The 111,709-nt window shown below is 69.6% G+C and carries 106 protein-coding genes (2 of these 106 only partly in view); 51 read left to right on the forward strand and 55 right to left on the reverse strand.

All coding sequences use genetic code 11. The features are described 5' to 3' along the window. The 3 genes from ACTWPT_RS20875 to ACTWPT_RS20885 all read right to left on the reverse strand — a co-directional run. On the reverse strand, positions 1 to 253 hold the 5' end (the start) of the coding sequence (locus ACTWPT_RS20875; protein ID WP_443179085.1) for a hypothetical protein. 1,772 nt of this gene lie to the left of the window's left edge; 253 of the gene's 2,025 nt are visible here — the first part of the coding sequence; it begins with the start codon at positions 251 to 253; its stop codon lies off the left edge, out of view. Between the two features lie 195 nt (positions 254 to 448). Beyond that, entirely contained in the window at positions 449 to 1,606 is a 1,158-nt protein-coding gene (locus tag ACTWPT_RS20880; protein ID WP_443179086.1) for a class I SAM-dependent methyltransferase, read from the reverse strand. 176 nt (positions 1,607 to 1,782) lie between these two features. After that, the gene (locus ACTWPT_RS20885) at positions 1,783 to 2,322 is read right to left on the reverse strand and encodes a MarR family winged helix-turn-helix transcriptional regulator (protein ID WP_443179087.1); all 540 of its coding nucleotides are present in this window, start codon (positions 2,320 to 2,322) and stop codon (positions 1,783 to 1,785) included. 89 nt (positions 2,323 to 2,411) lie between these two features. On the opposite strand from ACTWPT_RS20885, the gene ACTWPT_RS20890 reads away from it, so the two are divergent. The 3 genes from ACTWPT_RS20890 to groL all read left to right on the forward strand — a co-directional run bounded on the left by ACTWPT_RS20890 (position 2,412) and on the right by groL (position 5,454). Beyond that, a complete protein-coding gene (locus ACTWPT_RS20890; protein ID WP_443179088.1) occupies positions 2,412 to 3,269 on the forward strand; it encodes an NAD-dependent epimerase/dehydratase family protein in 858 nt (285 codons plus the stop codon). 181 nt (positions 3,270 to 3,450) lie between these two features. After that, positions 3,451 to 3,762, forward strand: a complete 312-nt coding sequence (groES, locus tag ACTWPT_RS20895) for a co-chaperone GroES (protein ID WP_043623565.1) — start codon at positions 3,451 to 3,453, stop codon at positions 3,760 to 3,762. Between the two features lie 72 nt (positions 3,763 to 3,834). After that, on the forward strand, positions 3,835 to 5,454 hold the full coding sequence (gene groL, locus ACTWPT_RS20900; protein WP_443179089.1) for a chaperonin GroEL: 1,620 nt from the start codon (positions 3,835 to 3,837) through the stop codon (positions 5,452 to 5,454). Between the two features lie 87 nt (positions 5,455 to 5,541). Here groL and ACTWPT_RS20905 read toward each other — a convergent pair whose 3' ends face one another. From ACTWPT_RS20905 to ACTWPT_RS20915, 3 genes are all read right to left on the reverse strand, one after another. Beyond that, positions 5,542 to 6,789: an RNA polymerase sigma factor gene (locus ACTWPT_RS20905; RefSeq protein ID WP_443179090.1), complete on the reverse strand. Its 1,248-nt coding sequence runs from the start codon at positions 6,787 to 6,789 to the stop codon at positions 5,542 to 5,544. Next, on the reverse strand, positions 6,786 to 7,145 hold the full coding sequence (locus ACTWPT_RS20910) for a YciI family protein (protein WP_443179091.1): 360 nt from the start codon (positions 7,143 to 7,145) through the stop codon (positions 6,786 to 6,788). Before ACTWPT_RS20910 ends, ACTWPT_RS20905 begins: the two co-directional genes overlap by 4 nt. Positions 7,146 to 7,229: 84 nt before the next feature. Beyond that, positions 7,230 to 7,622: a YybH family protein gene (locus ACTWPT_RS20915; RefSeq protein WP_443179092.1), complete on the reverse strand. Its 393-nt coding sequence runs from the start codon at positions 7,620 to 7,622 to the stop codon at positions 7,230 to 7,232. Positions 7,623 to 7,686: 64 nt separating this feature from the next. Here ACTWPT_RS20915 and ACTWPT_RS20920 point away from each other — a divergent pair, with 64 nt between their 5' ends. Continuing rightward, entirely contained in the window at positions 7,687 to 8,058 is a 372-nt protein-coding gene (locus tag ACTWPT_RS20920; RefSeq protein ID WP_443179093.1) for a winged helix-turn-helix transcriptional regulator, read from the forward strand. 54 nt (positions 8,059 to 8,112) lie between these two features. Next, positions 8,113 to 8,706: a DUF7711 family protein gene (locus tag ACTWPT_RS20925; RefSeq protein WP_443179094.1), complete on the forward strand. Its 594-nt coding sequence runs from the start codon at positions 8,113 to 8,115 to the stop codon at positions 8,704 to 8,706. A 4-nt stretch (positions 8,707 to 8,710) separates the two neighbouring features. Here the strand turns inward: ACTWPT_RS20925 and ACTWPT_RS20930 are convergent, their stop codons facing one another. After that, entirely contained in the window at positions 8,711 to 9,187 is a 477-nt protein-coding gene (locus ACTWPT_RS20930) for a hypothetical protein (RefSeq protein ID WP_443179095.1), read from the reverse strand. A gap of 82 nt (positions 9,188 to 9,269) precedes the next feature. Here ACTWPT_RS20930 and ACTWPT_RS20935 point away from each other — a divergent pair, with 82 nt between their 5' ends. Beyond that, on the forward strand, positions 9,270 to 9,989 hold the full coding sequence (locus tag ACTWPT_RS20935; RefSeq protein WP_443179096.1) for a GNAT family N-acetyltransferase: 720 nt from the start codon (positions 9,270 to 9,272) through the stop codon (positions 9,987 to 9,989). Positions 9,990 to 10,223: 234 nt separating this feature from the next. Then, positions 10,224 to 10,859 carry a sigma-70 family RNA polymerase sigma factor gene (locus tag ACTWPT_RS20940; protein ID WP_305924480.1) on the forward strand — a complete coding sequence of 212 codons (636 nt, stop codon included), beginning with the start codon at positions 10,224 to 10,226 and terminating at the stop codon, positions 10,857 to 10,859. Positions 10,860 to 11,115: 256 nt separating this feature from the next. On the opposite strand, the gene ACTWPT_RS20945 is transcribed toward ACTWPT_RS20940, so the two are convergent. Together ACTWPT_RS20945 and ACTWPT_RS20950 are read right to left on the reverse strand one after the other, a co-directional pair. Beyond that, positions 11,116 to 11,493, reverse strand: a complete 378-nt coding sequence (locus tag ACTWPT_RS20945; RefSeq protein WP_443179097.1) for a DUF5319 domain-containing protein — start codon at positions 11,491 to 11,493, stop codon at positions 11,116 to 11,118. A gap of 39 nt (positions 11,494 to 11,532) precedes the next feature. Further along, positions 11,533 to 12,543 carry a LuxR C-terminal-related transcriptional regulator gene (locus ACTWPT_RS20950; protein WP_443179098.1) on the reverse strand — a complete coding sequence of 337 codons (1,011 nt, stop codon included), beginning with the start codon at positions 12,541 to 12,543 and terminating at the stop codon, positions 11,533 to 11,535. 480 nt (positions 12,544 to 13,023) lie between these two features. On the opposite strand from ACTWPT_RS20950, the gene guaB reads away from it, so the two are divergent. Then, entirely contained in the window at positions 13,024 to 14,505 is a 1,482-nt protein-coding gene (gene guaB / locus ACTWPT_RS20955) for an IMP dehydrogenase (RefSeq protein WP_443179099.1), read from the forward strand. Between the two features lie 4 nt (positions 14,506 to 14,509). After that, a complete protein-coding gene (locus ACTWPT_RS20960) occupies positions 14,510 to 15,631 on the forward strand; it encodes a GuaB3 family IMP dehydrogenase-related protein (protein ID WP_443179100.1) in 1,122 nt (373 codons plus the stop codon). A 41-nt stretch (positions 15,632 to 15,672) separates the two neighbouring features. Here ACTWPT_RS20960 and ACTWPT_RS20965 read toward each other — a convergent pair whose 3' ends face one another. Then, positions 15,673 to 16,341: a Uma2 family endonuclease gene (locus ACTWPT_RS20965; protein WP_443179101.1), complete on the reverse strand. Its 669-nt coding sequence runs from the start codon at positions 16,339 to 16,341 to the stop codon at positions 15,673 to 15,675. Between the two features lie 225 nt (positions 16,342 to 16,566). Here ACTWPT_RS20965 and ACTWPT_RS20970 point away from each other — a divergent pair, with 225 nt between their 5' ends. Genes ACTWPT_RS20970 through ACTWPT_RS20990 form a run of 5 tightly spaced genes read left to right on the forward strand, consistent with a single transcriptional unit; the run spans position 16,567 to position 19,358 of the window. Continuing rightward, complete coding sequence (locus ACTWPT_RS20970; protein ID WP_327585713.1) at positions 16,567 to 16,806, forward strand: hypothetical protein; 240 nt, start codon at positions 16,567 to 16,569, stop codon at positions 16,804 to 16,806. Positions 16,807 to 16,815: 9 nt separating this feature from the next. Continuing rightward, positions 16,816 to 18,027: an RNA polymerase sigma factor gene (locus ACTWPT_RS20975; RefSeq protein WP_443179102.1), complete on the forward strand. Its 1,212-nt coding sequence runs from the start codon at positions 16,816 to 16,818 to the stop codon at positions 18,025 to 18,027. After that, a complete protein-coding gene (locus tag ACTWPT_RS20980) occupies positions 18,027 to 18,707 on the forward strand; it encodes an SDR family NAD(P)-dependent oxidoreductase (RefSeq protein ID WP_443179103.1) in 681 nt (226 codons plus the stop codon). Before ACTWPT_RS20975 ends, ACTWPT_RS20980 begins: the two co-directional genes overlap by 1 nt. 10 nt (positions 18,708 to 18,717) lie before the next feature. Further along, a complete protein-coding gene (locus ACTWPT_RS20985) occupies positions 18,718 to 18,927 on the forward strand; it encodes a hypothetical protein (protein ID WP_443179104.1) in 210 nt (69 codons plus the stop codon). Further along, positions 18,924 to 19,358, forward strand: coding sequence for a GNAT family N-acetyltransferase (locus ACTWPT_RS20990; protein WP_443179105.1), 435 nt, complete (start codon positions 18,924 to 18,926; stop codon positions 19,356 to 19,358). Before ACTWPT_RS20985 ends, ACTWPT_RS20990 begins: the two co-directional genes overlap by 4 nt. Here the strand turns inward: ACTWPT_RS20990 and ACTWPT_RS20995 are convergent. Genes ACTWPT_RS20995 through ACTWPT_RS21010 form a run of 4 tightly spaced genes read right to left on the reverse strand, consistent with a single transcriptional unit; the run spans position 19,348 to position 23,166 of the window. Then, positions 19,348 to 20,172, reverse strand: coding sequence for a class II fructose-bisphosphate aldolase (locus ACTWPT_RS20995; protein ID WP_443179106.1), 825 nt, complete (start codon positions 20,170 to 20,172; stop codon positions 19,348 to 19,350). The two genes, ACTWPT_RS20990 and ACTWPT_RS20995, sit on opposite strands and share 11 nt — an antisense overlap. An 11-nt stretch (positions 20,173 to 20,183) precedes the next feature. After that, positions 20,184 to 21,146, reverse strand: coding sequence for a 1-phosphofructokinase family hexose kinase (locus ACTWPT_RS21000; protein ID WP_443179107.1), 963 nt, complete (start codon positions 21,144 to 21,146; stop codon positions 20,184 to 20,186). Beyond that, positions 21,146 to 22,279, reverse strand: a complete 1,134-nt coding sequence (nagA, locus tag ACTWPT_RS21005) for an N-acetylglucosamine-6-phosphate deacetylase (RefSeq protein ID WP_443179108.1) — start codon at positions 22,277 to 22,279, stop codon at positions 21,146 to 21,148. Before nagA ends, ACTWPT_RS21000 begins: the two co-directional genes overlap by 1 nt. After that, on the reverse strand, positions 22,276 to 23,166 hold the full coding sequence (locus ACTWPT_RS21010; protein WP_443179109.1) for an SIS domain-containing protein: 891 nt from the start codon (positions 23,164 to 23,166) through the stop codon (positions 22,276 to 22,278). Before ACTWPT_RS21010 ends, nagA begins: the two co-directional genes overlap by 4 nt. Positions 23,167 to 23,359: 193 nt before the next feature. Between ACTWPT_RS21010 and ACTWPT_RS21015 the strand changes: the two genes are divergently transcribed. The 3 genes from ACTWPT_RS21015 to ACTWPT_RS21025 all read left to right on the forward strand — a co-directional run bounded on the left by ACTWPT_RS21015 (position 23,360) and on the right by ACTWPT_RS21025 (position 26,573). Continuing rightward, positions 23,360 to 24,130, forward strand: coding sequence for a DeoR/GlpR family DNA-binding transcription regulator (locus tag ACTWPT_RS21015; protein ID WP_443179110.1), 771 nt, complete (start codon positions 23,360 to 23,362; stop codon positions 24,128 to 24,130). A 215-nt stretch (positions 24,131 to 24,345) separates the two neighbouring features. Then, positions 24,346 to 26,076 (forward strand): glycerol-3-phosphate dehydrogenase/oxidase, encoded by a 1,731-nt coding sequence (locus ACTWPT_RS21020; protein ID WP_443179111.1) that lies wholly within the window; start codon positions 24,346 to 24,348, stop codon positions 26,074 to 26,076. Between the two features lie 2 nt (positions 26,077 to 26,078). After that, the gene (locus ACTWPT_RS21025) at positions 26,079 to 26,573 is read left to right on the forward strand and encodes a mycothiol transferase (protein ID WP_443179112.1); all 495 of its coding nucleotides are present in this window, start codon (positions 26,079 to 26,081) and stop codon (positions 26,571 to 26,573) included. 15 nt (positions 26,574 to 26,588) lie between these two features. On the opposite strand, the gene ACTWPT_RS21030 is transcribed toward ACTWPT_RS21025, so the two are convergent. From ACTWPT_RS21030 to ACTWPT_RS21040, 3 genes are all read right to left on the reverse strand, one after another. Next, positions 26,589 to 27,770, reverse strand: coding sequence for a S8 family serine peptidase (locus ACTWPT_RS21030; protein ID WP_443179113.1), 1,182 nt, complete (start codon positions 27,768 to 27,770; stop codon positions 26,589 to 26,591). A gap of 170 nt (positions 27,771 to 27,940) precedes the next feature. Beyond that, positions 27,941 to 29,869 (reverse strand): beta-propeller domain-containing protein, encoded by a 1,929-nt coding sequence (locus ACTWPT_RS21035; protein ID WP_443179114.1) that lies wholly within the window; start codon positions 29,867 to 29,869, stop codon positions 27,941 to 27,943. A 31-nt stretch (positions 29,870 to 29,900) separates the two neighbouring features. Then, the gene (locus tag ACTWPT_RS21040; protein ID WP_443179115.1) at positions 29,901 to 32,171 is read right to left on the reverse strand and encodes a protein kinase domain-containing protein; all 2,271 of its coding nucleotides are present in this window, start codon (positions 32,169 to 32,171) and stop codon (positions 29,901 to 29,903) included. Positions 32,172 to 32,423: 252 nt separating this feature from the next. Here ACTWPT_RS21040 and ACTWPT_RS21045 point away from each other — a divergent pair, with 252 nt between their 5' ends. Genes ACTWPT_RS21045 through ACTWPT_RS21055 form a run of 3 tightly spaced genes read left to right on the forward strand, consistent with a single transcriptional unit; the run spans position 32,424 to position 34,048 of the window. Further along, positions 32,424 to 32,591 (forward strand): hypothetical protein, encoded by a 168-nt coding sequence (locus tag ACTWPT_RS21045; RefSeq protein ID WP_443179116.1) that lies wholly within the window; start codon positions 32,424 to 32,426, stop codon positions 32,589 to 32,591. Then, positions 32,560 to 32,967, forward strand: coding sequence for an MBL fold metallo-hydrolase (locus ACTWPT_RS21050; protein ID WP_443179117.1), 408 nt, complete (start codon positions 32,560 to 32,562; stop codon positions 32,965 to 32,967). Before ACTWPT_RS21045 ends, ACTWPT_RS21050 begins: the two co-directional genes overlap by 32 nt. Positions 32,968 to 33,025: 58 nt before the next feature. Further along, positions 33,026 to 34,048, forward strand: coding sequence for a PLP-dependent cysteine synthase family protein (locus ACTWPT_RS21055; protein WP_443179118.1), 1,023 nt, complete (start codon positions 33,026 to 33,028; stop codon positions 34,046 to 34,048). On the opposite strand, the gene ACTWPT_RS21060 is transcribed toward ACTWPT_RS21055, so the two are convergent. Continuing rightward, positions 34,045 to 34,788 (reverse strand): N-acetyltransferase, encoded by a 744-nt coding sequence (locus ACTWPT_RS21060; RefSeq protein ID WP_443179119.1) that lies wholly within the window; start codon positions 34,786 to 34,788, stop codon positions 34,045 to 34,047. The two genes, ACTWPT_RS21055 and ACTWPT_RS21060, sit on opposite strands and share 4 nt — an antisense overlap. 77 nt (positions 34,789 to 34,865) lie before the next feature. Here ACTWPT_RS21060 and ACTWPT_RS21065 point away from each other — a divergent pair, with 77 nt between their 5' ends. Together ACTWPT_RS21065 and ACTWPT_RS21070 are read left to right on the forward strand one after the other, a co-directional pair. Continuing rightward, on the forward strand, positions 34,866 to 36,374 hold the full coding sequence (locus tag ACTWPT_RS21065; protein WP_443179120.1) for a DUF885 family protein: 1,509 nt from the start codon (positions 34,866 to 34,868) through the stop codon (positions 36,372 to 36,374). Between the two features lie 10 nt (positions 36,375 to 36,384). Then, positions 36,385 to 37,206, forward strand: coding sequence for an SDR family NAD(P)-dependent oxidoreductase (locus ACTWPT_RS21070; protein ID WP_443179121.1), 822 nt, complete (start codon positions 36,385 to 36,387; stop codon positions 37,204 to 37,206). A 40-nt stretch (positions 37,207 to 37,246) separates the two neighbouring features. Here the strand turns inward: ACTWPT_RS21070 and ACTWPT_RS21075 are convergent, their stop codons facing one another. Next, complete coding sequence (locus ACTWPT_RS21075) at positions 37,247 to 38,257, reverse strand: hypothetical protein (RefSeq protein WP_443179122.1); 1,011 nt, start codon at positions 38,255 to 38,257, stop codon at positions 37,247 to 37,249. 96 nt (positions 38,258 to 38,353) lie between these two features. Here ACTWPT_RS21075 and guaA point away from each other — a divergent pair, with 96 nt between their 5' ends. From guaA to ACTWPT_RS21095, 4 genes are all read left to right on the forward strand, one after another. Next, entirely contained in the window at positions 38,354 to 39,901 is a 1,548-nt protein-coding gene (guaA, locus tag ACTWPT_RS21080) for a glutamine-hydrolyzing GMP synthase (protein ID WP_443179123.1), read from the forward strand. A gap of 100 nt (positions 39,902 to 40,001) precedes the next feature. After that, positions 40,002 to 40,604: a type IV toxin-antitoxin system AbiEi family antitoxin domain-containing protein gene (locus ACTWPT_RS21085; protein ID WP_443179124.1), complete on the forward strand. Its 603-nt coding sequence runs from the start codon at positions 40,002 to 40,004 to the stop codon at positions 40,602 to 40,604. A 128-nt stretch (positions 40,605 to 40,732) separates the two neighbouring features. Then, the gene (locus ACTWPT_RS21090) at positions 40,733 to 41,470 is read left to right on the forward strand and encodes a nucleotidyl transferase AbiEii/AbiGii toxin family protein (RefSeq protein ID WP_443179125.1); all 738 of its coding nucleotides are present in this window, start codon (positions 40,733 to 40,735) and stop codon (positions 41,468 to 41,470) included. A 29-nt stretch (positions 41,471 to 41,499) separates the two neighbouring features. Next, complete coding sequence (locus ACTWPT_RS21095; RefSeq protein WP_443179126.1) at positions 41,500 to 41,658, forward strand: GMP synthase (glutamine-hydrolyzing); 159 nt, start codon at positions 41,500 to 41,502, stop codon at positions 41,656 to 41,658. 450 nt (positions 41,659 to 42,108) lie between these two features. On the opposite strand, the gene ACTWPT_RS21100 is transcribed toward ACTWPT_RS21095, so the two are convergent. Next, positions 42,109 to 43,392 carry a DUF1996 domain-containing protein gene (locus tag ACTWPT_RS21100; RefSeq protein WP_443179127.1) on the reverse strand — a complete coding sequence of 428 codons (1,284 nt, stop codon included), beginning with the start codon at positions 43,390 to 43,392 and terminating at the stop codon, positions 42,109 to 42,111. 206 nt (positions 43,393 to 43,598) lie between these two features. Between ACTWPT_RS21100 and ACTWPT_RS21105 the strand changes: the two genes are divergently transcribed. From ACTWPT_RS21105 to ACTWPT_RS21115, 3 genes are all read left to right on the forward strand, one after another. Then, entirely contained in the window at positions 43,599 to 44,519 is a 921-nt protein-coding gene (locus ACTWPT_RS21105; RefSeq protein ID WP_443179128.1) for a CHRD domain-containing protein, read from the forward strand. 202 nt (positions 44,520 to 44,721) lie between these two features. Continuing rightward, complete coding sequence (locus ACTWPT_RS21110) at positions 44,722 to 45,303, forward strand: TetR/AcrR family transcriptional regulator (protein WP_443179129.1); 582 nt, start codon at positions 44,722 to 44,724, stop codon at positions 45,301 to 45,303. Further along, positions 45,287 to 46,417, forward strand: coding sequence for an alpha/beta hydrolase family protein (locus ACTWPT_RS21115; protein ID WP_443179130.1), 1,131 nt, complete (start codon positions 45,287 to 45,289; stop codon positions 46,415 to 46,417). The genes ACTWPT_RS21110 and ACTWPT_RS21115 overlap by 17 nt, the downstream gene beginning before the upstream one ends. 266 nt (positions 46,418 to 46,683) lie before the next feature. Here the strand turns inward: ACTWPT_RS21115 and ACTWPT_RS21120 are convergent, their stop codons facing one another. The 10 genes from ACTWPT_RS21120 to ACTWPT_RS21165 form a co-directional block, all read right to left on the reverse strand. Then, on the reverse strand, positions 46,684 to 48,252 hold the full coding sequence (locus tag ACTWPT_RS21120; RefSeq protein ID WP_443179131.1) for a hypothetical protein: 1,569 nt from the start codon (positions 48,250 to 48,252) through the stop codon (positions 46,684 to 46,686). A gap of 28 nt (positions 48,253 to 48,280) precedes the next feature. Continuing rightward, positions 48,281 to 48,952, reverse strand: a complete 672-nt coding sequence (locus ACTWPT_RS21125) for a polysaccharide deacetylase family protein (RefSeq protein WP_443179132.1) — start codon at positions 48,950 to 48,952, stop codon at positions 48,281 to 48,283. 35 nt (positions 48,953 to 48,987) lie between these two features. After that, on the reverse strand, positions 48,988 to 49,686 hold the full coding sequence (locus tag ACTWPT_RS21130) for a class I SAM-dependent methyltransferase (protein WP_443179133.1): 699 nt from the start codon (positions 49,684 to 49,686) through the stop codon (positions 48,988 to 48,990). A gap of 6 nt (positions 49,687 to 49,692) precedes the next feature. Next, on the reverse strand, positions 49,693 to 50,910 hold the full coding sequence (locus ACTWPT_RS21135; protein WP_443179134.1) for a glycosyltransferase: 1,218 nt from the start codon (positions 50,908 to 50,910) through the stop codon (positions 49,693 to 49,695). A 109-nt stretch (positions 50,911 to 51,019) separates the two neighbouring features. Further along, a complete protein-coding gene (locus ACTWPT_RS21140; RefSeq protein WP_443179135.1) occupies positions 51,020 to 53,260 on the reverse strand; it encodes a hypothetical protein in 2,241 nt (746 codons plus the stop codon). A gap of 94 nt (positions 53,261 to 53,354) precedes the next feature. Then, positions 53,355 to 54,554 carry an acyl-CoA reductase gene (locus tag ACTWPT_RS21145; RefSeq protein ID WP_443179136.1) on the reverse strand — a complete coding sequence of 400 codons (1,200 nt, stop codon included), beginning with the start codon at positions 54,552 to 54,554 and terminating at the stop codon, positions 53,355 to 53,357. 77 nt (positions 54,555 to 54,631) lie between these two features. Then, positions 54,632 to 55,660 (reverse strand): LuxE/PaaK family acyltransferase, encoded by a 1,029-nt coding sequence (locus ACTWPT_RS21150; protein WP_443179137.1) that lies wholly within the window; start codon positions 55,658 to 55,660, stop codon positions 54,632 to 54,634. A 222-nt stretch (positions 55,661 to 55,882) separates the two neighbouring features. Further along, entirely contained in the window at positions 55,883 to 57,241 is a 1,359-nt protein-coding gene (locus ACTWPT_RS21155; RefSeq protein WP_443179138.1) for an AMP-binding protein, read from the reverse strand. Continuing rightward, positions 57,238 to 58,191 (reverse strand): SDR family NAD(P)-dependent oxidoreductase, encoded by a 954-nt coding sequence (locus ACTWPT_RS21160; RefSeq protein ID WP_443179139.1) that lies wholly within the window; start codon positions 58,189 to 58,191, stop codon positions 57,238 to 57,240. Before ACTWPT_RS21160 ends, ACTWPT_RS21155 begins: the two co-directional genes overlap by 4 nt. Continuing rightward, positions 58,166 to 58,414: an acyl carrier protein gene (locus ACTWPT_RS21165; protein ID WP_443179140.1), complete on the reverse strand. Its 249-nt coding sequence runs from the start codon at positions 58,412 to 58,414 to the stop codon at positions 58,166 to 58,168. The genes ACTWPT_RS21160 and ACTWPT_RS21165 overlap by 26 nt, the downstream gene beginning before the upstream one ends. Before the next feature lie 162 nt (positions 58,415 to 58,576). On the opposite strand from ACTWPT_RS21165, the gene ACTWPT_RS21170 reads away from it, so the two are divergent. From ACTWPT_RS21170 to ACTWPT_RS21180, 3 genes are all read left to right on the forward strand, one after another. Then, positions 58,577 to 59,497, forward strand: a complete 921-nt coding sequence (locus tag ACTWPT_RS21170) for a hypothetical protein (RefSeq protein ID WP_443179141.1) — start codon at positions 58,577 to 58,579, stop codon at positions 59,495 to 59,497. Between the two features lie 110 nt (positions 59,498 to 59,607). Beyond that, positions 59,608 to 61,242, forward strand: a complete 1,635-nt coding sequence (locus ACTWPT_RS21175) for a hypothetical protein (protein WP_443179142.1) — start codon at positions 59,608 to 59,610, stop codon at positions 61,240 to 61,242. Between the two features lie 15 nt (positions 61,243 to 61,257). Continuing rightward, positions 61,258 to 63,144, forward strand: coding sequence for a glycosyltransferase family 2 protein (locus tag ACTWPT_RS21180; RefSeq protein ID WP_443179143.1), 1,887 nt, complete (start codon positions 61,258 to 61,260; stop codon positions 63,142 to 63,144). On the opposite strand, the gene ACTWPT_RS21185 is transcribed toward ACTWPT_RS21180, so the two are convergent. Next, on the reverse strand, positions 63,141 to 64,265 hold the full coding sequence (locus tag ACTWPT_RS21185) for a DegT/DnrJ/EryC1/StrS family aminotransferase (protein ID WP_443179144.1): 1,125 nt from the start codon (positions 64,263 to 64,265) through the stop codon (positions 63,141 to 63,143). The genes ACTWPT_RS21180 and ACTWPT_RS21185 overlap by 4 nt on opposite strands. Then, positions 64,265 to 65,242 (reverse strand): UDP-N-acetylglucosamine 4,6-dehydratase (inverting), encoded by a 978-nt coding sequence (gene pseB / locus ACTWPT_RS21190; RefSeq protein WP_443179145.1) that lies wholly within the window; start codon positions 65,240 to 65,242, stop codon positions 64,265 to 64,267. The genes ACTWPT_RS21185 and pseB overlap by 1 nt, the downstream gene beginning before the upstream one ends. 103 nt (positions 65,243 to 65,345) lie before the next feature. Here pseB and ACTWPT_RS21195 point away from each other — a divergent pair, with 103 nt between their 5' ends. Both ACTWPT_RS21195 and ACTWPT_RS21200 read left to right on the forward strand, forming a co-directional pair. Beyond that, entirely contained in the window at positions 65,346 to 66,080 is a 735-nt protein-coding gene (locus ACTWPT_RS21195; protein WP_443179146.1) for a cytidylyltransferase domain-containing protein, read from the forward strand. Further along, positions 66,077 to 67,045 carry a PseG/SpsG family protein gene (locus tag ACTWPT_RS21200; RefSeq protein WP_443179147.1) on the forward strand — a complete coding sequence of 323 codons (969 nt, stop codon included), beginning with the start codon at positions 66,077 to 66,079 and terminating at the stop codon, positions 67,043 to 67,045. The genes ACTWPT_RS21195 and ACTWPT_RS21200 overlap by 4 nt, the downstream gene beginning before the upstream one ends. Positions 67,046 to 67,048: 3 nt before the next feature. On the opposite strand, the gene pseI is transcribed toward ACTWPT_RS21200, so the two are convergent. Both pseI and ACTWPT_RS21210 read right to left on the reverse strand, forming a co-directional pair. After that, positions 67,049 to 68,092, reverse strand: coding sequence for a pseudaminic acid synthase (pseI, locus tag ACTWPT_RS21205; protein ID WP_443179148.1), 1,044 nt, complete (start codon positions 68,090 to 68,092; stop codon positions 67,049 to 67,051). Continuing rightward, entirely contained in the window at positions 68,089 to 68,580 is a 492-nt protein-coding gene (locus tag ACTWPT_RS21210) for a GNAT family N-acetyltransferase (protein ID WP_443179149.1), read from the reverse strand. Before ACTWPT_RS21210 ends, pseI begins: the two co-directional genes overlap by 4 nt. A 147-nt stretch (positions 68,581 to 68,727) precedes the next feature. Here ACTWPT_RS21210 and ACTWPT_RS21215 point away from each other — a divergent pair, with 147 nt between their 5' ends. From ACTWPT_RS21215 to ACTWPT_RS21225, 3 genes are read left to right on the forward strand one after another with little or no spacing between them, the layout of a single operon-like run. After that, positions 68,728 to 70,170, forward strand: coding sequence for a glycosyltransferase family 2 protein (locus tag ACTWPT_RS21215; RefSeq protein ID WP_443179150.1), 1,443 nt, complete (start codon positions 68,728 to 68,730; stop codon positions 70,168 to 70,170). Between the two features lie 48 nt (positions 70,171 to 70,218). After that, the gene (locus ACTWPT_RS21220) at positions 70,219 to 71,121 is read left to right on the forward strand and encodes a CDP-alcohol phosphatidyltransferase family protein (protein ID WP_443179151.1); all 903 of its coding nucleotides are present in this window, start codon (positions 70,219 to 70,221) and stop codon (positions 71,119 to 71,121) included. A gap of 19 nt (positions 71,122 to 71,140) precedes the next feature. Continuing rightward, the gene (locus ACTWPT_RS21225; RefSeq protein ID WP_443179152.1) at positions 71,141 to 72,172 is read left to right on the forward strand and encodes a sulfotransferase family protein; all 1,032 of its coding nucleotides are present in this window, start codon (positions 71,141 to 71,143) and stop codon (positions 72,170 to 72,172) included. On the opposite strand, the gene ACTWPT_RS21230 is transcribed toward ACTWPT_RS21225, so the two are convergent. From ACTWPT_RS21230 to ACTWPT_RS21265, 8 genes are all read right to left on the reverse strand, one after another. Then, positions 72,169 to 73,191, reverse strand: coding sequence for a glycosyltransferase (locus tag ACTWPT_RS21230; protein WP_443179153.1), 1,023 nt, complete (start codon positions 73,189 to 73,191; stop codon positions 72,169 to 72,171). The genes ACTWPT_RS21225 and ACTWPT_RS21230 overlap by 4 nt on opposite strands. Further along, positions 73,188 to 75,818: a bifunctional glycosyltransferase/CDP-glycerol:glycerophosphate glycerophosphotransferase gene (locus tag ACTWPT_RS21235; RefSeq protein WP_443179154.1), complete on the reverse strand. Its 2,631-nt coding sequence runs from the start codon at positions 75,816 to 75,818 to the stop codon at positions 73,188 to 73,190. Before ACTWPT_RS21235 ends, ACTWPT_RS21230 begins: the two co-directional genes overlap by 4 nt. Positions 75,819 to 75,911: 93 nt before the next feature. Next, positions 75,912 to 76,595: an SRPBCC family protein gene (locus ACTWPT_RS21240; RefSeq protein ID WP_443179155.1), complete on the reverse strand. Its 684-nt coding sequence runs from the start codon at positions 76,593 to 76,595 to the stop codon at positions 75,912 to 75,914. Positions 76,596 to 76,670: 75 nt separating this feature from the next. After that, complete coding sequence (locus ACTWPT_RS21245) at positions 76,671 to 77,525, reverse strand: FAD binding domain-containing protein (protein ID WP_443179156.1); 855 nt, start codon at positions 77,523 to 77,525, stop codon at positions 76,671 to 76,673. Then, entirely contained in the window at positions 77,522 to 79,927 is a 2,406-nt protein-coding gene (locus ACTWPT_RS21250; protein ID WP_443179279.1) for a xanthine dehydrogenase family protein molybdopterin-binding subunit, read from the reverse strand. The genes ACTWPT_RS21245 and ACTWPT_RS21250 overlap by 4 nt, the downstream gene beginning before the upstream one ends. Positions 79,928 to 79,932: 5 nt before the next feature. Further along, on the reverse strand, positions 79,933 to 80,415 hold the full coding sequence (locus tag ACTWPT_RS21255) for a (2Fe-2S)-binding protein (RefSeq protein WP_443179157.1): 483 nt from the start codon (positions 80,413 to 80,415) through the stop codon (positions 79,933 to 79,935). Positions 80,416 to 80,486: 71 nt separating this feature from the next. Further along, the gene (locus ACTWPT_RS21260; protein WP_443179158.1) at positions 80,487 to 80,642 is read right to left on the reverse strand and encodes a hypothetical protein; all 156 of its coding nucleotides are present in this window, start codon (positions 80,640 to 80,642) and stop codon (positions 80,487 to 80,489) included. 37 nt (positions 80,643 to 80,679) lie between these two features. Then, on the reverse strand, positions 80,680 to 82,293 hold the full coding sequence (locus tag ACTWPT_RS21265) for a PspC domain-containing protein (RefSeq protein WP_443179159.1): 1,614 nt from the start codon (positions 82,291 to 82,293) through the stop codon (positions 80,680 to 80,682). Between the two features lie 113 nt (positions 82,294 to 82,406). Here ACTWPT_RS21265 and ACTWPT_RS21270 point away from each other — a divergent pair, with 113 nt between their 5' ends. The 3 genes from ACTWPT_RS21270 (at position 82,407) to ACTWPT_RS21280 (ending at position 85,295) form a co-directional block, all read left to right on the forward strand. Further along, the gene (locus ACTWPT_RS21270) at positions 82,407 to 83,615 is read left to right on the forward strand and encodes a PspC domain-containing protein (RefSeq protein ID WP_443179160.1); all 1,209 of its coding nucleotides are present in this window, start codon (positions 82,407 to 82,409) and stop codon (positions 83,613 to 83,615) included. After that, positions 83,612 to 84,244 (forward strand): response regulator, encoded by a 633-nt coding sequence (locus tag ACTWPT_RS21275; RefSeq protein ID WP_443179161.1) that lies wholly within the window; start codon positions 83,612 to 83,614, stop codon positions 84,242 to 84,244. Before ACTWPT_RS21270 ends, ACTWPT_RS21275 begins: the two co-directional genes overlap by 4 nt. Before the next feature lie 100 nt (positions 84,245 to 84,344). Continuing rightward, positions 84,345 to 85,295 carry a L,D-transpeptidase gene (locus tag ACTWPT_RS21280; RefSeq protein ID WP_443179162.1) on the forward strand — a complete coding sequence of 317 codons (951 nt, stop codon included), beginning with the start codon at positions 84,345 to 84,347 and terminating at the stop codon, positions 85,293 to 85,295. Between the two features lie 51 nt (positions 85,296 to 85,346). Here ACTWPT_RS21280 and pcrA read toward each other — a convergent pair whose 3' ends face one another. After that, positions 85,347 to 87,578 (reverse strand): DNA helicase PcrA, encoded by a 2,232-nt coding sequence (gene pcrA, locus ACTWPT_RS21285; RefSeq protein ID WP_443179280.1) that lies wholly within the window; start codon positions 87,576 to 87,578, stop codon positions 85,347 to 85,349. A 126-nt stretch (positions 87,579 to 87,704) separates the two neighbouring features. Between pcrA and ACTWPT_RS21290 the strand changes: the two genes are divergently transcribed. Then, positions 87,705 to 88,424, forward strand: a complete 720-nt coding sequence (locus ACTWPT_RS21290; protein ID WP_443179163.1) for a PIG-L deacetylase family protein — start codon at positions 87,705 to 87,707, stop codon at positions 88,422 to 88,424. Between the two features lie 186 nt (positions 88,425 to 88,610). Here the strand turns inward: ACTWPT_RS21290 and iscB are convergent, their stop codons facing one another. The 7 genes from iscB to ACTWPT_RS21325 all read right to left on the reverse strand — a co-directional run bounded on the left by iscB (position 88,611) and on the right by ACTWPT_RS21325 (position 93,729). Continuing rightward, on the reverse strand, positions 88,611 to 89,576 hold the full coding sequence (gene iscB, locus ACTWPT_RS21295; RefSeq protein ID WP_443179281.1) for an RNA-guided endonuclease IscB: 966 nt from the start codon (positions 89,574 to 89,576) through the stop codon (positions 88,611 to 88,613). Further along, the gene (locus ACTWPT_RS21300; RefSeq protein ID WP_443179164.1) at positions 89,483 to 89,878 is read right to left on the reverse strand and encodes an RRXRR domain-containing protein; all 396 of its coding nucleotides are present in this window, start codon (positions 89,876 to 89,878) and stop codon (positions 89,483 to 89,485) included. Before ACTWPT_RS21300 ends, iscB begins: the two co-directional genes overlap by 94 nt. A gap of 228 nt (positions 89,879 to 90,106) precedes the next feature. Beyond that, positions 90,107 to 90,301 carry a hypothetical protein gene (locus ACTWPT_RS21305; protein ID WP_443179165.1) on the reverse strand — a complete coding sequence of 65 codons (195 nt, stop codon included), beginning with the start codon at positions 90,299 to 90,301 and terminating at the stop codon, positions 90,107 to 90,109. Between the two features lie 213 nt (positions 90,302 to 90,514). Further along, the gene (locus tag ACTWPT_RS21310) at positions 90,515 to 91,198 is read right to left on the reverse strand and encodes a lysostaphin resistance A-like protein (protein WP_443179166.1); all 684 of its coding nucleotides are present in this window, start codon (positions 91,196 to 91,198) and stop codon (positions 90,515 to 90,517) included. Positions 91,199 to 91,276: 78 nt separating this feature from the next. Continuing rightward, positions 91,277 to 91,537: a WhiB family transcriptional regulator gene (locus tag ACTWPT_RS21315; RefSeq protein WP_305920109.1), complete on the reverse strand. Its 261-nt coding sequence runs from the start codon at positions 91,535 to 91,537 to the stop codon at positions 91,277 to 91,279. A gap of 84 nt (positions 91,538 to 91,621) precedes the next feature. Next, a complete protein-coding gene (locus ACTWPT_RS21320) occupies positions 91,622 to 92,260 on the reverse strand; it encodes a neutral zinc metallopeptidase (protein ID WP_443179167.1) in 639 nt (212 codons plus the stop codon). A gap of 5 nt (positions 92,261 to 92,265) precedes the next feature. Continuing rightward, positions 92,266 to 93,729 (reverse strand): glutamate--cysteine ligase, encoded by a 1,464-nt coding sequence (locus ACTWPT_RS21325; RefSeq protein ID WP_443179168.1) that lies wholly within the window; start codon positions 93,727 to 93,729, stop codon positions 92,266 to 92,268. Between the two features lie 463 nt (positions 93,730 to 94,192). Between ACTWPT_RS21325 and galE the strand changes: the two genes are divergently transcribed. The 4 genes from galE to ACTWPT_RS21345 all read left to right on the forward strand — a co-directional run bounded on the left by galE (position 94,193) and on the right by ACTWPT_RS21345 (position 96,282). Continuing rightward, positions 94,193 to 95,170 carry a UDP-glucose 4-epimerase GalE gene (galE, locus tag ACTWPT_RS21330; RefSeq protein WP_443179169.1) on the forward strand — a complete coding sequence of 326 codons (978 nt, stop codon included), beginning with the start codon at positions 94,193 to 94,195 and terminating at the stop codon, positions 95,168 to 95,170. A gap of 67 nt (positions 95,171 to 95,237) precedes the next feature. Next, positions 95,238 to 95,675 (forward strand): MarR family winged helix-turn-helix transcriptional regulator, encoded by a 438-nt coding sequence (locus ACTWPT_RS21335; RefSeq protein ID WP_443179170.1) that lies wholly within the window; start codon positions 95,238 to 95,240, stop codon positions 95,673 to 95,675. Next, positions 95,672 to 95,923, forward strand: coding sequence for a zinc ribbon domain-containing protein (locus ACTWPT_RS21340; RefSeq protein WP_443179171.1), 252 nt, complete (start codon positions 95,672 to 95,674; stop codon positions 95,921 to 95,923). The genes ACTWPT_RS21335 and ACTWPT_RS21340 overlap by 4 nt, the downstream gene beginning before the upstream one ends. Further along, positions 95,920 to 96,282, forward strand: coding sequence for a VOC family protein (locus ACTWPT_RS21345; protein ID WP_443179172.1), 363 nt, complete (start codon positions 95,920 to 95,922; stop codon positions 96,280 to 96,282). Before ACTWPT_RS21340 ends, ACTWPT_RS21345 begins: the two co-directional genes overlap by 4 nt. A gap of 9 nt (positions 96,283 to 96,291) precedes the next feature. Here ACTWPT_RS21345 and ACTWPT_RS21350 read toward each other — a convergent pair whose 3' ends face one another. After that, a complete protein-coding gene (locus ACTWPT_RS21350; RefSeq protein WP_443179173.1) occupies positions 96,292 to 97,095 on the reverse strand; it encodes a hypothetical protein in 804 nt (267 codons plus the stop codon). 654 nt (positions 97,096 to 97,749) lie between these two features. Here ACTWPT_RS21350 and sucC point away from each other — a divergent pair. From sucC to ACTWPT_RS21365, 3 genes are all read left to right on the forward strand, one after another. After that, positions 97,750 to 98,931 carry an ADP-forming succinate--CoA ligase subunit beta gene (gene sucC, locus ACTWPT_RS21355; protein WP_443179174.1) on the forward strand — a complete coding sequence of 394 codons (1,182 nt, stop codon included), beginning with the start codon at positions 97,750 to 97,752 and terminating at the stop codon, positions 98,929 to 98,931. A gap of 3 nt (positions 98,932 to 98,934) precedes the next feature. Continuing rightward, positions 98,935 to 99,810 carry a succinate--CoA ligase subunit alpha gene (gene sucD, locus ACTWPT_RS21360; RefSeq protein ID WP_443179175.1) on the forward strand — a complete coding sequence of 292 codons (876 nt, stop codon included), beginning with the start codon at positions 98,935 to 98,937 and terminating at the stop codon, positions 99,808 to 99,810. A 396-nt stretch (positions 99,811 to 100,206) separates the two neighbouring features. After that, positions 100,207 to 101,829, forward strand: a complete 1,623-nt coding sequence (locus ACTWPT_RS21365) for a cell division protein PerM (protein WP_443179176.1) — start codon at positions 100,207 to 100,209, stop codon at positions 101,827 to 101,829. A gap of 510 nt (positions 101,830 to 102,339) precedes the next feature. Here ACTWPT_RS21365 and ACTWPT_RS21370 read toward each other — a convergent pair. Then, positions 102,340 to 102,759, reverse strand: coding sequence for a hypothetical protein (locus tag ACTWPT_RS21370; RefSeq protein WP_443179177.1), 420 nt, complete (start codon positions 102,757 to 102,759; stop codon positions 102,340 to 102,342). A gap of 75 nt (positions 102,760 to 102,834) precedes the next feature. Here ACTWPT_RS21370 and purN point away from each other — a divergent pair, with 75 nt between their 5' ends. From purN to ACTWPT_RS21385, 3 genes are all read left to right on the forward strand, one after another. Then, entirely contained in the window at positions 102,835 to 103,464 is a 630-nt protein-coding gene (gene purN, locus ACTWPT_RS21375; RefSeq protein ID WP_443179178.1) for a phosphoribosylglycinamide formyltransferase, read from the forward strand. After that, complete coding sequence (gene purH / locus ACTWPT_RS21380) at positions 103,461 to 104,999, forward strand: bifunctional phosphoribosylaminoimidazolecarboxamide formyltransferase/IMP cyclohydrolase (protein WP_443179179.1); 1,539 nt, start codon at positions 103,461 to 103,463, stop codon at positions 104,997 to 104,999. Before purN ends, purH begins: the two co-directional genes overlap by 4 nt. Before the next feature lie 122 nt (positions 105,000 to 105,121). Next, positions 105,122 to 105,298: a hypothetical protein gene (locus ACTWPT_RS21385; protein ID WP_443179180.1), complete on the forward strand. Its 177-nt coding sequence runs from the start codon at positions 105,122 to 105,124 to the stop codon at positions 105,296 to 105,298. Between the two features lie 212 nt (positions 105,299 to 105,510). Here the strand turns inward: ACTWPT_RS21385 and ACTWPT_RS21390 are convergent, their stop codons facing one another. From ACTWPT_RS21390 to ACTWPT_RS21400, 3 genes are all read right to left on the reverse strand, one after another. After that, positions 105,511 to 106,467 carry an ROK family protein gene (locus tag ACTWPT_RS21390; protein ID WP_443179181.1) on the reverse strand — a complete coding sequence of 319 codons (957 nt, stop codon included), beginning with the start codon at positions 106,465 to 106,467 and terminating at the stop codon, positions 105,511 to 105,513. A 223-nt stretch (positions 106,468 to 106,690) separates the two neighbouring features. Further along, positions 106,691 to 107,614 (reverse strand): DUF7158 domain-containing protein, encoded by a 924-nt coding sequence (locus ACTWPT_RS21395; RefSeq protein WP_443179182.1) that lies wholly within the window; start codon positions 107,612 to 107,614, stop codon positions 106,691 to 106,693. After that, on the reverse strand, positions 107,611 to 111,709 hold the 3' portion of the coding sequence (locus ACTWPT_RS21400) for a glycoside hydrolase family 38 N-terminal domain-containing protein (RefSeq protein ID WP_443179183.1). The gene runs 50 nt beyond the window's last position; the window shows 4,099 of its 4,149 coding nt (coding positions 51–4,149); the start codon falls outside the window, past its right edge — the gene reads right to left on this strand; its stop codon occupies positions 107,611 to 107,613. Before ACTWPT_RS21400 ends, ACTWPT_RS21395 begins: the two co-directional genes overlap by 4 nt.

Below are 111,709 nucleotides of genomic sequence, written 5' to 3' on the forward strand. Positions count from 1 at the left end.
CGGTGATGTCCTCCAGCCGCCCGTTGACCGACTCCAGGGTGCCGCTCAGACCGCCCAGCTCGCGCTCGCGTACCTCCCGGAGCAGCCATTCCATGCCCTCGAGCCGTTGGCGGATCTCGTCCAGCACGGCACCCTGCGTGCGCTGCTCGTACACGTGGTCCTGGGAGGCGCGCTGGAGCAGGTCTCGCATCCTCTCGGAGATGCCGGAATGGCCTCCTGCCTGAAGAAGGGTGGTGTGATTGGAATTGTCCACCGAAAGGCTCCTTCGCGTCGCCGACGGTCTGCCGCGCAGCGGTGGGGTAGGTCCGGTTTGCAGATGAAAGGGCGAGAACGTTGGTAACCGCATTAGGGGGAGAACTCCCGCCCGTCCACCTTAGCCTTTCGATCACCGTCCGTCAGCGCCGAATTGAAAGATCGCGGTTAACGGAAGAATGGCCGGTTTCCCTGTTCAGGCAGGTGGGGAGGTGTCGCAGATGATGGCATATGGCCGAGCCATAATCCGCGTCAAGATGATTACTGCCGACCTTTCCCCGTTGAGTCGCAAATCCGTGCGGAGGCGCTCGATGTCGAGGGCGGAAGCCCGCTTCTTGATGGTGACATTTCCGATTTGCCGTTCACGGAGGGCTGCACGCAGCTTTTTCAGCGAGAACGGCATAATGTCCTCGACTTCGTATCTCGCGGCCCATGGGGTGTCCACCAGCTCGTCGGCCGCGATGTACGCCACCAGCGGATCGAGCAGGCGGCCGCCGACCAGCTCGGCCACCTCGCCTACGAGGTGAGCCCGGATCGCGGCGCCGTCGGGCTCGTAGATGTAGCGCCCCATCGCGCCGACCGGGGCCCTGACGTTGGTGGCGGTCATGGTGTGGCCGCCAGGCAGCAGCGTGGCGCGGCGGGTCGGCTGGTCCGTGGACCAGAGGGTGGCCTCCTTGACCTCGCCCTTGTACGAGACCCACTCGGCCTCGGCCTGCTCCGGTATGAACTCGTACGGGATGCCCGGCGCGACCTTGAGGCAGGCCCGCTCCGCTCTGGAGAACAGGCCGAGCACCACGGGCCAGGGCGGCGAGTAAGCCAGGGGGTCGAACGTCCTGCCCCGGCTCGTCCGCCGTGCCGGGTCGGCGAACAGCACGTCGTAGTCCTCCGGCCGGACGGCGGCCGCATCCCCCACGGTCACCGTCACCCGGTCGGCCGGCCCGAGCGCCTCGGCGTTGGCTCTGGCCACGGCGACCGTCAGGGGGTCGATGTCCACGGCCGTCACCGTGCAGCCGGCGCGGGCCAGGGCCAGGAAGTCGCCACCGATACCGCAGCAGGCGTCCACGACCGAGGCCCCGGCCAGGCGGCGGGCGCGGTGCTCGGCCACCTCCGCCCGCGTGGACTGCTCCAGGCCATGAGGCGTGAAGTACATCCTGCGGGCGTCGTCGCCGAACTTGGCCTTGGCACGTTCCCGCAGGCCGGCCTGGGTCAGGGCGGCCGAGGTGAGGGGAGCGTCATAGGTTTTGCGCAGTTTCGTGGCGGCGGCGACCGGGTCGGCGCCGACGAGCTCCCCGGCCTCGGCGAGCGCCCGTTGGCCGCGCGGCGTCAGCAGCTCGTTGAACGCGTCGAGGTCCACGTCACAGGACGTTATCGCGCCCGCGAGACCCATCGAGACGCCGCCCGCGTTCCCAGGACCGTCGCTCCATGCGGTGCCCGGGCGCATCCGCCCGGGGCCGTCACCACCCGTACCCGCCGCCTGGGCCCAGGCGGCGCCAGAACCGGGCAAGCCCGCCCGGGCCAGGGTGCGCCGCCCTAGGAGCCTGAGAGGGCGCGGGTCTCCCCCGGAGGAGCGTCGCAGGGGGCGGTGTCGCCCAGGGAGAGGAGGAGTTTGCGGAGGAGGCCGGCCAAGGTGTCGCGGTCGGGGGCGGAGAGCCCGGACAGCAGGCGGTCCTCGTTGGCCGTGTGCCGCTCCAGCAGGTCGTCGGCCACCCGCCGCCCCTCGTCCGTCAGCGTGACCAGTGTCATCCGGCGGTTTCCCGGCGCCGGCCAGCGCTCCACCAGCCCGCGCTCCACCAGGCGGTCCATGCGATTGGTCAGCGCGCCCGGGCTGATCATCGCGGCCGCCGACACGTCCTTCATGCACATGGTGGCGTCCTCGCCACTCCTGAGCAGCGTGGTGAGCATGTCGAACTCCCACGCCTCCAGCCCGTGCTCGGCCAGGAACTCCTTGACCCCGCGCTCCAGCAGCCGCGACGCCCGTGACACCCGGCCGATCACACCCAAGGGGGAGACGTCGACGTCGGGCCGGGTGCAGGCCCACTGCCCGAGCATCGTGTCCACCACGTCATCCATGCCGGTAATCGTACGACATTGAAATGTTCGAAGTTGTACGCTAGCTTCGGCGTACAAATGTTCAATGTCGAAATGTTTGGGGTGGGACAATGAAGGTGCTGGTCGCAGGTGCGACGGGCTACATCGGCGCGGCCGTGATGGAGCGGCTGGCCGGGCGGGGGCATGAGGTGGTGGCGTTCGTACGGCCCACGGCCGGCGGAGTCAGACGCGTGCCGGCCGCGGCCGACGAGCGCTACGGGGACCTGGCGGACGCCTCGACCTTGCAGGCCGCGATCACCGCCGACATCGACGCGGTCGTGCACGCGGGCCAGCTGACCGGCGACCAGGGCACCGACCTGGCGACCATCGCCGCTCTGGCAGGGTCGGGCAAGAAGGTCGTCTACGTGAGCGGCGTCTGGGTGCTCGGCGAGACCGACGGCGCGGACGAGGACAGCCCGGCGAAGCCGATTCCGCTCGTGGCGTACCGGCACGAGGTGGAGCGGCTGATACTCGACGGCGGCGGCTCCGTGGTGCGGCCCGGCGTCGTCCATGGACGCGGCGCGGGCATCCCGGCGTTGCTGCGCGGCCAGGCCGCCCAGCGCGGGACCGGCGTTTACGTCCATGCCGGCGGCGAGGTGCCGACGTGGACGTTCGTGCACGTGGACGACTTGGCCGAGCTGATCGTGACCGCGGCCGAGAAGGGTGGCGCGACCGTCTACCACGCCGTCAGCGAGGAAGCCGTGCCCGTGACCGCCGTGGCCGAGGCGGCGGCCAGGTCAGCCGGCGTCAAGGAGACGGCCGAGCCTTGGCCGCTCGAGGAGGCGGCCAAACTGCTCGGGGAGGGCTTCGCGCACGCGCTGTCGATCAGTCAGCGGGTCAGCGCCGCCCGCACCCGCCAGGCCCTCGGCTGGAGTCCCGTCCGGCCCGGCATCGTGGCCGACCTCACACAGGGTTCGTACGCCGAATAAGGCCTGATCGCTCTGAGCAGACGCGTTCGTGTTGACTGTCAAGCCCCTCTTGCATATGTTTCCTGTTGGCACTCTCACCTTGAGAGTGCCAACGTGCGACGAGGCAGGTCTGACACCCGCGACGGCAGGCCCCGCTGGTCGCCTCTTCTAGATCATTCAAATCTGAAGGGGAGGTCCGATCGTGACGACCGCCACTAAGGTTCCCGTTAAGCCGCTCGGCGACCGCATCGTGGTTCAGCCGCTCGAGGCTGAGCAGACGACCGCTTCCGGCCTGGTTATCCCAGACACCGCCAAGGAGAAGCCGCAAGAGGGCAAGGTCCTCGCGGTGGGCCCTGGCAACTGGGACGAGGACGGCGACAAGCGGATTCCGCTCGACGTCTCGGAGGGCGACATCGTCCTCTACAGCAAGTACGGCGGCACCGAGGTCAAGTACGGCGGCGAGGAGTACCTCGTGCTCTCCGCCCGCGACGTTCTCGCGATCATCGAGAAGTAAGCCGGATGTGTCGAGCCCCGGGCGCTCTTGAGGGCGACCGGGGCTTTCGACGCTAGGAGAGGACTTTCAGCAATGGCGAAGATCCTGGAGTTCGACGAGGACGCCCGCCGCGCACTTGAGCGCGGCGTCAACGCCCTCGCGGACGCCGTGAAGGTTACCCTCGGCCCGCGTGGCCGCAATGTCGTCATCGACAAGAAGTTCGGTGCGCCGACGATCACGAACGATGGTGTGACCATCGCTCGTGAAATCGAGCTGGAAGAGCGCTACGAAAACCTCGGCGCCCAGCTCGCCAAGGAAGTGGCGACCAAGACCAACGACATCGCGGGTGACGGCACCACCACCGCGACCGTCCTGGCCCAGGCCATGGTCCGCGAGGGCCTGCGCAACGTGGCGGCCGGCGCCTCGCCGCTGTCGCTCAAGCGCGGCATCGACAAGGCCGCCGCGGCGATCAGCGACAAGCTGCTCGCGAGCGCCCGCCCGGTCGAGGACAAGAAGGAGATCGCGAACGTCGCCACGATCTCCGCTCAGGACGCGCAGATCGGCGACCTGATCGCCGAGGCGTTCGACAAGGTGGGCAAGGACGGTGTCCTCACCGTCGAAGAGTCCAACGCCATGGGCATGGAGCTCGAGTTCACCGAGGGCATGCAGTTCGACAAGGGTTACCTGTCGGCCTACATGGTGACCGACCCCGAGCGGATGGAGTCCGTCCTGGAGGACGCCTACATCCTGCTCACCCAGAGCAAGATCTCCTCCATCGCGGACTTCCTGCCGCTGCTGGAGAAGATCGCCCAGACGAAGAAGCCGCTGCTCGTGGTCGCCGAGGACGTCGAGGGCGAGGCCCTGGCCGTCCTGGTCACCAACAAGATCCGCGGCACGTTCACCTCCGTGGGCGTCAAGGCCCCGGGCTTCGGCGACCGCCGCAAGGCGATGCTGCAGGACATGGCCATCCTCACCGGCGGCCAGGTCGTCAGCGAGGAGGTCGGCCTCAAGCTGGAGCACGTCGGTCTCGAGGTGCTCGGCCAGGCCCGCCGCATCGTGGTCACCAAGGACAACACCACGATCGTCGACGGCGCCGGTGACCAGCAGGCCATCGAGGACCGCGTCAAGGAGATCAGGCTCGCCATCGAGCAGTCGGACTCCGACTGGGACCGCGAGAAGCTGCAGGAGCGCCTGGCCAAGCTCGCCGGCGGTGTGTGCGTGCTGCGCGTCGGTGCCGCCACCGAGGTCGAGCTCAAGGAGAAGAAGCACCGTCTCGAGGACGCGATCTCCGCGACGCGCGCCGCGATCGAGGAGGGCATCGTCTCCGGCGGTGGCTCCGCGCTGATCCACGTCTCCAAGGACCTCGACGACCTCGGCCTGTCGGGCGACGAGGCCACGGGCGTCGGCGTGGTCCGTCGCGCGCTGGTCGAGCCGGCCCGCTGGATCGCCGAGAACGCCGGTCTCGAGGGCTACGTGGTCACCCACAAGATTGCCGAGCTGCAGCCTGGTCACGGCCTCAACGCCGCGACCGGCGAATACGGCAACCTGCTCGACCAGGGCGTCATCGACCCGGTGAAGGTCACGCGGTCGGCCGTGCAGAACGCGGCCTCCATCGCGGGCATGCTGCTCACCACCGAGGTGCTTGTGGTGGACAAGCCCGAGGAGGAGGCCCAGGCCGCCGGCCAGGGCCACGGTCACGGCCACGGCCACTGACCCGTCCGTCCGTCGTACGGCCCGCGTCCCATTGCCCGGGGTGCGGGCCGTACGGCGTTCTCACGCTCCCGTTCCGCTGCGCTGCGGCTACGGCAGCTCCGCGAGGCGTCCGGTCAGGAACTCTCGCTCGGCCTCGTTCCTGGTGAGCTCCAGCGCCTTGCGGTACGCGGCCGTCGCCTCCTCAGTGCGGCCGAGCCGGCGCAGCAGGTCCGCCTTGATCGCCGGCAGGTACTGGTATCCCGCGAGCCGGGTGTCCTTCTCCAGCTCCTCCACTTCGGCGAGCGCCTGCGCCGGGCCGGAGACGTGGGCCAGGGCCACCGTCCGGTTCAACGCCACCACTGGGGACGGCCACACCTTCAGCAGCTCGTCGTACAGGGTCACGATCTGCGGCCAGTCCGTCTGCTCGTAGGCCGGCGCCTCGGCATACAGTGCCGCGATCGCGGCCTGCAGCACGTAGCGCCCCGGCCGCCCGCCGCGCAGGCCGTTCACGATCAGGTCGTGCGCCTCGGCGATCGCCGCCCGGTCCCATCGCGAGCGATCCTGCTCCTCCAGCCGCAGCAACCGGCCATGGGCGTCGACTCTGGTGGCCCGCCGGGCGTCGGTGACCAGCAGCAGGGCGAGCAGCCCCCACACCTCCCGCTCGTCGGGCATCAGCTCGCGCAGCATGCGGGCGAGGTGCAGCGCCTGGTCCATCAGGTCCGCACGCATCAGCGACGCGCCCGACGGCGCGGTGTGCCCGGTGGTGAACAGCAGGTGGATCACACCGAGCACCCCGCGTAGCCGGTCCGGCAGCGCCGCCGCCCCGGGCACCCGGTACGGGATCCTGGCGACCGAGATCTTCTTCTTCGCCCGGGTCAGCCGCGCGGCCATCGTCGTCTCCGGCACCAGGAACGCGCGGGCGATGTCCCCGGTGGGCACCCCGCACACCAGCCTGAGGGTGAGCGCCAGCTGCGCCTCCTGCGCCAGCGCCGGATGGCAGCACATGAAGATCAGCCGCAGCCGCTCGTCCGGCACCGCGTACTCGGATTCGTCCATGTCACCCTCGTCCGCTGCCTCCTCCACCGGCTCGGGCTCGATCAGCAGCGGCAGCTTCGCGCGGAACACCCGCTCCCGCCGTATCGCGTCCACCGCGCGCCGTCTGGCGGCGGTGGTGAGCCAGGCCGCCGGGTTGTCAGGGATCCCGTCGCGCTCCCAGCTCGCCAGCGCCGCGGCGTACGCCTCCTGCACACACTCCTCGGCCAGGTCCAGGTCCCCGGCCACGCGTGCCGTCGACGCGAGAACCAGGGCCCAGCGGCGGCGGTGCGCGTCCGCGACCGCCGCTTCGACGTCTTTCATCCTTCAGCGGGGGCCTTGACGAATCCACTCGCCACGGGCCGAACCTCGACGCCGCCCCCGAGCCAGTTGATGGGATTGCGCTTGGCGATCTCCAGCGCGGCGTCCAGGTCGGGCGCCTCGATCACGTAGAAGCCGGCGACGACCTCCTTGGCGTCGAGGAAGGGCCCGTCCGTCACGACGTCTCCACGGACCGTGGTCGCCATGGTGCTCGGCTGCAGCGCGAACGCCGTGAGCATGGTGCCGCCCAGCTTCTCGACGTCCTCACCGTGCCGGTCATGTGCCTCGCGCTGCTCCGGAGTCAGGTCGTCGGCGTCGGCGGGGGCCGGTGCGAACAGCATGATTGCGTACTGGGCCATGGGGTTCTCCCTTTTCCGATGGCGAATCTTGCCCTACACCCTTATGTCGGATGGCCGCCGCGAATTCGACAGCACTCGTCCAGATTAGGAGGCGGCTTCCCGTCCCACCCCGAACGGGTTGTCGATGACATACCGCCAGCGCCCGTCCTGCCCGCGATGCGCGACGTCGGTCGCGGTGCCCTCGATGCGCACCGGCCGTCCGTCGTGGTCCGTGCCCTCGATGACCCAGTCCACGATCAGCAGCGCGGTGTCTCCCGACGCGTAAACATGCCGGGGGCGAACGCTGATCGGCACCCCGAGGCCCACGAACCGCGCGTTGGCGGCCTGCGCCTCGGCCCCGGTCAGCGCGGCGCCCGGCTCCGGAACGAACACGGCTGCGCTCTCGTACACTTCGGCCACCGCCGCCGGATCGCCGCTGTTGAACCGCTCCGCGAACACCAGCGGCACGTCCTCCGGCCGCTCCGCGAGCTCTCGCATCCTCAACGCACGTCCTTCCAGAAGGTAGTAGTAGGGGGACGCGGCAACGCTAGGAGGCGCCTTCGTGACTCACCAAACGGTTGGTCACCGTCACGCGACCCGCCCGGGCCTGCCCGAGGACCCGCGTGCGGCCGTCACAGAACCCACCCCGTCGTGTCCGGTCGAGATCACCCTGGCCGCCCTGCGTGGTCGTTGGACGACCTTGGTCATCCGCGAGCTTCTGCACGGCGAGCGCACCTTCACCGAACTCCGCCAGGCGCTGCCTGCGCTGTCGGACAAGGTCCTGTCCGATCGGCTGGCACATCTCACCGAAGCAGGCGTCGTGAACCGGCGGCGCGAGCCCGGCTGGCCGTCCAGCACCCACTACGGGCTGACCCCGCACGGGCGCCGCCTCGGCCCCGTACTCCAAGCCCTCTGGGACTGGGGCGCCCGGTGACCTCGAGGTTGTCCGTACGCTGGTCGCGAGCCAAGCGTAGGGAGGCGGCGCAGGATGCGGTACGAGCGGGCGGTGGAGCGGTTGCGGATGCTCGCCGAGGCGTGCGACCAGACCAGACGCGTGCCGGCGGCGGAGCCGTTCCTGCGTGCCGCGTATGTCTTCGGTGATCTTCTGGAGGGCGTCGATCCCATTGATCACATCGAGGCCGTCTTCGTGCTGAACCTGCCGCCGGAGGAGGTGACCTGGGGCTCTCAACCGCCCGGCACCGCGTGGCTGGTCGACTTCCTGCGGCTGGACCAGGGCGGCATCGCCTACTACTGGCGGTCCTTCCGGGATCCGGTGTGGAACCACGTCATCCGGGGCCCGGTCCGGTTCTGGTCGTTGGACGGGCTCGACAAGGGCGTGCTGGACGCGCTGCGCGGGCGGCGCTTCGATCGGCTGCGACGGGTGACGGCCGGCGCCGAGGAGGAGCGCACGCAGGTCGCCGGCGAGCTCGAAGCGGCTCTCGAGCACCTGCGTGCCGTACATCGTTCGTACTGGGAGCGGCAGTGGCGGCGAGAGCACCGGGGGATCGGCCGGTATCCGGAGCATCACCTGTGGGAGGCCGTTCAGGGGTATCTGGAGCTGCTCGACACCCGCGACGAATGATCCTTTATAGGCTGGCCACCCCGGCACTGCGCCGGATCGGGCACGGATGGGCAGCGTGCCGGTTCGGGCAGCAGATCATGCCGATGGTGGCGAACCGGCCACCCTGCAGCCATTCGCCCCACTGCACGTCCACACCGCGTGGCAGCAAGTCCCTGGCGCCCGCCAGCCGGTCGTCCAACGGGATGCGGTCGGGCACGAGGAGCGCGTCGCTCATGTCGCCGTACGCGGCCGCGAGCCAGCCGACCGCCGCCTCGACGTCGTCGAAGCTGGCCGCGATCCGGGAGGCGGGCTTGGCCAGCCAATCGCCCGTCCGCATCGGGGGCAGGGCGGACACCCGGAAGTCGGGCGAATCCGGCCGCCGCTCGGCCTCGTTGTCGCGATCGGCGCCGGCACCCGTCCACTGGTAGGCGTGCCAATGCATGACGATCCGCGCCTCCCGTAGAGCGCTGAGGGCCGGCCCCTGCTTGGTGCGACCAGGCATGGACCTCCCTCATGTTGATTCCCGCCGCACAGCGCGGCACGCGGGCTGGCGCCGAACCCGCATCGGACGGGATCATCGACGGATGTCGTTGCGTTCTCTGGATGAAGCGCGTCGGTTGTGGGTGAACCTGGCTCGGGTGCCGGCCACGTTCCCCGTACGCGGCGGGGTGAATGTCGTGGTCTCCCCCGAGTCGTTGTTGTGCCCGCCGGGATGGGCCGGCGTCGTCGCCCTGGATGGCGCGGTCCTGGCCACCGTCCCCGATGCCGGCCTGATCGAGCCGTTGCGGAGCACGCTGGTCCACCACGTGCGGGAAGCCGACGACGATCTGGGTTCGCTGCCGGCTCAGGTGCCCGCAGTGGAGGTTCTGGGGCCGGCGACGCTGGCGTACCTGGACGCCGGCGACTTCGTCGCCGTCCATGCCGATGCCGAGATCGAACGCGTGCCTGCGGTCCATCGTGACGTACGCGCGCTGATGGCGGCGGTGGAGCAGCCGGAGGCGGAGGAGAGCGGTCTGGAGGAGATCACTTCGGCCGCTTTCGTCGTCCGTGCGGGGCATGATGTGGTCGCCGCAGCCGGGTACCAGTCATGGCTCGGTACGGCGGCTCACCTGTCCATCCTGACCGCTCCCGGGTATCGCGGCCGCGGGCTTGCCCGGCAGGTGGCCTCCGCGGCGGTCGCGGATGCCTTGGCGGGCGGCTTGTTGCCGCAGTGGAGGGCCCGCCCTGAGCCGTCGCGACGCGTCGCTCGAGCGCTTGGGTTCCGAGAGCTCGGCTCGCAGCTCAGCATGCGGCTCAAGAGGTGACCTGGCCGGGCATGGGGAGAAGTGGGGGAAAAGGTGGATTATTGGAGTAAACCGGAAGAGGGTGATAAGCGTCTATGGTCTGACAATTGACGTGCATTTCGGGTTGTGGAGTGAAATATTATGTCGGGTAATAAGTCTTAGTGTGGTCGATTGATTACTGCTCGTTATCGTCGCTTCAATGTGACCAATCCGTAGCCGTTCGCCATGACGACAGGCAGGATCAACGCGGGCATCATGCCTATCGTGAGCGAGGGAAGCGTCGCCGACGCCAAAATTGGGGTAAGGCTCGCGTCGAGACTTCCGGCACGGACGGATGACTCCGACCTTAGGGAACTGACGAGCCTCGCCGTGCAGGGAGATCGCAGTGCGATCGAATCTCTGCTCGGTGAGTTGCGTCCGATGGTGGTGCGGTATTGCCGCGCCAGGCTGGGCAGGGTTTCAGGGCAATATCACATTGCCGATGACGTTGCCCAGGAGGTGTGCATCGCGGTGTTGTCCGCGCTGCCGCGGTACCGGGACATGGGGCGGCCCTTCGCGTCCTTCGTCTTCGGGATCGCCTCGCACAAGGTGGCCGACGCTCTGCGGAGTTCGGTGCGGTCGGCCGTGCCGACCCAGGATCTGCCGGACGGCCCGGACGACGGGCCGGGACCCGAGGAGACCGTGGTCCGCTACATCGAGGTCGAGCACGCGCGCAGGCTGCTGGCCAGGCTGCCAGAGAACCAGCGGGAATTGCTGCTCATGCGAGTGGTCTCGGGGCTGTCCGCGGAGGAGACCGGTAATGTACTCGGTATGTCACCAGGTGCGGTCCGCGTCGCCCAGCATCGGGCATTGGCCAGGTTGCGGCAGATGGCCGAGCTGGAGTCGGCTTGACGCCAGAGGAAGAGACCGACGCGCTGCTCGATGCGCTCGGCTGTGGTGAGGACTCTCAAGGGGTCCGTCAGAGCATGATTTACCAAGGCTCGGTCCACCACGGCGATCCGGCTGTGCGGCTGCTGGCCGCTCTCGTCACAGATGTCCTTGACGGTGACGAGGGTGGTCTCCGGCATTCCTCCGTGTTCGGCGGCGGTGGGCTGGGCTCTGCCGGTGACGGTGACCGCGCGGGCTCATCCGTGCTCGGTGGTGTCGGTCAGTGGCGTTCCTCCGTGTCGATGACGCCATCGACGTAGCCTCTGGCGTACTCCCAAGTGACGTAGTCGGCCGGGTCGGGGTGAAAGGCAGGCTCGTGGACCTGGGGCTGGCCTTTCTCGATCATTTGTCGTAGGTTGCCGCGCAGCAGCTCCCAGTCGAAGAAGTGCTGCTCGCCGCATTCCGGGCAGTCGAGCACGAGACCCAGCACCCCCTGCGGTTCGAGCAGAGAGCGGAAGACCTCGACGTCGGCGAGGTCGGTGATGGCCTCGTCACGTTCTTGTGCGGTCAGTGGCTCCGCGTCGTCGAGCGCTCCCATCGCCGAGGAAGGGTCGTTCGGGTCGTCCGCGAACGGGTCGCGGGGGACGTCTTCCAGCACCTTCCCACCATATGACCGATGCGGCCCGAGCGGAGAGTATTAGCTGAGCCATCCACGCCGGGTGGCCTCCACACCTGCATGGAAGCGCGACTGCGTGCCGAGCTCGGCCATGGCGTCGGCGAACCTGGCGCGTACCGTCCTGACCGACACGCGCAGCTGGCGGGCGATCGACTCGTCACACATGCCCTGCGCCGCCAGGCGCAGGACCTGCACCATCCCGCCGTCCCTGCGGCCCCAGGGGAGGGGGACAGCCCGGGCCCACAGCTCGTCGAAGAGCGTGCGGAGGACGCCGACCATGATCGGCGTGCGGATGAGGTAGAAGTTGTACGCGTGGTCGGGCAGGTTGCCGCCCCAGGAGGCGGGCAGACCCGCGACCTCCGGCCCCGCGGTCATGAACCAGCTCGGGACGTTGCGCAGCGTGCGTACCCTGCCGCCGGCCTCGACGAGTTCGATCAGCTGGTCGCGGACGCCGGGCACCGTGAGGGTGGCGACCGGGATGACGGCGCGAACCGTAAGAAGGTTTCGTTTTTGCGCATCTATCCATGGGTCCGCAAATTTACGGACAAAGTCAGTCATAGTGCGCTCATCCGGAATGGCGATGAGCAATTCCATTCCGGGCGACTGCACCGCTATGCCCACAACGCTTTCGTAGAGCACGTCCGCGCCGCTCGCCATTTCCACGGTGAACGGGCCGCTCTGGTAGTCCCGGCCGGCGTCGTAGTCGCGGATCAGGGTGCGGATCGAGCCGAGTGCCGAGTCGATCATGCGGCTCTCCTCGGCCAGCCGGTCCAGACGCTCGGCGATCAACCGGCCGAGGGCTGCGGCCGGGTGCCTGGCCAGGTATTCTCCTGATCGTTCGTCGACCACGCCCAGCTTGACGAGGTCGTCGAGCTGGCGGCCGACCTTCTCCACGGGCCCGTCCATGGCCTGTGCGAGATCCGTGCGCGTCGCTCTGTGCAGCCGCAGAATGGCCGTGTAGAGCGCACGCTGGGCGGGATCGAGGCCCAGCGTCTCGAAGGGATCTGACCCGATGCGGGACTCGTTGCGCATTATGTGCGGCTCCGTTGGGGGTTCACGGCGTGCCGCGAGAATAACGCCGCATTCGGCTCGTGTCCGCTGCTTGCGCCGACTCGCCACCCCTGCGATGCAACTTCGTGCAATTGCACGTTTTTACCTTGCGATGTGCCGTTGAGTAACGCAGTCTTTACTTAGCGTCGGCATCCTCTAGAGGCAGTGGTGGTCGCGTCGCTCATCAGAACGCGGAGGGGGGTTCGGTGGTGCGTCGCGTCACCGCAACGGGTGCCGGTGGCCGGGGGATGGGACGGATCACCGACCGTCCCATCCCCCGGCACTTTTGATGCCGGGAGTACGACGGACCGTGGGGGTCATCGTCCTCCCGGCATCTTGGCGTCTGGCTACCGAGCCGGCCTCACGGAGTGAGGCGCATGAACACGGCGAGGCCCCGAAACGCAGTTTGGACGCAGGCCCTAGACTTGGTCCAATCAAGGCAACGGCAGAGGGGGCCGCAGCATGTCCAAGTTCACCGATACGGGTTTGACCTTCGATGACGTGCTGTTGGTGCCAGCCTATTCCGACCTGCAGCCGGGGGAGGCCGACACCAGGTCCCGCCTGTCGCGCGGCATCTCGCTGTCCATCCCGCTGGTCTCGGCGGCCATGGACACCGTCACCGAGGCGCGCATGGCGGTCGCCATGGCCAGGCAGGGCGGCATCGGCATCCTTCACCGCAACCTGTCGGTCGAGGAGCAGGCACAGCAGGTCGATCTGGTCAAACGCTCCGAGGCGGGGATGGTGACCAACCCGGTCACCTGTAGCCCGGATGACACACTGGCCGACGTGGAGCGGTTGTGCGCGACGTACCGGATCTCGGGGGTGCCCGTGACGGACGTGGCGGGCACGCTCGTCGGCATCGTGACAAATCGCGACATGCGCTTCGAGACCGACCAGTCGCGGCCCGTACGCGAGGTCATGACCAAGATGCCGCTGGTCACCGCGCCGGTGGGGGTGTCGCGGGACGAGGCGTTCGCGCTGCTCAGGCACAACAAGATCGAGAAGCTGCCCCTGGTCGATTCCGAGGGCAGGCTGCGCGGCCTGATCACGGTCAAGGACTTCACCAAGAGCGAGCAATATCCGCTGTCCACCAAGGACGCCGACGGCCGGCTGCTCGTGGGCGCTGCCGTGGGCGTCGGCGGCGATGCCGAGCTGCGTGCCAAGGCGCTGATCGAGGCCGGTGTGGACGTGGTGATCGTGGATGTGGCCCACGGGCACTCCAAGGGGCTGGCCGACATGATCGGCAAGCTCAAGGCCAACAGCAAGGTCCAGGTCATCGGTGGCAACATCGCGACCAGGGCAGGCGCGCAGATGCTCGTCGACGCGGGCGCGGACGCGGTCAAGGTGGGGGTCGGGCCCGGCTCCATCTGCACCACCCGGGTGGTGGCCGGCGTGGGCGCGCCGCAGGTGACGGCCATCTATGAGGCGTCCAAGGCGTGCGCGCCGGCGGGCATCCCGGTCATCGGCGACGGCGGCCTGCAATACTCCGGCGACATCGTCAAGGCCATCGCGGCCGGCGCGAACACGGTCATGCTGGGCTCGCTGCTGGCCGGGTGCGAAGAGTCGCCCGGTGAGCTGATCTTCATCAACGGCAAGCAGTTCAAGTCGTACCGGGGCATGGGGTCGCTCGGCGCCGTACGCAACCGCGAGCGCGGTGGCACCTCCTTCAGCAAGGACCGCTACGCGCAGGCCGACGTCGGCGGCGATGACAAATACATCCCTGAGGGCATCGAGGGGCAGGTGCCCTACCGCGGGCCGGTCGCGGCCGTCGCGCACCAACTGGTCGGCGGGTTGCGCCAGGGCATGTGGTATGCCGGATGCCGCACGATCGAGCAGATGCACAGCGACGGGCAGCTCATGCCGATCACGGCGGCGGGCCTCAAGGAGAGCCACCCCCACGACATCCAGATGACCGTGGAAGCTCCGAACTATCACAGAAGGTAAGTTCATGACTCAGCAGGTGGAGATCGGCCGGGGGAAGACCGGGCGCCGGGCGTACGCGCTTGACGAGATCGGCCTGGTGCCCTCGCGGCGCACTCGTGACCCGGAGGAGGTCTCGATCGCCTGGCAGATCGACGCCTACCGGTTCGAGCTGCCCGTGGTCGTCGCGCCCATGGACAGCGTGGTGTCGCCGGCCACCGCCATCGAGATCGGACGGCTCGGCGGCCTGGCCCCGCTCGACCTCGAAGGGCTCTGGACGCGGTACGAAGACCCGTCGCCGTTGCTGGAGGAATGCGCCGCGCTCGACGCGGCGGCGGCCACCAAGCGGCTCCAGGAGATCTACGCGGCACCGATCAAGGAGGACCTGATCGGGCGGCGCATCGAAGAGATCCGCGCCTCAGGGGTGACCACAGCCGTACGCCTGTCGCCGCAGCGCACGGTCCAATACCACAAGGCCGTGATCGACGCGGGCGTGGACATCTTCGTCATCCGCGGCACCACCGTCTCCGCCGAGCACGTGTCGGGGCGGGCCGAGCCGCTCAACCTCAAGCAGTTCATCTACGAGCTGGACGTGCCGGTCATCGTGGGCGGCTGCGCCACGTACACGGCCGCCCTGCACCTGATGCGCACCGGCGCGGCCGGGGTGCTGGTGGGCTTCGGCGGCGGCGCCTCGCACACCACGCGTAACGTGCTCGGGGTGGCGGTGCCGATGGCGACCGCGATCTCGGACGTCGCGGCGGCGCGGCGAGACTACATGGACGAGTCAGGCGGGCGGTACGTTCACGTGATCGCCGACGGCGGCATGGGCACGTCCGGGGACATCGCGAAGGCGATCGCGTGCGGGGCGGACGCCGTGATGGTGGGTTCGCCGCTGGCGCGGGCCGCCGAGGCGCCGGGGCACGGGTTCCACTGGGGGTCGGAGGCGCACCACCCGGATCTGCCGAGGGGGCGGCGGGTCGAGTTCGGGACCGTGGGGACGCTGGCGCAGATCCTGCACGGGCCGTCGAGTGTGGCGGACGGGTCGATGAACCTGATGGGTGCTTTGAAGCGGACGATGGCGTCGACCGGTTACTCCGACATCAAGGAGTTCCAGCGGGTCGAGGTCGTGGTGGCGCCGACCCAGCGCTGAAGTTGACCGGCCTTCGGAAGGATCCAGAGGGCCGTCACCGGTCAGGCCCAAGGCTTCCACTTGTCCGTGGGGATCTCGATCCCGATCGGGTCGGGCAGGGCGATCGTTTCGCCGATACTCCAGCTCTCCTCATGGAGGTAGGCGGCGGAGGCCTGGTCGGGGATCGAGTAGAGGGTGATCGCGGAGACGGCGGGGTCGAGGTCTATGAGTAGGTAGTAGGGGATCTCGGCCCGCGCGTATCCGCACCACTTGCCCTTGCCCGCCCGCTTGCCGGTCGAACGCCGGTCGAAGTGTGCGTTCGAGGGGGAAGTCACTTCGACGACCAGTTCGGATTGGTCAGTGATCAGGTGCCTCTGGTCGAGCTTCAATGCCTCATGCATGACTTCCTCGTCCAGGACGGTAACGTCCGGGATGTAGCCGTTTTCCTCTGCGACGAAGTTCAGCCCGCTGGCGACGACACCCCGCCAACGGTAGGACGGGTCCTTGAAGCGCGCCTCGTCGATGAGGTTGACGATCTCCGTGCAGATGAATGGGTGCATGAGGCTGGGGGCGGGAGACAGCACGATCTCTCCATCGATGATTTCGACTCGGGTGCCGTCGTGTGCGATGTGGAGGTAATCCCAGAGCACCCCGTCGACCCACATCTGGTAGGCCGAGTTGGGCAGGTCGACGCGAAACCTTCCTTGCGGGTCAATCACGGTGGCGGTCACTTCTTGTGACTCCTCCCTCACGATCAGCTCCCGTCAGCGTAGAGGCCCTGCTTACTGACTGTACTCAGGATCATGCAGGCCGTTGCATTCATCCGCATTTTGCCATGGCCAGGATTCCGCGCTCGCCCGCAAGGGCGGGCACGGGGGCTACACCGAGCGGCCGGGCGGGGTTCGCGCAGCAACTCGTGCGCGTGCTGCTTGATCCGGACGCGTAGTGTTTCGACCATGGAATCCGTAGAGGACAGAATTGCCCGGCTTGAGCGGCAGGTGGCGGATCTTCAGCGGCATCTCGGCATCGATCCCGAGCTCGCGAACTCCGGCGGCCCGTTCCTGCCGCCGGAGTTCTACCACGCCTTGGAGAGGAGGAAGACGATCCTGGCCATCAAGATCTACCGCGAGGCGACCGGGGCGTCCCTGCTGGAGGCCAAGAACACGGTGGAGTCGATGGCGCGCCGGGGGCGTTGAGGCGGGTTCATGCCCGAGATCGAGCGGGTGTTCCGGGAGGAGTACGGCCGGGCCGTGGCCGTGCTGGTGCGTGCCTTCGGGGACATCGACGTGGCCGAGGAGGCCGTGCAGGAGGCGTTCACGGTCGCGGTGCGGCGCTGGCCGGTGGACGGGGTGCCGCCGAGCCCGGCGGGGTGGATCATCACCACCGCCCGCAACCGGGCCCTCGACCGGCTGCGCAGGGAGTCGGTGCGGCAGGACAAGCATGCTCAGGCCGCGCTGCTGCAGGTCCGCGACGAGCCTGCGGAGGAGGGGCCGGTACGCGATGACCGGCTGCGACTGATCTTCACCTGCTGCCATCCCGCGCTCGCCGTCCACGCCCAGGTCGCCCTGACGCTGCGGTTGCTCGGCGGCCTGACCACGGCGGAGATCGCGCAGGCGTTCCTGGTGCCCGAGCCGACCATGGCACAGCGGCTGGTTCGGGCCAAGAACAAGATCCGAGCTGCGAAGATCCCGTACCGGGTGCCGGAGGAACGCGATCTGCCTGAGCGGCTGCGCGCCGTGCTGGCCGTGATCTATCTGATCTTCAACGAGGGGTATACGGCCAGCTCGGGCGATCGGCTCGTGCGCGAGGAGCTCTGCGCGGAGGCCATCAGACTCGGGCGGCTGCTGGCCGCGCTCATGCCAGAGGAGCCCGAGGTCATGGGATTGCTCGCGCTCATGCTGCTCATCGAGTCGCGGCGGGCCGCGCGCGTGGGGCCGGCGGGCGAGCTGGTGCCCCTGGCCGAGCAGGATCGAGGGCTTTGGGACCGCGGGCACATCGAGGAGGGACAGGTCCTCGTGCGGAGCTGCCTGCGGATCGACCGGCCGGGGCCGTACCAGATCCAGGCCGCGGTCAACGCGGTGCACAGCGACGCGCCGAGCGTGGCGGACACCGACTGGGGTCAGATCCTGCGGCTGTACGATCAGCTCCTGAGGTACGACCCTAGCCCGGTCGTGGCCTTGCACCGGGCCGTGGCGGTGGCCGAGACGGAAGGGCCCGAGAAGGCGTTGGCCCTGGTCGACGGGCTCGACGTGGCGGGCTATCACCTGTTCCACGCCGTGCGTGCCGACCTGTTGCGGCGGCTGGGGCGGCATGAGGAGGCGGCGCAGGCGTACGAGGCGGCCATCGACCGGGCGGGCAACGAGGTGGAGCGCGAGTTCCTGCGACGCAGGCGCGAGGCAAATGAGCAGGGGCATTGATGGCGGGTCGGGTATGCGTGGTCACGGGGGCCAATCGGGGGATCGGGCTGGAGGTGTCCCGGCAGCTCGCGCTGGCCGGTGACACGGTGCTGCTCGCCGCCAGGGACCTGGCCAAGGCCGAGACGGCGGCTCAGGGGCTGGGCGGCGAGGTGGTGCCGACGCGACTGGACGTCTCGGACCAGGAGTCCGTGGACACGTTCGCCGAGGGCGTGCGGGAGTCTCATGAGCGGGTGGACGTCCTGGTCAACAACGCGGCCATTCACTACGACACCTGGCAGCGGGCCGTGGACGCGGATCTGGGCGTGGTGCGGGAGGCTTTGGAGACGAACCTGCTGGGGGCGTGGCGGGTGACGCAGGCGCTCCTGCCCCTCCTGCGAGGCGGACGAGTGGTGAACGTGTCCAGCGAGATCGGGTCCCTGGCGTCCATGGGGGCGGGCACGCCGGCGTACGCGGTGTCGAAGGCCGCGCTCAACGCGCTGACGAAGATGCTGGCCGCCGAGCTGCGGCAGGACCGGATCCTGGTGAACGCCGTCTGCCCCGGCTGGGTGGCGACGGACATGGGTGGTCCGGGCGGGCGGCCCGTCGCCGAGGGGGCGAGGAGCGTGCTGTGGGGCGTCGATCTGCCGGATGACGGGCCGACCGGCGGTTTCTTCCGCGACGGGCGGCCCCTCCCCTGGTGAGCTGGCGGAGATGGCCGAGCACGTGTCCATGTGGGTGGAGGGCGAGGTGGACATCGCGCGGCGGTTCGAGCTGAGCCCGCCGGAGGAGCGGCTGATGCGCGACTACCGCAAACTGCACGGGATGACCTGGTTGTTCCTGCTGTCGCACGAGAGCCCGCGCAATCCTCCGGGGACCTTCCGGCGGCAGGTCGAGCGGGTGCTGGCAACATTGGCCGCATGAGACTTGCCCGGCCCGAGGACAGAGCCGACGTTGAGCAGCTGGTCCACGCCGCCTACGAGCCGTGGATCGAGGTCATCGGCATGCGGCCGGTCCCGATGGAGGCCGACTACGGCGCGCTCATCGAGGCCGGGCGGGTGCACGTCACCGACGACCTCCAAGGGCTGATCGTGCTCGTGTCCGAGGACGGGGTCCTGCTGGTCGACAATGTCGCCGTACGGCCCGAGAGCCACGGCAAGGGCATCGGGCGCGGGCTGCTGGCGTACGCCGAGGAGGAGGCGCGCCGGCTGGGGCTGCCCGCGCTGCGCCTCTACACGAACGTCAAGATGGACTCCAACATCGCCCTGTACACCTCACTCGGCTACGTCGAGACCGGCCGGGAAGGCGTCAAGGGCCGCTCCGCCGTGATGATGCGGAAGGAGCTCAGCCCGTGAGCACGCCGAGCAGGTGCGTGACCTCGCGCGCCACAGCGTCGCGGCCGGCCTTGACGTACTTGCGGGGGTCGACGACGCGCTCGTCGTGGGCCAGGTAGTCGCGTACCGCGCCGGTGAACGCCTTGTTCAGGTGCGTCGCGATGTTGATCTTCTTCATGCCGCGCCGTACGGCCTCGCGCAGCACGTCGTCCGGCACGCCCGACGAGCCGTGCAACACCAGCGGCACCGGCACCGCGGCCCGCAACTCGGCGACGAGCTCCAGGTCCAGCACCGCGTCCTTGGTGGTCATCGCGTGTGAGGTGCCCACGGCCACGGCCAGCGCGTCCACGCCGGTCCTGGCCACGTAGTCGACCGCCTCGTGCGGCTTGGTGCGGGCGCCGGGCGCGTGCACGCCGTCCTTGCCGCCGACCTCGCCCAGCTCGGCCTCCACCCACACGCCCCGCTCGTGGCACCAGGCCACCACCTCGGCGGTCGCGCGGACGTTGTCCTCGTCGAGCAGCGCGGAGGCGTCGTACATGACCGAGCCGAACCCCAGCGCCACCGCCTCCTCGACGAGCGCGCGGTCGGTGGCGTGGTCGAGGTGGACGGCGACCGGCACGTCGGCTCGCCGGGCCACCGCGAGCGAGGCCAGCGCGATCGGCTCCAGCGCGCCGTGGTAACGCACGCAGTTCTCGCTGATCTGCAGGACGACCGGCAGGCCGAGTGCCTCGGCGCCGGCCACGATGGCGCCGGCGTGCTCCAGCTGGATCACGTTGAAGGCGCCCACCCCCGCGGGCGACTGGCGGACGATGTCGCCGATGGCGGCGAGGGGCATGGCCTGGCTCCTTACGTGATGACGATCTGTGGATGGATGGCGGCGTACACGTCGCGGTCGAACTCGCCGGCCACTGGCGCGGCCACGGCCGCCGCGCCGAGCGCCGCGGCCCTCCTGAGCCGGTCGGGCCACGACTGGGCCAGGTCCATCGCCAGCCCCGCGACGAGCGCGTCGCCAGCCCCGGTCGGGTTGCCTTCCACGGTGTACGGCATGCGCGCCCGGAAGGTTCCTTCCCCGGTCACGGCCAGGAGCCCGTCGGCGCCCATCGACACCACCACGGCTTCCGCACCCTGGCTGCGCAGCTCCTCCGCGCCCTGGCCACCGGGAAAGGCTCTGGCCAGCTCCTCCGCGTTGGGCTTGACGACGGCTGGGCGGCCCTTGGGGGCGTGGCGCAGCGGCTCGCCGTCGGCGTCCACGATGACGGGTGCGCCGGGGATGCCGGCGAGGGTGGCGTAGAAGTCGGCGGGCACGCCGCGCGGCAGGCTTCCGGAGATGACGACCACGTCGGCGTCCGACGCCAGGGACGTGTAGCGCCGCACGAAGCCGGCCAGCTCGGCGGCTGTGACCTGGGGTCCGGGCTCGTTGAACAGCGCGGTGCGCCGGGAGCCGACCCTCTCGTGCTGGGCCGGGGTCCCTTGGCGGGAGGGCGGATACGGAGCGGGTGTCGCGTCCGGGGACGGGCCGCCGGTCTCGCAGATCGCCAGTGTGGTGCGGGAGTCACCGGCGATGCCGCACAGCTCGCCCCGCAGCCCCGCCGACTCCAAGTCCTCCTCGATGGCCCGCCCTGTCGGCCCGCCCACCAGGCCGGTGACCAGGACCTCGTGGCCGAGCGCGGCCAACACGCGGGCCACGTTGACGCCCTTGCCGCCCGCGCGCCGATGCACGGCGCCGACCCGGTTGACTCCGTCCCAGTCGACGGCGGGCACCTCGTAGGTCACGTCGAGCGCCATGTTGAGCGTCACGGTGAGGATCATCAGGGCTCCGTGACCCAGACGCCGTCCTTCATCACCCCGGCCACCTCCAGCTCGTCGGAGAGCACCACGAGATCGGCCGCCTTGCCGACGGCGATGGAGCCGATCCTGTCGGCCAGGCCCAGCACCCGCGCCGGCGTCAGCGAGGCGACCTGGACGGCGTCCGGCAGCGACATGCCCACCTCGCGCACGGCGCGCCGGAAGGCGACGTCCATGGTCAGCGTGGAGCCCGCGATGGAGCCGCTCTTGACGAGCCGGGCCACGCCGCCGTCCACGCGTACCTGCATGGAGCCGAGAGCGTAGTCGCCGTCGCCCAGCCCGGTGGCCGCCATCGCGTCCGTGACCAGCGCGGTCCTGCCGGGCCCTGCCACCTCGGACGCCAGCCGCAGCATGGCCGGGTGCACGTGCACCCCGTCGTTGATCAGCTCGACCGTCACCCGCTCATCGTCGAGCAGCGCCGCCACGGGTCCGGGGGCGCGGTGCCCGAGCGGCGGCATGGCGTTGTAGAGATGCGTGGCCACGCTCGCGCCCGCCTCGATGCCGATGATCGTCTGGTCGTAGTCGGCGTCGCTGTGCCCGATGGCCGCGATCACGCCTTCGGTCACGGCCATGCGGATCATGTCCAGCGCGCCGGGCAGCTCGGCCGCGACGGTGATCATGCGTACGTGTCCCCGCCCGGCCTTCACCAGCCCTGCGAACTCCTGCGTCGACGGCTCGCGCAGCAGCGTCGGGTCGTGCGCCCCACAGCGGCTCCTGGCGATGTAGGGCCCCTCGAGGTGGATGCCTGCCAGCAGCCCCTCCTCGCACAGCTCGGCCAGCGCCGCAGCGGCCCGGGTCAGCCCGTCGAGCGAGTCGGTGACCAGGCTGGCCATGGTCGTCGTGGTGCCGTGCCGCCGGTGCAGCGCCACCGCGTCGCGGGCGCGGTCCTGCTCGCCGGTGGGGAACGAGCCGCCCGCCCCGCCGTGGTTGTGGATGTCCACGAACCCGGGGACGACGTGCCGGCCGCCCAGGCTCAGGCCCGGTCCCGGGGCGGATCCTTGGCCGACATGCGTGATGCGGCCGTCTTCTATGGTCAGCCACCCCTCGTGCACTCCCTCGGGAGTCACGATCCTGGCGTCGGCGAGAGTAAGGCTCATGAGGAAAGAATCACAGATCGCGTGAGGTGCATGGGCTCATCGGGATTCAGCCCTCGGGCGAAGGCCCTGGCGACGGCCACTCGCTGCGCGCGGATCAGCTCGGCCATCGGGTCGAGCCCGGTCTCGAAGAACGTGCCGCCGGTCTCCTCGACCTGCGCCCGCAGGCTGCCGGGCGCGGCGCCGAGCATCCACGTCACCCGCCCGGGCGCGGCGATGCTGATGGGACCGTGTCGGTATTCCATGGCCGGGTACGCCTCCGTCCACGACCGGGACGCCTCGCGCATCTTCAGCGCCGCCTCCTGCGCCAGCCCGACCGACCAGCCGGCGCCGAGGAAGCTGAACTGCTCGGCCCCCACCAGCGTGTCCGGCAGCGGCGCGGCCACGGCCTCCTCGGCGTCGGCGATCGCCTGCGTGAGATCTTCGCCGAGGCTGGCACGCAGCAGGGCGAGCTGCGTGGTGGCGAATCTGGTCTGCACGACCGACCGCTCGTCGGCGTAGTCGAGCACCACGACCTCGTCGGCGGCCGTCATGATCGGGGTCGTGGGGTCGGCGGTGATGGCCGTGGTCGCCGTGTCGATCTGGGCCAGTAGCTCCAGCACCTCCGTCGTGGTGCCAGAACGGGTCAGTGCCAGAACGCGGTCGTAGTGGCGGCCTGCGGGGAACTCGGAGGCGGCGAAGGCGTCGGTCTCGCCGTGCCCGGCGCGCTCACGCAGGGCCGCGTACGCCATCGCGATGAACCACGACGTGCCGCAGCCGACGACGGCGACCCGCTCGCCCCGGCGCGGCAGCGCGCTGGAGCTCGCGTGAGCTCCGGCCGTCACGTCCTCGACGGCCCGCCGCCAGCACGACGGCTGGGATGCGATCTCGGCCTCGGTGTGGGTGGTCACCCATGCCTCCAGGTTTGATTGTTTCTGCATTGTTTATAGCAGGAAAGAGCAGCAATGTGCAGTGGTGGCTCGGGCTGCGTTGGTGTGCCACGCTGTGATGGATCCGCAGCGAAGCGAGGACATCCATCACGGCCTTCCGAGCGGAGCTCGGCACTTGGACGCAGTTCCTGACCACATCCGCTAGGAGGCCTACGTGTCCCGCTACGACCGCTGGAACGCCATCCTCGAGCTGCTGGTCCAGGAGGGCAGGCTGTCGGTCGAGGAGGCCGCTCAGGCGCTCGACGTCTCCACCGCGACGATCCGGCGGGACTTCGACCAGCTGGCCCAGCAGCAGATGCTCATGCGCACGCGGGGCGGGGCGGTCGCGCAGAGCGTGAGTTACGACCTGCCGCTGCGTTACAAGACGGCCAGGCACGCCGACGAGAAGCATCGCATCGCGACCGCGGCGGCCGAGCTGGTCACGCCGGGGGCCGTGGTCGGGCTCAACGGCGGCACGACCACCTCCGAGCTGGCGCGCACCCTCGCCACGCTGTCCACGCTGGAGAGCGGCTTCACGATCGTCACGAACGCGCTCAACATCGCCGCCGAGCTCACCGTACGCCGGCACGTCAAGATCGTGGTGACCGGCGGGGTGGCCAGGCAGCAGTCGTACGAGCTCATCGGGCCGCTGGCGTCCGGCGTGCTGGAGCAGGTGACGCTGGACGTGGCCTTCCTCGGCGTGGACGGGCTCGACGTCGAGATGGGCGCGTCGGCGCACCACGAGGGCGAGGCCAGCGTCAACCACCTGCTGATCAGCCGGGCCGCCCAGGTGGTCGTGGTGGCCGACTCCTCGAAGATCGGCAAGCGGGCGTTCTCCCGCATCTGCCCCATCAACCAGATCGACACGCTCGTCACCGACTCCCGGCTGCCGGACGCCGTCGCCGGCCAGCTCTCCGACGCGGGCGTCAAGGTCGTACGCACCTGACGGCGTCCCTCCCTGAGGCCCAGCACCGGGGACTCCGGCCGGTGTCCGGACGGGGATGCCCCAGACGAAACCGACCATCGTGGGCAGGTGGCGGCATTGAGATGAGGTGCTGGTGAGAGGGTGGGATTCGTGCGGAGGGACCGGCGACGCCCCGGGCGGGGGTCGTACAGGGGCTGGGCGTGGGTAGGTATGGAGCGCAGGCGATAGGGGGAGCTATGGCGTCGGGAAGGAGCGTGGCGCGGCTCGGGCCGGCGGAACGCGCCGCGGCACTGGAGGACATGGCCGCGCGGGAGCTCGACGTGGTCGTGGTCGGCGGCGGCGTCGTCGGTGCGGGGATCGCGCTCGACGCCGCGACCCGCGGCCTCGACGTCGCGCTGGTCGAGGCCAGGGACTTCGCCTCGGGCACCTCCTCCCGCTCCTCCAAGCTCATCCACGGGGGCCTGCGTTACCTGGAGCAGCTCAATTTCGAGCTCGTACGCGAGGCGCTCCAGGAACGCGCGCTCCTGCTCCAGCGGATCGCACCCCACCTGGTCAGACCGGTGCCGTTCCTCTTCCCGATGACCCATTACGGCTGGGAGCGCCCGTACGTGGGCGCCGGCGTAGCGCTCTACGACACGCTCGGGTTCGCGTCCGGGGTCAGCCGCGGCGTCCCCGGCCATCGGCACCTGTCCAGGTCGCGGGCACTGCGGCTGGCCCCGGCACTGAAGAAGGCCGCCTTCACCGGCGCCGTCCAGTACTGGGACGCCCAGGTGGACGACGCGCGTTACGTGATGACGACGCTGCGCACGGCGGCCACGTACGGCGCCCTCGTCGCGCCCCGGTCGCAGGTGGTGGGGTTCCTGCGAGAGGGCGAGCGGGTCACCGGCGTGCGGGTGCGCGACCTGGAGTGCGGTGACGAGCTGGAAGTACGTGCCCAGCAGGTGGTCAACGCCACCGGCGTCTGGACCGACGACATCCAGGAGCTGGTGGGCGGGCGAGGCCAGATCCACGTGCGTGCCTCCAAGGGCATCCACCTGGTCGTGCCGCGCGACCGGATCCACTCGCTGACCGGGATCATCCTGCGTACCGAGAAGTCGGTGTTGTTCGTGATCCCCTGGGGCCGCCACTGGATCATCGGCACCACCGACACCGAGTGGACGCTGGACAAGGTCCACCCCGCGGCCTCCCGGGCGGACATCGACTACCTGCTCGACCACGTGAACGCCGTGCTGTCGGTGCCGCTGACCCGGGACGACGTCGAGGGCGTCTACGCCGGGCTGCGGCCACTGCTGTCGGGCGAGTCCGACGAGACCTCGAAGTTGTCCCGAGAGCACGTGGTGGCGCACCCGGTGCCGGGGCTGGTGATGATCGCGGGAGGGAAATACACGACCTACCGCGTCATGGCGCGCGACGCCGTGGACGCCGTGGCGCACGGGCTCGACCAGCGGGTGCCGCGCTCGTGCACCGACCGCATCCCGCTCGTCGGCGCCGAGGGTTATCAGGCGTTGTGGAACTCCAGGTACCGGCTCGCCCAGAGCTCGTCCCTGCATGTGGCCAGGATCGAGCACCTGCTCCAGCGGTACGGGTCGCTGATCGACGAGGTGCTGGAGCTGATCGAGCGGGACCCGTCGCTGGCCAGGCCGCTCACCGGGGCCGACGACTACCTGCGCGCCGAGATCGTCTACGCCGCCACCCACGAGGGCGCCAGGCATCTCAACGACGTGCTGACCCGGCGTACGCACATCTCCATCGAGACCTTCCACCGCGGCCAGGCCGTTGCGCAGGAGGCCGCCGAGCTGCTGGCCGGGCCGCTCGGCTGGGACGGGGAGCAGGTCAAGAGGGAGGTGGAATACTTCACCAAGCGTGTGGAGGCCGAGCGCCGCTCCCAGGAGCAGGACTCCGACCAGGAGGCGGACGCGATCAGGCTCGGCGCGCCCGAGATCGTCCCCGTCGTCCAACCGGAGTGAGCATGGCCGAGCCGTCCAGGCAGTTGTCCGACCCCCGCGAGCTGCTGGAGGGGTATCTCGACCACTATCGCGGGGAGATCCTGCGTGCGCTGGACGGGTTTCCCGAGCCCGAGGTGAGCCAGGTGCCGTCCGGGTGGACTCCGGTGGCGATGCTGAAGCATCTGGCGTACATGGAGCGACGGTGGTTCGTCTGGGACTACGCGGGCGAGCCGGTCGAGGATCCACAGGGTGACCGCGACGACGAGGGCCGGCTGGTCACCTCCGAGTCGTTCGAGCAGGTCAAGGAGTTCTACTTGGCGCAGTGCGAGCGGTCCAGGCAGGTCGTGGCCGAGGGGCGGCTGTCCGATCGAGCCTCGCGGATCGGGCGGTTCGCGCCGCCCAAGGAGCCGCCGACGCTCGGGTGGATCATGTTCCACGTCCTGGAGGAGTACATGCGGCACGCCGGACACCTGGACATCGCCCGCGAGCTGGCGGGCGGCCCGCAGGCCGCCCGCTGACTCTTACGCCGGGGGCTAGTAACGCGTGGCGTCGTGCACGTCGAGCAGCGGCTCCTTGACGCCGTCGCCCGAGTCGTCGGTCCAGTTGGCGTTACCGGTGGAGATCAGCGTGCTGCGGACCGCCAGCGAGCCTGCCCTGGTCGTCGGCTTGCGGGCGCCCGAGGTGAGGATGCCGGCCGCGCCCGCCACGTGCGGGGAGGCCATCGAGGTGCCGCTGATGGTGTTGTAGCCGCCGTTCCGCCACGTCGAGTAGATGCAGGTGCCCGGCGCGGTGATCTCTACGGTGGCGCCGTAGTTGGAGTAGAACGCCGAGGTGTCGTCCTGGTCGGTCTCGCTGCGGCAGGACAACGTGCTGCCGCCGGCGCCGCCGGGCAGGCCGTCGTTGTCGGTCATGGCCGAGACGGTCACCACGTCGGGGTGGTTGGCGGGGAAGAAGTTGGCGGTGTTCGCGTGGCTGTTGCCGGCGGCCACCACGACCACGACGCCGCGGTTGACCGCGTTCGCGATCGCATTGCTGATCGCGCTGCTGGAGCAGCCGTTGCAGCCCAGGCTGAGGTTGATGACCTCGATGGTGGACGCGCGGGCCACCACCCAGTCGATGCCGGCGGCGATCCCGGACAGGGTGCCGGAACCGGACGCGTTGAGCACCTTCACACCGTGGATCCGGGCGCCGGGCGCGACGCCGACCGGGCCGATCGCGTTGTCGATGGCTCCCACGGTGCCCGCGACGTGCGAGCCGTGGCCGTTGTCGTCCGTGCCGTTGTTGTCACGGCAGAGGCCGTTCACGCAGTTGGTGCGCGCCACCACGTTGAGGTCGGGGTGGGTGTAGTCGACGCCGGTGTCGACGACCGCGACGTCCACGTCGATGCGGACGTCGTCGGTGCCGTCGATGTCCAGGTTCGGGTTGTCGGGGCCGAAGATCCGGCGGACGCCGGTGGGCGTGGTCTGCGGGAAGGCGGTGACCTCGGCGTCGGGCTCGACGCTGAGCACGTTCGGGTTCCGCTTGAGCTGCTCGGCGGCGGCCGCGCTCAGACGCGCGGTGTAGCCCTTGAAGGCGTGCTCGTAGACGCCGACGAGCTCGCCGCCGTGCTGGGACACCTGGTCCTGGGCGGCGCCGCGGGGCGCCCGCATCGCCGGGTTGAGCTGAACGATGTACGTGCCGTCCGGTGCGGCGGCGGAGACGGGAATTGGCGTCATGGGTAACGCCAGAGCGCCGATGAGCAATGCGAGCAGGGGGGTGAGTGGCCGCATGAAAGCCCTTTCTCGACGGGACGATGTCAGTAAAGCTTTCATCATCTGTCGGGAAAAGTCCATAAAAAAGGGGTGCCGCGAGCTCTGATTCGCTACGAACCGGCACCCTCGGTTGCTTAACGAAGCGGGATCCAGGCTTGTGAGGCGAGTGTCGCGGCGTCGTTGACCTGGATGCCCTCCTGCGAGAACGTCCAGATCGTGTCGCCGATGACCATCGAGCGCTGGATGCCGGGCTGGTAGTCCTGGCCGCTCTGGGCAGGGTGCTTGATCATGCCCAGCTTCGACACGCCCGAGTCATCGATCTTGAGGACGAGCGCGCCCGACTCGTTCTGCTGGGTCAGCGGGATCACCGACAGGCCGGTCTTCGGCCAGTACAGGAACGCGTGCGGATCCCACTCGGCCTCGGACCCGGACTCCTTCTGGAACAGCTGCGACAGCCTGCGCGGGCTGGCCGGGTCGCTGACGTCGAACAGCGACACCTGGGTGCCGAGCGTTCTGCCCTGCTCGCTGGCCTCCTGGCCGATGCCGATCAGCCTGCCCTCGCCGCCGGGGTGCAGGTACGCCGAGTAGCCGGTGATCTTCAGCTCGCCGGTCACCTTGGGGGCCGCCGGGTCTCGCAGGTCGAGCGTGTAGAGCGGGTCTACCTGCTTGAACGTGACGCAGTAGCCGACCGGGCCGATGAACCTGACCGAATAGATGCGCTCGCCCTCGCCGAGCCCGCCGACCTCGCCGCTCTTGGCCAGCGTGTCGGCCTTCAGCACGTGGAGGGTGCTGGAGCTGTTCCTGCCGTCCGCCGAGGTGAGCGTGGTGGCGACGCGGAGATGGCCGTCGTGCTCGGACATCGAGTACTGGTTCAGCAGCCTGCCGTTGACCTTGCCCGAGGCCACGTAGGAGGGCGGTCCTGGCGAAGCGACGTCGAACCGGTGGATCTCGGTCTCCTCCGGCGGGATCGTGGGGGACGGCTTCGGCTCGTCAGGGGTGGGCTCCTCCGCCGGGGGGGCGTCCGGGGTGTCCTCGATCGGCATCGGGACCACCGACCACCACCGCGGGTTGCTGGCCACGTACAGGCTCGTGCCGGTGCCGTACACGATGTCGCCGTCGGCGGCGAGGCTGATCGGGGCGGTCCCCGCCGTGGTGAGGCCCTGTGCCAGGTCGAGCGTGTGGACTGTCAGGAGCGAGGTGCCCGTGTAGTCGGCGGGGTGGCTGACCCGCTCGCATGCGACCGTGTCGTTCCTGACGGCGCCGGACGCGTCCGTGATCTCGATCTTGGGGAGCCAGGCCTCGATCGGGGCCTGCCGCACCGCGGCCTGGTTCGCCTTGATCCGCTCGGCCTCCGAGGTCTCCTCCTTGGGCTGCGGGAGCGGGATGTCGGGCTGGCTGCGGGTGACGATCCTGACCGTGGAGCCGACCATCCTGGCGTCCACGTACGTGCCCTGAGGTTTGACCGTGCTCAGGACCTTGGGTTCGCCGGCCAGGTCGACCAGCACGTACCGGGTGTCGGCGTACGGGACCCTGGACGCCTTGAACATGACGTCGCCGAAGCCGCGGAACAACACCAGGGCGCGGTCTCCCGACAGCAGCAGGTCAGCGGGGGCGAAGACGCGCTCGTCGCCTTCGGTCAGCTTCAGTGTCGAGGTGACCTTCCGCGTGGCGGTGTCGATGACCCGCAGCGTGCCGCCGGTCACCGTGATCACGCGGTTGCCGTCGGTCTTGACCAGGTCAGGCTCGTCCACGCCGGCCTCGTGCACGTTGGTCGTGGAGTGCTCGGGCACGGCCGTCTTCGCGTTGGGGGTGATCGCCGCCGTGTCCTCCGCCCGCGCCGTCAGGGGCATGACGCCGCCGAACCCCCACGGGCCGACGTTCGCCGCCGCCTTCTCCCGCAGGCCCGCCAGCATGTCGTCGCAGCTGTTGTAGGCGACCAGGCGGACTGCGCCGAGGGTCGTCTTCTTGGGCGGTGCCGGGGACTCTCCCGTGGAGGAGGTGCAGGCGGCCGCCACCGTCGCGAGTGCCGCGGCGGTCACGGCCATACGGATCAGCGTCTTCATGACCTCATCACGGCTGTCCTTGCCGGATGGTTCAGGAGCCTCGTTGCGGGTTGATGGTGAAGGCGGGGCTGAAGTCCACCTCGTCCGGCACCTCCACCAGCTTGCGCAACAGCTTGCCGGTGAAGTCGATCACCTGGATCTCGTCGTGGGTGCCGTTGTCCTGCTCCCAGCAGTAGAGGTGGTTCTCGTCGTAGAAGCCGAGCACCTTGTCGCAGTCGGAGTAGAACTTGCGCAGGCGATCACCGGAGGCGGCGTCCCAGATGCAGTGGTCGCCGTCCCCGCCGTTGGGGCAGTTGGTGACGAACGCCTTGCCCGACGGCGAGAAGATGTCCTGCGTGCCGGCCGAAAGCGTGCCGATGCCCGGCATCGAGCGCGTGGTCTTGCCCTGGGCGTCGAAGAAGCGCAGGCCGCGGTTCTTCTCGCTGCCGTAGGCGTTGACCACGCCCTCGTCGGCGCCGTCGAAGCCGAAGGCCGTGTCGCGGACGGAGGAGTCGGACACGTTGACCGTGGTGGCTTCCTTCGTGGCCACGTCCACGACGACGAAGCCGAGATAGACCCACTTGTCCTCGCCGGTCTTCCGCTCCGTGTTGAGCAGGATCTTCGAGCCGTCCTTCGACCAGGCCCTGATGCTGCTGATCAGCGGCTCCTTGACGGTCTTGACCGTCGTACGCTCGCCGGACTGCCGGTCGGTGATGTAGATGAAGTCGAAGTCGTCGGAGCTGTAGCTCCTGCCCCTGCTGGCCAGATAGCGCCCGTCGGGCGAGACCATGGACTCCCAGTTGCCGGCGTACTTCGTGAACGGGCCGCGGAGCGAGCCCCTCGCGTAGTCGATCCAGTCGTCCTTCCCCTTGTCGAAGATCTCGTAAGAGGTCAGGACGATCGCGTCGGACGGGTTCTCGTACAGCACGACCTTGGCGCCGGGAAGCGTCTGCTTGGTGCCCGTCCTCGGCACCGCGGCCTGGGCCGTGGACGACGGGTTGGGGCTCGACGGGTTCGGGCTCGGGCTGGTGCTGGTGCTCGGGCTGGCGCTGCCGCTGGTCTGTGTGCGATCGGGCGAGCCGGACGGTCCCGCCTGCACCGACGACGCCTTGTCCATCTGGATGATCACGATCACCCCGGCGAGTAGCAGCAACGCGACCGCCACCGTGATGCCGGCGATCAGCGGTGCCTTGCTCTTCTTCGGCGGCTGGTTGTACGCGCTGTGGTACGTCGGCTGCGCGTACGGCGGCGCCGGCGGCTGCCGCTGCTGCTGGGGAGGTGGCGGGACCGGCCCGGAATGCGCGGCCGGCGCTGGGTGCGGGAATTGGCCGGGATAGGGAAGCGGCCCGGACTGAGGATTCGAGGGCGGGCCCGACCGCGGACCTGAGGGCGCGCCTGACTGCGGACCTGAGGGCGGGCTTGGCTGCGAGCCCGAGAGCGGGCCGGACGGCGGCGCGAAGGGCGTCTGCGGGGCCGCTTCGGCGGCGGCCTGCGCGAGCATGCCGGGCTTGGGCGCCGGGTGCTGCAGCAAGCGCATGATCACCTGCTCGGCGGTGGGCCGCTGGGCCGGATCCTTGTTCAGGCAGGCGCCCACCACGTCACGCAGCATTCCGTCCAGGACGCCCAGATCCGGCTGCTGGTTGAGCACGCGGTTGATCACCGCGGGCATCGTGTCGCTGCCGAACGGCGCCCGGCCCGACGCGGCGAACACCATCGTGCTCCCCCACGCGAACATGTCGGCGGCCGGCCCCACGGTATGCCCCATGATCTGCTCGGGCGGCATGTACGACGGCGTGCCCACGACCGTGCTGCTGACGGTGGAGGTGGCGTTCAGCGCCCTGGCGATGCCGAAGTCGATCACCCGCGGCCCGTCCGCACCGATGATCACGTTGGCGGGCTTGAAGTCGCGGTGCACGATCCCGGCCTGGTGAATGGCGGCCAGCGCGGTGGCGGTGCCGATGGCCAGCCGGTGCAGGACAGTGCCCGAGCGTGGGCCCTCCTCCTGCACCACTCGCTGCAGCGAGGGCCCCTCGATGAACTCGCTGATGATGTACGGCCGGTCCTGCTCAACCCCCGTGCCCAGGACGGCGGCAGTGCAGAACGGCGCCACCTGTTGGGCCACCTGGACCTCGCGCAGGAACCGCTCGACGCTGGCGTGGTCGCCGGACAGGTCGGGCCGCAGCCATTTGACCGCGACATGTCCGCCAGAATGGTCTTTGGCGAGATATACGACGCCCTGGCCGCCCTCGCCGAGCCTGCCGAGGAGATCCAGGCCCCCCAGCCGTTGTGGATCTCCGGGTCGTAGCGCAGCGTAGGTTGCCATGAAGAGATTCTGTCGCTATGGCACGGATCCGCAAAAACTACCCATGGGTAGCTTTACGAATGTCTTCTGGTATGCACGTGACGTCCAGCGCCGGTACATGGGACGTCCATCTTGGTCAACTGCCGCCTAACCCCGCTGAGCTGCGACGATGTGCCGGGCCGGCTTCCGCGTGCTCTGCCATCGGGCGACCTGGCGGATCGACGACGGGCTCCGGGCGGAATAACCCGGCGTGGCGTCGTGTCGTTGACGGTCATGGAAATTCGTTACCTCGGCGGGCCGACCGCGGTGCTGGAGCTGGGCGGCGTGCGGCTGCTGACCGATCCCACGTTCGACGCGCCCGGCGAATACCCGATCGGCGACGTCCGTCGAGGTGGGTGGTGTGGTGCGGGTGACCGGGGTACCGGCCCAGCACGGGCCTGACGGGACCGAGCACCTGGTGGGGGAGGTGACCGGGTTCGTGCTCGCCGGGGAGGGGCTGCCGACCGTCTATGTGAGCGGGGACAACGCCTCGCTCGACGTCGTGCGGGCCGTCGCGGAGCGGGTGGGGCCGGTGGACGTGGCACTGCTGTTCGCGGGTGGGGCGCGGACGCCGCTGGTGGACGGGTTCCTCACGTTGCCGAGTGCCGACGCCGTCACGGCCGCGGAGATCCTCCAGGCCCGGTACGTGGTGCCGCTGCACTGCGAGCACTGGGCTCATTTCACGCAGGGCAGGGATACGGTCGAGCAGGCGTTCGCGGGGTTCGGCGACCGGCTCCGGCTGCTTGGGCCGGGCGAACGGACGTACCTGGACGTGTGATGCTCGCCTGTGGCGAACGGGCGCTGTCTTCCTGATCAACGCCTGGCAGGGTGGAGCGGTGAGCTGGAACGCGCGAGCGCTGGACGTCCTGGCGGCCGGGCCGCCGACCCCGTTGATCGACTTCCCGGTGCCGGCGCCCGGGATCAGGCTGCTGTTGAAGGACGAGTCCGCGCAGCCGACAGGGAGCCTGCGGCACCGGCATGCCAGGGCGTTGTTCCGGCAGGCCATCCTCGATGGGCTGGTCGTCGAGGGCACGACCGTGGTGGAGGCGACGGGCGGGAATGCCGCTGTGGCGCAGGCGTGGTTCGCGCAGCGGCTCGGGTTGCCGTACGTCGTGGTCATGCCGGGCGAGCGCAGCGAGGCGCGGGCGCGGGCGGTGGAGGCGCTGGGCGGGGAGTGCAGGTTCGTGACGCCGCCGTTGGCGATCTACGAGGCGGCCCGGGAGATCGACGGGCACTTCCTCGACCAGTTCGGGCGGGCGGCGCAGCACGACCTGGCGGAGGAGCTCTTCAACCAGGTGCGGCCGGACTGGGTGGTGACGGGAGCCTCCACAGGCGCGACCTCCGCCACCCTCGGCCACTGGCTACGCTCCCACCGCCCAGCCGACACTCCTGCCCCGAGCACCGCCGCCGACGGCACGGGACGCCGGTGCCGGGTGGCGGGGGCGGATCCGGAGAACTCGGCGTATTTTCCCGGCTGGACTCTCGACACCCCCGACTACTCGACCGGCATGCCCTCGCGCATCGAAGGCATCGGCCGGCCGCGCATCGAGCCCGGCTTCCGCCCCGACCTCGTCGATCTGGTCATCCCCGTGCCGGACGCGGCGAGCGTGGCGGCGGCCAGGCATATCAGGGAGGTGACTGGGCTGCCGGTGGGCGGCTCCTCGGGCACCGCGCTCTGGGCGGCACTGGAACTGGTCGCACGCATGCGCGCCAGAGGCGAGACCGGCACCGTGGTCTCGCTGATCGGCGACGCCGCCGACCGGCATCTGGCGACGTACCACGATGACGAGTGGGCCGCAGGGAAGGGCCTGGACGTCGGCCCCCACCTGGCCGAGCTGCGCCGCCGTACGGCCGTTTAGTCCAACGGGTGGCTGACCCAGACGTTCGGCTCCACGTAAACGGCGTGGTCGTGCTCCACTGAGCAGTGCACCAGGCTCAGCGCGCCCGGCACCTCGACGGTGCCCGTGCGGTCGAACGGCAGGCCGGACCATGTCCGCCACTCCGCCGGCGTGCCCGCGACCACCATCGACCGCGGCGCCACCTTGACGATCTTGCCACCCGCGCGTACGTGCACCCGCAACCACGCGTCGTACGGCAGGCCGTCGTCGCGGGTGCGGTAGGCGTACTCGCTCATCGGGGTGTGCGGTTCGAGATGCTTCATGTTGGGCCGGACCGGCGCGACCAGCTCGCTGAAGCCGTGGCGGGCGGCACGGTCGCGCATCGCCGCCAGCATCATCGACGACAGGCCCTTGCCCTGCAGGTCGCGGCGGACAGTGATCTCCAGGGCCGAGACGGCGTCGGTCCGTGTGCCGCGTCCGCGGGCCAGCCAGCCTCGCCGGATCACGCCGTCCCAGCCGTCGTCGGGCGGCTCGCCCCCGTCCGCCCGGTATGGGATCATGCAGGCCCTGGCCACCAGCCGGCCGGGCTCGGCGTCGTCGTCCGCGACGAGCACGTACTCGGGATAGATCGTTTCGGCGAACGGGTAGAACAGGTCGGCGATCGGGTCCTGGAACATGAACTCGGGCCAGGTGTGGTCCATGTTCCACAGCGCCGACCCGAGCTCCGGGCGCTCGGCGAGGGTCGTGATCTGGAGAGCCATGACGATCATTCTCACATCACGATTTGCCGGTATGCCCGTGATTTATCGCCGCATTACCGTGCGCTAGCGTCGGCGCCATGACGGAACTTGACCCCAGGCTGAAGGCTGTCATCGACCTCATGGTGGCCGAGGCACGCGAGGGCGGCGGCAGGCACGAGTACGACGGCCGGATCCAGGACCTGTCGCCTGACGGCGTACGGGCCGGGCTGGCGCGGCTCGGCGAGGGGGCCGCGCCGGCCGACCCGCACGACGCCGAGCACCTGAAGGTGTTCGAGGAGAGCCTGCGTTTTCAGCTCGGGGAGCTGCAGCTGCACCGCAAGAACCCCATGGCGCACCTGTCGAACCTGGACCTCGCCTGCTACGACCGCGACTACGGCCCCGAGGCGGAGCGCGCCGCGGCGAAGGCGGCACACCTCGCGCACTGGCCGGACGCCGTGGACGGCGCGATCGCCGCGCTCGACCAGATGAGCGCGCCGGTCGCGAAGTCCCTGATGGGCGCGGCCAGAGGGCTCGCTGCCGGGGTCAGGGATGAGTCCGCGTTGACGGCGCACGGCAGGCTCATGGCCCACATGGAACGTGCCGCGGCCGAGGGCGACCCCGACGCCTCGCTCGGCGGCGACGCGCTGGCCAGGCTCATGGGCACGGCCGAGGGCCTGCCGGTGGATCTGGGCCGGCTGGCCGAGCGGGCCGACGCCGAGCGCGACCGGCTCATGGGGCTGCTCGCCGAGTCCTGCGCGCGGCTGGGGCGTTCCGGGCCGCCGCTGGACGTCGTACGTGAGCTGGTCAGGGACCACCCCGACGCGGACGGCGTGATCGAGGCGGCCAGGGCGGGCACCGAGAAGGCCATCGCGTTCACCCGCGAGAAGGACCTCGTGCCCTACCACGACGGGGAATGCCTGGTCGGGCCGGCGCCCGAGTCGCGCCGATGGGCCATGGCGATGATGGCCTGGAACTCGCCCGGCGAGCCAGAGGGCCCGTCCTGGTACCACATCACCCCGCCCGACCCTTCCTGGCCCGAGCAGGACCAGGAGGAATGGCTGGAGGTCTTCAGCCACACGACGTTGCCGGCGATCAACGTACACGAGGTGGCGCCTGGGCACTTCTCGCACGCCCGAGCGCTGCGCCGGGCCCCGTCGGAGGTGCGGCGGCTGCTGCAGTCGGTGTCGTTCATCGAGGGGTGGGCGCACTATGCGGAGGAGCTGTGCGTCGAGGAGGGGTTCGAGGCCGGCGATCCGCGCTTCGAGATCGGCGTGTGGGTGGAGGCGCTCATCCGTGTCACCCGGCTAGCCTGCGCGATCGGCGTGCACACCGGGCAGATGACGGTCGAGGAAGGCGCCAGGCGCTTCGAGTCGGACACGCACCTGGCCGGCCCGGCGGCGCTGGCGGAGGCCAGACGGGCCACGTTCGACCCGACGTACGGCCGCTACACGTGGGGCAAGCTACTCATCCTCGACCTGCGGGAGCAGGCACGCAACGACTGGGGACGGGCAAGGAGGCCCTCCGCGGGCTTCACCGTGCAGCGCTTCCACAAGGCGCTGCTGGATCTCGGCTCGCCGCCCCTGGGACTGATCGGCGCGATCCTGTAGCGTCGATCACGTGCGCGAGCTCGTTGGCAAGGTTGCGGTAGTGACGGGCGCGGCCAGCGGCATCGGCCGGGCCCTGGCGCTGCGATTAGCGGCCGAGGGCATGACGCTGATGCTGGCCGACGTCGACCACGGCGGGCTCGCGCAGACGGCCGCGCTGGCCGGGGACGGCAAGGTGCTCACCCAGATCACCGACGTCTCCGACGCGGCCGCCGTCGCCCACCTGGCCAATCGCTGCTTCGGCGAGCTCGGGGCCGTGCACGTGCTCTGCAACAACGCCGGCGTCTACCAGGGCGGCCACATATGGACCCGCAGCGAGGAGGACTTCGCCTGGCTGCTTGGCGTCAATCTGTGGGGTGTGCTGCACGCCGTCCACGCGTTCGTGCCGCGCATGATCGAGCAGGACACCGAGGGGCACATCGTGAACACGGTGTCGGTGGCGGGGTTGTTCGCCGTCCCCGGGTCCGGCGGGTACGCGGTCAGCAAGCACGCCGCCCTGGCCGCCTCCCAGGCGCTCGCCCAGGACCTGGCCGCCGTGGGGGCCAAGCTCCGCGTGACCGCGCTCTGCCCGGGCGCGGTCAGGACGCGGATCGCCGAGTCGGCACGCGTACGTCCTCCCGGTCTGGTCAGCACCCCCACCCGGGACGAGGTGGACGCGCTCGACCAGGTCGGCAGGGGCGCGGCGGGCGGCATTGAGCCGTCCCAGGTGGCCGACCTGGCTGTGGAGGCGATTCGCGAGGAGCGGTTCCTGGTCCTGACCGACCCCAAATACGCCGCCAGGCTGCGCCTGCAGACCGAGACCCTGCTGACCGGAAACCTGCCGTCCTACCGGTGATGAGCTGACCGGTTGAGGCGCTGATCGAGAATCCGGGCTCCTACCAGTGACGCTCGTGGGCCAGGACCCTGACCACGGTGCCGCTGCGCGGCTTGACCACCACCCGTACCAAATCGCCCGGCAGCACGTCGTGGTAGACGCTCTGCTCCACGCGGAACGCCGTGGCCTTCTCGGAACTGCCGTCGTGCAGCGCGATGTAGTAGTCGCGCCGCGACCCGTGCTCGCCGCTCGACTCGACGTTGACCCACCGCTTGACGACGTGGCCGGCGACCTCCTGCCGCTTGGGACCCGGCCTGGTGTTGCCGGCCGGCTCGATCTCCACGCCGCGCCAGCCGCTGCCCGTGAAGATCCACTCCTGCCGCGGGTTCAGCGGCGCGGCCTCCGGCCCGGCCAGCTCCCGGCCGCGCGCGGTGGTCAGGAATCCTCGCCCGCCCATGAGCAGGCTCACTCCCGCCACGAACGACACCATCGTCGCGATCCCCCCAAGCCACGACACCCCGGACCTGGAGACGGTGACGTACCAGGGGACGACGAGCGCGGCCGCCAGGAGCACCGGCACGATCATGGTGGGCCAGCGTCGCCGCGCCAGGCCGAGATCGATCGCACACTGCCGGACCAGCGGCATGAACTCTCTCTCCAGGTCGGCGCCGTCGGGCATGAGCGCGATGACGGGCGCGTGCGGCGCCCCCGCCATCCGGGCGGCCACCCGTTCCAGCACCCACTGCTCGTACGGCAGCAGCGGCTCCCGCCGAGGAGGCGCGCCCGCTTCACTCGTCGTTGGCTCGTCCCTTGCTCTCTCCTCGCGAGCTCCTGCGCTCCAGAGAGAGAGTCGGTCGCCCTCGACCGTCGCCCACCCGCGCCCGGCCAGCTCGAACAGCGCCGAATGGAACACCTCCTGCGCCCGCATGCCACGCAGGAGCTCCACCACGGGCTGAGGCGCGTCCCGCGCAGGGGGCGCCTGCGGTGGCCGCTCGCGGCTGGACACCTTGAAGGCGGCGGCCAGCGCGGCGACCCACAGGGCCCACGCGGCAGCCGGCCAGACAAGATCCATTGTTCTGTGTTAGCACGAGTCTCCCCGGCAGGCCAGGCGCAATATTCAGGGCCGATAGACTGTGGGTACCGCATTCGCCTTTGGGGGGTTCTCACGGTGTCTGAATTCGACACAGTGCTGGTGGTCGACTTCGGCGCGCAGTACGCGCAGCTCATCGCCAGGCGGGTGCGCGAGTGCCACGTCTACTCCGAGATCGTTCCGTCGACGATGCCCGTCGAGGAGATGGTGGCCAAGAATCCCAAGGCCATCATCCTGTCCGGCGGGCCCTCCTCGGTCTATGCCGAGGGCGCGCCGCCCGTCCCGCATGGGTTGTTCGAGACGGGGGTGCCCACGTTCGGCATCTGCTACGGCTTCCAGGCCATGGCGCAGGCGCTCGGTGGCACGGTGGCCCGCACGGGCGTCGCCGAATATGGCGGCACCTCGCTCGAAGTGCTCGACGAGGGCATCATCTTCGCGGGCCTGCCGGCCAGCCAGAAGGTTTGGATGTCGCACGGCGACAGCGTCGCCGCCGCGCCCGAGGGTTTCCGGGTGACCGCCTCGACGCGCGAGACCCCGGTCGCCGCTTTCGAGCACGCCGAGCGCGGCCTCTACGGGGTGCAGTTCCACCCCGAGGTCCTGCACTCCGAGCACGGCCAGGTGGTGCTCAAGCACTTCCTCGACGCGGCCGGCTGCCGCCCGACCTGGACGATGCTCAACATCGTCGAGGAATCCGTCGAGACCGTACGCCGCCAGGTCGGCGACGGCCGCGCCATCTGCGCGCTGTCGGGCGGCGTGGACTCCGCGGTGGCCGCCGCGATCGTGCAGCGGGCCATAGGCGACCGCCTGACCTGTGTCTTCGTCGACCACGGCCTGCTGCGCAAGGGCGAGGCCGAGCAGGTCGAACGCGACTTCGTGGCCGCCACCGGCGTCAAGCTGCGTGTGGTGGACGCCTCCGACCGCTTCCTCAAGGCGCTGGACGGCGTCACCGACCCCGAGGAGAAGCGGAAGATCATCGGCCGCGAGTTCATTCGCGTCTTCGAGGACGAGCAGCGCGCCATCATGGCCGACGGCCCCGTGGAGTTCCTGGTCCAGGGCACGCTCTACCCCGACGTGGTCGAGTCCGGCGGCGGCACCGGCACCGCCAACATCAAGTCACACCACAACGTCGGCGGCCTGCCGGAGGACCTGCAGTTCAAGCTGGTTGAGCCGCTGCGCGCGCTGTTCAAGGACGAGGTGCGCCGGGCGGGCGAGGAGCTCGGCCTGCCCGCCGCCATGGTCTGGCGCCAGCCGTTCCCCGGTCCCGGCCTCGGCATCCGCATCGTCGGCGAGGTGACCCGCGAACGCCTGGCCCTGCTGCGGGAGGCCGACGCGATCGCCCGCGAGGAGCTCTCGCGGGCCGGCCTCGACCGCCAGATCTGGCAGTGCCCGGTGGTGCTGCTGGCCGACGTACGGTCGGTGGGCGTGCAGGGGGACGGGCGCACGTACGGCCACCCGGTGGTGCTGCGGCCGGTCACCTCGGAGGACGCGATGACGGCGGACTGGGCGCGGGTGCCGTACGACGTGTTGTCCCGCATCTCTACCCGGATCACCAACGAGGTCCGGGAGATCAACCGGGTCGTGGTGGACGTGACGAGCAAGCCCCCGGGCACCATCGAGTGGGAGTGACGTAAGCCGAGCTCTCGACCCTCAAACTACAAGAAATTTTTAGTTTGGCGTGATTCCTTACGTCAAACTAAAAATTTCTTGTAGGAGTAAGGTGGACTCTGTGGGATCAAGTGAAGATACGCGCCGTGCGCGGCTCTGGCGACGCGCAGCCCATCAGCGTGGCTACTTCACCGCAGCCCAGGCCATCGAGGACGGCTATACCTACCAAGCGCAGCACTACCACGTCGACACCGGTAAATGGGTGCGCGTCGATCGCGGCGTCTATCGCCTCCGTGAGTTCGGCGATCTCCCTGCCGGCGAACATGACCATCTCGTCCGCTGGGCACTGTGGAGCCAGGGAGATGGGGTGATCTCTCATATCACCGCGCTTGCCATCCATGATCTGGGTATCGCCAATGCTGCTCGGATCCATCTGACCGTCCCGCCTGGTTTCCGCCGACAGCACCCATCGATAGCTCTCCATCGCACGGAACTGGCGCCTGACGAGGTGGAAGAGCACGAGGGATTTCGTGTGACGCGACCCGCACGAGCCATCGCGGAGTCCGCTGCGGAGGGCGTTGACCAGGACGTGATCGACTCGGCTGTTGCTGAACTGCTCGATCGCGGCGTCGCTACCAAGGGACAACTTCTGAGGGCTGCGCAGCGGGTCGGCTCCCGGGCCGAGCTCGCGGTGGAGCGGGCCATCCACAGGGAGCTCACGTGAGGCGCTATACGAGCCCGGTCGATCTTCGGCGAGCCTTGTAAGCACGACTCAAGTGCCAGGCCGACGAGAACGGCGCCGATCTCAGCCGCCTGCGAAGGATCGCGGTCTTCGATCGGATCTCCGCCAGGTTGTCCGTCGTCGAAGATCGCTGGGTGCTCAAGGGCGGCACCTCCCTGGAATTTCGCCTGGACGGCAGAGCGCGGGCCACCAAGGACCTCGATCTGGCACTTCGGGATGGCCCATGTGATGGTGCGGGCCTGCGCGAAGAGCTGATCGATACTCTGGCAAACGATGTTGACCAGGATGGCTTTGTCTTCTCCGTTGGGCGGCCCGCCGCGTTGGACGCTGATGCGGCCGGACGACCCGGCTGGCGGTTCTCCGTTGACAGCGCCCTCGCAGGCAAGACCTTCGCCCAGATCCGACTGGACATTGTGCTGCGGGACGAGGAGTTGGCGTCCACCGAACGCATCCTGCTACCAGGCGTGCTGGCATTCGCCAATGTGCCAGCACGCCTGATGGAGTCGGTCGACCGCCGTCAGCATTTCGCCGAGAAGTTGCACGCTCTCACCCGAGACTATGGTTCTCGGCCTAACACCAGGATCAAGGATCTCGTCGATCTGATCTTGTTGATCGAGGACGGTCTCCTGGCCGACAGCGGCCTGCTGCTGGTGATGCGCCACGTTTTCGCGGTACGGGCCACTCACTCGGTCCCCGGAGGCATCCCCGATCCACCCCCAGTCTGGGAATCTGACTATCCGAGGCTCGCAGAGGGTGTCACCTATGCGAGCCCTGACCTCTCCAGTGCACTCGACCTCCTGCGTGCTTTCTGGGCACGGACACAGGGCTCGGATGGAATGGTTCGGTGACTGTTGAATCTCCGACTCGTCGAGTGCGAGTGACGTCATCAGGCCAGGATGAGTGCGCCGAGGACGAGAACCGAGCCGCCCATCTCAACGAGGTCCGGGAGATCAACCGGGTCGTGGTTGACGTGACGAGCAAGCCCCCGGGCAACATCGAGGGGAGTGACTACCGTTGGATTGACCACAGCACGTGAAGCCGTAGCCGTTGCCGTCCTAACAGTAGGCGGTGTGCCGTACGAGGGCGCGTACGAACACATCCCAGACCTGCCGCGGAAGGCCGTGTCCGGCACCCTCCAGGATCAGCAACTCGGCGTGGGGGATCGCGTCGCAAAGGGCAGGCCGGCGAATCCGTCGCCTCGCGCGTATGGATCTCATCGGCGCGACCATCTGGGCCGTCTTTCTGATCGCACTGGTCGTTTCCGTCGTCGCCCGGGTTCGTGGGCGCACCGTGCTGGGGTTCGACGTCCACCGGCCGGACGATCCACCACCACCGCGCCCTGCTCCGCTCCGCCGCCGCCCGCCGGCGAGCAGCACCAGCCGACGTGCACACCTGATCGAGACCACGATCAGCGGGGTGCCACGCCCTGACGGCCGGGCTCGCCGAACGAGGGCGAGCTCCGGCCGTCGGCAGGCCGTCTACGCGGTCAGCATTTCTTGTCGCTGTTGATGCACTGGACGACCTTGTTCATGAGCTGTTCCGACATCACGACGATGGCGCCGGCGTGGTCGGTGTTCGGGCTGTTCCCTTCGCTGGCGAAGCTGTCCACGGCGAACGGGACGTCCGTGCCCTCGGGCTCGGTGTTGGGGACCTCGTCGTACGTCAGCGTCAGGCGCAGTTGCGGCACGGCCTCGGTGCCGCTCGGGCAGGCGCCGTCCTCGTCGGGGAAGGTGAGGTGCGTGCGGTGGTCGGCGCTGTCGATGTTCTCGCCGTCCCAGCAACTCGGCATGTCGAAGACGCGGACCAGGTCGCTGCCGGAGGGGCAGATCGGGTACTTGTCGGTGAGGAGGTCCGTGAAGCCCGTACAGGTCCACGTCGGGCGGGCTTCGGCGCCGCCGTTGGTCGCCGCTCTGGCGTCGCCGGCGAGCATCCTGAGGAACTGCGGCGGCGCGGTGACCTCGGAGGTCGGGTTGCCGCGGTACTCCAGCCGCACCGAGGACGGCTGTACGGCCGTGCCGGCGTTCCCGTCTGTTTCGGCTGCGAGTACGCGCAAGGTCGGCCAGAAGTAGGCCGACTGGTCGGCTTGGTTGCGGCAGGTGGTGTCCGCGTCGGCCATGCTCTCGTTGGTGGAGAGGGCGTCGGTGGACATGTTGCCGATGTACTCGTACTGAGCTTGGGTTCCGTTGCTGACGCCCGGAGCCGTGATGACGTTGTCGTTGTTGCTGTGATCTTCACTGCTCGTGCCGCATGGGGATACGAACGTGCCGGTCGAGGCGTTCTCGCCCGCCTCCGGCTGCTCGGCGGCCGGAACCTCCTGGATGTCGACGAAGTTTGCGGCCGACAGCGTGGCGCTCCCCGCATTGCCGAGTGTGCAGGTGGCCAGGTTGTCGAGGCCGGTGGGGCGTTGGGCGGTGCGGCCGATGGCGATGGCGATGCGGTCGATGGTGGCGCCTCGTTTGGAGGCGAGGGGGCCGAGGATGGCGTTCTGGACGAAGTTGGGGCCTCCTTGGCCGATGGAGCGGGCGAGGCGGTCGTTGGCTTCTTGGAGTTGTTTGTCCAGGAGGGCGAGGTTGCGGTCGACCTCGGCCTGGGCGGTGGCTGGGATTTCGGGGAGCTTGTCCGTGACGTTTGGGCAGACGATGGTCTGTGCTGCGACCGTGCCGGCGTGCGCGAATGCCGGGGAGCCCGACAGGGCGAGCGCGATGCTCCCGCCCAGGCAAACGGCCCCCAACCACGGTCTGAATCGTCTTCCCCCCGATGGAATCCGCATGCGACCCCTCCTTCCGGTATCGGGATAGTCCGATCTTCGAGAGGTACGGGGCCGCAATCCGAAGGGTTCATCCGGCGGTGGCCGGGCTCGAATGCGTATTTGTCCACATTCGCTGATTGAACCCAGCGGATGACGCGGGGCGTACCACCCTGCGTCACCTCCGCTATGGGGGGCTTCACCTATTGAGGCCTCTGAAAGGGTCGATCATGACGAAGCGCATCCTCACCGTCCCCGGCCTCGCGCTCGCCACCGCGTTGATCTCCACTGGACTGGTCTCCACCTCCTTCAGCCCCGCCGCCGCGCAGACCGCGTCGAACACCCCGATGTACTTCGCGGCGAAGCTCGTCGGCAAGAACGAAGTGCCCGCGCCGGGCACGAAGGTCGGTGACGGCAACGGCGGTGCGATCGCCGTGTTCCGCATCCACGGCCGCAGAGTCGACTACGCCATCCGCTGGCACAAGGTCGCCCCGCCGACCGGCTTCCATATTCATCGGGGCCACGCCGGCCAGAACGGCGACGTCCGGATCCCGTTCTTCGGCCAGGCGTTGCCCACCTCGCTCAGCGCCGTCAGGGGCACCGTCTACGTCAAGGACCTCGGGCTGCTCAACAGGATCATGCACAACCCCATGGGCTGGTACGCCAACCTGCACACCGGCGAGTTCCCCGGCGGCGCCGTACGCGCGCAGCTGCACCGGATCCGGCCGGTGGTGCTCGAGTCCGTGCTGGCCGTCGGGAATCGCACCACGCTCACCGCGGTGGCCGACGGCGACCAGGAGGTGCCGGCGCCCGGCATGAAGGTCGGCGACCCGGACGGGCGCGCCGCGTGGCTCGTCTGGGTGAAGGGCACCAAGGTGCACTTCGCCGCCGCCTGGAACCGGGTCGCCGCGCCGACCGCAGCCCACATCCACCGCGCGCCGAAGGGCAAGAACGGCCCCGTGGCGGTGCCGTTCTTCGCCGCCGAGAAGGGCCTGCCCGCCGGCGTCAACGGCGTGGCCGGCACGGCCACCGCTCCCGCCCAGGTGGCCTTCCGCATCAAGAACAACCCCAAGAACTGGTACGCCAACCTGCACAACGCCGAGTTCCCCGGCGGTGCGGTCCGCGGCCAGCTCTACAGGGGCGGCTGGTAGAGATCTACGGAACCTGACGCCGAGACGCCTCGCCGGTCAGGCCGGCGGGGTGTCGGCGCGCCTTCGGCGCCGCGTTCGCCGCGTGGAGCCTCGGGCAGGCGTCAGGGAGACCCAGGCGTGGCAAGCGCCGGCCGATCTCATGGAGGCGGAGCCCGCGCCAGAGGGTGTACGCCGTATACCTTCATGGTTTACTGTGTACACCGTGAGCATCTCCAACACGGCGGAGAAGATCGCCGACGCCGCGCAGGCCATTCTCGTGAGCGAGGGCGCCGCGGCCGTGACCATGCGGCGGGTGGCCGACATGGTCGGCGTGTCCCCGATGGCGACCTACAAGCACTACCCGAGTCGCCAGGCGCTCCTCGATGCGGTGGCCGAGCGGACTTTCCGGGAGCTGGCCCAGGGGTGGGGAGTCCGCGTCCCTGATGGCCCGTGGGAGGACCGGGCGCTCGGCCTCATGGAGGACTTCCTGGACTTCGCCCTGGGGCGGCCGCATTTGTACACCTTCCTCATGACCGATCGCCGGGAGTGGGCTCGGCGCTTCCCCGATGACTTCGAAGGCGGCGGGTCGCCGGCGTTCACCATGCTCGTCGTGGTGGTCGAGGAGGGCATGCGCGAGGGACTGTTGCGCAAGGACGATCCCCTGGAGGTGGCGCTGGCGCTGACGTCGTCCATCCAGGGACTCGTGCAGCTCTACCTCGGTGGCCGCATCGGCCTGGAGGAAGACGGGTTCCGCAGTCTGTGCGCCCGCACGGCGAGGAGGATTTTCGATGGCATCCGGGAATGAGCGGCGGCCCGGCTGGAAGCGGAGGGCGTGGGTCGCGGGCGTGGCGGTCCTCGTCATCCTGGTCGCGGCGACGGCGTCCGGGGCCTGGTTCGGCAGCGATCAGGCGATCGGGGTGGTTCGCTACGGCACGAGCAACACCAAGGTGCTCGCCGTGCAGGATGACCTGGTGACGTTGGAGCGGACGCCGCAGACCGGTAAGCCGGGCACGTACTGGCTGGAGTGGAGCGGCACCTACTCGATGCTCGGTGACGTCGTGTCCCATGCTCCGGGCCGGGTGACGCGCAAGGTGGTGCGCGGTCCAACCCCCTCTGTGGGCACTCCTGGCTACTTCGGCAACGTTCCCCCCGGCGATCCCGAGGTCGCCTGGGGGGTCGGCTACACCGAGATCATGGTGCCCACGGAGCTCGGGCCGGCGCCGGCCTGGTACGTACCCGGGGAGGGCGCGACCTGGGTCGTCGCCGTCCACGGGCAGAACGGGCGGCGCAAGGCGCAGCTGAAGATCCTTCCTGTCGTGCACCAGCTCGGGCTGCCCTTCCTGGACATCAGCTACCGCAACGACGAAGGGGCGCCGCCCTCGCCCGACGGGCTGCTGCACATGGGCGAGTCGGAGTGGCGAGACCTGGAGGCCGCCCTGCGCCAGGCGCAGACGATGGGGGCGCGGCGGTTCATTTTGTATGGCACCTCGATGGGCGGTCAGATCGTCGGGCAGTTCCTGGCCAGGTCACCGCTCGCGAACGTGGTCGACCGGGTCATCATGGACGCGCCCATGATCGACGTACGGATGACCGCGGAACAGGCCGTCAAGAACTACCACCTGCCCGCCTTCATGGCGGGGCTGTCGAACCAAGTCATCCAGTGGCGTACCGGGGTCGATCCGGACAGGCTCAGCCTTATCCGCCACCCGCCGAAGATCAGGCCGCCCCTCCTGCTGATCCACACCGTTCCCGACGCCGACCACCCGATCCAGGAAGCGCGCGACCTCGTCGCCGCCGGCCAGCACCTGGGCTGGAAGATCCAGTTCGAGCCGTTCGCGCAGGGCGAGCATACAGAGGCGTGGAACGTGGATCGCACCCGCTACGACCGGCTCGTGCGCGACTTCCTGTCCCCGGTCTAGCGATCTTTGGTCGGTGGCTCGTCTCCCCGGAGTCCGCAGGGCGTTTTCTGTGATGTTGGTGGAGCTCTCCCGCCCGGGTTTCCACCGGGCACTGCACCGACCGGTCAGCGCGGCGTCTTCGTGACTGTCCTCCGGCCGCTCGGCCGTCCGGCTGAGCGCCTTCCACCTGCGCGACTCGGTACGGCGGTGGCGCGCGACGAGATACGTGGCGATGCCGTGGAGTCACGGCCGAAGCCCCGCGATGCTTCACGCGGACGTCGTGGGCCTCATGGTTGCTCGCGCTCAGCAGGCTCAGCCGCAGGCCCGGTCCCGGTCCCGGTCCCGGTCTCCGCCTCCGCCTCCGCCTCCGTCGCGGGCTCGGGCGACGGCTCAGGCGAAGGTACGAGTTCGGGCTGTGGTGGCCGTACCGGGTGCCGGCCCCGTCGTACGAGCCGCACAACCAAAACGCCCACGCTCCTCAAGAGGAACGGCACCAGCAGCACCCCGACGAAGATCGGCGAGGCCATGTACCGGAAATCCTGCGCCGAGATGTTGGCCAGTACCGCCAGCTGCTGACCGGCCACCACGGCCGCCACCCCCACCACGTACCGGTTGCGTAACACCACCGCCCCCAGCGCAACGGCTAGGTACGACAGGTACGCCCACGACGCCCCCCGCCACAACGCCCAGTCGTACTCGGGCGCCAGCGAAGCCGTGAGCCAGCGATCGGCCACCTGGTTCAGCTCGGACGACAGCGGTCGCAGCGTGTAAACCTCGCGTCCGGGGAAATCCGGCACCTTGGTCGGCCCGACGTAGGTGTCGGCGGTGGGCCGGAGCGAGAAACGATACGTCGCCCCACCCGTCATCAACGGATCTTGCACAGGCTTCCACGCGATCGCCCCCCGGCAGAGGCGCGCGTCGACGATCAGCCGCGGCTCGCTGAGCAGCAGCCGTTTCCACAAGTCGAGCAGCTCGGTGGTGTGCGCGTCGGCCTGCTGCCAGCTGAAGTCGCCCCGCCAGATCAGCGGATTGATCGTGTAACAGGTCCCGCCCCACCACCACCGCTCCAGCGGCGCCACCGACGCCATCAGCGTCTTGTCCTGTGCGTTGAACAGGTCGGGCCGGTCCCGGTACGCCACCGCGATGTCCCCGAAGGCCGTGTGGTACACGTACGTCTTCGAGGGGGCGACGATGCCGAACTGGGGGAACACCAGGTTCGTGAGCACGAGCGGAAGCGCCGCCGCGACCGTGCCGGCGAGCAGCAGGCGTACCCGCATGGTCCTGACGATCAGCACGAGCACGACGACGGCCACGCCCACGACGAGGAAGCCGTTCGCGCGGAACAACCCCAGCGCCAGCATCAGCGCCCCGAGCCCGGCCAGCCCGGGCCAGGTGACCGCGCGCCGGGCCGCGAAGCGCGCGCACACCCCCGCGATCGCCACCGCGCAGATCGTGAACGGCACGTCTTTCCACAACGTGACCGCGAAGGCCCCCACGGGCGGCGCCAGCGGCATGAGCACCGCCACCGCAGTGGTGAGCGTACGCGGGGCGCCGAGCGCCTTCAGCGACTGGGCCAGGAACGTCAGCGCCCCCGCCATGGCCGTGGTCTGCGCGAACGTGGCCACGCCCAGGTCGCCGGTCGTCCGGAGACTCAGCCACAGCAGCGCGTCGTAGACCACGGAATGGTCGCTCACCCAGGGACCGGCGACGGTGTGGCTCAGGTAGAGGACCGAGTCGCGGCTGAACAGGCCGGGGTAGAAGGCCGCCCACCAGCACCCGAGCACCGCCTGGATGGCGAGGAAGGTGGCGAGGGCGGTCCACGGCTTGGGCTTGTCGAGGGTTGTGTCGCTCCCCATGTCTCCGATTCCGAGCTGCCGGAAGACTCTAGAAGTAGCTCACTCCGGACTTCGGGCCCTTGCCACGCAGCAGAGTCGGCACCGTGACGAGGTGGTAGCCGCGCTTCTTGAGCTCCTTGACGATGCCGGGCATGGCCTTCACGGTCGCCGGGACCGTGTCGTGCATGAGGATCACGCCGTTCCGCTGGGCCAGCCGGAGCACGGCCGCCTTGATCTTCTTGGCGTCCCGCAGCTGCCAGTCGAGCGTCGTGCCCGTCCACATGATCTGCGCGAGCTCCGTCTGATCGGCCAGTGCCAGCACCCGCTCGTCCGTGTGCCCGTACGGCGGGCGGAACATCACCGGCCGCCGCCCCGTGGCCTCCTGGATGATCTCCTGGGTGCTCGCGAGCTCCTCGGTGATCTCCTCGTCGAGGAGCGTCGGCAACGAGGCGTGCGAGTAGGTGTGGTTGCCGATCGCGTGCCCCTGCGCCACCGCCTGCGCGGCGATCTTCGGACGCTGCTCCACCCGTTTGCCGACCAGGAAAAAGGTCGCCTTCGCCCCCGCCTGCTTCAGCGTCTTGAGCAGGGCGGGCGTGGTCTCTCCCGGACCGTCGTCGAACGTCAGCGCCAGGCACTTCACCCGGGCGCAGTCGATCTGCGCGTGTGCCGCGGGCGCGGAGGTCAGGGCCAGCGAGGCTGCGAGTAAGGCGTGAATCACCACGAATGACAGCCTAGGCCAACGCCGCCCGCCCGTTCTCACTCCACGAGCCTGGCATGCAGGAACAAGCTCACGCCTTTGAGCGACTTGACCGGCAGGTACCGCTCGGCCGCGACGATCGCCGACAGGCCCGCGTTGACCACGGTGGGCATCTTCCGCAGGTCGCTGCCCTGGGAGCGGCGGCGGTGCCGGACCACGAGGGGCCGCAGGAGGACGTTCCAGCTCCAGACCCGCTGGACCTGGAGTCCCGCCTTTTCGACGACGCCGGTCAGGGAGTCGCGGTGGTACCTGCGGACGTGGCCCACGGCGTGGTCGTGGGCCGACCACAGCGCCATGTCGCACGGCACCGCGATCAACGCGTGCCCGCCGGGCGCCAATACCCTGGCGATCTCCATTGTGACCAGGTGGTCCTCGCGAATGTGCTCGAGCACGTCGAACGCGGTCACCAGATCCACGCTGTCCCGTTCGAACGGCAGCGCCCGCGCGTCCGCCCACACGGCCTTGACGCCACGTTGCCTGGCGAGCTCGACGGCCGTCTCGCTGGTGTCCGTCGCGGTCGCTTCCCAGCCCGCCTCGACCAGCACCCTGGTGTTCCCGCCGCCGGCGGCCCCGATGTCGAGCGCCCGCCCGGGACGGCCGAGCGCGCGCAACTCTCGGCGGAGGATGGCCCGGCGCTCGCGGTACCACCAGTGGTGGTCCTCCAGCGCGATCAGGCGGCGGATCTCTGCGGTTTCCATGGTTGTTCAGCCCCTCCTGCGAGAGAAGACCCAGCGGTCCAGCGCGGTGAAGCGGATCACGGTGAGCAGGCAGTACGTGGCCACGACGGCGCCGACCTCCGCCGGTCGCCCGGCGGCCGGCGGCACCGCCAGCACGGCGGCAGTGGTGAGCGCGTAGTTGGTGGCGGAAAGCACCGCAGCGCGGAAATGCATGGTGCTGCGTCGCACCCGGCCGAACGTCCACCGGCGATTCGCCTCGGTGTTGACGATTCCCGTGAGGGCGAGTGCGGCCAAATTCGCGGTCGCCGGAGACCAGAATTCGCACAGTGGGAGGTAAATGAGCGTGAACAGGATGACGGAGAACAGACCTATCGCGGCGAATGAGGAGAATTTTGCCAGCGTCACCGCTCGCGTCCGGGCCACGACCGCGTCCGGATGCCTCGGCACGGGCTCGGACCTGCTCACCCGGACCCTGGCCCGGCCCGTCGACATCGACCACGCCAGCCTGGCCAGCCCCTTCAGGTCGTCGACCGCGGTCTTGACCACGCGTACCCGCGAGTCCATGTCCTCGATCCAGTCGACCGGCACCTCGTGCACCCGCAGCCCGTTGTGCTCGGCCAGCAGGAGCAGCTCGGTGTCGAAGAACCAGCCGTCGTCCTCGATCTTGTCCATGAGCGGCCGCACCACGTCGGTCCTGGCTGCTTTGAAACCGCACTGGGCGTCGCTGAACCCGGCGCCGAAACCGTACCTGAGCAGGGCGTTGTAGGAACGCGACACCACCTCGCGGCGCAGCGAGCGGCGGGTGCGCGCGCTGTGCGCGAGCCGGGTGCCGATGGCGATCTCGGAGTGTCCGCTGGCCACCGCCGCGACCAGCGGGAACAGGGCGTCGAGGTCGGTCGACAGGTCGACGTCCATGTACGCGACGATGTCGGCCGGGCTGTCCCGCCAGGCCGCGCGCAACGCGGCGCCTCGGCCGCGCACGCCGATCCTGCGGGCCTGCACCTGGTCGAACTCCCCGGCCAGCGCGGTGGCGACCGGCCAGGTGGCGTCGGTGCTGCCGTTGTCCACGATCGTGATGCGCCACGGCAGCGGGAAGCCGCCGTCGAGGAAATCGGCCAGCGTACGCACGCAGCCGGGCAGGGCACGCTCCTCGTTGAGCACGGGGATGACGATGTCGACGCTGGCGAGCCGGGCCGCAGTGTTGAGGACGCGGGGGGCCGGCTTCGTGGCGGCACGCGTGTCCATGAATTCCCTGATCCTTTGCCTGTGGCCGTACGTCCAGGGAAATGTTGCTCGGGACGTCCAACGGGGCGCGCGCGGTTTCCCATCACCATTCCGCCGAGCGGGGGTTACTTTACTTATCGGTGAGCTCGTAAACCGAAAAGGACGCGCTGCGAAACCGTAGCCGGGCGAATTTCCACAGGTCCGGATTCGGCCCGGTGAAGAGCCATTTGACCCCGTATTCTCGGGCGAGGCGCCGGACTTTCTCCGCCGTCGGCGCCGCGAACACCGCATCGTTCGCCGCCAGCCGGGTGGGGTCTCCGAACGGCATGCTCAGGTACGGCGTCACGAACAACCGGATGCGCGACTGCGTGCTCTCGGCGTACCCCCATCCCTCCACGAGCACCCGCCGCTCGGTGAATCCCGACACCCAGTAGTGCCTGCTGTCGCACGGAGGCCACGCGACGGGACGGCAATGCAGGTCGGTGGCCACCACGTCGGCGGGGGAGGAGTGGTCGCGCAACCACCGGCCGGCCTCCAGCGCGCCCTCGGGGATCAGCCGCTCACGCTCCCCCGGCGCCGGCGTGACGTGCGCGACCACGTCACGCACGGAGGCCGGAACCGAATACCCCGCGAGCAGCGCCACCACCGCCAGCACGGAGCCGCACCGCCACACCACCACCGCCGCGACCGCCAGCGTCAGGTACGGCACCACGACCCGCTCCAGCGCACCCCCGGGCACGTCGAGCTGCGCGGCAACCACGGAGACGCCCGCCCCGAACCCCGTCCACGCCACGGCTCGCACCCGCCAGGGCCTGTTCATGGTCGCGCCCGCTTCGCTCCTCGTTGGCTCGTTCCTCGCTCTCTCGTCGCGAGCTCCTGCGCTCCGGTAGGCCAGCATCCCGCACACGGCCGCGATCGACAGGTAGGGCCGGACGCCTTCCAGGAAGTAGAGCTGCGATCCCGACGGATGTCCCAGCACCGTGGCCGCGCCGATTCCCGCGACGCCCATTCCGAGCAACAACACCATCGGAGGCTCCAGCGCCCGCCGCCCGAGCCCTGCCACCCCGCCCCACACACAAACGAGGCAGAACAGGTGCACGAGGGTCAGCACCACCAACGGGCCCAGAGACGCGGAGGCAAGCGCGGGCATCTCGATGCCGGCCACCGCCCCCCACACCACCCGCATCGTCGCGAACGGCGAGACGGTCATCCCCTGAGACGCCCGCCCGAACACCACGAACTGGGCGATGAGCAAGCACACGGACGTGACCGCCGCCGCGGCCGTCCACCTGCGCGGCAGCCGCCGCTCCACGACCCACCGCACGGCCACCATGGCCAGCAACCCCGCCAGCAGCAACGGCAGGAACGTGGCCTTCGCCCCGGTCAGCGCCAGCAGCAGCACGACCAGCACTACCCACCCTCGTCGCGTCCAGCCGGCGACCAGCAGCACCACCACAGGCGCGAACAACAACGCCCCGAACGTCTGCGTGGGACTCGCCCAGGCGGTGAACATCGACCGCGCCGTGAAGGACACGCCGTCCTGCAGGACCGGGCTGAACAGGAAGTACGTCACCCCGACCGCCGCCGCCCCCGCACCCCAGCGACCGCCGAGCCGCCGCCCCAGCACCGCCACCAGCACGACCATCGCCGCCGTCATCGGCAGGGTGGACAACTTGTACACCAGCGTCACCGGCTCGATCCCGGTGACCCAGCTCGTGGCGGCCATGTCGGCGTAGACGAACCAGTGGTAGGAGAGCCGCTCGCCCAGCACGGACGGCAGCGTGGGCGGAAGGTGGTGCTTGACCTCGCCGACCAGGGCCAGGTGGTACGGCATGTCCACGTACGCGCTCGCGATCGGCACCCGGTACAGGGACAACGTGCTCCACGTGATCAGGTAGCCGACCACCCCTGCCAGCGCCCATGCACACCACCTGGGCATCCGCTCCGCATCGGCCTCGCCCCGCCAGTGCCGCCGCAGCCCCGGCACGACCAGGAAGGTGCCGAGCACGGCGACGGGCGGGACCAGCACGAGCAGCGGCATCCCGGCCGCCCTGGCCGGGATGTAGGCCAGGATCTCCACCGCGTACCCGAGCGCAAGACCGGCCGCGACGTCCTCGGCCGTCGATCGCCCGCCCCTGGTCAGCGCCCGCCAGAGCAGCGTCCCCGGAAGCGCCACCCCGATCCCGACGTACGCCGCGAACACCGCCAGATCGCGCGCCGAAACCCCGCACCACAGGAACACGGCCACCGCGCCGGCGGCCACGATCCCCGCAGGCCACCACCCCGAGCTCAGCCGGCGGCCCGAGCTCAGCCGACGCCCCGAGGAACGCGCCGGACCGGCATGAGTGCTCTCGGGCGGCGCGATCGTCATGCGATCAGAGACCACCGGCACATCACCACGCGAACGCGTTGCATGATCGTCATCGGATGACCGTCATCAGGCCTGCGAACGCTGCGGGCCATCGTCATCGGATCACCGTCACCAGCCGTGTGAACTCGACCGGCAGATCGACTCCGTCCCACACCCGATGGAAACTGAGCGCGCTGCCGACCGGCACCATTCGGTCCACCCCGCGCCCGGTCAGCGCCCTGGCCAGCTCTTCCAGCTCAGTCCGCCCGAACCCGAAATGAGTCATCGTCTGATCCCGTCGCTCGACCAGTCCGGCCAGCTCGGCCGGCGACCCGAGCCTGGCATGGGCGAACGTCCCCGCGCCCAGCCACCGCCTCGGCGCTTCGGTGGCGGCCGCCAAGGTCACGTTGGCCAGCGCGTTCCCGCGGAACTCCACGCTCTCCGCGACCCCTTCGGCGGCCAGCCCGTACGTGGAGACCCGCTTCTCCACGGCCATCGCCGCGTCGACACCCCAGCCGCGTGCCGTGACCACCTGCGACACGTGATCGACGAAGTCGGCTCGCGCCGCGTCGCAATCGGCCTCCGCGCCCACCCAGAACACGGTCCGCGGCGACGAGCAGGCCGCCTGGTCGAACCAGTAGGTGTCGTTGACGAACCCCTCCGCCACGGTCACCCGCGCGGCTCGCGGCGCGCACAACCACGCCGCCGCCCGTATCACGGCGAACGAGGAACGATCAGGGAAGGCCAGGTCACGGGCGTGCGGTGGGACCGGGTGCCGCCGCACGTCCTGCACGGTACGGTCGCCGCCCCACACCACCCGCAGGTCGCAGGCCGCGGAGAGTGCGGCGGTGACGGCCTCGGCTTCGCGATCGTAGGAGACGATCCGCTGCGTCTCGCCGACGACGGGGTCGGCTTCCCGCAGCGCCTCGTGCAGTGTCTCCACGATCACCTCGGCGACCGCGCCGGAACGCGGCGAGAGGCGTACGACGTTGCGGTTGCCCATCAGGGCCGACAGAGCCCAGGAGTAGATGAAGACCGTGTCCACGTTCGCGGGCGGGATGTGGAAGATCAGGCCGCGTGGCACGCGTACGTGCTCGCCGGCCATCCCCTCGACCGTGCGGGCCAGCTCACTGGGCCGCAGGAAGAACCCGAGCGACCCGAGCTCCGGATACCGCCGGGCCAGGGTCGGCCGCAACAGCCGCCTCCCGAACGCCGCCAGGAAGTCCCGAACCCGCTCATCCCCGACCTCGAGCCCTCCCCGCACCTGCCCGAGCAGCATCTCCACGGGCACGCGTTCCTCTCGCGGAAACCGCACCCGCACCACTCGTCCAGAAGCATCGCGGTGCGGCTCCGCCATCAGCGGCGCAGGAGTCGGTGTCGTGTTGTCCTGCATCAGCCGCCCTGCCCCATGGTGTCGCTACAACCACGTGCCTCCGCCCGGGGCAGCCTGCCGAGGACCTCGAACCGCTTCCCCGGCCAGGCCCCGTCGTCGACGCCCCGCACCACGCCCATATCCTCGGTGAGCAGCACATGCCCGGGATACGACGTCGGCAGCGTGCTGACGACTTCGATCAGCCCGGGCACGCCGTTCGGCGTCTCCTGCCACGTCTCCGGATCACGAATCACGACATTGGCGAAATCGGGGCAGTAGAGCCCATCCCCATCGGGCCCTTCCAGAAAGATCGTCCCGATCTGCTCGACCATCCCATAGAAGTTGTGCACCCTGGTCAGCCCGCACTCCGCCGCCAGCCGCCGCCGGAACTCGGCATTGTCCACCGCCTGCTCGGCCAGCCGCTTCCACCCACCGGAGTGGATCAGCACCCCCTGCGACAGATCCGCCCCCAGGTCCCGCAGCCAGAGCCACACCATGAACGTGAACCCGAAGATCAGGAACCGCCGGCTCCCGTGCCGCTCCAGGAACCCCTTGACGGCCTCCGCGTCCACCCGCCCCTGCTCGTCCAGCACGAACGTGTGATCCCTGCCAAAGTTCATCATCCCGAGCACCCCGGCCCCGCGAGCGCTCAACGTCGGATCGCGCACCACGGACCGGCTGTCCACGACCAACATCGGCAGCCGCCGCTCACCCAGCACCACTCTCAGCGTGGCCGCCAGCATGCGCGTCTGGGCCGCGGCCGCCTCCCGGTCGAGATAGACCCGGCTCGGCTGCTGCCCGGTCGTCCCGCTGGAGGTCAGCACCCTGAACACCTGGTCCTGCGGCACGCTGCGCAACTCATGCGTCTTGAACAGCCGCACCGGCAGCCACGGCAGGTCCATCAACCGTTCGTACGGCGGCACCGCACCGATCGCGTCGAGAATCCGACGGTACGGCCGGCAAGCAGCCCTGTGCCGATCGGTCAGCGCGGCCAGCTCGGGCACCAGCACTGCCTCCCGCTCGGCCTCACCCATCGTGAAAACGCTCACCCCGGGCCCCTCCACCCCATTGACCACATCCGCACCTGCCCCGACCCCATGCCGTCCCTGTCCTTCCGCGGTTCCCCTCGTGATCTCACGTCGCGTCCGGAATCCAGGTCGCCTCTGGGAGGGCGTCGGCTTGCTGCATCCGGGGGAGTGTTGCCTGGCCGTGGGATGCGCAGAGTGCCAAGTGGGGCGGCGCGCCACGCACCGGGGCGAACGTCGGGGGCGTCATGGACGGGCTTCCAGGGCGCGGTAGTCGATCTTGCCGGTGGCCAGCAGGGGCAGACGGTCGATGCCGCGTACGTCGAACCCGCTCCAATGCACCCGCAGCTCGGCCCCCAGCCGCCGTGCCAGTCCCACGCACCCGGCCGCGTCCAGACCCTCGGCCCACACCGTCACCCGATCGTCCCCGCTGGTGGCCGCCACCGGGCCGGAGTCGCGCAACAGGCGCTCGACGTCGTCCAGGTTCACCCGCACGCCGAAGATCTTGGCGATCCTCTTGAGGCGTCCCGTGATGAAGAGGAAGCCCTCGGAGTCCAGCCGCCCCAGATCGCCGGTACGCAGCACACCGCCTAGATCGTCCCCTCGGGCCAAGTCCGCCGCCGTCTCCGCGTACCCCATCATGACGTTGGGGCCGTGATAGACGACCTCGCCGTCCTCGACCGCCAGCCGGCCCCCGGGAACGGCCACCCCCACCGAGCCCGGCTTGTCGGCGAGCCGGTGCGGGGGCAGGACCGCGATGCGGGCGGTGGCCTCCGTCTGCCCATACATGACGAAGAACCGGTCCGCCTTCTCCGAGAACTCCGCGATCAGCTCCGGGCTGAGCCGCCCGCCGGCCTGGGTGAGCGTGGCGATCGTCGGATGTTCCGACCGGTCGTAGCGGAGCCGGCGCAACATCTCGTACTGGTAGGGGACGGCGGCCAGTGACGTGCACCGGTGCGCGTCCAGGTGCGTCCAGAAGGACCGCTCCAGCAGCCCCGCCTCCGTCAGCATCACGGTCGCGCCCGCCATCAGATGGCTGTTGAGCACCGACAGGCCGTAGCTGTAGTGCAGCGGCAGGCTCGTGGGCGCGATCTCGCCGGGCGTGATGGACAGCGCCGTGGCGATGGCCTGGGCGTTGGCCAGGACGGCCGCGCGGGACAGGCGTACGAGCTTGGGGTTGCCGGTGGAGCCCGAGGTGGCGAGGAGGACGGCGAGGTCGGGATGCGGATCAGGTAGGTCGCGCCGCGCCGGCGGCGAGCCATCGGCCGCGTGCGTGAACCCGATCACAGCGGCCGGCCGGAACCGGCCCACCAGGTCGGCCAGCGTCCCGGGCGGGAGGTCCGGATCCAGCAGCGCGATCGGCCGGCCGGAACGCCAGGCGGCGAGGTAACGCAGCACGGACACGAGGTTGTTGCGCATACCGCAAAACAGCGGCCCTGGCCGCAACCGGGAGAGAGCCTCGGCCGCACGCCTGATGTGCTTGACCAGCTCATAGCCGCCCACGCCCGCCGCTTCCCCGGCCACCACGAGCCGCGCCTCCGAGTGCGGGAAGACCCCACCCCCGAGCACGGCCTGCGGCTGCGGCGATGGCCTGGGAAAGGTCATGGCGTCAGCCCGCCGTCCACGCCGATGACCTGCCCGGTGATGAAGCCCGCAGCAGGCGAGAGCAGGAACGCGACGGTGCCGGCCACGTCCTCGGGCGTGCCGAGGCGGCCGAGCGGGGTGGCTGCGATCGTCGCCTCCCGGGCGTCACCGTCGAGCGTGGCGAGCATGTCCGTCTGGATGTAGCCAGGGGCCACGGCATTGACCCTGACCCCGGCCGGGCCCAGCTCCTTGGCCGCGGCCAGGGTGAGGCCGATGACCGCCGCCTTGGTCGCGGAGTAGACCGCCTGTCCCCGGCCGCCCGCGCGGCCCATGACCGAGGAGACCAGCACCACGGCGGGAAGGGTGCTCCGGCGCAGCAGCCTGAGCGAGGCCTGCAGCGTGTGCGTCGCGCCCATCGCGTTGACCTCGAACAACCGGTTGACCGTGTCGCTGCGGACCAGGCCGAGCGGGCCCGCGGCGTGGATGCCGGCATTGATCACGAGGGCGTCGAGCCGGCCATGACGCTGGTAGATCTGCCGCATCATGGCCGAGACGAGCGATGGGTCCGCCACGTCACCGTGGACCGGGTGCGCCGGCCCGCCGGTCTGCGCCGCCACCTCGGCGGCGGCCTTGGAGGCACGCTCCTCGTCGCGGCCGTGCACCTCGACGGCGTATCCGGTCGCGGCCAGCCACATCGCGATCGCCCGCCCGATGCCTGCCGTCGATCCCGTGACGAGCGCGACGCGCTGTTCGGACGACGACGACGACAACGACGACGGCTGCTGCTCCGCTCTCGTGGCGGCCGAGCCTTCGCATCTCGGGGCAACCGGACGTTCGCGCGGCGGTGGCTCCGACGGCGTCGTGGCGCCCGGCTCCGACGATATGGCGGTGCGGCGCTCAGGCGGCAGGGCGGTGCGGCGCGCAGCCGGCACGGCGGTGCGGGGCTCAGACGGCGGCAGCGCCGATGCCATGCTTCTCCAGCAGCTCGGCCGCCTTCGCGAACGAGCTCATGTCGATCATCTCATCGGTGTCGATCATGATGGAGAACTCGTCCTCCATTGCGGCGATCAACGCCATGTGGGCCAGCGAGTCCCACTGCGGGATAGCCCGGTATTCGAGGTCGTCGACGTTGGCGTCGGCGGGAAGGTTGAGCGCCCTGCGGAAGACGGCCCGCAGGCGATCGAGATGACTCATGATCACTCACTCTCTGTCCTCAAGCCACGACGTAGTGTAGCGGCAATTCCGAGTCCGGAGAAACCAAGCCCCCGCCTCGAGTAATGGAACCGTATAACAGCGGGTGAGGCCCGCTGGGCGCTGGGAATGTCGCATGGGGCGCGCCAACCGCTACAGGGGGAAATGATGGACGAAGCCAATCACTGGTACGGGCACTCCCGCATACTCAGCAGATACTGCGGCCTTCCGGACGAGGTGCCAAAACGCATCCAAGGTTTCCTTCAGCACGGATGGAACTATCTCCATGGATTTCCCCCGAACGACCACTGGTGCAGCCCCGGATACCCCCGTTTCATCTGGTCCGACGTGCTGCGCCGCCGAGGCTGGTCGATGGGCAGAAGGGGCCACTACCTCATCGGCGCCCCCTGGATTTACCTCCTTCACCTGGAGCCTGAACTGGGCGTGACGCCGAAGCGCCAGGGTACGATCTGGTATCCATTTCACGGTTGGGAGAAGCATTCCGTCAGCGGAGACCACGGCCGACTGGCCGACGAAATCCGAAATGTCGAGACCGATCCGGTCACGGTCTGTCTTTATTGGTTGGAATTCGCAAATCCGGACATTCGGCGGGCGTACGAATCGAGGGGATTTCGAGTCATTTGCCATGGCGAGCGCGGATCCCGCTGGGAGGGAAAGGGGCGCGACTTCCTGCGCAAGCAGCTGGTCCAGCTGCGGCGCCACCGCAGGGTGGCCTCCAACCGGCTCGGCAGCGCGTTGTTCTACGGCGCCTCGGTGGGGTGCGAGGTGGCTGTGTACGGGGACCCGATGCAGTTCGAGGACGAACGTCCCGAGTACGGCGGCACGGCGCGCCGCATGCGGCTCTGGCCCGAGCTGCACGGCACGCACGTCGATCCGGAGCTGTCGGCCGAGGCGGCGCGGCGCGAGCTGGGATTCGAGTATCAGGCGACACCGGAGGAACTACGGCGAATGTTCGGATGGAAGCGAGTGTGCGAGGCGGCGTACGGCGACCGAGCCGACTCGCGGAGTGAGGCCATGAGCAGGGTGGGAGTGCCGCCGTCTGGAGAAGCGGCGGGAGCGAAGTGACCCGAGCCGACTCGCGGAGTGAGGCCATGAACACGTGCATGAGTGGTGAGGCGCCCGAGAATGTCCATTTGATCGGCGGTGAAATGCTGCTTTGGTCTGACATGTCCAACATGGGCGGCACGACAGACTGGCGGGGCGCGGCACTGGAGCTGATCAGGCGGATACTCCCGCCGACCGGCCGGGTCCTGCTGGTCGGGCCGCATCCGCAGGTGGTCGTGGACGAGGTGGTGGAGCATGCCTCCGCGGCCGCCGTGCTGCTGCGGTCCTACCCTGACGCCTGCGCGCTCGGCCAACGCCATCCGGGACTGGCGGTCTTCTGCGGGCGGCTGGAGGTGTTCGCGGCGGACGAGCCGTACGACCTGGTGCTGGCGCTGGACGGGCTGCTGCGCACGCACTCCGCCGAGGCGCCGGCCGCGGCCTGGATCGAGTCACTCGACGCCCTGGCCACACTCGTCGCGCCCGGCGGGCGGCTGGTGCTCGGCGTACGCAACGACCTCGGAGTGGACCGGTTCATCGAGGCCCGGCCTGCCGACCGGGACGGCGCCGACGACCAGTGGGCCCCGCATGGCTTCGACCCCAGCTACCCCAGCGGACCTGGCGCCCTGGATGCCGCGCTGGAGTCGGCGGGGTTGACGATGCAGCGGTGCTACGCCGCGTACCCGTGCCGGCAGGCGCCCCGTGCTCTGCTCGCTCGCGAGGCCCTGACCTTCGACCTGCCGGACGCGCTCACGTTCCCGCTGGGTTCCAGGGGCGGCGACCGCATGCTGGTGGCCGACCCCTTGCGCTTGACCCGCCTGGTCTTCCGGCATCGCCTGGGGGAAGAACTCGCCCCGCTGTGGCTCGCCGTGGCCATCCGCCCCCCGCTGATCACCAGGAGCCAGGCACCGCCCCCCGATGAGATCCACCCGCACAACGGCCATGCCGACACGATCGCGCCGCAGGACGAACACGACGAGCACGACGAACACGCCGTCGCAGGCGAGCTGCCACTCGGCCTCATCGAGGAAGGGCCGGCCCTGCACGAGCTCACCCGCGCCGGACTCAAACAACTTCCCGACGGCGCGGAGCACCCAGTCCCCACGGGCAGGGTCGTCGAGGAGATCCTCGTCGAGGCATGCGCCCGCGAGGATGTGAAGACCGTCCGCGAGCTGCTCCAAAACCTGGCCACCTGGCTGGAGCAGGGCGGCGACGCGGCCGTCGGCACCGACAGCCTGGTGTACGACGGCGAGCGGTTCTCCGCCATCGGCCCGGTGGCGGCGCCCGTGTCCATGCCCCCCGAGCCCCGCGTCGTCCTCTGCAGGATCCTGCGCCGGTTCGCGGTCAGGCTGCTGGCGGCCGGCCACCATCACCCGTGGCCATGGCCGCTGGAGGCGGACCAGCTCACGCTGACCCTGTGCGGCATGGCCGGCCGCCCCTGCGACCCAGGCGACCTCGATCGGGCCCGCAAGTTCGACGCCGAGCTGGGGCAGCCTGCCGAGCTGGCGGAGCATGCGCCGACGTACCGTGACCTGCTGGGCGCCCGCGACCGCCTGACCGACCAGCTCACCGCCGCCCTGGCGCGCGTCGCACGGCTGGAGACCAAGTTGTCCTATCGGGAGCGTGAGCTGGTAAGGGCCAGGGCCAAGCTGCGCAGGACGCATCGAAAGGCCACCGCCTACCGCAGAACGCTCGGCTACCGGCTCTCGCGCCGCCTGGCCCGCCCGCGCAGGGTCGCCCGCAAAGTGTTCCGCTTGTTGTCCGGCTGACGAAGAGGAGTACAGGTGCCGGTTCTGTCGGTGATCGTCCCGTTCTACAACGTCGAGAAGTACATCGGCCCCTGCCTGGACTCCATCGCCGCCCAGACCCTGAAGGATCTGGAGGTGATCTGCGTGGACGACGGCAGCGACGACGGCGGCCCGGCCGCCGTCGGGGACAGGCAGGCCGGCGACCGCCGCATCCAGCTCATCAGACAGGACAACCAGGGGGTGGGACGCGCCCGCAACGTCGGCCTGCGCCAGGCGACGGGCCGCTACCTGGCTTTCGTGGACGGCGACGACACGGTGCCCCCTGGCGCGTTCGGCCGCCTGGTGTCCTCGCTCGAATCCTCGGGCTCCGACCTGGCCTGTGGAAACGTCATGCGGATCTATCGGAACCTGCTGGTCCGGTCGTGGGCGCACAGGGAGGCGTTCGCCAAGCCCATCAAGAGCACCCACATCACCCGGCACCGGTTGCTGATCCGCGACCGCATGCTCTGGAACAAGATCTATCGCCGCTCCTTCTGGGACGAGCTCGGCCTGAGCTTCCCCGAGCGCATGTACGAGGACCAGCCCGTCGCCATGGCCGCCCACGTCGGCGCGCGCTCGGTGGACGTGCTGGCCAAGGTCGTCTACCACTGGCGGCAGCGTGACGAGCCGGGGTCCTCGATCACCCAGCGCAGCCTGGAGCCGGGCAACCTGCGCGACCGCCTCCTGTCGGTGCTGGAGACCGCCGACCTGCTGGTCCGCCGCGCGCCGCGGCTCAAGCCGGACTTCGACCGCGACACGATGGAGATCGACATGAGTGTCGCGGTGGAGGCCGTCGCCGCCATGGGCGCGTCGGCGGATCGCGCGCTGATCGACTTGATCGTCCGCTATCTCGACGGCGTGTCACCCGAGGCGTGGCAGAGTATGCCGTTCGCGCACCGGCTTCAGGTCCATCTCCTGCACGAGCGCCGCCTGACCGAGCTCGCCGACGTGCACGCCCAGGCCTGCGACGGCCGGCTGCGGCCCCGGGTGAGCCCGGCGGGGTTCGTGCGCAGGCGCTGGTACGGCCGGCACCCGTGGTTGCCGGGACGTCTGTCCGAGGTGTCGGCCGAGCTGGAGCTGTCGGCCAGGCTGGTGGAGCTCGACTGGCGGGACGGCAGGCTCGCCGGCGTCGGCTGGGCGGGCGTCGGCAGCTTCGACGTCGGCGCGCTGGGCCGGGCACACGTACGCGTCTGGCTGGAGGAACGCAGGACCGGCGAGACCGTGCAGCTGGGCGAGCAGGACTCCACGCCAGTCTGGGAGAGTCTGGCGGACGAGGACGGCGATCCGTTGCCCGAGCACGTGTTCCCGTTCACGTTCGCCCTCGATCCGGCCGCGCTGACACCGGCCCAGCTTGCCAGGCGTGGCCTCTGGGACCTGCGGCTCGACCTCAGGGGTCAGGGGCTGCGGCTCGACGGCAGGGTGGGCGGGCCGCGCTGGCTGCCGCCCGAGATACCGGCGCCGCGCCGCAGATCGGGAGTGTGGCTGGTGCCGGTGCGCACCCCCAGGGGCTACTGGGGCCTGCGGCTGCGTACAGCGGAGGCGATCATCGCGGAGTGCCGGGTGAACGGGGGCGACCTGCTGTTCTCGGGGGAGGTGTCCGACGTCGGCGACGGGGAGCCGGTGCTGCGGTTGAGACGCAGGAGCGATGGCGAGGAGATGTACTTCCCGGTGACCCTGTCGGGCCGGGACTTCCACGCCCGGGTGCCGCTGGCGGACGTCGACGAGCGGGTCGGCGACGAGTCGTGCTGGGAGGTCGTCATCGACCAGGGCAAGGCGCTGCGCCCGCTGGTGCGCACCCGCCAGCGTCCCGTCGCGACCGTCGCGGAGCGGCGGTTCCTGGTGGACCGGGGCGAGGACGGCTGCCTGCTCCTCGCCGAACGTTAGGCCAGGATCTTCGCCAGCGTCTCCACGACCCGGTCCTGGTCGGCGTCGGTGAGATCGGGGAACAGCGGCAGCGACAACTCCTCGGCGTAGTAAGCCTCGGCGCGCGGGCAGAGGCCGCGCCGGTAGCCGAGGTCCGCGAACACCGGATGCCAGTACGCGGGGACGTAGTTGACCTGCACGCCGATGCCGGCCGCCCGCATACGCTCGTAGACCTCGCGCCGCCGCCCGTCGCGGACGCGTACCGGATAGAGGTGCCAGCTCGGGGACACGTACGCCCGCTGAGCGGGAAGCCTCAGTCCCGGCACGTCGCGCAACAGCAGGTTGTAGCGGGCGACCAGCTCGCGCCGCCGCGCGCGGAAGCGGGCCAGCCGCCGCAACTGGCTGAGACCGAGCGCGCACAACACGTCAGGCAGCCGGTAGTTCAGCCCGAACGTGTGCACCTCCTGGTGCCAGCCGCCCACGTCCGGCTCGCGCTGCTCGGCGGGGTCTCTGACCAGGCCATGGTTCTTGAAGCGGGCCGCCCGCTCGTGCCGCTCGGGGTCGGCCGCCGCGACGGCGCCGCCTTCGGCGGTCGTCACGGTCTTGGTGGGGAAGAACGAGAACGTCGTCAGGTCCGCCAGCGATCCCACGGGCCGGTCCTTGTACGCCGCTCCGATCGAGTGCGCCGCGTCCCCCACCAGCGACGCGCCCACCCCGTCTGCGACCGCCCGCAGCTCGTCGTAGTCGGCGGGGTGGCCCGCGTAGTCCACCGCCGTGACCGCCCGGGTCCGGGAGCCGGCCAGCGCGGCCACGGCGTCTGGGTCGAGGTTGCCGGTGTCGGGCTGCACGTCGGCGAAGACCACCCGCGCGCCGAGCAGCGCCGCCGTGGCGGCCGTGGCCACGAACGTCAGCGGCGACGTGATCACCTCGTCGCCCGGGCGCACCTCCGCCGCCACGTACGCGACGTGCAGCGCGGCCGTGCCCGACGTGACCGACACGCACGGCACGCCACCCGTCCAGCGGGCCAGCTCCGCCTCGAACGCGGCCACCGCGGGCCCGGTGGTCAGCCAGTCGCCGCGCAGCACCTCGGCCACCGCCTCGACGTCGGACTCCGCGATCGACTGCCGCCCGTAGGGCAGCATCAGCCGGCCACCAGGGTGCGTAGGTCGTCCACCGACAACCAATGGTCGTTGGTGTCCGAGCGGTAGGCGAAGCCCTCGGGCAGCATCTCGCCGGACTGCGGCGGCGTGTAGCCCCACGTCGCGATCGTGGGCTGGACGACGAAGCGGTCGGCGAGCCGCAACGCCCTGCGGCCGTCGTCCGGGCCGATCATCTCCTCGTGCAGCTTCTCTCCGGGACGGATGCCGATCTCGTAGATCGGGCTGTCCGGCGCCAGCGCCTCGGCCAGGTCGGTGATGCGCATGCTGGGAATGCGCGGCACGTAGAGCTCGCCGCCCCGCATCAGGTCGAACGAGTCCACCACGAACCTGACCGCCTGGTCGAGCGTGATCCAGAATCGGGTCATGCGCTTGTCGGTGATCGGCAGGCTGGCGCCCTGCTCGGCCAGGCGCAGGAACAGCGGCACCACCGAGCCCCTGCTGCCCACGACGTTGCCGTAGCGGACCACGGCGAAGCGGGTCTCGTGCGCGGCCGCGTAGTGGTTGGCCGACACGAAAAGCTTGTCCGCGACGAGCTTCGTGGCCCCGTACAGGTTGATCGGGCTGGACGCCTTGTCGGTGGAGAGCGCGACCACCTTGCGCACACCGCAGTCGATGGCGGCCTCGACCACGTTCTGCGATCCGGCGACGTTGGTGCGGACGTATTCGAACGGGTTGTATTCCGCCGTGTCCACCTGCTTGAGCGCCGCCGCGTGCACGACGTGGTCGACGCCGTGCATGGCGCGGGTCAGGCGGTCGCGGTCCCTGACGTCGCCGATGAACCAGCGCAGCCGCTCGTCGTCGCTGAAGAGCTGCCTCGTCTCGTATTGCTTGAGCTCGTCGCGGGAGAAGACCACCAGGCGGCGCACCCCGAGCGTGTCGAGCGCATAGCGGATGAAGGCCTTGCCGAAGGACCCCGTCCCGCCGGTGATCAGAATCGACGATCCGCTGAGAATGCTCACGTGCCCCCCGAAAATCGCGCTTACGCACTGTTGTCGTCATGCTCGGCGGTAGCATAGCGCGATCGGCCAATGACGCACTGTCACACGGGGGAATGGGGCTGCTGTGCGTATTGTCGGGATCATTCAGGCTCGTATGGGCTCTACGCGGTTGCCTGGCAAGGTGCTGCGGCAGCTGGGGGGCGGCGGACGTTCGGTGCTGGGGTGGGTGGTTCGCGCCGTACGCGAGTCGAACGCGGTGGACGATCTCGTGGTCGCCACCACGACCGAGGATGTCGACGACGTGGTGGTCGCCGAGTGCTGCCGCCTCGGCGTGGACTGGCACAGGGGGCCGGTGGACGATGTGCTCACCCGGTTCATGCAGGCGCTGGAAGAGCGGGAAGGGGAGGCCGTGATGCGGTTCACGGCGGACTGCCCGCTGCTCGACCCCCAAATGATCAAGGAGGCGGCGCTCGTCTACCGCGCCGTGCCGGGGCTCGGCTACCTGAGCACGAGCCTGGCGCGTACCCTGCCGCGCGGGCTCGACGTGGAGATCGTCAGCCGGGAGGCTCTGGAGCGGGCCGACCGGGAGGCCGCCGCCTACCACCGTGTGCACGTGACCTCCTACGTCTACGAGCATCCAGGGGACACGCGGCTGCTCGGGCTCACTTACCAGCCCGACGCCGACGATCTGCGGGTCACGCTCGACACCGAGGACGACTGGCGGCTCATCTCCCGGGTGGTGGAGGAGCTGGGCGACGGATGTGTGCCGGTCGGGACGCTGGTGAGCTGGCTGCGCGACCGGCCGGAAGTGCGTGAGCTCAACGCCCACGTCCAGCAGAAAGCGCTCCAGGACGCGTGACGGAGGGCTTCCGGGTCGGCTTCCGCTGCGACGCCGGGGCCCGGCGGGGGGTCGGCCATCTGGTGCGTTGCGTGGCGTTGGCCGAGGAGCTGTGCGCGCGCGGGGTGCACGTCGTCTTCGTCGGTGCGGTGGACGGGTCCGAGTGGGCGCGGGCGCAGCTCCACGACCGCGGGCTCCCGCTGGTGGCCGCGCCCGCCGAGCCGGTCCGGCTGGCGGGGCTGGCCTGCGAGCTCCGGCTGGACGCCGTGGTGCTCGACTCCTACGACCTGCCCGAGGATACGGGGGCGGCGCTCAGGGACGCGGGGTCGGCGGTGCTCGCGATCGTCGACGGCGACCCGCTGGGCCAGGCGGCGGACCTTTACCTCGACCAGAACCTCGGCGCCGAACGCCGCCCCTTCCGCGCCGGTCGGCGGCTGGCCGGGGCGCGCTACGTGTTGCTGCGGGACAGTGTTCGGCGATGCGAGCGGGCGCCGCGGCGGGGCATGCCGGTACCGCGGGTGCTGTGCTTCTTCGGCGGCACCGACAGCGCGGGCGTGGTCACCGCGTGGGCGCAGGCGCTCCTGGCGACCGGCATGCCGTTCGAGGGCACGGTGGTCAGCCCGGTGCCGTTCGCGGCCGGTGACGCGATCACCGTCATCCCGCCGACGGACCGGCTGCCCGAGCTCATGGCAGAGGCCGACCTCGTGGTCACCGCGGCGGGCTCGGCCGTCTGGGAGCTGCTCCACCTCGGCGTGCCCACGGCGCTGACCTGGGTGGCCGGCAACCAGCTGATCGGCTACGAGGAGCTGGTGGGCAGGGGCGTCGCGGCCGGGCTCGGCAACACACCCGGACCACAGGCCGTCGGCACGCTGGCCCGCCTGCTCGCCGACCCCGCCGCCCGCGAGGAGCACGGCCGGCGGGGCAGCGGCCTGGTGGACGGCAAAGGCCGGGAACGCGTCGCCGACGCCCTGCTCGCGCTGCTCTGAAGCTCAGATCAGGTCCCAGCTCAGCGGCGTGCCCAGAGGGACGTCCCGGACGAAGCGCCGCCCCATCACGTCCCGCGCCGCGTCCGGAGGCAGCCCGCCGGCCGGCCGGATCGACCGCACGTTCGCCGCGCTGACCGTCTCGCCGGCCCGCACGTCGCGGACCACGTACAACGACCGCCGGAACCTCAGCCCTTCGCGTTCGGAGGCGCGCGGGCCGATCACTGCGCTCCCCAGCGCCTCCCAGGCCCGCTTGCTCTCCGTCACCAGCGCCGCCAGCTCGCCGGGCTCCAGCGAGAAAGCGGCGTCCACCCCGCCGTCGGCCCGTGCCGCGGTCACGTGCTTCTCGATCAGGCAGGCTCCCAGCGCCACGGCGGCCAGCGGGACCCCGATGCCGGGCGTGTGGTCGGAGACGCCCACCACCTCGCCCGTGAGGGCCGCCAGCAGCGGCAGCGCCCGCAGGTTGCTCTCGGCAGGCGAGGCCGGGTAGGAGGCGGTGCACGCCAGCACGGCGAGCTGCGTGCACCCGGCTTCCCTGGCGGCGGCCACGGCGGCGTGGATCTCGCCCGGCGATGCCATCCCCGTGGAGATGATCAGCGGCTTGCCGGTGCCGGCCGCCAGCCGGATCAGCGGCAGATCCACGATCTCCGACGAAGCGATCTTGTACGCCGGCACGTCGAGCTTCTCCAGGAACTCGACGGCCGTCGGATCGAACGGTGAGGAGAACACGATGAGCCCGTGCGAGCGCGCCCGCTCGAAGATCGGCTCGTGCCACTCCCATGGCGTGTGGGCCCGCTCGAAGAGCCGGTAAAGCGTCTCACCGCCCCACAACTCGTGCCCGTCGCCCACGCGGAACGCCGGCCCGTCGGCGTCGACCGTGAGCGTGTCCGGCCGGTACGTCTGCAGCTTCAGCGCATGAGCCCCGGCCGCGGCTACCGCGTCCACGATGGCCAGCGCCCGCTCCAGGCTCCCGTTGTGGTTGCCGGACAGCTCGGCCACGACGAATGGCGGATGGCCAGGACCGATCGCCCGCCCCGCAATGGAGATCATGTGTGCTCCTTCCTCAGTTCGATGGCCACGACGTCACGCGCCACCCCGTCCACGTTCCGCCGGTAGGACCCGACCTCGACGAACCCGAACCGCCTGTGCAGCAGCCTGACCGGCTCGTTGTCGGCCAGCACGGAGCCGCGCAGCGTCGTCAGTCCGAGCGGCCCGAAGGCGTGGTCGATGGCCGCCCGCTCCAGGCCGATCCACGCCCGCAGCAGCTTCCCCGACCGTTCGAGGCCGTCGAAGTCCAGGTAGAAGCCCCAGCAGGCGCTCGCCGCCGACAGGCCCGCGTACGTCACCACGCCCGCCGCGGCCCCCTCGTGGGCGTAGATCAGCACGTCTTTGGCCGGATCGGCGCGGGAGGCCGCCCACCAGCGGGCGTGCTCGTCCGCCCCGATCTCGTGTGTGGTGAAGCTGGCGGCCCGCACCCGCGGGTGGTTGCGCCAGCGCAGCATGACCGGCAGATCGTCGTCCCGGACGCCTCTCAGCATCGCGCCCCCTACTAAGCGTGATACATCTCTTGCACAACGTAGCGGATGACGCGTCGGGTAAAGAGCTCATCAGGCTCGGGTCTTGAGCGCGGACTCCGAGGCATGCTGCCCTCGATCCCCATCCTGAGATCCAAGGAGCAAACCGGCATGGTTCCCCTTCTCAGCGTCGTCGTCCCGTTCCACAACGTGGAGCAGTACCTCACCGAGTGCCTGAAGTCGCTGGCCGTCCAGACCCTGGACGACTTCGAGGTCGTCATGGTCGACGACGGCTCCCTCGACGACAGCCGGCGGATCGCGGAGGACTTCGTCGCCAAGGACCGTCGCTTCCTCCTGATCGAGCAACGCAACCTCGGGCCAGGGCCGGCTCGCAATGCGGGGATCAAGCAGGCCAGGGGCGCGTACCTGGCCTTCGCCGACGCCGACGACGTCGTGCCGCGGGAAGCGTACGGGCGGCTCGTCGCCAAGCTGGCCGAGACCGGCTCCGACCTGGCGTGCGGCGCGGTGGGGCGGCTCGTCGACGGCGTGCTGGAAGAGTCGATCCTGCACGAGAAGGTGTTCAGACGTCCCCAGTTGTGCACTCACATCACCGACAAGCAGGTGCTCATCAGAGACCGGACGATCTGGAACAAGGTCTACCGGCGGGACTTCTGGGAGCGCGCCGGGCTGGAGTTCCCCGCGGGCATCTACGAGGACGTGCCGGTCGCCATGCAGGCGCACGTGCTGGCCACCAGCGTGGACATGCTGGCCGACGTGGTCTACCACTGGCGCAGGCGGGAGTCGTCCATCACGCAGTGCCGGAACGAACTGGCCAACCTGCGTGAGCGGCTGGCCGCCATCCGCTCTGTCCGGGCGTTCCTCGACGAGCGGGCCCCCGAGTTGCTCGACGGCTTCGACGCGCTGGTGCTGGAGAAGGACATCCTCTTCCTGTTCCAGGCGGTGGAGGTCAGCGAGGAGCCGGAGCCGCTGCTCAACCTGGCCCGCTCCTGGGTGGCCTCGCTGGGCCAGAACGCCCTGGACACCGCGCCGTCGCTGCGCCGCCTCGAGCTGCACCTGCTCGGGCGCGGCCTGGTGGCCGAGCTGCGGAAGGTACGGGAGTTCCGCCGCACTCGCGAGGACGCCGCCCGCGTGGTGCCGCGTGGCCGGCGCAACGCCGGCTGGTACGGCGACTACCCGTTCTTCCGCGACCGCCGGCTCAAGATCCCCGACGCCGTGTTCGACGCCCGCGAGGAGCTGAAGCTGCACGCCAGGGTCGAGAGCTGCGAGTGGACGGGCACTGGATACCGGGTGCGCGGGCATGTCGCGATCCACCGCGTCGACCGCCGGATCGGCCGGATCGACCTATGGCTCAGCGACGGCCGCCGCAAGATCCCGCTGGAGGCGCGGCGCGCCGGACGCCACGGGATCGTCGCGACCATCGACCCGGAGCGGCTGGCCGGCGGTGGCCCGAGCTGGCGGCTGCAGGCGCGGACCGAGACCCGCGGGCTGGTGCTGAAGGGCTGGTTCAGGGACGTCGAGGCGCACGCGCCCTGGCGGTTCACGCCATCGGGAGTGCCGGGTTGGTCAAGAAGCGGCATGGACATGCCCCAGTAGTTCCAGACAGTAATCGCAAGAGCGCGTGTCGTGTTCATGCTGGTCTCCATGCGGACCTATTCGCTCGATGACGTCTACGAGACACGCAAGCGGAGAGACTCCTGGTGGACCGTGTATTTCGTGGACCCGGTCGCCTGCCGGGTCGCCCTTCCGGTCGCCAACCGCACTCGGCTGACGCCGAACGGGCTCACCGTGCTTTCGCTCGTTCTCGGCATGGTGTCGGCCGCCTGTTTCGCGGCGAATCAGCTCGTAGCCGGCGCTGTGGTCTTCTATCTCAGCTTCATGATCGACTGCGTGGACGGCAAAATAGCCAGGCTCAAGGGCACGGGGACGCCCTTCGGCCTCTGGCTCGACTACGTGGGAGACCGGGTCAGGGTGGTTCTGTGCGCCGGCGGGCTGGCGTACGGGCAGTACACCCTGACCGGGGATGTGCGTTACGTGATGCTCGGCGCGGCGGTGGCCGTGCTGGACCTGTTCAGGTACGTCAACGCGCCGCAGATGAAGCGCGTGCGCGAGGCCGTCAGGGAAGAGCGGCAGGTGTCGGAGCTCGCGGAGGACCCCGAGGCGCTTGACCCTATGCCGCCGGACCCGGCGCCGCTCGACCCCGTGCTGCTGGACCAGATGCCGCTGGCCCGCGCGCCGCTTGACGAGATGCCGCTGGAGCAGATGCCGCTGGAGCGGGCGCCGCGGCCACGCAGGTTTTACCGGCGGTTCAACAGGTTCCTGGCCCGGCGCCGGGTCCGCTCGCACCTGATCAGCGGCATCGAGTTCCACGCGGCGGTGTTCGTGGTCGCGCCCCTCGCGGGGGCGTGGGCGCTGATCCCGCTCGCCGCGACGGCAGGGGTTCTGCTACTCGCCAACGAGGTCGTCCTTGTCTACCGGATGTGGCTCTTCACGCGCAGGCACGGCGTGGCCTCCTCTCAGGAGAGCCGAGAGCACGTTCTCGTCTAGTTTCGGGGGTTAGTACGAAATGTCCGACCGGCCAGTCTTCGTCATCGGATGTCCGCGCTCCGGCACCACGATGCTCCAGCTCATGCTGCACTCGCACCCGCGCATGGCGGTACCGCCGGAGACCCGCTTCCTCGTTCCCGCGTATTACCGCCGGCGCAAGTGGGGCGACCTGCGGGTGACCCATCGCCGTCGCGCCCTGGCGGAGTGGATCGCGACCGACCGCACCACCAAGTTCCGCGAGCTCAAGATCGACAAGGACGAGTTCGTCAGGCAGTGCGTGGCCGGTCCCGGCACGCTCGGGTCGGTGATCGGCACCGCCTTCCGCATGTACGCCGACCGCTTCGACAAGAGCCGCTGGGGCGACAAGCGGCCCAGCTATGTCAAGCAGGTGGACATGCTGCTGAGGCTGTTCCCAGACGCCCAGTTCATCCACCTGATCAGGGACGGCCGCGACTGCGTGGCCTCGCTGAAGGAGATGCCCTGGTACACGCTGGACTCCTTCCACGCCATCTCCACCTGGGCCGAAGCCATCGACGCGGGCGGCCGGCTGCGGCGCACCCTGTCCGAGGACACGTACTACGAACTGCGGTACGAGGACCTCACCGACGATCCCGCGACCGAGCTGAAAAAGCTCTGCCACTTCCTGGAGGAGGACTTCTCCCCATCGATGGTCTCCCCGCGTGAGGCGGCCAGCGTGGCGGTGCCGCAGCACAAGGTCTGGCACAGCAACACGCACGGCGAGGTCATCCGCACCCGCGTGGGCAGCTGGGCCAACCGGCTGGACGACTGGGAGATCGCGTTGTGCGAGCACATGCTCGGCGACCGCCTGGAGTCCATGGGATACGAGCTGACCGGCGTGCCCAAGCCGGGCAGGGAGCACATCACGGCCTGCCAGAAGACGATGCAGAAGCGCAGGGCCAGCCGCATGCGCAAGCACATGCGCGACCGCTTCAACCGGCTGCGCGAGCCGAGCCCGGTGGCAGCCCTGCTCACCTCGCGCCAGCGCTCGCTCGCGGGGGTCCCGCAGCAGCGGTCGGAGCTGGCCGTCTAGCGCTCGATATGGGCGAACAGCCGCTCCCAGCGGTCCAGCACGTGGTCGAGGCGGAAGGCCTCGGCCCGTGCGCGGGCGGCGGACCCGAGGCGCCGCCGCTCCTCCACCGAGTTCGTGAGCCTGGCCAGTTCGGCCCCGAACGTGTCCACGTCCCCCGGCGGCGCCAGCACCGGTCCAGCGGACCGCACGCCGCCCGACACGTCGAACGCCACCGACGGCACCCCGTGCGCGCCCGACTCCAGCAACACGATCGGCAGGCCCTCGTGCTCGCTGGTCAGGCCCAGGATCGCGGCGTTCAGGTATTCGGCGGGCAGGTCCGCCGCCGGTACCAGCCCCCTGAAGACCACGCGGTCGCCGACTCCCTCCGCGTCCGCGTGCGCGCGTAGCCGCTCCCGCTCGGCGCCGTCGCCGATCAGGTGCAGCTCCCAGGGCGGGGGTGCCCCCGAGCAGGCGAACGCGCTGATCAGCCGGTCGAACCGCTTGACCCCTTCCATCCGGCCCACGCCGATCACCCGGGGCGAGGCGAGCATGGATGTCCGCTCCGGCCAGACGGCCAGCGGGTTCGGCAACGTCCAGGTGTTGGGCAGCAGCGCGTGCTCCGAGAAGCGCCATGCGTCGTCCTCGCTCAGGAAGACCGCCTGGTCGAGGTTGGGGTAGTGCTTCCTGATCGAGCCGAGGTGCCAGCAGCCGCGGGCGTGGTCGTACGAGCCGTGGTACTGGCCGATCGGCCGGAGCGTGGCGGGCAGCAGCTCCGACAGCTTGATCACCACCGACGGTGAGGTCATGATCGCGTAGCCCGGTCCGATCGCGGCGAGCAGCCTGCGTGCCTTCCGGCCGGATGTGACCACATGGCGGTGGTACTGCGGCCGCTCAACGTACGTGAACGGCGACCGGGACCGCTGCAGGCCGATCACGTGCACCTCATGGCCGCGCTCGGCCAGCCCCTGGGCGAGCGTGTGGGTGACCTGCTGGATGCCGCCGAGGGTGTCGGCATCCATGCAGGCGAAGACCACACTCACCGGGCAACTCCAAAGAAGTCGTCCACGATCCGGGCGGCCGCGTCCCCGCGCTCGTCGGCGCACCACAGGTGGCGGAAGGCCGTGTACCGCTCGGCGAAGGACGCGTGCACGTCGGGCAGCCGCCTGATCACGCTCACCAGCTCCTCCGTCGTCGTGACGCACGGCCCGGGCGCGATGGCGGGCAGGTCGTGGTAGACGCCGCGCTCCGACAGCCGGTAGTCGTCCCAGTCGTCGATGAAGAACACCATGGGCTTGCCGGTGATCGCGTAGTCGCACATCACGGACGAGTAGTCCGTCAGCAGCGCGTCCGAGGCCAGCATCAGGTCGTTGATCTCTGGATAGGACCCGGCGGACCGCACGAAATGCCTCAGGTGCTCGGGCGGGCTGTAGTGCTCGACCGGATGGGTACGCAGCACCAGCACCCAATCGTCGGCCAGCTCCTCAGCCAGCAGCTCCAGATCGACCCGGACGGATTTGCCGCTTCGTTTCGCCCAATCCCGGTAAGTAGGCGCATAAAGCAGGATTTGTCGCCCGCGCGGAATCTCCAGCTGACCCCGCACGTCCCCGGCGGCCTCGCCCCTGACCAACGCGTCGCAGCGCGGCGTCCCGTACCGGTAGACCTTGCCCGTGTACCCGTTGGACGGCACGAAGATCCGCGAGAACTCCGCGCTCGGCGACACCAGCGCGTCCCACCGCGCCACCGCCGCCCGCCACTGGGCCCGCGGCTTGTCGAAATCGGCCCGCAGGTCCGGCGCGTCGAACCCGATCGACTTGATGCCCTGCCCGTGCCACGTCTGCAGATAGCGGGTGCCGCGCGGCTTCGGGTAGTCCAGCGGGAACCCGTGGCTGTCCACCCAGATCCCGGCCCGCGCCATCGTCCAGACGTAGCGCCAGCTCCCGCGCCGTACGAGCCGCACACCGCGGGGGAAGTGCCCGCGGTTCTTGGCCACCGACCACACCACCTCGATCGGCAGCTTCCGTCGCCGCACCTCCTCGTAGACGGCCCGCGGGCTGCCGCTGCAGCCCTGGCCGACGTCGGATTCGAACAATGCGAGGTTCCGCCGCCGTGGCAGCACCTTGATCAGCACCTTGTAGGCGCACAGCTTGGCCCGCGGTGTGTTGAGCCGCCTCAGCAACGCCCGCCTGGTCCGCCGCCACACCGACCGCGGGCTGGGGTCGGGCCGCACGCACAGGTACGCCCCATAACCCTCGACCAGCACCCGGCACCCCGGCACCTCGATCTCGGGAGTGTGCGGGTCGGCGATGATCCGGTCGGTCGTGGTGTGCCCGTCGGAGATCCTGGTGAAGCCGATACGCGGATCGCACGTGCCGGAGGGCGTGAAGACGACCTCGCTGACGTACCCGCCCTCGCCGGACGGCTCCGGCTCGATGGGGATTCTCCGGCTTCCGAGCTGCAGGAACGCCGTCCGGTCCACCGGCAGCGCGCCGAACGGGTCGTAGGTGCGCACGATCATCCGCACCCGCGCGCCGTCGCAGGTGATCTCCGACGCCTCGTGCCGCAGCCGGGACGCCGAGAAGGGCAGCTCGGCCAGCCGCAGCTCGGTGATGTCCAGCCCGGGGGAGACCGAGGTGCCCCAGTACGTACGCCCGTCGAGCTGCACGGCCGCCCGCGGCGCGGCCCGTGGCCCGGTCAGCGAGCTCGCCGCGATCCGCAGGTCCTCGATCCGGTCGTCCAGGATGAGCCGGCAGCAGACCCGCTCGAGCGGCTCGGCCGCGGCAATCACCTCGGCCGGGATCTCCTCCAGGTACGGCCGTACGATCGAGGCGAACTCCTTGACCCACACCAGGTCCCGCGCCGGCAGCGGCTTGAGATAGACCAGAAGGTCCTGCCGCACGAACCGGTGCTGCCGGTGTGGCACCAGGTCCTCGGCCCCGTGCTCGCGCAGGAGGTCGTCGCTGAGCCGGGCCGCCATGACCCGCTGCCGCACGTTCTCCATGTCGTCGATGCTCAACGAGATCGAGGCGTTCGTCGGCGCCCGGTGCCAGTGGTAGACCACCCACGGCACGATCGCGAACCTCCGCGAGAGCGCGTACAGCTCGGCGGCGAAGACGTGGTCCTCGTAGTAGATGTCCTCGGGGAAGCGCAGCGCCCTGTCCCGCAGCCGGCCCACGTCGTAGAGCTTGTTCGTGCTGAAGCAGTCCAGGAACAGCTGGGGCTCCTCGCGGATGCCCTCGACCACCCGCCGCCGGGCGAACAACGACGGGTAATAGGGCTGCAACCGCCCGCTCGACTCGAACAACCGCGAGATCTGCCCCGACACGAAGTCCGCCCCGGTCCGCTCGATCTCGGTGAGCAGGCTCTTGCACGCGTGCCTGGGCAGCTCGTCGTCGCTGTCCAGGAACATGACGTACGGCGCGGCCGCGGCGTCGATGCCGTCGTTGCGGGGCGCCCCGCAGCACCCGCTGTTGACCTTCCTGCGCAGGTAGCGAACCCGCGGATCGCGCTCGGCGAGCCGGGCCGCCACCTCCGGCGTGCCGTCCGCGCTGGCGTCGTCGACGATGATCACTTCGAGGTCGCGTAGCGACTGGCCGAGCACAGAGCGCACGGCCCTGGGCAGGCGGGCCGCGTCGTTATACGTGATCACGACAACGCTGCAGTCCGGCATCCCAAGTCCCCCCGCTGGTCCAACTGCCTGCGGGGATGGCACTTCCCCCGGGCGGGGAGGAGTGTCCGGACTTGATGGAGTATTTGCTGAAAATCAGCGCATAAGGCGACGAATTATCCAGGCGATGACCAGCAGCCCCACGATCGCGGCCGCGACGGGCGCCAGCCGCTTCAGCACCGGCTGTCCGGCGATCTCCAGCAGGTCGAGCGCCTCCTCGTCAGGCGTGCGCGACGTCCGCAGCGTGCCCGCGGGGCGTACGTCCTCGTCGGGAGTGGGCACAGCGCTCAGGTGCCGCTCCTCCTCCTGCGCCTGGGCGGGCTCCACAGTGGGCTCGGACAGCAGCGCGGCCAGGTTTTCCGCGAACTTGTCGATGAGCTTCGCGCCCACCTCGGCCATCACGCCCCGCCCGAACTGGGCGGGCCGCCCGGTCACGTTGAACGTCGTCTCCACGGTCACCGCCGTGGCGTCCTCGTGCGCTGCGAGGCGGGCCTTGACCGAGGCCGATGCCGTGCCGGAGCCCCGGGCCTCCTTGCCCGACGCCTGGATGGTGAGCGAGTAGGAGTCCTTGTCCACGTCCTCGAACCTGGCGGTCCCCCGATACGTCACCATGATCGGGCCGACCTTGACCTTCAGCCTGCCGGTGAACTCGTCGCCCTCGTAAATGTCGAGTGTCGCCCCGGGCAGGCACGGCGCGACCCGCTCTACGTCGAGCAGCACGGCCCAGGCCTGCTCGATCGGGACTGGAACAGTGAACTCGTGCTCGAACCGCATCGCCATCGATCCGCTCCTTCTGCCGATGTTGCGACACTACGACGGGCGGGGGCGCCCCTGGAAGAGGCGCCCCCATAGAGGTCAGAGCGTGCCCGCCGCGGTGCGGACAGCGCGGTGGGTCAGGACCCTGGCCAGGTGACGACGGTAGTCTGGCTGGGCGTGCAGATCCGTCGGCGGCGAGGTGTCCGCCGCCGCCTCCTCGCACGCCTGCCGGATCTGGTCGCCCAGCTCCATGCCCTGCAGGGCGGACTCGGTGGCACGGGCACGCACGGGCGTCGGGCCCATGCACGTCAGCCCGATCCTGGCCTCGGCGATCGCGCCGTTGGAACGCTTGACGGCCGCCGCCACGCCGACGATCGCCCACGCCTGCGCGGTGCGGTGGAACTTTTCGTAGTGGAAGCCCCAGCCCTCGCCCAGCTTCGGGATCTTCACCCCGGCCAGGATCTCCCCGGGCCCCAGCGACGACTCCAGGTAGTCGACGAAGAACTCGGCGGCCGGGATCTCCCGCTCGCCCTGCGCCGACCTGGCCACGAACACGCCCTCCAGCGCCAGCACCACGGCCGGCAGGTCGCCTGCCGGGTCCGCGTGCGCCAGCGAGCCGCCGAACGTGCCCCGGTGCCTGATCGCCGGGTCCGCCACGTGGGCCGCGGCCAGCGCCACCAGCGGGCAGCCGGCGTTGACCACGTCGGAGCGCATGACCTCGTCGTGCGTGGCCATCGCGCCGATGAACACGTGGTCGCCGCGGTCGTGCACGCCCTTCAGCTCCGCCAGCCGGCCGATGTCGACCAGCGTCGACGGGTATGCCAGCCGCATCCGCAGCAACGGCAGCAGCGACTGCCCGCCGGCCAGGACCTTGGTGTCCTCGTCCGACGCGAGCGCCTGCGACGCCTCGGCGAGCGACTCCGGGCGCACGTACTCGAACTGCGCGGGGATCATGGCCGCACTCCTTCCAGCGCCCGTTCCTCCAGTGCCCTCCAGACACGTTCGGGCGAGCACGGCATCTCGACATCGTGAATGCCGAACGGGCGCAGGGCGTCCACGATGGCGTTCACCACGGCCGGTGTCGAGGCGATCGTCCCGGCCTCGCCGACGCCCTTGACCCCGAGCGGGTTGCTGGTCGCCGGCGACTCGGTCCTGTCGAGGGTGAAGTCCGGCAGGTCCGCCGCCGACGGCAGCAGGTAGTCGGCCATCGTCGTGGTCAGCAGGTTGCCCTCGGCGTCGTACACGGCCTCCTCGAACAGCGCCTGCGCGATGCCCTGCGCGATGCCGCCGTGCAGCTGGCCGTCGACGATCAGCGGGTTCACCACTTTGCCGATGTCGTCCACCGCCACGTACGAGCGGATCTTCACCATGCCCGTCTCGGTGTCCACCTCCACAGCGCACAGGTGGGTGCCGTGCGGGAAGGAGTAGTTGTCCGGGTCGAACGTGGCCTCGGAGTCGAGCCGCGCCTCCACGCCCTCGGGCAGGTCGTGCGCCAAGAACGCGGCGAACGCCAGCTCCTGGATGGTCTTCTGCGACTCCGTGCCCCGCACCTTGAACGCCCCGGCCTCGAACTCCAGGTCGTCCGGCGAGCACTCCAGCAGGTGCGCGGCCAGCTTGCGCGCCTTGTCCTTGACCTTCTCGGCCGCCTTCAGCACCGCGATGCCGCCGATGACCAGCGAGCGCGAGCCGTAGGTGTCCATGCCCTTGTGCGCGATCGCCGTATCACCGTGCAACACCGTGATGTCGTCGAACGGCACCCCCAGCGCGTCGGCCACGATCTGGCTCCACGCCGTCACATGTCCCTGCCCGTGCGGGGACGTACCGGTGATGACCTCCACCTTGCCCGTGGGCAACATGCGCACGGAGCCGTGCTCCCAGCCGCCCGCGCCGAAGTTGGCCTGTCCGAGCAGCCTGGACGGCGCCAGGCCGCACATCTCCGTGTACGTGCTCACGCCGATCCCCAGCTGCACCGGGTCGCCCCGGTCCCGCCGGTCGCCCTGTTCGGCACGCAGCTTGTCGTAGCCGAACATCGCGGTCGCCTTGTCGGTCGCCGCCTCGTAGTTGCCCGAGTCGTAGGTCAGCCCCGAGATCGTGGTGTACGGGAACTCATCGTGCTTGATCCAGTTGCGCCTGCGTACCTCCAGCGGGTCCATGCGCAGCTCGGCGGCCAGCTCGTCCATCACCCGCTCGATGCCGAACGTCGCCTCGGGGCGGCCCGCGCCGCGGTAGGCGTCGGTGGGCATCTTGGTGGTGAACACGCCGGTGCAGCCGAACTCGTAGGCGTCCATCTTGTAGATCGCGTTGAACATCGACGCGCCCAGGAGCGGGATGCCCGGCGTGATCAGCATCAGGTACGCGCCCATGTCGGCCAGCAGGTCCACCTGCAGGCCTCGGATGCGCCCGTCGGCGTCGGCGGCCAGCCGGATGTGCTGGAGCTGGTCGCGGCCGTGATGCACGGTCAGGTTGCCTTCGGAGCGGGACTCGGTCCACTTGACCGGCTTGCCGAGCTTGCGCGCCAGCAGCAGACAGAGCACCTCCTCGGCGGTGACCTGCAGCTTCGAGCCGAACCCGCCGCCCACGTCGGGCGCGATCACGCGGATCTTGTGCTCGGGGATGCCGGTGACGACTGCCAGCATGACCCGCAGCACGTGCGGGATCTGCGTGGATGACCAGAGCGTGTACGAGTCGCCGTCGGTGTCGGCCATGACCGCCCGCGGCTCCATCGCGCTCGGGATGAGCCGTTGTTGCCGGAACGTCCGGTCGATGACGATGGGCGCATCCCTGAACGCGGCCTCGATGTCACCCGAGGTGATCTTGGTGCTGAATGCCTTGTTGCCTGCCTCGTGCACCTTCGGGCTGTCCGCGGTCAGTGCCTCCCTCATGTCGAGCACCGCGGGCAGCTGCTCGTACTCGACGTCGATGGCCTCCAGCGCGTCGGCCGCACGGTAGCGGTCGGTCGCGATCACGCAGGCCACGGCCTCGCCCACGTACCGCACCTCCGACACCGCCATCGGCGGGTGGTCGGGGATGACCACGTCCTCACTCACCGGCCATGCGCACGGCAGGCTGCCCTGCTCGGCGGCGAAGTCCTGACCGCTGAACGCCGCCACGACCCCAGGAAGCTCACGTGCCCCCGACACGTCGACCCTGGTGATCCTCGCGTGCGCCATGGGGCTGCGCAGGAACATCACGTGCAGGAGGCCAGGACGCGTGAGGTTGTCCGTCCACTGCGTGCGCCCCGTCAGCAGCCTTGCGTCCTCCTTGCGCTTACGCGGCCGGCCGACCTCGCGTGTGCCCGCCGGCTCGTTGATCTGGTCGCTCTCGGCTATCTGCTCGGCCACCAGGCCGGCGTCCATTTCGCTCACGGCGTGGTCACCGCCCGTCCCATTTCCTGCGCGCCCCTGCGTACGGCACGGACGATGTTGCAGTAGCCGGTGCAGCGGCAGAGGTTGCCCTCCAGACCTTGCCTGATCCTCTCCTCCGACGGGTCGGGATCCTCTCGGAGCAGGTCTATCGCGGCCATGACCATGCCGGGCGTGCAGTAGCCGCACTGCAGCGCGTGCTCTTCGTGGAAGGCCTGCTGCATAGGGTGCATCGACCCGTTGGCGCCCAGGCCCTCGATCGTGACGACGTCGCAGCCGTCGGCCTGGACGGCGAGGACCGAGCAGCTCTTCACGCTCTTGCCGTCCAGCATGACCGTGCATGCGCCGCAGTTGCTGGTGTCGCAGCCGACAGGGGTGCCGGTCTTGCCCAGCCGTTCTCGTAGCAGATGAACGAGAAGGAGCCGCGGCTCGACGTCCTCCTCGTACTTGACCCCGTCGACGGTGACGGTGATTCGGGGCATACGTCCTCCCTCAGGAGCAGGGGAAAGGCGGACACACCCGAACCTACGCCGGTGTTACTCCCGGTCAAGGGTTACTTACCGCGGACCGCCCGTGCGACGATCGCGACAAGCCCTGCGAACGCCAATCCCAGCACCGTGACGCCGATCAGGACCAGCGGATCCGTGATCGCGCGTGTCACGATCAAAATACCCAGAACGACGAAGAGCACGCCGCTGAGCAGGGCCATCCAGTCCGTCCTGTGGAGCTGACGCGGTCGCTCGACCTCACGCGGCACGCCGCACCTCCATGTCGCCGAGCCCACCCCGCAGGTTGAGCACGATTGTCGAGACCTCGCCCTTGGGTTTGGTCTCCGGCTCCAGCACCTTGTCCAGCCGGATGTCCACGCCGCCCCGGACCGACTGGTCGACCGTGATGTCGCCGACCTTGTTGGAGGCGTGCACCTCCAGCCTGACCGTCGGCGGCACGATCACCTCCAGCTCGCCCACCGACACCGCGGCGCTGACCGTCGCCGTCGTGCCCGGGGCCAGCTCCAGCTCTGACAGGTCCAGCCGGCCGTCGCCGACGCCGACGTCGTAGGTGGCGTTCAGCTCGGCGAGCGTGGTCGGGGCCCACTCGGACGGGCCGATGTTCCGCGGCAGGCCGCCCAGCATCAGGCCCAGGCTCACGATGAGCGCCACCGCGGTCCCGGCCGCCACCAGCCCGGCGCCGCGGCCCCACCAGGCCGCCACCAGCAGCCCGGCGCCGATCGTGATGAGCATCGCGCCGGCGACGATGGTCGGGCTCACTCCGGCGGCCGACCGGGCTTGGACCGCCACGACGATCCCTCCAATGATGATTGCCAGCAGGATGGTGATGGCGCCGATGAACGACTTCGGCCTTCGCTCCTTCGTCGGGAGCGGTCGGCCGTACAGGGCAGGGTCGTACGGCGAGTAGCCGCCTTCCCGCTTGGCCGGGTCCAGCGGCCGGTACGGGCCGCTGGGCGCGAAGGGCTCGCCGTATGGCGTGTAGTCGACGGCGGTTGTGGGCTGGGGGCGGTAGGTGCTCGGCTGGGGCGGCGCCGCATGCTGCGCGGTCACCGCGTTGTCCTCGGCCTGAGACGTGTGCTGGCCCACGGACGTCACCGTCTCGTCCGCCTGCGTCGCCTGATCCGCGTGCGTCGCCTCGTCCTCGCGGGTCGCTTCGTCCGCGTGCGCCGCTTCGTCCGCGTGCGCCGCCTCCGCGCCCGCGACTGTCGCCTCCCGGGCCGTCGCGCCCATGGCCGGAGCCTCAGAGGCCGCCGTCATGGAGTCCCCGGCCTGGTGCGGCTCTGCGGCGGGCCCAGGCGTCGGCGGGCTCGTGGGCGCGGGCCGGGCTGTGGGCGCCGGGCGTACCGGGGGAGCGGCCTGCGGGCTGGTGTAGGACGGCGCGGCCTGGTCCTGCACGCGCCTGCGGCTGAGCCGCTCCGGCATCGACCGGGCCAGCCCCAGCAGATCCACCCCGCTGGAGTGCGCCGCCAGCAGCGACACGGCCAGGAGCACCCCGACCACCAGCGTCCCTGTGTCGAACCAGATCGTGGCCAGGTTGATCGCCAGCCCGAACGCCAGCACCGCCGTCAGCAGCGCCAGCACGGCCTCGGCGTCGAAGTCGCGCCGCGTCCACTGCTCGATGATCCCTGGCCCCCCGTTCGGCTCCTTCATCAGCAGGAACGCCGCCAGATACAGGAACAGGCCGACCCCCGAGCCGAGCAGCAGCACGGCGAAGGTCACCCGGAACACCACGGGATCGATGCCGGTATACCGCCCGAGGCCCGCGCACACTCCCATGAGGAAGCGTCCCTCGCTGCTGCGGCGCAGCATCTTCGGGCCGGCGGCCGGTTCTCTGGGCGGAGCTTCTGTCATGCAACCATCGTCGCCCTGCGCGCGGGGTGCTCGCATCCGGGACACCCCTGACCCGACCCGGGGGTTGTTCCCTGATGCCCGGGACGTCCCCGACATGTGACGATGGCCATGTTATGGCTGACCAGAAGACTCTCGCCGAGCCCAACGGCGACGCGCCGTACCGGCGCATGATGCGCCCCATGGAGGGCCGCCTGCTCGGCGGCGTGGCCCAGGGGCTGGCGACGCAGCTCAAGCTTGATCCGGTGGTGATCAGGCTGGCGTTCGTGCTGCTCAGCGTGGTCGACGGGGTCGGTGGCGTGGTGTACGCGGTGTTGTGGATGATCACACCGAAGCAGCCGTACGAGGGCCAGCCGCCGCAGCGGGACTGGAGCCAGCTCGCGGCGTTCACCGCGATCGGGGTGGCGCTGCTGGCGTTCGGGTGGCTCACGGGGGCCTCCCAGGGAGGGATCGGCATGCTGCCGTTCGCGGTGGGCGGCATCGGCGCGTTGATCCTCTGGCAGCAGGCCGACCCCGAACGCCGCCGGAGCTGGATGAGCGGGGCCGCGCTCAGCATCAGGAAGAACCGCGTGCGCACGCTGCTCGGCGTGGTGCTCGTGGTGATCGGCGCGGCCGGGTTCCTGTACTCGCAGGGCGAGCTGGCCCAGGCCAGACCGGGGCTGTTGTTCACGGTCGTGGTCGTCGGCGGTCTGGCGGTCATCGCCGCGCCCTGGCTCGCGGGTCTGTGGAAGGAGCTGCAGCTGGAGCGGCGCGAGCGCATCAGGCAGGAGGAGCGCGCCGAGGTCGCGGCCATGGTGCACGACTCGGTGCTGCACACGCTCACGCTGATCCAGCGGGTCGCCCACGACCCGCGCGAGGTCACCCGCCTGGCCCGCTCCCAGGAGCGCGAGCTGCGCAACTGGCTCTACCAGCCCGCGCAGGACGCCGACGCCACGCTGGCGGCCGCCGTACGCAGGATCGCGGCCGAGGAGGAGGATGCGCACGGCGTGCCCATCGAGGTGGTCTGCGTCGGCGACATGGATCTCGACGGAGGCGGCAGGCTCGGCGCCATGCTAAAGGCGGCCAGGCAGGCGATGGTCAACGCCGCCAAATACTCTGAAAGTCCATCCGTTTCCGTCTACGCGGAAGTAGAGGGTGAAGAAGTCACGATTTTCGTGAAGGATCGGGGCAAGGGGTTCGACCTCGAGGCGGTGCCACTCGACCGGATGGGGATCAGGCAGTCCATCATCGGGAGAATGGAACGTCATGGGGGCGCGGCCCGCGTACGCACCGAGCTCGGCGAGGGCACGGAAGTGATGTTGACGATGAAGGTGGAGAAGGCATGACGCGCGTATTGATCGTCGACGATCACCGGCTGTTCCGGTCCGGGGTGCGTGCCGAGCTGGGCGACTCCATCGAGGTGGTGGGCGAGGCCGAGGACGTCGAATCGGCCGTCAAGGCGATCGCCGAGCACCAGCCCGACGTGGTCCTGCTGGACGTGCACATGCCCGGAGGCGGCGGCCAGGAGGTGCTGCGCCGCGTGCTGGGCTCCGGCTCCCAGGTTCGCTTCCTGGCGCTGTCGGTCTCCGACGCCGCCGAAGACGTCATCGGCGTGATCAGGGGCGGCGCGCGTGGCTACGTCACCAAGAACATCAGCGGCAAGGAGCTGACCGACGCCATCCGCAGGGTGGCCGACGGCGACGCGGTCTTCTCGCCGCGGCTGGCCGGGTTCGTGCTGGACGCGTTCGCCTCGTCGGAGGCGCCGTCGATCGACCCCGAGCTCGACTCGCTGACGCAGCGCGAGCGCGAGGTGCTGCGGTTGATCGCGCGCGGGTACGCGTACAAGGAGATCGCCAAGGAGCTGTTCATCTCGGTCAAGACCGTGGAGACGCACGTCTCGTCGGTCCTGCGCAAGCTCCAGCTCTCCAACCGACACGAGCTGTCCCGCTGGGCCACCGCCCGACGCCTCGTCTAATACACCGTTACGGGAAGGTTATCCGTTTTCGGCAGTCGAAACACCCGTCTCAATTGTCACACAAGGAGGTAGATAGGCACTTAATCCAGGAGTAACCCCTTTGAAGCGCGTCATCCGGATGCTTCCGGCCGTGGTCGCACTGGTCGCCGCGACGGCCTGTGCGGCGGAGAGCGTCCCCGTATCGCGAGCTCACGCCGCGCCGGCGCCCCAGTTGGCCGCCGCGGTCGCCGCCCCGGCGAAGAAGGTCAAGCTCGGCATCGCCGACATCACTCCCATGGGGGAGAAGACCGAGAAGGTAGGCGTCGGCTTCCCGATCATCGTCACGTTCGACCGTGACGTCAAAGCCAAGGACAGGGCGGACGTCGAGGCGCTGCTGGAAGTGACACCGGAGAAGCCGGTCGAAGGCGCTTGGCGGTGGGTGTCGGCACGCAAGGTCATCTACCGGACCAAGACGTACTGGAAGCCGTACCAGAAGGTGCTCTTCACCGCGAAGCTGTCGGAGCTGCCGGGCAACACCGGCGCCAAGGACGTCTCCCGCCGCTTCGCCGTCGGTGCGCAGCACATCTCCGTGGTCAACACCCGTTCGCACACGATGAAGGTCTACCGGAACGGCAAGCTCGCCAAGAAGATCTCGATCAGTGCAGGAAAGGGCGGCCTGATCAGGAACGGCGTGGACGTCTACCTGACCACGAGCGGTATCCACCTCACGATGGGCAAGAAGGCCGTCGAGACCATGACCTCCTCCTGGATGGGCGTGACGGATCCGAAGGACCCGCGCTACTACAAGGAGGAGATCCCGTGGGCGGTCCGCATCTCCGACAGCGGCGAGTACGTCCACCAGAGCGCCGGCTACTACCACTTCCTCGGGCGTTCCAACCAGAGCCACGGCTGCGTCCGGGCCACCCCGGCCGGGGCCAAATACTTCTACACGATCGCCCAGCGCGGTGACGTCGTGAAGATCACCGGCACCAAGCGCAAGCTCCAGTGGAACAACGGATGGAGCTACTGGCAGCTCAACTGGACCCAGTGGAAGAAGGGCAGCGCCCTGTAAGCCGAGGCCGCCGGTGGGCCATCCCCGCCGGCGGCTACCCGTTCGCCGGCGTCACAACTTCTCGAGCGGCGCGTACGCCAGCAGCAGTGTCTTCTCCCCGCCGCTACCGAAGTCGATCTTGACCTTGGTCTTCTCCGCGACCCCGTCCACGGCCACCACCGTGCCCAGCCCGAACGCGTCGTGCGAGACCCGATCGCCCGGCGTGAGCGACGGCACCTTGCGCCCGCCGGCACCCCCGCTCTTCGCCGGCGCGGGCCTGGCGGCGGGCTCCCGCCGGGTGGCCGCGCTCCAGGCCGACTTCTCCGGATCGGTACGCCAATCGATGAGCTTGCCCGGCACCTCGTTGACGAAGCGCGAGGCGGGATTGAAGGACGGTGACCCCCATGAGCTGCGTACGGCCGCCCGCGTGAGGTAGAGCCGCTTCTGCGCCCGCGTGATCCCCACGTAGGCCAGCCGCCGCTCCTCCTCCAGCTCCTTCGGCTCGCCCAGCGACCGGATGTGCGGGAAGACTCCGTCCTCCATGGCCGTCAGGAACACCACGGGGAACTCCAGCCCCTTGGCCGTGTGCAAGGTCATCAGCGTGACGACTCCCTGCCCGCCGTCCGCCTCGGGGATCTGGTCGGCGTCGGCTACCAGCGACACCTGCTCGAGGAACTCCACCAGCGTCCCCTCCGGATTGGCCTCCTCGAACTCCGAGGCCACGGAGATGAGCTCGTTGAGGTTTTCCAGGCGCGACTCGTCCTGCGGATCCTCTGAGGCCTCCAGCTCGGCGCGGTAACCGGTGGCCACCAGCACCTCCTCGGCCAGGGCCGACGGCGGCATGCCTTCCGCCTTGGCGATGAGCTCTTCCACCATCGCGACGAACTCGCGCACGGCGTTGAGCGACCGCGTGGCCATCCCGTACGCCTCGTCGGCCCGCCGCAGCGCCTCCCAGAACGTGATGCCTTCGCGCGACGACAGCGCCTCGATCATCGCCTCTGCCCGGTCTCCGATGCCGCGCTTGGGCACGTTGAGTATGCGCCGCAGCGACACCACGTCGGCCGGATTGGACAATACTCGCAGGTAGGCCAGCAGGTCCTTGACCTCCTTGCGCTCGTAGAAGCGCACGCCCCCGACCACCTTGTAGGGCAGGCCGGTGCGGATGAAGATCTCCTCGAAGACCCGGGATGCGGCATTGGTCCGGTAGAAGACGGCGACCTCGCTCGGCTTCACGCCTTCCTCGTCGCTGAGCCGGTCGACCTCCTGGGCCACGAACATGGCCTCGTCGTGCTCGTTGTCGGCGACGTATCCGACGATCTTGGGCCCGTCGCCCTGATCGGACCAGAGGTTCTTGGGCTTGCGCGACTCGTTGCGCGCGATCACGGCGTTGGCGGCGGCCAGGATGTTCTGGGTGGAGCGGTAGTTCTGCTCCAGCAGGATGGTCCGCGCGTCGGGGTAGTCGCGCTCGAACTCCAGGATGTTGCGGATCGTCGCGCCACGGAACGCGTAAATGGACTGGTCGGCATCGCCCACCACGCACAGCTCGGACTGGTCGGCCCCCGCCCGCACGAGGTCGCCGTCCGTCGTCCGCAGCTCAGGATGCCCGACCAGCTCCCTGATCAGGATGTATTGCGCGTGGTTGGTGTCCTGGTATTCGTCCACCAGCACGTGCCTGAACCGCATCCGGTAGTGCTCGGCCACCTCGGGGAAGAGCTGGAACAACGTCACCGTGTTCATGATGATGTCGTCGAAGTCCATCGCCCCGGCCTCGGTCAGCTTGAGCTGATAGGCCTTGTACGCCTGCGCGAGCGTCTTCTCCAGATGCGAGCCCGCCTTGTCCATCGCGGTCTCGTAGTCGATCAGCTCGTTCTTGAAGTTGCTGACCTGCGCCGAGAACGAGCGCGGCGGGTAGCGCTTCGGATCGAGCTCCATCTCCCTGCAGACCATCGCCATGAGCCGCTGCGAGTCGGCCTGGTCGTAGATCGAGAAGCTGGACGGGAACCCGAGCCGCTTGGCCTCCCGCCGCAGGATGCGCATGCAGGCGCTGTGGAACGTCATCACCCACATGGCCTTGGAGCGCGCTCCGACGAGCTTGTCGATGCGCTCCTTCATCTCGCGGGCGGCCTTGTTGGTGAAGGTGATCGCCAGGATCTCGCCCGGATGCACCTTGCGCTCGGCCAGCAGGTACGCGATGCGATGGGTGAGCACCCGCGTCTTTCCCGACCCCGCCCCCGCCACGATGAGCAGTGGACCGCCGTGATGGATCACGGCCTCGCGCTGCTGCGGGTTGAGACCGTCGAGCAAGGTGTGGTCAACAGAGACTTGGGTGGGCACGCGTCTAGGTTAAGACCCACCACCGACAAACGGCGCATGGAATGCCATCGCCAGGGCTCCGGTTGTCTTTCAAGGGAAGGTCAAGGAGGGGGAGCGATGCTGCCGGAAGCCGAGATCAACAGGGTGCTCGTCGTGACCGCGCATCCCGACGACGCCGATTTCGGTGCCGCTGGGAGCGTGGCGCTGTTCGTGGACCGGGGAGTGGAGGTCACTTACCTGCTGATTACGGATGGTGACGCGGGCGGCAACGAACGTATCCTGGACAACTCCGGCATGGCCGAGCTCCGCAGGGGCGAGCAGCGGGCCGCGGCCAAGGCCGTCGGCGTGACGGACGTGCGCTTCCTCGGCTACTCCGACGGGCAGGTGGTGCCTTCGCTGGAGCTCCGGTGCGACATCGCCCGCGTGATCCGCCAGGTCCGACCCGACCTCGTCATCACCCATCACCCGGATCGCAACTATCGATTCATCGCCCCCAGCCACCCCGACCACCGCGCGGTGGGCGGCGCCACCCTGGACGCCGTCTACCCGGACGCCCGCAACCCCTACGCCTTCCCCGAGTTGCTCAGGGACGAGGGCCTGGAGGCGTGGACGGTGCGGGAGGTCTGGCTGAACGGCGGCTCGACCCCGAACCACTGGGTGGACATCACCGACGCCATGGACCGCAAGCTCGCGGCCTTGCAGTCGCATGTGAGCCAGGTGTCGCACGTGGAAGGGTTCGCCGAGTTCGTCAGGGGCCGCTTCGCCGCCTGGGCCGAAGAGGCCGGCTTCGGCGAGGGCCGCTACGCGGAGGGCTTCCAGGTGGTCCCCACGGCTTGAGTGCCTCATGAGCGTATGGAACAGGGCGTCTAGGGCACGGAACCGGGGCGGCACCACCCTGAGCGCGGGCTGCCCGGTGACCTCGGAGATGATGTCGAAGTCGCGGTCGTAATGCAGGACCGTCGCCCCGTGCACCTCGGCACAGGCGGCGATCAGCAGGTAGATCGTTCTTGTCGCTGCTGTACTTTATTGGATTTCCTGAAGTCGGGACCTTGGTTCAGCGTGGGAGGAAGCCACCCCCTCCTTCTGCGTGGTGTAGGCGTATCCGTCTCCTCGTTGGAGGAGGCGGAAGTGCCGATGGTGGATGCCTTGGACGGTCCCGTGGGCGGTGGTGATGTTGAAGTAGCCGGTGACGCGGACGGCGACGCGCCCGGTGTAGGTGCCCTGCTTCTTACCGGTGGGCACGACGGCTCGGGTGAGGTCTCCGGTCTGGTAGCCGAAGTGCTGCTTCCTTCCAGGCATGCGAAGGCGGGGGAAGCCGTGCTTGTCAGTGCGGGTACGGGCGTGGGTACCGCGGCTGGCACACCCGGCGACCAGCACCGTGGAGACGGTTTCGGTGATGGTCTCGAGCCTTCCGACGGCCACGGCGTCGAGGGTGTGGGTCTTGGGCAGGTGGTTGCGGGTGCGGTTCCACTTCGTCCGGCCACCGGAGGCCACGTGTGTGGGCAGGCGGACGTCGAGTGCTCGCCACAGCGCCCAGCGCGTGGACTGCACAGCTGCCGCGTCCCGGAGTGGGGCCTTGGCCTGCGCGAGGATCTTGGCCAGCAGTTCCGGCTTGCTGGCGAGGAAATCTTCGATGGGGCGGTTGCTCTTGGCCTGGTTGCAGGATACGCAGGCCAGGGTGAGGTTGGCGACGCGGTCGGATCCTCCCCTGCTGCGGGGGCGGATGTGGTCGATGTTCAACGGCACTCCGCTGCTACCGCAGTAGGCGCAGGTCCGCCCCCACTTGGCCAGCAGGTACTCGCGGACCTCGGTTCCGTGCAGGGTGCCGTGCTGGTACTCGACGCCTTCCAGAGGCCTGCCAGCGGCAATGGCCTGGGTGTCGAACGCGACCCGCTCTACGTGCACGGCCCGCAGGGTGCCCAGCGGGCGAGCCGGTCGACCCACGAGACTGTGGTGGCCACGCGGTGTCGCAGGGATGGAGGGAGCCAGCCTGACCTGCGGGTGCGATTGGCGAAGCGGGGCTTGCGGTAGCGCAGGTTCCGGCTGCGGCGTCCGCGTCGGTGGGCGGCCCGCTGCGCCATCTTCGTGCGGATCGTGGCGCCACGGTGGTCAAGTTGGATCGCGAACCTGGCCCGGCGCTCGCTGCCCTGCGCGGTGAACACCGCGAGGCCGGTGTGCTGGGAACCGGGGTCAACGCCCAGCTCCGCCCCATCGACCTGCGAGGAGTCGATGGTGCGGTCCTTGAGACGGATGACGAACGGGGTGCGCCGGTGAACTGCCGGGGGTCTCACCTCGCACATGTCCCGCGCCCGGTGCGCTACGGCCTTCGAGCCCCGTTTCGTCCCTGATCCTGGGGTTGTCTGCTGACTCGAATTCGAGAGCGCGCTGCTGGTGAGGCACAGCGCGGTCGGTCTTCTGTCGTACGCGGAACGTAGCCAACGTCGGTCACCTCCTCGAACGGTTGTTGGCTGGTGCTGGTAACACTTAGGCTTCAGCCTGCTTGGGCTAAAGCCCCCGCCCTATGCGGGGGATCCGGTTACGATCTCCGGGTCCAGAAGGTTGGTATTGTCCCGGGTGCGCCAGTACTCGAAGGCCCCGCGACGCTTTGCCTGTTCGGCAATTTTTTCCAGGGCCGCGTGGACGGTCTCCTTTACGGTCGAAGTCCCCAACTCGTGCTGGGCGACCTCCAGAAGCTCCTTGTCGATGTCGATCATGGTACGCACACAGCACCACCTCCGTACTTTCGGCGCACATAAGAATTAATGATCCTTATGGTGGCACTCCCTGGGATGCAGTGGCCTCGGGATGGTCACCCGGAAACCTTAAAGCATCGAGGTCGGACGCGTAGGGAACGCTCCATTGACGGGGGAGGATCTTCATCCAAAGGTGAAGAACTCTCATTCGCAGAATGACCGCAGCGCGCGGACTTACTTCTTTTTCGCAGCAATCCGGGCGAAGAGATAGCCCAAAGAGTTGGTCGCCAGGTGCAGCATGGCCGGGGCCAGGAGGCCGTTGTGACGGCGTAGCTCGCAGAACAGCACCCCGGCCGCCGCCGTCGACACCACGCTCCCCGCCACCACTCGCGCCATGTCCAGGTGGTTAGGCGACTCACCGGCCGTCAGGGCGCCCAGGGCCGGGTTGGCGCGGGCCATGTCCATGGCGGGCAGGATGTGCCAGAGGCCGAACAGGGTCGAGGAGACCGCCGTGGCGGCGACCGTGCCGTGCCGCTGGCGCAGCATGGCGTACAGGGCTCCTCTGAAGCCCACCTCCTCCAGGAGCACCGTGCCTAGCGGGACCTGGAGCAGAGCCTCCTCCAGGACGCGGGCGCGCGAGAGCGACAGGGCGCGCTCGTCGTGGAAGAGCGGCCTGGTGCGGGGATGCGATATGCCGACTGTGTAGACGGTGGCCACCGCCGCCGCCAAGGCGCCGCCCGCGATCGCGCCGCGGCGGCCGTGCTCAAAACCGAGCTCCTCCCACGACAGGCCGGACCTGCGGGCCATCGCCACCAGCGCGGCCGTGGCGGCGGTCGAGGTCAGAGGGCCCAGGCGGGGGACGACCTTGTTGTTCATGAGGTTGGCGGCGGCGAGGAGGGCGATCGAGCGGAGGAGCACCCTTGCAGGCTACGTCGCGCCACGCCCATCTCGCCCCGGCCTCGCGCCGATCGCCACCCCCGCCCCGGAAGGACCCCGTCAGGAGGCGGCGGCCGAGTTGCGCCAGCCCGCCGGGAAGCGGGTGCGGCGGCGTTCCTCCGGGGTGAGGCCGCCCCAGATGCCCTCCGATTCGCCCGCTCGTAATGCGTATGAGCGGCACTCCTCCATCACCTGGCAGCCCGCGCAGACCGCCTTGGCGCGCGCTTCCTGCAGGGGTGAGGGGGCGAGGGGGAAGAAGAGGTCAGGGTCGCTGGATCTGCACGCCCCCCGGCGCAGCCAGCCGATCTCCTCCAGTGGCATGGGTCAACGGTACGGCCTGGCCATGATCGACCACATCATCCTCTGGGTTGATCGAGGCGTACACCCACGGGAGACCTCGCGGCTTCAGCAGGCGCCCACCCCGCCTCGGTAGCCGTTCGCGAACGACGCCTGCCGTTGCTCGGCTGTGCCGTGGGCGGCCGGGTTCAGCCAGTCGTCCGTGGGGTCGCCGGCTGCCGCCAGGCTGGTCAGCAGTTCCTCTTCGTCGCCCGGCTGCGCCGTCAGCGCGCCGGAATTCACCAGGGCCGACAGGGTGCCGCCCGCGTAGCAGTCGGCCTGTAGCTCCATCTGCACGTTCAGCTGGAAGTCGGACTGTAGCTGGGCCTGGATGGAGTGCCCGAACTCATGAGGAATGATCACATAGACCGACCCGTCCCCCATCTCGTTCCAGAGGCCCCCCATCCAGGCCTCGTCATAGGCGATGAAGTGGCCCACGGGGCAGTAGAAGGCGTTGTTCGGCACGGAGGGCTGACCGCCGCAGCTCGGCCCCGAGTCGCCGGAGTACGGGACGAAGTCGACGATAGGCCGATATGTCTCCCCTAGCTGGGCGAACTGCTGCTTCCAGAACTCCTCCGTCAACGTCCGCGCCGTGCGGACATCGTCTTCGAACCGGTCTTCGCCCTGCGGATTCATGGACGGCGGGCGGGCGATGCCGCAGGACGCCAGCAGCAGGACAAGGACCACGATCAGCGGACGGAGGGTCACAAGCTTCAGACCTCCCACAGATGCACCGGCTCATTCGTGTGCATGCGCTCGATGTACTCGAGGGTCATGGCACGCAGCGCCTCGTGCCGGTCGCCGCCCTGCGCGTTGACCCGCTCCACCTGCCAGGTCGCCCCCGTACGCCCCGCCAGGCAGCGGCCCTCGATGATGGCGAGCAGCCGGTCGGCGACGGGCTGGGAGACGCCCCACTTGGCGAGCCCCTCGTGCGCCATGGGCAGCAGGCGGCGCAGGATCAGCTCGGCCGCGGGCACCTCGCCCATTCCCGGCCAGTACAGCCGCGCGTCCAGCCCGTGCCGCGCGGCGGCGCTGAGATTGTCCTCCGCCGCCTGGAACGACATCTGACTCCAGATCGGCCGCTCGGCGTACGGCAGGACGCGCATCAGACCGTAGTAGAAGGCGGCATTGGCCGCGACGTCGGCCACGGTGGGCCCGGCGGGCAGCACGCGGTTCTCCACGCGCAGGTGCGGCATGCCGTTCACCACCGCGTACACGGGCCGGTTCCAGCGGTAGATGGTGCCGTTGTGCAGGGTCAGCTCGTGGAGTTGGGGGATGCGTCCCTGTTCGAGCTCGGTACGCGGGTCCTCGTCCTCGCAGAGCGGCAGCAAGGCGGGGTAGTAGCTGACGTTCTCCTCGAACAGATCGAAGACGCTCGTGATCCACCGCTCGCCGAACCACACGCGCGGCCGCACGCCCTGCGCCTTCAGCTCGGCCGGTCGCGTGTCCGTGGCCTGCTCGAACAGCGCGATCCTGGTCTCGCGGTGCAGCTCCTTGCCGAACAGGTAAGGGGAGTTGGCCGCGACCGCGACCTGCACCCCCGCGATGGCCTGGGCGGCGTTCCAGTGCGCGGCGAACGCCTCGGGGCTCACCTGCAGGTGGAGCTGCACGCTCGTGCAGGCGGCCTCGGGTGCGACGCTGTCGGCGTGCGTGTCGAGGCGTTCGACGCCTTCGATGCACAGATGCAGGTCCTCGCCGCGGGCGGCGAAGATCTGCTCGTTGAGCAGGCGGTAGCGGGGGTTCGCGGAGAGCGTGCCCTCGCCGATGTCCTGCTCGCGCAGCGTGGGCAGGATGCCGATCAGGACCAGGTGCCCGCCCTCGGAACGGGCGCGTGACTCCGCATGGTTGAGCCGGGCCCGTACGTCGTTCTCCAGGTGGAGCGCGCCGTCGCCTCTCAGCTCCTGGGGTTCGATGTTGATCTCGACGTTGAACTGGCCCAGCTCCGTGGCCCAGTCCGGCTGCTCGATGGCGGCCAGCACCTCGGCGTTGCGCATGGCGGCCTCGCCGTCCGCGTCCACGATGTTGAGCTCGATCTCCAGACCGGCGAGGGGGCGTTCGAGCTCGAAGCGAGCTTCACCCAGCATCTGGGCGAAGACGTCGAGACATCGTCGCACCTTTTCGCGATATTTCCGCCGATCATCGCGGCTGAAGACCACCACCGGCACGTCCCTGCCCATATCTGGAAATGTCGCACGCCAACGCCCCCAAGACCAGGCCACCCCCTGGTCCTTTCCGCCAAACCTTTGCCGAACTCAACCCAGGTGAGGACACTTGGGGCCTTCTGACGGGAAGGCCGGAGTTCAGGATCCGCCTGTGATCGCCGGGCGTGGGATGCCCCAGGGAAGCCTGGCAGGGAGGCTGGGGTCCGGCGGTGGCTACGGCCCCGGGTCCAGCGGTGGCCACGGCCTCGGTCCAGAATGCGCTCCGTAACGGTGCTCAGCCACTGAAGGGCTCAGAGGCCGTGTTCCTGGAGGGCCATCAGCCGAAGTGCAATGGGTGGCGGCCCACTTGGCGAAGCCGTACAAGATGGGGGTCTTTGAAAAGCCCAGCCATCTACGGCGCCGCACGAAGATATGGGGGTCTTTGAAAAGCCCAGCCATCTACGGCGCCGCACGAAGATGACGAAGATAGGGTTCGGGGATGCGTGTTTTGGTTAGTGGTGGGGCGGGTTATATCGGCAGCACGGTGGCCTCGGCGTGTTTGGATGCCGGGATCTCGCCCGTGATTCTCGACAGTCTCGTGACCGGACGGCGGGAGTTCGCCGAGGGCCGGGCATTCTATGAGGGGGATATCAGCGATGGCCCGCTGATTGACAAAATATTTGCCGAAAATCCAGATATCGAGGCCGTCATCCATTGCGCGGCACTCATCGTCGTGCCCGACTCCGTGGCCGACCCCATCGGCTACTACCGAGCGAACGTGGCAAAGAGCCTGGAGTTCGCCGACCACCTGCTCCGCAACGGCTGCACCCGGATGATCTTCAGCTCGTCCGCCTCGATCTACCGCACGGGCGAGGACCACACGGTGGACGAGGACTCCCCGCTCGACCCCATGAGCCCCTATGCCCGGACCAAGGCGGTGTGCGAGGCCATGTTCGCCGACATCGCCGCCACCCGTCCCATCAAGATCCTCTCCTTGCGTTACTTCAACCCCATCGGTGCCGACCCGAAGATGCGCACCGGCCTGCAACTGCGGCGTCCCAGCCACGCCCTCGGCAAGATGATCGAGGCGTACGAGGACCATGCGCCCTTCCAGATCACCGGCACCGGCTACCCGACCAGGGACGGCACCGGCATCCGCGACTACGTCCACGTCTGGGACCTGGCCGCCGCACATGTCGAGGCTCTGCGGCGATTCGACGATCTTACGACAAGTGTGATCAACCTGGGCACCGGCGCGGGCACCACCGTCCGCGAGCTGGTCGAGGCGTTCAACCGCGTCGTCGACCGCCCGATCGAGGTCGTCGAGGCCCCGGCGCGCCCTGGCGACGTGGCCGGCGCCTACACCCGCAGCGACCGCGCCCGCCGCCTGCTCGGCTGGCAGGCCCGCTATTCCGTCGAGGACGGCATCAGGCACTCGCTCGAATGGGCGCGCCTGCGCGAGTCGCGACTCGGATAGACCCTGGACCGGCGCGGGCCCGCGGCAGTACGATTCGCATACGAACTGTTCGTACACGAAAGAAAAAATGGAAGAAGCTGAGGCGGCCCGCGAGGTGGCACGGCTCTACCCGGCGGTCTACCGGCGGTTCAAGGCGTCGAGAAGGCCGATCGCGGCCGGACTGACCGCCCGGATGCACGCTGTGCTCGCCCACCTGCTGGCCGCGGGACCGCTCACCCTGAGCGAGCTGGCCGAGCATCTGCAGCTGTCCAAGGCCGCGACCACCGAGTTGGTCACTCGGGTCGAGGAACGCGGCCTGGTGTCCAGGATCAGGGACGAGCGCGACCGGCGGCGGGTGTTCGTCTGGGTCACCGACGAGGGACGGGCGGCCGCCGCGGCGGCGGCGCCGCGGGTGCTCGAGGAGGACCTGCTGGCGCAGGCCGTGCGGAAGATGACGCTGCGGGAGCGCGAAGGGCTCGTGGCCGGGCTCCGAGCGCTCCTGAGAGACGGAGAGGACGGGTCATGAGCTGCGAGAGCTGCGGAATGCCGATGGAGACCGCCGAGGACCACGCCCCGGGCTACCCCGGCAGCACTTGGTGCCGCCACTGCTCCAACCCGGACGGAACGCTGCAGGACTTCGACGAGCGGTTCGAGCGCATGGTGCAGTGGCAGGTCCAGCGCACCGGGCAGCCGAGGCCCGAGGCTGAGGAGGCAACCAGGGCCTACATGCGAACGATGCCCGCCTGGCGCGACCACCCGAGACTGGTGTCATGAGGATCCTCGGCGTCGACAACATCCTGGTGGGCGTGGCCGACCTCGATCGGGCCAAGGAGTTCTACGGTGGCGTGCTGGGGCTGAAGGAGAAGTTCTCGACCAGAGAGATGGCCCTCTACGCGATCGGAGACGAGACCCCCGGCCTGCTGGTACGCGTCCAGGAGGCCGGTCCCGGCTCCATGCGCGTCTGGCTTGAGGTCCCCGACGCCCGCACCGTGGCGGCCGATCTGGGCGTGGCGCCGTTCGAGGTGTTCACGGGCTGGACGGTGGAGCTGGCCGACCCCTGGGGGAACGTCATCGGCCTCACCGACTACACCAAGCAGCCGCACCTCTCCCGCCTGGCGGCGGGAGAGGGCTGAATGCGCGCTCTAGAGCGTGAGCGTGTGGATGTTGCCCTGCGGGATCTCCTCCGGCACGTCGCTGTCCTCGCCGAGGTCGTTGACGTCGACCCACAGGTCCTCAGCCGGCGCCTTGATCTTGATCTTGGCGCCCCAGCCCGTGTACCGCGTGTCGGTGACGCCCTTCATCTTGCCGAGTACGCCGAAGTCGAGGGAGTATCCCGTGGTGAGCCGGGTGATCAGGCCCTTGGAATTCACCATGAGGGCATAGTCGAGCTTGATCTTGCCAAGTGCGCCCTTGATGTCCTCGCCGTAGAGCTTGAACAGCTCCTTGTACGTCATGGAGCCCTTGTACGTGCCGCTCTTGACGCTCTTGGCTTTGGTGACCAGTGCCTTGAGCACCTTCGGCTCGAAGATGTCGAGGGGCTGGTTCGGGGTCGTGCCGCTGGCGCCGCCCTTGTACCGCACCCACTTCTTGCCCTCTGGCAGGTCCTCGCTGTAAAGGCCGCCCTGCACGTAGGTGTGGCCGCCAATGCTGATCATCCGGTTTGACAGGCTGCCCGTGCCGCGGGAGGACAGGTCGGAGGCCACCACGCCGGACTTGCCGAACGCCAGCGCGCCGGTGGTCTTCTGGCTGGACGCGCTCTTACCGTCGATCTTGAGGCTGCTGGTCTCGGAGATTCTCACCCCGTGCCCGGCCACGTACTGCTTCTTCAGAGCCTTCAGCGGATCCACGGGTGCAGCCTGGGCGGCCGGTGCGGCGGCCATCGCGGGGGTCCCGGCGACCAGGGTGGCGGTGGTGGCTAACACCACGCCGGCGAGCATTCGCTTCATGCGGATTCCTTTGTTGAGGGGGATTACCGGTGCTTCCCGCCGAAACTTTCGTGCCTCGGGGTGAAGCGAGGTAGGGAAAAGCTGGGTCGTGATCATAGCGTTCCGGTACGCGTAGTGGATATCGGTGATCCTGCGTATATACGTAACGTCCCATAGCGATCACGGACGGGAAGGGCCCTACGCGTCCGAAACGGAAAGCGCCGGTCGTGCGAGCGCGGCCGCCGACGCCGGTGCTGCACTTGCGAGAATTCGCCGCATGCGATTCCTCCGAATCGGATGACCAGGGGCCCAAGGAATCCTGCCGATTAAAGATCACGGCCATATATCGGCGCTCGGGCGCTACGGCGGCGAATCGGTGCATTTCTCGTGCAGATCATCATCCGCACGGTCTCGCCCGGAGGGAGACTGGAGGAGAACGGGAGTGGGACCGGAAGTGAGATCAGCGTCACATAGTGGGAGAACCATGACCCGATGACCTGGGCAGGTCAAGCTTCGGGCTAGGCTTCACTGGCGGAAACGCCCGGCACGCACCCCTGAGCGTAGGAGCTCGCCGTGAGAGAGCGAGGAAAGCCGACAAGCGGCGAAGCGGACGCCACCGTCAGCGCAGTTGCCCGGGCCGTCGAACATCAGTCGGATAAGCAAGGACGGACCCTCGTGGACCTGTTCGAACATCAGGCGAAGGAGCTCTTCGCTGACTACGGCATCCCGGTGCCGCGCGGCATCGTCGCCCACACGGTGGAGGAGGTGCGGGCGGCCGCTGAGCAGTTGACCGGCCGCGTCGTCGTCAAGGCCCAGGTCAAGACCGGTGGCCGGGGCAAGGCCGGAGGCGTGAAGGTGGCCGATGACGCCGCCGATGCCGTCGAGAAGGCCACCGCCATCCTGGGCATGGACATCAAGGACCACACGGTCCACAAGGTGCTCGTGGAGGAGGCCAGCGCGATCGCGGAGGAATACTACTTCTCCTTCCTGCTCGACCGTGCGAACCGTACGTTCCTCGCGATCTGCTCCGCCGCCGGCGGCATGGACATCGAAGAGGTCGCCCACAGCGCCCCCGAGAAGGTCGCCAAGGTGCCGGTCTCGGCGCTGACCGGCATCGACCGGGCCAAGGCCCGCGAGATCGCGGTGGCCGGCGGGCTGCCGGAGAAGTCGCTCGACGGCGCCGCCGAGCTCATCGAGAAGCTCTGGTGCTGCTTCGTCGACGAGGACGCCACGCTCGTCGAGGTCAACCCCATGATCCTGTCGGCTGACGGCCAGGTGAAGGCACTCGACGGCAAGGTCACGCTCGACGACAACGCCTCCTTCCGCCAGCGGGAGCACGAGGCGCTCGCCGACAAGGCGGCCGAGGACCCGCTCGAGGCCGCGGCCAAGGAGAAGGACCTCAACTACGTCAAGCTCGACGGCAACGTCGGCATCATCGGCAACGGCGCGGGCCTGGTCATGTCCACCCTCGACGTCGTGGCCTACGCGGGTGAGGCGTTCCCCGGCAAGCCGTCTCCCGCCAACTTCCTCGACATCGGCGGCGGCGCCTCGGCCGAGGTCATGGCCGCCGGTTTGGAGATCATCCTCTCCGACCCCGACGTGAAGTCGATTTTCGTGAACGTCTTCGGCGGCATCACCGCCTGCGACGCCGTCGCCAACGGCATCGTCTCGGCGTTCAAGCTGCTGGAGAGCCGGGGCGAGACCGTGACCCACCCGCTGGTGGTCCGCCTCGACGGCAACAACGCCCTGCTCGGGCGGCAGATCCTGGCCGACGCCGCGCTCCCGCGGGTCGAGCTGGTAGACACGATGGACGACGCGGCCAAGCGGGCCGCCGAGCTCGCTGCGGTAGGTGCGTAAGTCATGGCCATCTGGTTGACCGAAAACAGCAAGATCATCGTTCAGGGCATGACGGGCGGGGAGGGCACCAAGCACACCCGCCGCATGCTCGCCTCGGGCGCCAACGTTGTGGGTGGCGTCAACGCCCGCAAGGCCGGGACCGTTCATGAGGGCCTGCCCGTGTTCGGCACGGTCAAGGAGGCCATGGAGCAGACCGGCGCCGACGTGTCGGTGGTGTTCGTGCCCCCGGCCTTCACCAAGGACGCCGTCAAGGAGGCCATCGACGCCGAGATCCCGCTCGTCGTGGTGATCACCGAGGGCGTGCCGGTGCACGACAGCACCGAGTTCTGGGCGTACGCCGTCGCCAAGGGCAACAAGACCCGCATCATCGGTCCCAACTGCCCCGGCATCGCCTCCCCCGGCGCCTCCAACGCCGGCATCATCCCCGCCGACATCACCACCGCCGGCCGCATCGGCCTGGTCTCGAAGTCCGGCACGCTGACCTACCAGCTCATGTACGAGCTGCGCGACTTCGGCTTCTCGACCGCGGTCGGCATCGGTGGCGACCCCGTCATCGGCACCACGCACATCGATGCGCTCCAGGCCTTCCAGGAGGACCCGGGCACCGACGCCATCGTGATGATCGGTGAGATCGGCGGGGACGCCGAGGAGCGGGCCGCGGCCTACATCGAGCAGCACGTGACCAAGCCCGTGGTCGCCTACGTGGCCGGCTTCACCGCGCCCGAGGGCAAGACGATGGGCCACGCGGGCGCCATCGTGTCCGGCTCGGCCGGCACCGCCCAGGCCAAGAAGGAGGCCTTGGAGAAGGTGGGCGTGCGCGTCGGCAAGACTCCGTCGGAAACGGCACGCCTCATGCGCGAGATCATGCAGGCTCGTTGATCATCGCCAAGAAGGCCCCGCGCACACCGCGCGGGGCTTTCCCATGTGTGGACAGCGCAGATCGTCTGATGGGGAGACGCCGCATGGGCACGAGGCGTCCGTCAGCCGCCCCGGTGAGCGGCCCACGGATCACCACGGAGTCGGCCCACTGTGCGTCGTAACGGCGGCGCGCCCTGCTTATGGTCGCATTCGCTACGGGCCTCCGTTGGCATCGTGCCTCGCTCTCTCCGGCCCAGGCTCATCGCTCCACTGACCGGGTCAGCAAGCGTCTCCCTGGACAGAGGGCGACCAACGACGGTGCTTGGGGCGGCCACGTCGCAGCGTAAAAGATTGAATATAAATCCCCCGGCGCGTCAACCAAGCACTGGTTGGGAAAGGTTGAGAAAATCACCTACTGTGACGGCCATTATCGACCAGTTGCGCGCTGCCCCCCGGTCGGTGCTCGGCAAGCTCCCCCGGGTCCCTGGCGACGACGACGAGTCCAGGCGACCGCTGCCCGTGTCGGGCATGCTGGCCGCGGCATGCACCCTGGGCGTCGGCTTGGCCGCACTCACCACGCTCACGCTGGTCGGGTGGATCGCCGCCCCGCGTGGCACGCTGGGCTCCGGGCTGCCGGGTGTGTTCCGTACGGCGGCGCAGCTCTGGCTGGCCGCGCACCACGCCGGGTTCGCGATCCCCGGCGGGCGGGTCGGGCTGCTGCCGCTCGGCTTGATCATGTTGCCGGCCGTGCTGCTCTACCGGGCGGGACGCTGGATGGCGCGCGACGCCGACCTGCGGCTCCGGCTGCCCGCGCGGCTGCCCAAGAACAGCCCCCGTGAGCAGGCTCAGGCTCGCCGCCGGGCCCAGCTGGTGCTGGTGGCGCAGGCGGGGGTGTCTCTGGCGGCCCCGTACGCGCTGCTGGCCGGGCTGATCGCGCTCGTGGCGAGCAACGAGATCACGCAGCCGTTCATCGGCGAGGCGCTGCTCAGCCACTTCGTGCTGGCGTTCCTGGCAGGGGCGCTGGCCACCGCACGGATGATCGGGCCCTGGCAGGTAATGCTCCGGCTGCTGCCCGAGCGGGTGCGCGCGCTCACCGTCGGCACGGCGATGGCCACCGCGTTGTTGCTGCTGGCCGGGCTGGCGCTGGTGCTGGTCGCCGTCGTGCTGAACTTCGAGCAGGTCAAGGAGCTGTCCAGCGTCCTGTCGCCGGGATTCGTGGGCGGGGTGCTGCTGGTGCTGCTCCAACTGCTCTACCTGCTCAACGCCGTCATCTGGGCCTCCTCGTACATCGCGGGACCGGGGTTCGCCATCGGGGCGGACACCCTGGTCGCGCCCACGGGCGTGCAGCTCGGCACGGTGCCGAGCCTGCCGCTGCTAGGGGCGTTGCCGGAGAGCGGGCCGGTGCCGGCGTGGATGATGGCGGTGATCGCGCTGCCGTTCGCGGCGGGGGCCGTGGCGGGGGTCATGGTGGCCAGGATCTCGCCGTCGCCGTCATACGAGGCGGCGCCGCTCTGGGGGTTCCTCACGGGAGTGTCCACCGGGGTCGTGGCGGGGGTGCTGGCGGCGTTGTCCGGCGGGCCCATCGGTGGCGGACGGCTGGCGGCGATCGGTCCCTCGCCTTGGGAGGTGGCGTTGTCGGTCGCGCTCGAGGTCGGGGTGGCCGCGGGCATCTCCGCCGGCGTGACGAACCTGCTGCTGATCAACAAGCGGGCCCGCGCGCCGCTGGACAAGGCCACTGCCCCGGTGCGCAAGGCGGGGGCGGCGATCGCCAAGGCGGCGAGCAAGGTGGGCCTGGCGGATTCGGACCCACGCCCGCTGCCGGGCCACTGGATGGACGCCACCGAGGCGGACACTCAGGAGATCCCGGTCATCAGGGATGACTGGCAGGACGAGCACGCCTCGGCGGCGGCCGAGACGCTGGCCCAGGCGCGTCCCCGCGCGGCGGAGACGCGCCCGCCGCGCAACGACATCGTCGACGAGTCCGACGACCGCGGCGGTCACGTGATTTATCTCGATCCCTATGCTTGGGACAAAGAGTAGTTTTCTTTACGCTGCGATGTGGTTGCCGCGCGGTCTCCGTCTTCACCTGCGACGCCCCGCAGGGCTCTTCCATCTTTTACGCTGCGACGTGGCCGCCCCAAGCACCGTCGTTGGTCGCCCTCTGTCCAGGGAGACGCTTGCTGACCCGGTCAGTGGAGCGATGAGCCTGGGCCGGAGAGAGCGAGGCACGATGCCAACGGAGGCCCGTAGCGAATGCGACCATAAGCAGGGCGCGCCGCCGTTACGACGCACAGTGGGCCGACTCCGTGGTGACCCGTCGGCTCCGTGGCGAGCCGTCGGCACGGGGCCCGTGGCGAGCCCTAGCTGCTCGCTGCCGACCCCTGGGCTGGTTTGTGGTGACCTGTGGGCCCGGGGTCTGTGGCGGCCTGTGGGACGCGTCCGTGGGCGCCCGTCGGCCCATTCTGTGGCGACCCGTGGGCGGGTTATCGCGTCGCGAGGAAGGCCTGGTCACCCGCGGTGCCGGGTTGTGGCGACAGAAAGCCGGTGGGCTCAGGGTTGCATGGCGCCCAGGAGTTCGAGGACGTCCGGGGGGAGCTTGCGTTGGGCCGCGTCTCGGAACTGGGTGAAGCACTCGCCCTGCGAGGACACCGTGCCGGCGCCCTTCATGCACTCCTGGTAGGCGGCGTATTCGTCCATCAAGTACAGCTGCATCCCCGTGGCCGTGGCCGACAGCGCCAGTGCGATCGAGGAGATGGTGATGCCGCCCACGGCCATCACCGTGGGCTTGCTGGCGGCTTTCAGCAGCGGCAGCGCCCGGATCCCGGCCGCCAGCGCGAACAGCGCCATGACCAGGCCGGCGAGCGGCAACATGAACGTCATGGCCAGCGCTGCGATGGACAACCAAATCGCTCGGCGACCCGCCGATTCGGCGGGCTGCTGGCCTGCCGGTGCCTGCACCGGTGTCGACACCTGACCTCCTCTGCGTCGCCGGGCGAGGAACAGATACCCTGGCAGCCCCACCCTGTTTTCTCTTGGAGAGTGTGCGTGTCTAAGGCTGGGCGGCTCGTCGTCCTCGTCTCCGGCTCTGGAACCAACCTACAGGCCCTGCTGGACGCTTCTGCCGACCCGTCGTACGGGGCTCGTGTGGTGGCGGTAGGCGCCGACAGGGATGGGATCGAGGGGCTGGTCCGGGCTACCAAGGCAGGCGTCCCGACTTTTGTCGAAAAATTGGGCGATTATCCGACAAGAGCGGATTGGGACCGTGCGATCGCGGCCAAGATCGCATCGTACGAGCCCGACCTGGTCGTGTCGGCAGGCTTCATGAAGATATTGGGTACGCCGACGCTCCAGGCCGTCCCCGTGCTCAATACCCACCCGGCACTGCTGCCGTCGTTCCCCGGCGCGCACGGCGTGCGCGACGCGCTGGCCCACGGGGTCAAGGTCACCGGCTGCACGGTGATGCTGGCCGACGAGGGAATCGACACTGGGCCCATCGTCGCCCAGGAGGCGGTGCCCGTGCTTCCGGACGACGACGAGGCGGTCCTGCACGAGCGCATCAAGACCGTCGAGCGCCGTCTGCTCGTCGAGATCGTCGGCCGGATGGCCCGCGAGGGCTGGACGGTCAGCGGACGCCATGTCCGCATCGGCAACCAATCAGGAGGGGAAACCACGTGACTCGCATCGCCATCCAGCGTGCGCTGATCGCTGTTTACGACAAGTCCGGGCTCGAGGAGCTGGCCAGGGCCCTCGACGGCGCTGGGGTGGAGATCGTCTCGACCGGTGGCACGGCTGCCGCGATCTCGTCGTACGGGATCCCGGTGACGAAGGTCGAGCAGCTGACCGGGTTCCCCGAGTGCCTCGACGGGCGGGTCAAGACGCTGCACCCGCGGGTGCACGCCGGGCTGCTGGCCGACGTCACCAAGCCGCACCACGTGGCCCAGCTGGAGGAGCTGGAGATCGACCCGTTCCAGCTGGTGGTGGTCAACCTCTACCCGTTCCAGCAGACGGTGGCCTCCGGCGCGTCCGACGAGGAGTGCGTCGAGCAGATCGACATCGGCGGGCCCGCCATGATCCGCGGCGCCGCCAAGAACCACAACACCTGCGCCGTCGTGGTCGACCCCGGCTACTACGGCGACGTGCTCACGGCCCTGGCCGAGAGCGGCTTCACGCTGACCGAGCGGCGGCGGCTCGCGGGCATCGCGTACGCTCACACGGCCTCGTACGACGTGGCCGTGGCGAACTGGTTCGCCGGCACGTACGGGGAGGACGAGTTCCCGGCCTTCACGGGGGCCGCGTACGAGCGCAAGGCGACCCTCCGCTACGGCGAGAACCCGCACCAGCGTGCCGCGCTCTACACCGCCGGCACCGGCGGGCTGGCCAACGCCGAGCAGCTGCACGGCAAGGAGATGTCCTACAACAACTACCTCGACGCCGACGCCGCGTGGCGGGCCGCCTGGGACTTCTCCGACCCCTGCGTGGCCATCATCAAGCACCAGAACCCGTGCGGCATCGCGGTCGGCTCCGACGTGGCCGACGCGCACCGCAAGGCGCATGCCTGCGACCCCGTGTCGGCATTCGGCGGAGTGATCGCCGTCAACCGGCCGGTCACGGTGGAGCTGGCCAGGCAGATCGCTGACGTGTTCACCGAGGTCGTCATCGCGCCTGACTTCGATGCGGAGGCGCTGGAGGTGCTGCGCGAGAAGAAGAACCTGCGGCTGCTGGTGTGCGCGGAGGGGCCGGCGCAGCCGACGGAGTTCCGCAAGATCGACGGCGGGCTGCTGGTGCAGAGCGTCGACCGGGTGGACGCACCCGGCGACGCGGCGTCGCAGTGGGAGCTCAAGACCGGCGAGCCCGCTTCGCCCGAGGTGCTGGCCGACCTGGAGTTCGCCTGGCGCGCCTGCCGCTCGGTGAAGTCCAACGCCATCCTGCTGGCCAGCGACGGCGCCACGGTGGGCGTGGGCATGGGGCAGGTCAACCGGGTGGACTCCTGCCGCCTGGCGGTCACCAGGGCGGGAGAGCGCGCGCCCGGCTCGGTCGCGGCCTCGGACGCCTTCTTCCCGTTCCCTGACGGTCTGGAGGTGCTGGCGGAGGCGGGCGTGAAGGCGATCGTCGAGCCTGGCGGCTCCATCCGGGACGACCTGGTCGTGGAGGCCGCGGAGAAGGCGGGCATCACCCTCTACTTCACCGGCACCCGCCACTTCTTCCACTGATCGTCCACTAAAGGGCGACATGATCGCTAATGTCGCCCTTTAGTGCGTTTTGGGGCGAGCACTGGCCATGTCCGGTTAGCCTAAGTGCCTCCCTGCTTTGCCCCATTCACACGGAGTTCCCCTTGCTCGATGCGATCCTGCAGGCCTTCGTCACCATGAACGGCTTCGCCACCAACCCCGTCGTTCTCCTGGTGCTCGCCTTCGCCGGCGCCTACCTCGGCAGCCGAGTCGTCGAGATCATCCCGTTCACCCGCCGGATCATCGAGCGCAGAGAAGCCCAGGCCGCCGAACGCGACTGACCCTCCGGGCCGTCGAAGAAGCCTCCGCCCAGAACGCGGGCACCTTGCCGACGGGCTCGACTTCGTCCCCGGCACCATCAGCGGCGTGGGAGCTCGGCGGCGAAACCCGAACCCCGGCTGGGGAGACCCGGTTGGGCGGTGTCGCAATCCCGCGCGGGCGTAGGTTGGATGCCCGGCCGGGGTGGTCTTGTGGATGGCCGGCCGGGCTGGATTCAGCTCGTTCGTTCGGTGGCGTGCCAGGCCAACTTGGCTGCTCCGGCCAGGGACGCGCGCACGCCGAGTGTGCTCTGCTTGACCTGGACCGCTCGCACGAAGGCCAATCCCGCCACGTCGTCGAGCGCGCGCTCCAAAGGCTCGAAGAGGATCTTGCCCGCGGCCGACACGCCGCCTCCGACGACCACGGTGGTGACCTCGACCGCGGCAGCCGTGGACGCGATCATGCCGGCCAGTGCCCTGGCCCCGCGTTCGAAGGCGGCGAGCGCGACGGGGTCACCCGCCGCCGCGTCCCGTGCGAGTGCCCGGGCATCCGCCTTCTGCTCCTCCCCGCCAGTGCGTGGAACGGTCGTGTCGGTGGGCTGGGCCGCGGCTGGTGACCAGCCGTTTTCCAGGGCCCAGCGGGCGAGGTTGGGGCCGCTGGAGTAGCGCTCCACGCATCCCCGGCCGCCGCATTCGCAGCGTTCGCCGTACGGGTCGATGCTCATGTGGCCCACATGTCCGGCGTTTCCGGTGGGGCCCAGCAACGGAGCGCCGTCGATCACCAGGCCGCCGCCGATGCCCGTGGATACGACGATCCCGAGCAGCGATGTGCTGCCGCGCCCCGCGCCCAGCCAGTGCTCGCCCAGCGCGAAGCACTGCGCGTCGCCCGCCAGCACTGTGGGCAGCCCCGTCAGCTTCTGAACCTCTTCGCACAGCGGGAACCCGCGCCAGCTAGGCATATTGACCGGGCTCACGCTGCCAGTGGCCAGGTCGAGAGGCCCGGCGCAGCCGATGCCGACGGCCGTCGCCGGCGAGCCGCCCTCGGTCACCTCCGCCACGAGGGCCGCCAGGGCCGACATGACGTCCATACGCGGCGTGGGGCGGGTAGCGGAGCGCAACATGGACCCTTCCTCATCCACCAGCGCGGCGGCGAGCTTGGTCCCTCCGATGTCAATGGCAAGAACGCAGGTCATCAGATCAGAATCGGCGCCATGGAAGCTCCCGCCTTCAGGCGGGAGAGGAAACGGCATACGGTCGGCATGATTCCTCCTTGAGGGTGTAGGGGTATCCGTCCGCTCGTTGCAGCAGGCGGACATGGCAGTGGCTGATGCCTTGAACGGTGCCCTGCGCCGTGGTGATGGTGAACTTCCCGCTGGAGCGGACTGCCACGCGGCGTTTACGCAGGGAATCCGGCTATCAATGTTTGTGGTGATTGTCGGGCTGGCGGGGGTCGCCAGGGTGTTCCAGTCCGGGCACTAGCTTGACCTTCTCGGCACGCAACTCGTCGAGCCGGCGCGCGAAGGCCCTCCGCCGCGCGGCCGCCAGCAGACGACCCGCCGGTAGGGCGGCGGCGCTGTCGTGGCCTGGGGAGTCGGCGGATCGAGGAGATCGGGAGGGTCCTTGCTCTGGCGACGGGGCGGCTCCTTGTCCGGGTGAGGAGGCAGCAGGGCGATCTGTGCCGGGTGAGGGGGCGGCAGGGCGATCTGGGCTCGGAGCTGGGCCCGGTGAGGCGGGGACGGCTATGGCCAGGTGCCAGCCCAGGGCGTCCCTGACCGGTCCGGCGAGCGTGCCGCACGGCCGGTGCTTGATCGCCTCGGCGATCGAGGCCGGCAGCGAGTCGAGCTCCACGACGCCGAGGAGTTGGAGGTCGTCGGGTCCGGCCTGCTCAGCGCTTCTGCGGTCGGCAAACAGGCGGTGTCGGACGACGTGTCTGGGAGAGCGTTCGGGAGAGGCGTGGGTGCGCCACTCCGATGGAACCTCCGTCGCAGCGGTGACGTGCTCGAACATGGCGCGCACCCACGGGCTGCCGTTGTAGGCGGCGGCGTTGATCGAGCCCAGCTCGACGGCCGCCACCCGATCGAGCGGTGCGCCTTCCACGGGAGCCAGGCCCAATGCTCTGGCGGCGCTCTCGCAGAGGGCTTCTGTGAGGATGACCTGGGTCAGCCATCGGGCCAGCTGGCGGTCTTCGGAGCTGCCGGGAACGGGCAGCGCCGCGCTGAGCGGGCCGTCGCGTAGGTCGGCGAGGCGCCGGTCAAGGTGCTCACGTGGGACCGGACGATCGTCGATCCAGCCGATGAAGGGTCCACGCGCGGTGGTGGGCGACCCCAGGGGGACGGTCATCGGGTCACCTCCAGGCGAATCGCCGGGGTGTACTGGCAGCGGCCGTACCACATCACCTTGGCGAGCGCCCACGCGTGGCCGACCGGCGCGTCCTCAGGCACCTCCACCGGGAACGACACCTCCGCTGTTTCGCCTGCCGCCACGGTGAAGCCCTGGATGACCTGGGGGAGCAGGGTCCAGGTGCCCCAAGGGGAGGCCAGCTGGGACTCGCCGCGGATCTCGCAGGCCGTGGTGTTGGTAAGCCGCAGGACCAGGGCGGTGCGGTCGCCGGGACGCAGGGAGAGGGCGTCCGTGGCAGGGGTGATCGAAAGGCCGGTGGGGCGGGCCTCGGGCGCCGAGGTGCCCTTGACGGCGGTGCCCGAGGCCGGCGGTGGGCCGGCGACGGGGAGTTCGGGGACGTCGTCGCCCACGGCCACAGTGGCGACGTCCTCGATGAGCTGGTCGCCGGCGACGGTGCGGGCGGAGATGAAGTACAGGCCCTTGTCGGGTTGGGAAGGCGTCACGGTGACCGGGAAGCGTACGTGGCCGCCGGGGGACAGGCGGAAGGGGCGTTGGGCGGGGGTGGCGCTCCAGCCGAGCGGGACCCGTAGATCCACCACGCCCTCGTGGGACTCCTCGGTCAGGTGGGAGGAGACCACTACCTCCAGTTCGAAAGGGCCCTCTGGTGAGGTGACGAGGCCGGGCCCGACGGCGATGGAGATCGGGAGGTAGCCGAGCGGCGCCGGGCCCTTGTTGTGCAGCCAGTAGCGGCTGTAGACCGGCTGGGCCTGCTCGGTCGTAGGGCCGAATTCCGGCCGGGCCGGTGGGTGCGGGGCGGGGGCCAGGTAGGTCGCGACCTCGAAGCCGGTCAGGGTGAGGTCGGAGGCCGGTGTGCCCGGACGTTCCAGCAGGTCTGAGTGGGTGAGGTCGGTCAGCGGGAGGATCGGGGAGTCGATCTCGACCTGGGCGCCCAGGCCGGTGGATTCGATCAAGCGGATCGTCACGCCATGGTCGCGTTCGGCGGTGCGGCCGTGGGCGTGCGGGTTGCCGGTCGCCTTGATGGTGCTCACGAGCACGTCGCGGGGTGGCGAGAGCGTGAGCAACGAGTGGGTCGACGGGAGGTCGCCGTCCTGGGCGTTCAGCGTGCGGGGCAGGAGCGGGGTGATGTGCTCCTGGCCTGCGGCGGGGAGGCGCAGCGCGCGCCAGTCGCCTTCGCCGGCGACCAGTGCGTACGAGAACTCGTGGGTCCAGTGCTGGAGCTGGAAGCCCGAGCCGTCCGGGGTCGTGCGGTGGGGCGGATCCAGCCAGACGCCCGAGGGCCAGCCCGTGCAGGAACGCATCAGCGACAGATGCAGAGCCCCGTCCGGGTCGACGGCGAAGCCGGGCTGACCGCAGGTCAGCAGCGCGACTGTACGGAACTCAAGGCGCTCCGCCCCCAGCGGGCACACGGCCTCGATCGTGGCGTCGGCCAGGTCGGCCACCAGGTCCGCGATGGGACCGGCGACGATCAGGGCAGGCAGGGCCCGGAGGTCACGCAGGTCGGCGCTCGGCTGCCAGACCTCCGGCAGCGGGCGCTCGGCGGGGACCCACACGCGGGGCGCGCCCGACTTCAGGGCGTCCAGGTAGGCCGGGTCGGCCTGGGCGAGCAGGTGGGCGGCCACGGGGTTGGTGTCGGGGCCGCCCACGACGATGCGTACGTCGGGGAGGTTCGAGTCGACGTCCAGCCAGCCGTATCTGGTGCCCGAGGCCGATGACGTGGTGGCGGTCACGCCGGCGCGGGCCAGCGCCACCACGAGGTCGCGGGCCTCAGGGGCGTCGGCGAGCGCGGGCACCACGACCTCGGCCACGCCCAGCGCCCGCGCGCCCGCCTCGCCGAGATCGACCTTGGCGGTGGCGGACAGGCCGAACCACGTGTTGGCCGGGTTGTCGAGCGTCCACGGATGCTCGGCCGTGTCCACGTCGGGGAGCGCGAAGCCGCGGCCGACCACGGCGCCCGACACGTCCGACACCGGCAACGCGCCTTCGACGCGGGCGGGGAAACGGACGCGGAGCAGGCGGTCGGCGCCCGTGTGGTCCAGCACGCGAGTGGTGAAGTCGATGCGGTCGGAGCCGGTGAGCAGGGTGACGGTCTGCTCGTACGAGATCTCCCCCACCTGGCCCGTGACGATCAGGCGCCTACCGATCGCGCTCGTCTCCGTGCGGGCGCTCAGTGCCCGGGTGCCGGCCGAGCCCACGGCGTGGCCGGTCGGGATGAGGTGCCAGGGGCCCTCGCCCATGTCCGGGTGCTGGGGGTATTCGTGGTAGAGGCGTAGCTCGTTGCCGAGCCCGGACAGCAGCTCCTGGCCCGAGGCCCGATCGATGATCGAGGTCAGGCCACCGCCTTGGGAGGGGTCGGCGGTGACGCGCCAGCGGTCGTTGTCGATGGTGATGGCGCCCTCGCCGTCCGCCGGTGAAGGCTGCCAGGTGGCAGGGGAGCCAGGAACCATCGGGTACGTGCGCCAGCCCAGCGAGGGAACGTTTTGGGCTAGGAAGCTCACTGTGCCGTCCTCCACCACGGCCGGCACGCCGGCCAGGGTGTGACCGTCAGGCAGGCGCACCCGTGCCAGCCCGTCGCGGGCGAACGGCAGCGTGTTGGTGACCACGACGCTCGGTGCGTCCACGGCGATCTGACCGGTCAGGGCGTCCAGTGCGGTGTCCCTGGCGGCCGTGGCCAGGTCGTAGGCCTCCCGCCAGCCGGTCAGCAGGTCGATGTAGACCTGGTCGGACTCCGAGCCGGTGATCGCGTCGTGGTGCGCGCCGTACGCCAGCTGCCGCCACACCTTGTCCAGCGCCGTGTGCGGGTAGCGGCCGAGGCCGAGCGCCTGCGCGAACGCCGACAGCCGCTCGGCGTCGAGCGCGGCCACCTCGGCGGCGCGCTGGGCCTGCTTGGTGTCGATGTAGGAGACGTCCTTGCCGGTGTAGATGGGGTTCATGTCGCGGGTTTGGGGACTGAAGTGCGACATGTCGGCGCGAACGGCGTCCAGGAAGTCCCGTGGGGTGGCGCACACGAACCTCGGCCACACGTAGCGGGCGGCCCACGTCCGGTGGACGTCGGTGACCCACTTGTTGGGCGGCGTGTAGTCGGTGCCCACGGGGAGCAGGACGTTTTTCGTCGCGGCCACGGGCTTGAGCGACCGGTAGAGGTCGTAGACCGCCTGGCAGGCGTCCTCCAGCGTGGGCGCGGAGTCCATCCACCAGCCCGCCGAGTAGTGCGCGGGCATGTAGTGGGTGAGCACGCCCTGGCCGGACGGCGAGATCCACTCGAATTCGCTGGGGAACTGCATCATGGCCGCGTCGTTCTTGGCCTCCTTGAAGTTCTTGTGGATCGGCCCCCACTGGTGGAACGGCCCGCGCGCCCACGCGCTGCCGGTCAGCCCCGCCGCCGCCAGATAGCCGGGGAACTGCGGGTCGTGCCCGAACACGTCCAGCTGCCACGCCGTACGCGGATCGCCGCCCAGGATGTCGCGCTGGTAGCCGATCCCGTAGACGAGGTTGCGGATCGTCGTCTCGGCGCCGGTCAGGTTGGTGTTGGGCTCGTTGTACGTGCCGCCGATCAGCTCGGCCCGCCCCTCGGCCATGAGGGCGCGCAGCTCGGCCCGTCGCTCGGGGTGGGTGTCGAAGAACGGCTTGAGGTAGTCGACCTCGGCCAGCACGAAACGATAGTCAGGGTCGCGCAGCGCCAGCTCGATGTGCGCCTCGACCAGCGCGAACGCGTTGCGCTCCCAGAGGGGTCTGGTGGTGGCGTCGGCGGAGAGCAGCTCCCACGGGCTGGTGTAGGCCGCCTGGGTGTTCCACCACACGGGGTCGTAGTGGAAGTGGGACACCATGTGCATCGTCCAACCCGGCTCCTCGGCCGTGACGGTGATCTCCAGGGACTCCTCGCCCAGGGTCAGCACGCACGGGAGGGCGGCGCCGGGCGGCGCCGTGAGGGTCAGGGGAATCTCCAGGACGCCGGAGGCGGTGGCGGGCACGGTCACCGGCTCGGCCAGACGCACGCCTTCGCCGCGCAGCTCCAGGGGCGCGTCGTGCTCTCCCTGGGCGACGGTGACGCGTAGCACCTGGCGTGGCTCGCCTAGG

This window comes from Nonomuraea sp. 3N208 (genome assembly GCF_052245935.1).
Lineage (GTDB): Bacteria > Actinomycetota > Actinomycetes > Streptosporangiales > Streptosporangiaceae > Nonomuraea.

Coding starts and splice junctions, on each gene's coding strand:
- ACTWPT_RS21105 (WP_443179128.1), top strand. CDS start 43,599: ATGACGAAGCGCATCCTCACCGTCCCCGGCCTCGCGCTCGCCACCGCG.
- ACTWPT_RS21165 (WP_443179140.1), bottom strand. CDS start 58,414: ATGAGTCATCTCGATCGCCTGCGGGCCGTCTTCCGCAGGGCGCTCAAC.
- ACTWPT_RS20960 (WP_443179100.1), top strand. CDS start 14,510: ATGACTCAGCAGGTGGAGATCGGCCGGGGGAAGACCGGGCGCCGGGCG.
- ACTWPT_RS20980 (WP_443179103.1), top strand. CDS start 18,027: ATGGCGGGTCGGGTATGCGTGGTCACGGGGGCCAATCGGGGGATCGGG.
- ACTWPT_RS21025 (WP_443179112.1), top strand. CDS start 26,079: ATGGCCGAGCCGTCCAGGCAGTTGTCCGACCCCCGCGAGCTGCTGGAG.
- ACTWPT_RS21130 (WP_443179133.1), bottom strand. CDS start 49,686: ATGGAAACCGCAGAGATCCGCCGCCTGATCGCGCTGGAGGACCACCAC.
- ACTWPT_RS21315 (WP_305920109.1), bottom strand. CDS start 91,537: ATGCCACTGGAGGAGATCGGCTGGCTGCGCCGGGGGGCGTGCAGATCC.
- ACTWPT_RS21000 (WP_443179107.1), bottom strand. CDS start 21,146: ATGATCCTCACCGTGACGCTCAACATGGCGCTCGACGTGACCTACGAG.
- ACTWPT_RS21275 (WP_443179161.1), top strand. CDS start 83,612: ATGACGCGCGTATTGATCGTCGACGATCACCGGCTGTTCCGGTCCGGG.
- ACTWPT_RS21035 (WP_443179114.1), bottom strand. CDS start 29,869: ATGAAGACGCTGATCCGTATGGCCGTGACCGCCGCGGCACTCGCGACG.
- ACTWPT_RS21245 (WP_443179156.1), bottom strand. CDS start 77,525: ATGATCCCCGCGCAGTTCGAGTACGTGCGCCCGGAGTCGCTCGCCGAG.
- ACTWPT_RS21290 (WP_443179163.1), top strand. CDS start 87,705: ATGCTGCCGGAAGCCGAGATCAACAGGGTGCTCGTCGTGACCGCGCAT.
- ACTWPT_RS20975 (WP_443179102.1), top strand. CDS start 16,816: ATGCCCGAGATCGAGCGGGTGTTCCGGGAGGAGTACGGCCGGGCCGTG.
- ACTWPT_RS20930 (WP_443179095.1), bottom strand. CDS start 9,187: ATGCCTGGTCGCACCAAGCAGGGGCCGGCCCTCAGCGCTCTACGGGAG.
- ACTWPT_RS21175 (WP_443179142.1), top strand. CDS start 59,608: ATGGGCGGCACGACAGACTGGCGGGGCGCGGCACTGGAGCTGATCAGG.
- ACTWPT_RS21250 (WP_443179279.1), bottom strand. CDS start 79,927: ATGGACGCCGGCCTGGTGGCCGAGCAGATAGCCGAGAGCGACCAGATC.
- ACTWPT_RS21215 (WP_443179150.1), top strand. CDS start 68,728: ATGGTTCCCCTTCTCAGCGTCGTCGTCCCGTTCCACAACGTGGAGCAG.
- ACTWPT_RS20925 (WP_443179094.1), top strand. CDS start 8,113: ATGCGGTACGAGCGGGCGGTGGAGCGGTTGCGGATGCTCGCCGAGGCG.
- groL (WP_443179089.1), top strand. CDS start 3,835: ATGGCGAAGATCCTGGAGTTCGACGAGGACGCCCGCCGCGCACTTGAG.
- ACTWPT_RS20995 (WP_443179106.1), bottom strand. CDS start 20,172: ATGCCCCTCGCCGCCATCGGCGACATCGTCCGCCAGTCGCCCGCGGGG.
- ACTWPT_RS20950 (WP_443179098.1), bottom strand. CDS start 12,543: ATGCGCAACGAGTCCCGCATCGGGTCAGATCCCTTCGAGACGCTGGGC.
- sucD (WP_443179175.1), top strand. CDS start 98,935: ATGGCCATCTGGTTGACCGAAAACAGCAAGATCATCGTTCAGGGCATG.
- ACTWPT_RS21075 (WP_443179122.1), bottom strand. CDS start 38,257: ATGGATCTTGTCTGGCCGGCTGCCGCGTGGGCCCTGTGGGTCGCCGCG.
- ACTWPT_RS21140 (WP_443179135.1), bottom strand. CDS start 53,260: ATGACGATCGCGCCGCCCGAGAGCACTCATGCCGGTCCGGCGCGTTCC.
- ACTWPT_RS21270 (WP_443179160.1), top strand. CDS start 82,407: ATGGCTGACCAGAAGACTCTCGCCGAGCCCAACGGCGACGCGCCGTAC.
- ACTWPT_RS21060 (WP_443179119.1), bottom strand. CDS start 34,788: ATGGCTCTCCAGATCACGACCCTCGCCGAGCGCCCGGAGCTCGGGTCG.
- ACTWPT_RS21135 (WP_443179134.1), bottom strand. CDS start 50,910: ATGGACACGCGTGCCGCCACGAAGCCGGCCCCCCGCGTCCTCAACACT.
- ACTWPT_RS21220 (WP_443179151.1), top strand. CDS start 70,219: ATGCGGACCTATTCGCTCGATGACGTCTACGAGACACGCAAGCGGAGA.
- ACTWPT_RS20970 (WP_327585713.1), top strand. CDS start 16,567: ATGGAATCCGTAGAGGACAGAATTGCCCGGCTTGAGCGGCAGGTGGCG.
- ACTWPT_RS21345 (WP_443179172.1), top strand. CDS start 95,920: ATGAGGATCCTCGGCGTCGACAACATCCTGGTGGGCGTGGCCGACCTC.
- ACTWPT_RS20885 (WP_443179087.1), bottom strand. CDS start 2,322: ATGGATGACGTGGTGGACACGATGCTCGGGCAGTGGGCCTGCACCCGG.
- ACTWPT_RS21160 (WP_443179139.1), bottom strand. CDS start 58,191: ATGGCATCGGCGCTGCCGCCGTCTGAGCCCCGCACCGCCGTGCCGGCT.
- ACTWPT_RS21265 (WP_443179159.1), bottom strand. CDS start 82,293: ATGACAGAAGCTCCGCCCAGAGAACCGGCCGCCGGCCCGAAGATGCTG.
- ACTWPT_RS21045 (WP_443179116.1), top strand. CDS start 32,424: ATGGAAATTCGTTACCTCGGCGGGCCGACCGCGGTGCTGGAGCTGGGC.
- ACTWPT_RS20935 (WP_443179096.1), top strand. CDS start 9,270: ATGTCGTTGCGTTCTCTGGATGAAGCGCGTCGGTTGTGGGTGAACCTG.
- ACTWPT_RS21305 (WP_443179165.1), bottom strand. CDS start 90,301: ATGATCGACATCGACAAGGAGCTTCTGGAGGTCGCCCAGCACGAGTTG.
- ACTWPT_RS20990 (WP_443179105.1), top strand. CDS start 18,924: ATGAGACTTGCCCGGCCCGAGGACAGAGCCGACGTTGAGCAGCTGGTC.
- ACTWPT_RS21030 (WP_443179113.1), bottom strand. CDS start 27,770: ATGACGCCAATTCCCGTCTCCGCCGCCGCACCGGACGGCACGTACATC.
- ACTWPT_RS21225 (WP_443179152.1), top strand. CDS start 71,141: ATGTCCGACCGGCCAGTCTTCGTCATCGGATGTCCGCGCTCCGGCACC.
- ACTWPT_RS21350 (WP_443179173.1), bottom strand. CDS start 97,095: ATGAAGCGAATGCTCGCCGGCGTGGTGTTAGCCACCACCGCCACCCTG.
- ACTWPT_RS21235 (WP_443179154.1), bottom strand. CDS start 75,818: ATGCCGGACTGCAGCGTTGTCGTGATCACGTATAACGACGCGGCCCGC.
- ACTWPT_RS21210 (WP_443179149.1), bottom strand. CDS start 68,580: ATGCTGAGAGGCGTCCGGGACGACGATCTGCCGGTCATGCTGCGCTGG.
- ACTWPT_RS21335 (WP_443179170.1), top strand. CDS start 95,238: ATGGAAGAAGCTGAGGCGGCCCGCGAGGTGGCACGGCTCTACCCGGCG.
- ACTWPT_RS20940 (WP_305924480.1), top strand. CDS start 10,224: ATGCCTATCGTGAGCGAGGGAAGCGTCGCCGACGCCAAAATTGGGGTA.
- ACTWPT_RS21325 (WP_443179168.1), bottom strand. CDS start 93,729: ATGGGCAGGGACGTGCCGGTGGTGGTCTTCAGCCGCGATGATCGGCGG.
- ACTWPT_RS21185 (WP_443179144.1), bottom strand. CDS start 64,265: ATGCTGCCCTACGGGCGGCAGTCGATCGCGGAGTCCGACGTCGAGGCG.
- ACTWPT_RS20905 (WP_443179090.1), bottom strand. CDS start 6,789: ATGAAAGACGTCGAAGCGGCGGTCGCGGACGCGCACCGCCGCCGCTGG.
- ACTWPT_RS21255 (WP_443179157.1), bottom strand. CDS start 80,415: ATGCCCCGAATCACCGTCACCGTCGACGGGGTCAAGTACGAGGAGGAC.
- ACTWPT_RS21170 (WP_443179141.1), top strand. CDS start 58,577: ATGATGGACGAAGCCAATCACTGGTACGGGCACTCCCGCATACTCAGC.
- ACTWPT_RS21100 (WP_443179127.1), bottom strand. CDS start 43,392: ATGCGGATTCCATCGGGGGGAAGACGATTCAGACCGTGGTTGGGGGCC.
- ACTWPT_RS21040 (WP_443179115.1), bottom strand. CDS start 32,171: ATGGCAACCTACGCTGCGCTACGACCCGGAGATCCACAACGGCTGGGG.
- ACTWPT_RS20890 (WP_443179088.1), top strand. CDS start 2,412: ATGAAGGTGCTGGTCGCAGGTGCGACGGGCTACATCGGCGCGGCCGTG.
- ACTWPT_RS20985 (WP_443179104.1), top strand. CDS start 18,718: ATGGCCGAGCACGTGTCCATGTGGGTGGAGGGCGAGGTGGACATCGCG.
- guaB (WP_443179099.1), top strand. CDS start 13,024: ATGTCCAAGTTCACCGATACGGGTTTGACCTTCGATGACGTGCTGTTG.
- ACTWPT_RS21390 (WP_443179181.1), bottom strand. CDS start 106,467: ATGACCTGCGTTCTTGCCATTGACATCGGAGGGACCAAGCTCGCCGCC.
- pseI (WP_443179148.1), bottom strand. CDS start 68,092: ATGATCTCCATTGCGGGGCGGGCGATCGGTCCTGGCCATCCGCCATTC.
- ACTWPT_RS21240 (WP_443179155.1), bottom strand. CDS start 76,595: ATGGCGATGCGGTTCGAGCACGAGTTCACTGTTCCAGTCCCGATCGAG.
- ACTWPT_RS20915 (WP_443179092.1), bottom strand. CDS start 7,622: ATGCGAGAGCTCGCGGAGCGGCCGGAGGACGTGCCGCTGGTGTTCGCG.
- ACTWPT_RS21260 (WP_443179158.1), bottom strand. CDS start 80,642: ATGGCCCTGCTCAGCGGCGTGCTCTTCGTCGTTCTGGGTATTTTGATC.
- ACTWPT_RS20910 (WP_443179091.1), bottom strand. CDS start 7,145: ATGGCCCAGTACGCAATCATGCTGTTCGCACCGGCCCCCGCCGACGCC.
- ACTWPT_RS21340 (WP_443179171.1), top strand. CDS start 95,672: ATGAGCTGCGAGAGCTGCGGAATGCCGATGGAGACCGCCGAGGACCAC.
- galE (WP_443179169.1), top strand. CDS start 94,193: ATGCGTGTTTTGGTTAGTGGTGGGGCGGGTTATATCGGCAGCACGGTG.
- ACTWPT_RS21020 (WP_443179111.1), top strand. CDS start 24,346: ATGGCGTCGGGAAGGAGCGTGGCGCGGCTCGGGCCGGCGGAACGCGCC.
- ACTWPT_RS21065 (WP_443179120.1), top strand. CDS start 34,866: ATGACGGAACTTGACCCCAGGCTGAAGGCTGTCATCGACCTCATGGTG.
- ACTWPT_RS21115 (WP_443179130.1), top strand. CDS start 45,287: ATGGCATCCGGGAATGAGCGGCGGCCCGGCTGGAAGCGGAGGGCGTGG.
- ACTWPT_RS21120 (WP_443179131.1), bottom strand. CDS start 48,252: ATGGGGAGCGACACAACCCTCGACAAGCCCAAGCCGTGGACCGCCCTC.
- nagA (WP_443179108.1), bottom strand. CDS start 22,279: ATGAGCCTTACTCTCGCCGACGCCAGGATCGTGACTCCCGAGGGAGTG.
- ACTWPT_RS21395 (WP_443179182.1), bottom strand. CDS start 107,614: ATGACCGTCCCCCTGGGGTCGCCCACCACCGCGCGTGGACCCTTCATC.
- ACTWPT_RS21155 (WP_443179138.1), bottom strand. CDS start 57,241: ATGACCTTTCCCAGGCCATCGCCGCAGCCGCAGGCCGTGCTCGGGGGT.